Here is a 115,343-nt window from a genome sequence, read left to right on the forward strand (position 1 = left end):
AACTTCACGTCGAGAGCCCTGACCGGAACGTGCGAGAACCTTCTGTAATTTTTCACTCATCAGACAAACCTTTGTCGCCTTCACAGGCGTCGAAACATTCTAAAAACATCACCGTACCGCTCATTTTTCAGATACAAACCGGACGGGATACCCGCCATCCATCAATAATTGATAATGACGTCAATAATTTTTCAAATCAGCCGTGAATTATGCCAAAAAGCTGCGACTGATACCACAGAAAAAGCAGGGAGACTCCGAAGGAATTCGGTCTCTCACACCGCTTTTTGTGCAGTCAGCGTCCGGTTCACTCAAACGGCGTGATATCACCTGCGCCTTGACGGACAATTTCAACACTATCGTTACTGAAATCGATCACAGTCGTTGGCTCTTCTCCGAGGATACCGCCATGGATAATCAAATCGACTGCGTGCTGCAATGCATCCCGGATCTCCTCGGGATCGGACTCCGCCGTTTGATTTCCAGGCAGAATGAGGCTGGTCGACATCATGGGTTCACCCAAGGCATCCAGCAACGCCAGCGCAATTTCATTGTCCGGGACACGAATCCCAATGGTCTTCCGCTTTGGATTCATTAAACGGCGCGGGACTTCTTTCGTCCCTTTAAAGATAAAGGTATAAGCCCCGGGCGTGTTGTTTCTCAGCAGACGGAAAGCATCGTTTTCAACCCGTGCATATAACGACAGTTCAGACAAATCCCGGCATAACAAGGTGAAGTTATGTTTCTCGTCCAATTTCCGTATACGACAAATACGGTCTAAGGCCTGTTTATTGGCGATCTGGCACCCCAGGGCATATCCCGAATCCGTCGGGTAAACTATCACACCGCCATTTCGGACAATTGCAACCGCCTGATTGATCAACCGCGCTTGCGGATTGTCTGGATGAATATAAAAAATTTGGCTCATCGCTCCTCCTGACCTGCACCCAACGTCGGCACAGGCTTACTTCATTCTTTTTCAAGGCCCCAGTCTTGCCAAACGGGCACCGAAGCTTTGGGTAACCACAGATTACGGCCCAACTCTGTCCAGGGCGACGGATAGTGAAAATCGGAGCCTTGCGACGACAGCAAACCGAATTGTTCGGCATAGTCAGCCAGATTCCGGCGCTCCTGCTGCGCTTGCTGAGGCTGAGCGACTTCCATCGCATCCCCACCGGCCGCAACAAAATCCGCCAGCAATCGTTTCAACCATTTAGCAGTCATATTATACCGTCCCGGATGGGCCAGCACGGCCTGACCACCCGCCTGGTGAATCACCGCCACCGCTTCTGCAATGCTGCACCAGTTCGGCGGCACATACCCCGGATTCCCCCGGGTCAGGTACTTCTTAAACACGGCCTGCATCGTTTTGGCATGCCCGTTTTCCACCAGCCATTTCGCAAAATGAGCCCGGGTCAGGGTTGCTTCGCCTGCCAATGCTTTAGCACCTTCGTAGGCACCGATAATCTGATTTTTCGCCAGCCGTTCGCCCATCAGCACCGCACGATTCTGACGCCGTTCAGCCTGTTCCGAAATCAGCGATTGCAGTGCCGGATGTGCCGGATTGATGTTGAGCCCGACAATGTGAATATCAAAATTATTCCAAACTGTCGATATTTCAATCCCCTTAACCAAGGTTAAGGCCAAATTCTGCGCATCAATTGCCTGCTGTGCAATTGCCAGACCTGCGACGGTGTCGTGGTCAGTGATTGCCAGCACATCCACTCGGAATTCTGCAGCCCGACTGACCAGGTCTGCCGGGGATAAACGGCCATCAGAGGCCGTTGTATGACTATGTAAATCAAACAACATAAAAAGAAAGTCTTGACATAATATTCTTGAACTAGTTTACTAGTACACAGTTACTCACTGAACACTTAATTACTCAGGTTCTGACTATGGTACAGCAAAAACATCATCAGCTTTGCGCTTTCTTCTCTTGGTGGTGGCACAACCTTTAGCGGGTCGTGAAAGTTGCTGTGCACGCTGCACACAATCATGAACCCGCCTGAAGCGGGTTTTTTTGTACCTGACAACGAAACAACATACGTATTTTCAATTTTGGCTAGTAAGGACAACACCATGATTATCGTACTGAAACCAAGCGCCACCGAAGCACAGGCAAAAGACATCCTGACCCGCATTGAACAAGCCGGCCTGAAACCATTATATATGCCGGGCGTGGAACGCATCGTGCTGGGGGCGCTGGGTGACGAGCGTGTGTTGCAAAAACTGAATCTTGAAGCCAACCCATGCGTCGAGAATATTAAGCCCATTCTGACCAAATATAAGATGGTCAGCCGCGAAGTTCAGGCCCACGATACCGTGGTGCGCTTCGGTAACGCTGCCGTGGGTGGCAACAAATTTGCCGTGATTGCCGGTCCCTGCTCTGTGGAGTCTGAACAGCAGTTACTCTCTGTTGCTGAAGTGGTGAAAAAACACGGTGCTGTCGCACTGCGCGGTGGCGCGTACAAGCCCCGGACCAGCCCTTACGATTTCCAGGGCATGGGTGTTGAAGGCCTGAAGTTGCTGAAACAAGCCAGCCAAATGCTGGACATGCCGACCGTATCTGAAGTCATGGAAGTCGGTCAGATGGCGGCCATGTGTGAGTACATTGACTGCCTGCAGATTGGTGCCCGAAACATGCAAAACTATGCTTTGCTTAAAGCTGTGGGTGAAAGTAAAAAGCCCGTTCTGCTCAAGCGTGGCCTGTCTGCGACGATTGAAGAACTGCTTTTAGCGGCAGAGTACATTTATGACGCCGGCAACCCGAACATCATCCTGTGCGAGCGTGGTATCCGCACCTTCGAAACGGCAACCCGCAATACGCTGGATCTCAACGCCGTTGCCTACCTGAAACAAAAAACACATCTGCCGGTCGTTGTTGACCCTAGCCATGGTACGGGTGTTCGTGAACTGGTGATCCCGCTCTCCCGCGCTGCGGCGGCAGTCGGTGCGGACGGCATCATCGTTGAATCGCACCTCAACCCGGGGGAAGCCCTGTCTGACGGCCATCAGGCCCTGACCGGCCCCATGTTCGAACAACTGATGCAGGAACTGAAACCTTTTGTAGAAGCTGCAGGTAAATCACTATGAAAACAACGCCATTCGCTGTCGGTGAGTTGGATGTCCTGAGTTTGGATGTCCCTTATGTTGCTGACCCAACGGAACTTTACTACGCCATCTGTGGTGAGCGTCCTCATAATCTCCTGCTGGAGTCGGCTGAAATCGACTCCAAAGAAGATTTGAAAAGCCTGATGCTAATCGATGCCGCTGTTCGTATCGTCTGCCGGGGTCGCGAAGTTCGTCTGGAAGCACTGACAGAAAATGGCGTGAATGTTCTTGAGGCGGTCAAAGCCAATATCGCTGAGAACATCGGGATCACAACAAATGACAACACGGTGATCCTGACTTTCGAAACCCATGGCAGAGCCATCGACGAAGACAGCCGTTTACGTCAGTCGTCACCTTTTGATGCGCTTCGCCTCATTCAGCAAATTTTTCATCAGCCTTCTCAGGCCCGGGAAGCGTTGTTCCTGGGCGGGCTGTTTGCCTATGACCTGGTGGCCAGTTTCGAACCCCTACCGACAGTTGAAGAAGGTAATCGCTGTCCGGATTACCTGTTCTATGTGGCAGAAACACTGCTGATCGTTGATCACCAGCGCCGGAAAGGCACTTTGCAGGCCACTTTATTTGGTGGTGAGCACTTCACCACCAGTTACTTTGAACTGAGCCGCCGGTTGCAACATATCAAAGAACAATGCCTGGAGCCGGTCGCTCTGCCTGCGGCGCAACAGCTGGAACGCTGTGAGCCGGAAGTCAGCATCAGTGATGAAGACTTCTGCCAAACCGTTGAGCAACTGAAAGAATTTGTGGTACGCGGCGATGTTTTTCAGGTGGTGCCATCGCGTCAGTTTCGCCTGCCGTGCCCTTCACCACTGAATGCTTACAAAGCGCTGAAAATCGGGAACCCAAGTCCGTATATGTTCTATCTGCAGGATGCCGATTTCACCCTGTTTGGTGCTTCTCCCGAAAGCGCACTCAAATACTGCACCCAAAGCAATCAGGTGGAAATTTATCCAATTGCCGGGACCCGGCCACGTGGCAAACGGGCAGATGGCAGCATTGATCTGGACCTGGATGGCCGGATTGAACTGGAACTGCGCTGCGACAAGAAAGAAAACGCCGAACACATGATGCTGGTGGATCTGGCCCGAAATGATGTGGCCCGCATCAGCCAGCCCGGCACGCGTTATGTCGCGGACCTGCTGCAAGTTGACCGCTACAGCCATGTCATGCACCTGGTGTCCCGTGTCGTCGGCCAGCTCCGTGACGATCTGGATGCCCTGCACGCCTATCAGGCCTGTATGAACATGGGCACCCTGACCGGTGCACCGAAAATCCGAGCCATGCAACTGATTCGTGATGTCGAACAACAACGTCGTGGCAGCTATGGCGGCGCCGTGGGTTATCTGACAGGCCATGGCGATATGGATACCTGCATCGTCATCCGCTCGGCTTATGTCGAAGATGGAATTGCAAGCGTTCAGGCAGGCGCCGGTGTGGTTTATGACTCCGTCCCTCAGGCCGAAGCCGATGAAACGCGAGGCAAAGCACAAGCCGTCATCACCGCCATTCGCCAAGCCCACAGCGCGCAATAAGGAGCCGAACATGAACCCGACCATCGACATTGTTTTACTGGATAACTTCGACTCTTTTACTTACAACCTGGTTGATCAGTTCCGCGCCATGGGTCACCCGGTCACGATTTTCCGAAACAGCCTGAGTGCCGAACAAATCGAAGCCGCACTCAACGAAAAAACCAATCCTGTTCTCGTGCTCTCACCCGGTCCGGGCGCACCGTCTGAAGCGGGCTGCATGCCTGAACTGATCAAACGCGTGTCAGGAAAAGTGCCCATGATTGGCATCTGTCTGGGTCATCAGGCCATCGTGGAGGCCTATGGCGGCACCGTGGCAGGCGCTGGCGACATTGTTCATGGCAAAGCGGCACAAATGCAACACACCGGCCATGCCGTCTTTGGCTCATTGCCAAGCCCGATGACCATCGCCCGCTATCACTCACTGGTAGCAACACAGGTGCCAAGCGCACTCTCGGTGATCGCCGATGTTGAAGGCCTGGTCATGGCGGTGACTCATGAAGAAGACAATGTGTGCGGATTTCAGTTTCACCCGGAATCCATTCTGACCGCACAAGGCGCACAATTGCTGGCAAATACCCTGCTCTGGGTCACGGGCCAATCCAAAGTTCAGACCAAATTATCAAGTTGTTAAGAGGGACGCCCAGATGAGTCATTCTATTTATCAGATTACCGAAAAGCTCTATGACCAGCAGACGCTGACACAGGCCGAAAGCCAGACCCTGTTTGATGCCATTATCAAAGGTGATGTAGAGCCTGCACTTCTGGCCGCGATTCTGACCGCACTGAAAATTAAAGGGGAAACGCCCGAGGAGCTTGCAGGGGCTGCCACGGCCATGCTGGCGAACGCCGCACCATTCCCACGCCCGGATTATGATTTTGGAGATATCGTCGGCACAGGCGGCGATGGTGCAAATACGATCAATATCTCCACCACCGCAGCTTTTGTTGCTGCGGCCTGCGGGGTGAAAATCGCCAAACATGGTAACCGCGGGGTTTCCAGCAAATCAGGATCCTCCGACCTGCTGGATAAATTTGGCATCAATTTAGCGATGAGCGCGGCAGAAGCCCGAGCTGCGCTGGATGAACAAGGCGTGTGCTTCCTGTTTGCACCGCAATATCACAGCGGTGTCCGCCATGCCATGCCTGCCCGTCAGGCCATGAAAACGCGCACGATTTTTAACTTACTGGGCCCGCTGATTAACCCGGCCCGCCCAACTATTGAGCTGATGGGTGTTTATGATGCTGCACTGGTCCGTCCGATTGCAGAAACCATGATTGCGCTGGGCATGAAGCGGGCCGCGGTCGTTCACGGCAGCGGGTTGGATGAAGTCGCCATTCACGGTCCGACACAGGTCGCAGAAATCATCAACGGCGATATTCGCGAGTATACGCTGACCCCGGAAGATTTCGGCTTGCAATCCCATGCATTAGATGCGATTAAAGGAGGGGAACCCGAAGAGAATCGTGCCATTATCACCAATATTCTGACCGGCAAAGGCACGACAGCACAACAAAGCGCTGTTGCCGTCAACGTTGCGTTGCTGCTTCGCCTGTTTGGTCAGGAAGACCTGAAAGCGAATGCGCAGCAAGCCATGGAAGTGATGCAATCCGGCAAAGCTTACCAACTGGTCACGCAACTGGCCGCACGAGGTTAAGCATGGAAACTGTACTCGCTAAAATCGTCGCAGATAAAAAAATTTGGGTGGAAGCGCGCAAAGCCCGCCAGCCCCTGGACTCATTCATCGCAGACCTGACCCCGAGCGACCGGGACTTTTATCAGGCACTGAATCAGGATGGCGCCGCCTTCATTCTGGAATGTAAAAAGGCATCGCCGTCAAAAGGCCTGATCCGTCAGGACTTCAATCTGGATCAGATTGCTCAGGTATACCGTCAGTATGCCCATGCGATTTCGGTCCTGACGGACGAAAAGTATTTTCAGGGCAGTTTTGATTTCCTGCCCCAGGTTCGTCAGCAAGTGACACAGCCGGTGTTGTGTAAAGACTTCATGATTGATCCCTATCAGGTCTATCTGGCCCGCCACTATCAGGCCGATGCAATTCTGCTGATGCTCTCGGTGCTCAATGATGATGAATACCGCGAACTGGCTGCGCTGGCAGAAACCCTGAAACTGGGTGTCCTGACCGAAGTCAGTAATGAAGCAGAACTGGAACGTGCGATTACACTGAAAGCCAAAGTGGTTGGCATCAATAACCGGAACCTGCGGGATCTGAGCATTGATCTGGATCGCACCAAACAGCTGGCTCCCCGTCTGGCGGAAGATACCATCGTCATTTCTGAATCCGGCATTTATACCCACCAGCAGGTCTGGGATTTGTCTCAGTATGCCCATGGCTTTCTGATCGGCAGTTCCCTGATGAGTGAAGAGAATCTGGAACTGGCGGTGCGCAAAGTCCTGCTGGGGGAACACAAAGTCTGCGGCCTCACGCATCCGGATGATGCCTGTGCCGCGTATCAAAGCGGGGCTGTATTTGGTGGCCTGATTTTTGTGGAAGGCTCTCCGCGCGCGGTGGATACTGAGCTCGCCCGACTGGTCATGAGCGGTGCGCCACTCAAATATGTGGGCGTTTTCCGGAACGCCGATCCCGAGGCAGTCGCCAAGCAGGCCAATGCATTAAAACTGGCTGCGGTTCAGTTGCATGGCGATGAAACACCAGCGTATATCACCACCCTGAAAACACAGTTACATGAAGGTTGTGAAGTCTGGAAAGCCCATGGCATCACCGACTCATTGCCGGATCTGTCTGTCTGGCCCGTTGACCGCCACCTGCTGGATACTCAGGTGGGGAATCAAAGTGGCGGAACCGGCCAGACTTTCGACTGGTCTGTGCTGGCGCAATGTCCGCAAAAAGAGCAAATCATGCTGGCGGGCGGCCTCGGACCAGAGAACGCACAACAAGCGGCCCAGCAAGGTTGCCGCGGACTGGATTTTAATTCCGGTGTTGAAAGTAAGCCCGGCAAGAAAGACAGACAAAAATTACTGACGGTGTTTCAGAAGCTGAAGCCTTAACCACCTTTCAGCGACAGGGCATCACCCACACCGTTCACAAAAATAGGACTGCAAACACATGAGCAAACTTGACCCGTATTTTGGCGAATTTGGTGGCCAGTTTGTGCCCCAGATTCTGGTTCCGGCACTGGATCAGCTGGAAGACGCTTTTATTGATGCACAAAAAGACCCGGCGTTTGAACAGGAGTTTTTAACCCTGTTGAAAGAATATGCGGGTCGTCCAACGGCGCTGACCCTGTGTCAGAACCTGACCAAAGGCACGAAAACCAAACTTTACCTCAAGCGTGAAGACTTGCTGCACGGCGGCGCCCATAAAACCAACCAGGTGCTGGGTCAGGCGTTGCTGGCCAAGCGCATGGGTAAAGATGAGATTATTGCTGAAACCGGTGCGGGTCAGCATGGCGTCGCAACTGCACTGGCCTGTGCGCTGCTCGGTTTGAAGTGCCGCATTTATATGGGCGCGAAAGACGTTGAGCGTCAAAGCCCGAATGTCTTCCGTATGAAATTGATGGGTGCTGAGGTGATCCCGGTTTACTCCGGCTCCGCAACCCTGAAAGATGCCTGTAACGAAGCGATGCGCGACTGGTCTGCCACTTATGATAAAGCGCATTATCTGCTTGGCACTGCTGCTGGCCCACATCCGTTTCCGACCATCGTCCGCGAGTTTCAGCGCATTATCGGCGAAGAAACCAAAGTCCAGATTCGGGAGAAAGAAGGTCGCCTGCCAGATGCTGTCATTGCCTGTGTGGGCGGTGGTTCCAATGCCATTGGCATGTTTGCCGACTTTATCAAAGAAACATCAGTCAAGCTCATTGGCGTCGAGCCTGCCGGGAAAGGGCTGGATACGCCCATGCACGGTGCACCACTCAAACACGGCAAGCTGGGGATTTTCTTTGGGATGAAAGCGCCCCTGATGCAAGATGAGCATGGACAGGTCGAAGAATCTTACTCAATTTCTGCCGGTCTGGATTTCCCGTCCGTGGGTCCGCAGCACGCGCACCTGAACGCAACAGGCCGTGCTGAATACGGTTCTGTCACCGACGATGAAGCACTGGATGCTTTTCAGGCACTGGCCCGTCACGAAGGGATTATTCCGGCTCTGGAATCAGCACACGCACTGGCTTATGCACTCAAGCTGATCCAGGAAAATCCGGACAAAGAACAACTGCTGGTGGTCAATCTTTCTGGCCGCGGCGATAAAGATATCTTCACCGTCCATAAGATTCTGGAAGAAAAGGGAGCGCTGTAATGGATCGTTATCAAGCTTTATTCAGCCGTTTGGCAACGCAACAGGAAGGCGCTTTTGTCCCCTTTGTCACGCTGGGCGATCCGACGCCGGCACTGTCCCTTCAAATCATCGACACGCTTGTGGAAGCGGGTGCGGATGCACTTGAACTGGGCATTCCGTTTTCAGACCCGCTGGCCGATGGCCCGACCATTCAGGGAGCGACGATCCGGGCACTGGACGCTGGCACCACGCCAGACACCTGTTTTGAGATGCTGAAACAGGTACGCGCCAAATATCCGGCCTTACCCATTGGCCTGCTGATGTATGCCAATCTGGTGTTTGCCGGTGGCATTGACAACTTTTATCGTCGCTGTCAGGAAGCCGGGGTGGATTCCGTTCTGGTTGCCGACGTCCCGGTGAATGAATCTGCCGAGTTCAGAGCTGCAGCCGAAAAGTATGGCATTCACCCGATTTTCATCGCACCACCGAATGCCGATGATGCCACGCTGAAAACAGTGTCCGATCTGGGTGGCGGCTACACTTACCTGTTGTCCCGTGCTGGAGTGACCGGCGCAGAAACCAAAGCCGGGATGCCAGTGGAACATTTGCTGAAAGCACTTCGCGACCATCAGGCTCCGCCTGCATTGCTGGGCTTTGGCATATCTGAACCCGCGCAGGTTTCTGCTGCCATTGCGGCAGGCGCGGCAGGTGCCATCTCCGGCTCCGCCGTGGTGAAAATTATTGAGCAGCATCAGGACAATCCAACGCAAATGCTCCACACACTCAGTCAGTTTATTCAAAGCATGAAACTGGCCACAAAACGCTGAGTACACACGCTCCTCTTCCCTCTGGTTAACAGCCGTTAATCAGAGGGACTTCAACATCCTCTCGATAACATTTCCGTTACACCCTTGAAGCCTACATAAAAACCGAGATGCATATTGAGATTTGCCGTCACTGGTCAAACACCATCAATTTACCAACAGAAGTAGAAAGTATCAGTCTGAACCATTGATTATCGCATTATTCTGCTGTAAAAACTCCTTTCGCAAAACTTTGACTCAAAGTCAGCAACATTTGCGAAACATAAAGCTTTCGCGATTTAACAATTTTCAAAGTAAGGTATTCAAGGTGCTTAAACAACAAGGACTACTTGGTAACATCGGGGTACAGGTTGTCATCGCCATGTGCTTGGGGGCACTGGCTGGTGCATTGATGGAAGAGTCTGCGAGCATGTTCGCGCCACTGGGTAGCATTTTCATCCATCTGATCAAAATGCTGGTCATCCCACTGGTGGCCGTTGCCATTATTTCCGGTGCAGCCAGCCTGGGGAACAGCCAATCTGCCGGTAAAATCGGCCTGCTCACACTGGGGTTCTTCGGCCTCACATCTGCCGTTGCTGTGGCACTGGCCCTATTCATGGGCGAAATGCTTCAGCCTGGAATTGGCGTTGACCTGACCAATGTTCAGGGAATGTTTGCCAATACCTATGCCGACAAAGGTGACCTGCCTTCATTCTGGGCAACTATTCTTGGGATGATCCCAACCAACATTTTCCAGTCTCTGAATGAAGCCAACATTCTGCAAATTCTGGTCTTCTGCATGTTTTTCGGCCTGGCAGTTTCCAAGCTGGAGCAGGATCGCCGCGCTCCCCTGCTGAACGGTGTGAATGCGATTGTTGATGCCATGGTGTGGATGATCAACGTTGTGATGAAGATTGCACCGATTGGTGTCTTCGGTCTGATGGCTGACGCTGTCGGTGCCTTTGGCTTTGATGCACTGATGGTCGTATTCAAACTGTTTGTCGTCTATATTGCTGCCATTCTGGTTTACGGCTTCGTCTTCTACCCGCTGATGATTCAATGCTTCAGCAAGACTTCACCGCTGAAGTTCCTGTCAGCGATGAAGAAACCTCAGGCAGTTGCACTGTCAACAGCGTCTTCAATGGCCACCCTGCCGGTGACCATGGAAACCTGTGAAGAAGAACTGAAAGTGAAAAACAGCACCGCTGCTTTCGTGCTGCCGCTGGGTGCCACCATCAACATGAGTGGTAACGCGATTTACTACGGTCTGGTTGCGGTTTTCTTTGCTCAGCTGTTCAACGTTGAGCTGGATATGGCTGCCTACGTCGCCATTATCGTGACCTCTACGCTGGGTGCCGTAGGTCAGGCTGGTGTGCCGGGGCCGTCTTTCCTGGTTGTTGCAGTGCTTCTGGCTGCTGGTATTCCAATTGAAGGCCTGCCACTGCTGTTCGCACTGGACCGGATTTTCGACATGATTCGTACCGCGCTGAACATCACGGGCGATGCAGCCTGTGCTGTCATTGTTGACAGCCTGGTCAAAGATGAGAAGGCAGAAGATCTGCCAATGGCCACTCAAAAAGAAGCCTGATCTTATCCGCTGATGCATCAACAGAAGGCTGCCATTTCGGCAGCCTTTTTTCAATCCGGGCCTCATCACCCCAACTTTCGTTCAAACTTACATCGGTTCTGGGTCAGACCAGGTGCTTTCCCCTTGCAAGGTGAACCATAATTGATGAACATATAAATACCTGTTCCAATCAACCTGTAAAATCATGAATTCAGAAAATAATGTTCCTCGTGGCCAGTTATTACTGCGCACTCTGGCAATGCCTGCTGATACAAATGCCAATGGCGATATTTTCGGTGGCTGGATTATGTCGCAACTGGATTTAGCCGGTGCGATTCTGGCGAAAGAAATTTCCCGGGGCAAAGTCGTGACCGTGTCTGTCGACAACATCGTTTTTAAAGCCCCTGTCAGTGTGGGCGACGTGGTCTGCTGTTATGGCGAATGTAACCGGATCGGCAATACATCCATGTCGGTTGCCATGGAAGTCTGGGTGAAACCGGTCGGCAATGACGGTATTGGCGAACGCTACAAAGTCAGTGAAGCGACTTTTAATTACGTTGCCATTGATGCCGATGGTAAGCCGCGTCCAATCAAGCAAAACTGACTGAATGCCCGAACAGAGACCCTTGGCCCTAGTTCGGGCTTTTTCTTTCCGTTATGATAACCGCTGCATTTTCACCACAAGTACAGGGAGACAGAACGAATGTGGTACGTGATTTTTTCTCAAGATGTTGAAAACAGCCTCGAACGCCGCCTGAGTGTCCGCGAAAACCATCTGGCTCGCCTGAAAGCGCTCCAGGATGAAGGCAGACTGCTGGTTGCCGGACCCATGCCAGCCATCGACAGTGAGAATCCAGGCGAAGCGGGCTTTACCGGCTCGACCGTGATCGCAGAATTCGATTCACTGGAAGCAGCGAAGACCTGGGCAGATGCTGACCCTTACATCGAAGCGGGCGTTTATGACAACGTCATCGTGAAACCATTCAAAAAAGTACTGCCAGCTTGAACATGCGCATTCGAACAACCTTAAAAACGGGTCTCCTCGCGACGGTCGCAACTTTGTTGCTCGCCGGTTGTGCGAAATCCCCCGATGAGCTCAATCATGAACTGGCTGAACGCCGGGCAGCGGTGATCAACTCCAAAGCCCCCTACCCGAAAGTGGATCAGTACCAGATCATGAGAGCCAAAGCCCGCCAGAGCATCGTCGAAATTACGATTCTCTATGGGGGGGGTGGCAAGACCTCTCCGACCAAAGCGGCACAGGCTGCCGCGGAAAGCTTCTGTACCGATCCGGAACTGACTCCGATGGTCAGTGAAGGATTAAGCTATCTGATTGAAATTCTGGACATGCGGGGCAGACCTGTGGTCCAGCAGCCGATCAATGCCCAGTTCTGCCAGCAGATCGCACCTCAGGGCGCATCCTAACGATGATAGGCACCAGGGCCGGAAACATGTTCCGGCCCTGATGTTTTAGCCTCAAGCGACAGCGTCAGCACGGCTGAACACCATCACTTTTAATGCACTCTCCGAATCCAAATCAGCAAATTCAGGCGGATTATCGAGCCGAGTCTTCAAGACCAGTGCCGGCGCTTCCTCGGCCATCCCATCCACCAGGAACTGCGGCGACACCGCAGGCGAATTCACACAAGCCAGCACCTGCCCCTGCGCTGTCAGCATGTCCGGTAAACGACGCAGAATTTTGGCGTAATCTTTCGTCAGTGCAAAGCTGCCTTTCTGAAATGACGGTGGGTCAATCACAATCAGATCATAAGGCCCTGCTTTTTTCAGTTTGCCCCAGGATTTGAACAGATCATGCCCGAAAAAGCTCACCCGGCTAAGATCATGCTGATTCAGACGGTGATTGTCTCGCCCCCGGCTTAAAGCCGCTTTGGCCATATCCAGATTCACCACATGCGTAGCACCACCCGCAATAGCCGCGACAGAAAAGCCACAGGTATAAGCAAACAGATTCAGGACTTTTTTCCCGCGGGCCTGTTCCATTACCCAGCGGCGACCGTAACGCATATCCAGAAACAGACCGTTATTTTGCTTCTGACCCAGATCCAGTAAAAAGGTCAATCCGTTTTCAGTTACCTGCTGCATGGTTTCCATGGCGCCCCAGATGACGACCATGGGTGATCCTTCTCTGTCTCGGTGTTGCAGCAACAATGAGGTTGCCCCGGATTGTTGCCAGCATTCTGAGGCTGCCAGAACAGCCAATTGTGTTTGCAACGCATCCAGAAATTCAGGTGTGGGTTCTTTGAATAAAGACACCAACACCTGACCGCCCAGCCAGTCAACCGTCAGTTGTTCCAGTCCTGCCCAGCAACGCCCTCGGCCATGAAACAGGCGGCGAACTTCTGTCGGAGGTGACGCCAGTTGCGTTTGTAAATGCTGAAAAAATTGGGGTAAAGCAGAAACGTCCATCGAACACCGTCTGTTAAGCATGAAAAAAGAAAGAGAAAATAGGGTTAGTTCGCCCGTAAACCCGCTGGCAAAACAGGCCAGTCCAGTGTCCAGGGTGCCGACCAGTCTTTCAGCGCCGCGACCACAGTGTCACCCAGCCACAGCTGGCCGTGTGAAGGCGGACAAAGGAACTGATAATCTGTTCCCTGATAACGAAAACGCAACGCATAGGCATGGAGATAACCGCGATCAGCGGGTTCCTGACCATAAATATCATCCCCAGTGATACCGGAGCCGACACTTTTCAGGGCGACCCGAATCTGGTGTGTTTTACCCGTGTAAGGTTTACAGAGGAACAAGCGGCGGCCTTCGCCAGCAGCGGTCGAAATAAACTGAGTGATCGCCGGGTTGTTCCGGCTGTTTTCCAGTTTCCAGCTCCGTCTGCGTGAACGGCTCATATCGCCAATCACCGTCCCTTGTTTCTTCCTGGGTTTTTTACTGCCGATGGCCAGGTAGTATTTCTCGACTTCACGGCGGGCAAAACAGCCGGACAGCTCAGAAGCTGCCTGTGCATGTCTGCCCAGCAGTAAAATTCCGGAGGTCATTTTGTCCAGCCGGTGAATCAGATACAGTTGCTGATCACCCGTTGCCGCCGCAACTTCTGCCAGTAGCGGCTGGTCTTGATCATCTTTGTGGACACTGACGCCAGCATCTTTGCTGATCACAAGAAAGTCTGGGGTTTGATGAAGCAGTGAAAACATTGGCGCACAAAATCGTCAGAGAAAAGCGGCAGTATACCGACTCTCCCGGCGGACGCCAGTCCTCTCCACTGTCCGTTATACCCATCAAAGTCAGTCAATGATCAGAAATAGCGCAGGAAAAATGGTTGAGAACAAGGCAGATTTTTTAGATAAGTAGCCATTCTACAATCAAAAAAACGAACGCAGTGATCGAACATTTGAACAAGCTAGGATGACCCGTGATTGACTGCGATTGGTATTATTGCACGAAAAACACCAGCAGCATCAGAATCGGGCAGATAATCCGGACATACCAAGGCCAGATCCGCCAAAACAAACTGGACTGCACATCAGGATAACCTGCACTGATTTCAGCCAGCACTTTGTCTCTGTGCCAGATCCAGCCGACCAGAATCGCGAACAAAAGGCCAATGATGGGCTGCGCGTAGGCGGTTGTCATTGTGACCACGAACCCGAACAGGGATTCAAAGTTCACCACGATCACTGTCGCAATCACACCGATGATGCAACCAATCCACCATACGGCTTTGTGCCGGCTCTGCCCCAGTTCTTCGATCGTACACGATACAGGCACTTCAAGCATGGAAATTGAGGATGTCAGCGCGGCAATCACCATCAACACAAAAAACAGGGTGCTGACGAGAATACCAACACCACCCATACTCTCGAACATCGCGGGCAGCACACTGAACACCAGCGTATCCGATGCCAGCAATGCGCCGGATGCATCGTAAATCGCAACCCCATTGTTCTGCGCGACGAACATCGCAGGCAGGATAAGCAAACCGGCAATAAAGGCCACACCCGTATCCAGCAAGGCGACCTGCGCTGCTGTTTTGGGCAGATTCGCTGACTTACTCAGATAAGATCCATAGACCATCATGGTACACACGCCGAGTGACAGTGAAAAAAAGGCCTGCCCCATGGCACTGACAATCAATTTTGGTGAGAAATGACTGGGATCGGGGATCAGGAACAATTGTAATCCGTCCATCGCCCCCGCTTGGGTCAGGATATAAATCACCATCACCACGAACAGGATCAGCAATAACGGCATCAATCGGGTCGACCACTTTTCAATCCCATTGGTCACGCCACTTCGAACTACCATCACCGTCAGCCACATAAACGCAAGCATCAGCACCAGATTCCGGGCCACCCCAAAAGTTTCCAGCCACTGAGCAACCTGCGTCAGCCCCACCAGTTCACAGAGCGGGGCAATCAGATAGCCCAGCAACCAGCCGGCGACAATGGCATAAAAGCTCAGAATCAGCGAGACCGCCAGCATCCCGGCCAGTCCGACCAGGCCCATCAGCGCTCGTTGTGCTGGCCAAATCTTTCGCAGTGAGGTCATGGGATCGGCCTGACCATAACGACCGATCATGAGCTCTGCAACCAGCAGTGGATACGCCAGTGCGAAAACCATCAGCAAATAAACAATGAGGAACAAGGCGCCGCCATTGCTGGCAGCCTGAGTCGGAAATCCCCAGATATTGCCCAGACCAACGGCAGAACCGGCTGCCGCCAGAATGAAGCCGATCCGTGAACTGAATTGTGCTCGGTTAGCCATCACAAGACCTCTTCAACAGCATCATTCCTAAAGATTAGCGATTCTGCAGCTTCCCGCCCCTTCAGGACTGATACAAATTGAAAAATTAAAAATCAGTCAAGTTTCTGCTTAAATCTATGTTTTCAAGGGATTCCGGTGCAGAATAGAAGCCGTGTATGCAATTGAGAGACAAACCGCTTCTATGGATCATATTTACCAAGTCTTAGCCTGGCTCAGTCTGTTCGCTTACTGGATAGCGATTGCAGCCGTCACTATGCGGGTCGTTTTCAAACGACGCGTTGTCGGCGTGTCTCTGGCCTGGCTGATGATTATCTATATCATCCCCATCGGCGGCATTATTGCTTACTTGCTCTTTGGCGAACTCAACCTGGGTAAAAAGCGAGCGCTCAGAGCGGTGGAAATGTTTGAACCCTTCGCGAGCTGGTTCAAGCAACTGTATCACTGCCCGGGCCACCAACCCCAGCTGATGAGCCTGCATGCCAAACCCATTCACGATTTATGTGAAAACCGGCTTGGGATTCCAGCACTGGTTGGGAACAGCCTGACGTTGCAGGATACCCCGCAAACCATTCTGCGCTCCCTCATTGATGATATTCATCAGGCACATCGCTCAATCCACATGGAATTCTATATCTGGCATCCGGGCGGACTGGCCGATGAAGTCGCCACCGCATTGATTCTGGCAGCTAAGCGAGGCGTAAAGGTCAGAATCTTGCTCGACTCTGCGGGCAGTATGCGTTTCTTCCGCTCTCATTGGCCCCGATTGATGCGCCACGCTGGCATTGAAATCACTGAGGCGCTGGCAGTCACCCCTTTCCGGATGTTTCTGCGTCGGCTGGATCTACGACAACACCGGAAAATCGTGGTCATTGATACCCATGTTGCATACACCGGTTCGATGAACCTGGTTGATCCTGCTTTCTTCAAAACCGACGCAGGTGTCGGACAATGGATCGATGTGATGGTCCGGGTTACCGGACCAACTGTGTCTGTCCTGAATTGTATTCAGGCCTGGGACTGGGAAGTGGAAACCGGGCAACGTTTTTTACCCCCGGTGCCTGAGTGCGGCGTGACCCCGCTGACCGAACAGAACGATATGATTCAGGTCATTCCATCCGGCCCCGGGATGCCAGACGAAATCATTCATCAGGTGCTGCTGATCAGCATCTATCAGGCTCGCCAGAGCGTCGTCATCACCACCCCTTATTTTGTACCGAGTGAACATCTGCTGCATGCCCTGATTAGTGCTGCAGAGCGAGGCATTGATGTCCACATTATTATCCCGGCCAAGAATGATTCCCTGATGGTCGAATGGGCCAGCCGGTCTTTCTTTGCTGAACTCTTAAGTGCCGGAGTTTCTATCCATCGTTTCAATGGTGGCTTGCTGCACACCAAGTCTGTCGTGGTCGATGGGACACACAGCCTGATAGGCACAGTCAATCTGGACATGCGCAGCCTCTGGCTGAATTTTGAAGTGACCTTGTCTGTGGACAGCCCTGAATTCACACAGCAGCTGGCCTGGCTACAGCAGGAATACATCAAGCAATCCACCCGGATTGATCATCAGTCCTGGAAAAAACGTTCGCTCGGCCATAAATTTCTTGAGCAATGTTTTTATATGTTCAGCCCACTACTCTAGCCAATACCGGGAGCCCGGCGATTCTGGCTGGGCTCTGTTAACCAGTCCAACGTGCCGTAAGAGCCGGTTCTCGGATCCCGATGCTCCCCGCTAAACCTCTGAAGCCACATGGTTTGTATATCAGTGAAACCTGAGATACGCTCACTAAAATGTCCAGAAACACGGCTTTCAGGAACAGAATGCCATATATCAGCCTAAACTTAAGTACCAAACCCAGATATGAAACAGGATTAATTCATTAAAAATTTGAAGCGAAGGTGTTCTTTAAGGTGACAGAAAAGTTTCATCATCGGGTCAAAAAAACATAAAATCCCACAAAATCATCATATAACGTATCTATTATCGCCTATGAAATTCTTGTCGAAACATTCCCCGCCTCACAGTCATTCTATAAAAGTATTGCTTTGCATTTTTATATGTCTATCTTTGTATTTAAGCACCAAAGTTACGATGAGCTGAGGTACATGTGATTCTCATGAAGTATAAATTCACACAATATCTCCTCAGCATTGGCCTGCTGCTCTGCGGACTGTATGGCACACCAGCGACTGCATTCAATCCGCCGCCGCTGATAATATCCGGTTTGTCTGAGGCGGGAGATCCGGTCGAGGTCACTCTGAGCCGTGATGAACTTGCCGCTTTTCCTCAAGAATCCGTATCAACGCCGATGCCTTGGGTAAACGGCATTCCAGAATTTCGCGGTGTGAATTTATATTCATTGCTGACACACTATCGTATTCAGCCTGGCAAGATTTACCTCTCCGCCTTAAATCGCTTCTCTGCTGAACTGGACTGGCAAGATATCAAGCAATACCAGCCTATTCTGGCGATACAACGTAACGGCGAGTGGATGCAGGTACGTGACTATGGCCCTTACTGGCTGATTTTTGCGATTAACCGTCATCCGGAACTGATCAATCAAGGTTTCCTGGAAAAGATGGTCTGGCAGTTACACGAAATCAACGTGGTCCCTTAATATGATCATTTTCAAGCCATTGAAAGTATTTAATCTGGCCGGGATGCCATGGATGAAGAAGCTGCTGTTTCTGGCAGCACCGCTGTTGATCGTGTTCACTTTTGTGTCCGTCAGTGCTCTGGAATCGAATGCGGAATCCGTCAGTAAAAATCAGAACCTGGCCAGTTGGTTCATGATGCAACTGGGGGATGAATACAGCCAGTTAATTTTCCAGCTCCATGAATACGAGGTGGGACGTGCAACCAAAGATGATGCCCTACTGCAATACGAAATTTTGCTGAGTCGCTTTAATTCTATTGAGGTTAGCAGTCAGATCAATCGCTTGCACGATACGCTAGGCTCATTACAAACCTTTCAGCATCATTTTCAACTTGTGAAAGACTACGAACATGCTTTACTGCAACTCAGCACCCCCGGGGAATCCATTGTACTGCTGAACCAGATTAAAGCTGACTATGATGAGTTAATGGGCTATGCGCTAAAGACATTCCTATTTTCAAACAATGCGTTACAGTCAAAATATAATCACATTATTTCACAGCGCTGGCTCATTCATTCCTTACTCTTCTCCACAGTATTGATTGGCCTCATTATGATTTATCTGCTCAAGAAGGAATCAGAGGCTCACCACAAGCTCGCCATGTACGATTCACTCACCGGGATTCATAATCGTCTGTGGCTGAACCGTAAGCTGAAAACGATGGAAAAGAGTCAGCATGTATTTGCTTTTTATCTGATTGATCTGAACGGATTCAAAGAAATCAATGATACCCTCGGCCACGGCGCGGGCGATCAGCTGCTGAAGACGGTTGCGCGACGGCTGGACAATTTAACCCATGAAGGCATGGATGTCGCACGGATGGGGGGCGATGAATTCGCGGTGATTCAAGCCTTTCCGCATGCAGTGAATCATGAGTATGTGGCACACTTCCTGCTCAATACCCTGGATCACGTCATGCGTATCCCAATCCAGCTCAAAGATCGGGAAGTCACGGTGTCTGCCAGCATCGGACTCAGCATTTATGTGCCAGGCAGTAAGAGCCTGTCGGAACTGCTGCAGGAAGCTGATTTCTCGATGTATGAAATGAAGCAGCAATTCAAAATTCAGGCTCCGGCTCCTGCTGCCAGCATGTACCCGCCACCTCCGTCACAGAGTATGCCCGGCTATTTCAAACGCCAGTAATCCGGCATCAGCAGACAGCTCAATTGGCAGACCAGATATCGTTATCCATCACTTTGCCCGTTTCCAACAGTGTTTTCAGATTACTGATGATGGCTGGCCAGCCTTCAGAAACATCCTGATAGCTCAAAGAGCCGGATTGTAAATCGCTGTGAATCACAGTCAGTCGGGTATCCTGCCCCAGACTTTCCAGTGCAATGCTGACCTGGGATGAATGAGTCCCGCCATGATGCGCATCCGGTTCCTGCCAGCTCAGCACCAAGTGATGCGGCGGATGAATCTGCAATACCTTCCCGGAGACGTCCTCAACTTCGGAACCATCAGCACGGATGTGTGCCCACCGGTTTCCTACTTTCCAATCGGATTCGTTGATATGTCCCCAGTATTGCTGAGTCATTTTCGGATCGAACAGCGCATTCCAGACATCCGTATCAGATGCAGCGATATAGCTGACATACTTAAAGTGTTCCAGGCTCATGTTCACTCCTTGTCGCAAGGCAGCGAGTCTGACAAATTGAAAAGGCCCATCCGATTCACATCACCGGTTCAGGTGCTTGTTATCGCGTCTCTATTCAGATTAGCACTCTGTCATCAGGGTCTGTTCACTTTCATCTGAGATCACAGGCACTGAACATGGACGTCCGAGAACACAACAGGGTCAGATGCAGGATTTTTTCATTTGCAGTAAAGTCCAGGGCTGCCCCTGAAAAACACGGGATGCCTGATCGGCCTGATAAATTTCAAACCCCAGTGCCCGGTAACAGCTGATCGCTCTGAAGTTATGCTCAAAAACAGCCAGCGATATTTCTTCCGCAGCGAGCTTCGTTTTTGCAACGTCGATGGCCAGTTCAATCATGATTTTTCCGTATCCATGGCCACGTTCAGACTCGCTGGCAATCAATACACGACACAAACGGCATTGATTTTGCTGTTTGTCACACAGCTCAACATAGCCTTTCACTTGTCCGGCAACGGTAAATAGGAACGGATGAATTTCAGGACGGGAAACATGGTTCGAAATTTGTTCGGTGGTGAGGGGGAACTGATACAACGGCCCACCCCAGAGTAAATTGAATTCCTCATCCATAACCCAATCAATGAGCAATGCATGATCTTTTTCTGTAAACGGTTCGAGCTGATAACGGGATTTTAGCCGTTCGTTGAACATGTTTTTCCTTATCACTAACTGACGTGTGAATTTTTCCTTCATTCCGGTGAAGAACAACTGGTGAGGCAGGGTGACACCACACTGTGCCACTTTGCGCAGATGAACCCAATTGCACAACACACATTAGGGTCGCTGTTATTGCGTTCGAGGTCAATACTCTCAATAAAATTGATTGCGCTAAGTCTCACTTTTCAAAAGAAAAATAATTGATTTTTGCTGATTATTTTCTCTTTGGTGAATCACCAGGGCCACTACCTTTCATGCTGATTTCCTGGTGATGTAAAAAAACGGCCCCAGATCGCTGGGGCCGTTATTTCAGTCGTGAATCACAGAACCGTGGGCATCGCGACATCACTCAATCCGCGATTTCAAAAATAGAATCGATAATCAAAGGCAAATTGCCACGAACAGACACAACCCCAAACACGGAGCGAGCGTGCTTCCCTTTTTCACCGAATACTTCAGCCAATTCTCCTGTACGAAAAATCACTGACTTGAGCCGGTTAAGCTTCCACAGTATTCAGGTCAAGCTCCATAAAAATACTCAAAGGGTGCTCCTGATACAGACCATACGGCGGACGCACCCGGTATCCCAGTGTCTGATACAAGCCCAGTGCTTCGGGTTGACTGACACCGGCTTCAAGCCGGACGACCTGAACGCCGTTATGCTTCAGATACTGATGCAGCGCTTCCATAATCTGCCGTGATATTCCCAGTCCACGGTAGTTATCCAGCACAAACATTCGCTTAATCTCCCCGTACTCACCGTCATCATGCATCATTTTAACGGCGCCAATACCTGCCAGCGCGCCGCGAACAAAAGCACCAACCAGGTGAACATTCTCATTCATCAGAGATTCTTCACTTTCGAGATGATTGGTCTCAGGTGGATATAAAGCATACATATAGTCGTCTGATGCACTCAAAATGACGCGTACATCATCACGATTGGGCTTAATTTTTTGAATATACATAGTGTTAACTAACGAATTTTGTCACTGCTACACAGTCAAAAAATAGTGATATTCGGTGATTTGATTGAATTTCCGTCCACATGACATATCCGGAAAAACGCCTGAGCTCCCGAGCGATATTCAGCAATTCGGAAGCAAGCGCTCATCATAACAATCTTGTGACAAGAAAGTGAGTACCGCGTTTGAATGACTGCATTTTTGTGCACTTACGCACATATTACTTTTCAAACATTCATAGATTGAAGGGCATTTCAGTGACCATCAGGAGAAAAAACAGATGCACCCCTGATTCAGGGCACATCTGTGGTGATCTTGCAGTCTTCTGAAATGGTCAGGCCGGTGGTTTCACCTTGCGTTTCAATTGTCACCTGAACCGGAAACTGGCGGCGATCCATCCGCATCTGGGCTTTGCTGCCGCCTTGCATGGTATTGCGCATTCGGTTTCCGGCGGCAGAGAGCATCTCTAAATCAACGCTGGCAGATTCAAGCGCAACCACGGCCAGCGCGACGGTTTGATCGTCAACCAGGCAGTCTATAGTCACCGGTTCTTGTAACAGAGATTCAGGATAAGCCCAGACAGCACTGGTCGCCATCATGAAAGCGGCTGCCATCGCCGCTTTCATACTACGTATACGCGCCATCACAGCTGCGTCGTGATAAAGGTGTTCCCCGAAGAATTCACGATCGTATCGGTCGCAACATCATTGTTGGTCTGAGTAATGATCACGGTGTTATGATTCGCCGAGCCACCCACACCACTGATATTCACAGTCGCCGTCGATGCATTCCCCCACTGAGTCACACCAACGGTATTGTGATCCGCTTCACCTGCCAACGCAACCTGAGCCAGATTACCATCGCCCTGCTGCCAGACATTCACAATATTGTTATCCGGATTATCAAATGGCGCACCCGAAATATCAATCATCGCCATATTGGCACTGCCGATTTGCGTCGTACTCAGAATATTTTCATCACCTGCAGTAATATAAATATCCGATGTGTTCATAGAACCATTCTGTGTTACTGATGCTGAATTATAATCTGCATTATCCACCATCAAAATCATTGAACCATTGGTTGAACCAGTCTGGCTGACATAAACAACATTGTTATCTGAATTCAAATCCGCACTCACCCAGGAAGTCTGGGTTGTGCCAACTTGCGCAATCGTCACCGTATTCTCACTGGAACCATGATCCATAAAGATCTCTGACATGTGCGTTTCACCACTCTGATTCACCGTGGTTGTATTGTTATCAGAATGATTATCGTGGTAAACGCTCGAATAGTGGCCAGAGCCACCAGAAAACTGATAGACAGACACCGTATTTCCGTCACTACCATTCACCGCTGTATTGAAAGATGTATTGGTTGCAACTGCACTGCCTGACGCAATAAGCACAGAAGCTGCAAGCATGATCTTGTTCATGGGATTACCCTATCTCTGTCAAGTGATATGAATTTCACTTCTGCTCATATAATGACTTCGGTTATTTTCATTCATGTTTACCATCAGAACGTAAACATCTGAACACGATGAGAGAAGTATTCCTTTTCGCCACTACCTGCATTTTTGTATTCCATTGTATTTCAATCGGAAAAGATAAAGCGACGAACCTCGCCGCTTTATCATTATCCGTTCATCACATCAGAGCTGAATCGTGGTGAAATTATTACCCGATGAATTCACGATGGTATCAATCGCAACATCCAGATCGGTCTGCGTAATACTCACTGAGTTATTATCGGCCTGACCACCCGCCCCGACAATTGTCACCACTGCTAATGAAGCATCACCCAGCTGATTTACACCCACCATGTTGTTATCCGCTTCGCCAATCAGCGAAACAGTAGAGACATTGCCATCCCCTTCTTGCAGCACATTTACAACGTTGTTATCTGGGTTATCAAACGGTGCACCAGTAGCAACCACTGTTGAAAAGTTACCTGTGCCGATCTGCGTCGTGTTGAGGATATTATCATCCCCCGCAAAGACCACAGTACTGGCTGTATTCACACTCCCCAACTGGGTGTGTGAGGCAAAGTTGCCATCGGCATTAAAGTCCATCCGAATGTACGAATCATTACCAGCACCTGTCTGCGTGACCACCATACTGTTATCATCAGAACCGTCGTCCACAATCACTTCGGATACGTTGGAATCGCCCCACTGCGTGACCAGACTCCAGTTATCATCAGAACCATCTTCATAGCTCACTTCAGAGGTATGCGTTAGACCCACCTGAGAAACACTGGTGGTGTTGTCGTCTGAATTACCGGCATGATAAACCGATGAAAAATGGCCCGCACCGGGTGAAAACTGATAGACATTCACGGTGTTTCCATCACTGCCGCCTACCGCAGTATTCAGTGATGTATTCGTTGCATAAGCAGAACCAGAAGCGAGCAATACTGATATTACTAAAGCTAACTTTTTCATGATAACACCTTATAAAACTTTTACGTTTCAATAGAAGATTTAATTTAAAAACACTTAGGACAGCGATAAATAATTAAAACTGAACTGTGGTGAAGTTATTGCCTGATGAGTTCACAATAGTATCAATCGCTGTATCCAGATCCGTCTGCGTAATACTCACTGAGTTATTATCCGCCTGACCAAAGAACCCTGTAATGGACACGAGTGCGAATGAAGCATCACCCAGTTGGTTTACAGAAACAGTATTGTTATCTGCTTCGCCATTCAGCAAGACGGTTGAAATATTGCCATCCCCATTTTGCAAAACATTCACGATGTTATTATCCGGATTATCAAATGGCGCCCCTGCCGCGAAAATATTCGAGAAGTTACCCGCACCATTCTGCGTGGTGGTCATGATATTTTCATCCCCAGCGAAGACAACGGATACCGCTGTATTCCCAACTCCTGTCTGAGTGTGCGCAGCAAAGTTATCGTCGGCATTAAAATTCATTTCAATATAAGAGCTGTTTGCAAATCCAGTTTGCGTTGCAATCGCGCCATTTCCGTCAGAACCAAAATCAACAACCACATCAGAAGTATTTGAATCCCCCCATTGTGTGACAACAGACCAGTTATCACTTGAGCCATGGTCATAACTGACTTCTGAATCGTGAGTCAAGCCCACCTGAGAGACGGTCGTTGTATTATCATCGGAGTTATTGTCATGAAAGACCGATGAGAAATGACCCGCACCAGGAGAGAACTGATAAACATTCACGGTGTTTCCGTCACTGCCGCCCACAGCAGTATTCAAAGAAGTATTCGTTGCATAAACACTACCAGAGGCTAACAGCACTGAGATTGCTAAAGCTAACTTTTTCATGGTACTTTCCTTAATTGTGTTAATAAACTGAAATATTTCTGCTCATGCCATTTAAAATCATGATGGATTCATGACCGCTTTGATTGATGTCGAACCCAGAAAAAAGGACATAAGGCTTATTGACAACAACTGCTAAATTATCGTCGCCATGTTGGGTAATACTGTCACTATGGCCAATACCACTCTGGCTTAAAATTGCAGTATTTCCATTTCCGTATTGTTCTATGCTGCCATCATTTCCAATTCCATTTTGATAAATCGCAGCGTAATTTTCATTCCCATCCTGTTCAATATATGAACGATTGTAATGTCCCTCTTGATGAGAGTATGCAAAATTATCATGACCACTTATTTTTATTTTACTTTGATTCCCTCCAAGACCTCCTCCAGACTTTTGAACAATAATCGCCGTACTATCAGTTGCACCATATGCTTCAATAGAAGCAATATTGTCATCTGACCCCCAAACCTCATTCAATTCATTATTTGCTAATTCACCTGCAGTCGATACCTGCGCGCAAATAAAAGATAAAGCAAATAATCCAGAATTTATTCTTTTCAAATGTTTCATTTTCTTATCCAGAAGAAAACAGGTGTCGTAAAAATATTATGGCACTCGGATAAAATTGCACCATAAACTTAATAGTGAATTTATCAATTATAATAATTGAAAATTACGACTCCCCACCCAGATACATTTATAACAAAATCAGTTATTTACAATATAAAATCTCAGTCAGAGAGCGAATAAACCATTGTGTTACCTACTTAACCGGCTGTTCTCCAATGTGATTTACAATACAATTTAGTACCACAACAATATCCTCATCACTTTCAAATAAATAACATCTATCAATAAACATTTACCACCGCCATCGTCAGTGGCTTTGGGATGACAACAAAAAAGGCCAACACAAAGTGAAGGCCCTTGATATCAATGATTTAAATTTATGGCGATAATTTAAATAATCGGCTGCTCTGTAAACATATACTTCTGAATCACAGGGTTATTGATCTCTGCACGGTTCGCCAGTTTCCAGAGATTGGTATTGATCCCATCCACAATCAGTTGGATCACTGCAGCATCTATCGCAGACATCACCGCAATATTGACCGGCTCATTGGTTGTGATGCCCAATTCCGCTTCCAGCAGATCTTTGTAATCAATAAACTTGAAGACCCCTGTCTGAAACTCTTGTGAAAGAATCGTCTTACTGGTTGTGACGCTCACCAGAACCCGCCCGGTCCGCACATCAATAGCCCTGAGATTCACCGTCACCTGATCGGTCCGGTATTGTGAAGAAATACCAATCCCCAGATAACGTGCACCGGAACCACCTGTCTGAATGTTGGTATCGTAGGCCACGATCCCCCCTTCAATGACAATATTCGATGACATCAGTGAAGGAAGATGCGAACCATGATTCACCGGTATTTCCTGCTTTTGCTGTGCCGCACGAATGATCTTTCGCTCTGTGAGCAAATTTTGCAGCCCTTCCCGCTCCAGCGGAATAAACCATTTGGAGTTCAGCAAAGAAGTGGTCAGCAGCGCCGCCCCTCCCTGAGGAACCGCTGTGGAAAAGTTACTGTTCGGCTGCGGCTTATACTGCCCGGTCTGATCTCTGAAATCATAAACAGAGACAAATATCTGCCCCTGAGGCATCGGCAAAGACACTAAATCCTCAAAAATTGCCCCACGGGGCATTAAGGTTGGTTCCCTGTCTGCATCAGGCATTCGCATTGAATTCGAACATGCATTGACGAACAACACAGAGCACAAAAGGATCAACTTTTTCATGACGAACTCCCTGTTAATCAGGCATCAAACCATTGACCTGAATGGTTGATGACTCTCCCGTTTGTTTATCCGTAATTTGAATCAGTAAGGTGCCGTTATCATCCAGAATATTCAGGACGAAATCATCGGTTGTGAGTTGCCCTGTATTGCCATTCCCCACATCAGCCAATAACTGGCTGATTAATCTGGACTCTAAGTTTGCCGTTAATCGTTCTAAATCTGACTGTTGCTCAAACGGATCACTCGCTGATGGATCTTTGTGATCATTAATGGCATTTGCAACACCCAGCAAGAAATTACCGTTTAAAGGGTTCCCGCCAAAATTTGGGTTTACAGGTGTATAAATCAGTTCGGTCGCCTGTGCATTCCAGCTCATGCAGCCAAACAATAGCAGCATACAAAACTTCCTTTTCATGAGTTTGCTCCTTAAATTTCGTCATAGTCAACATCGAAGGTATCTTTTAAATACCGCTCTATTCGCCATCTGAGAACATAGTTTTTGACTGCATTGACGGCCTGGTCCGTTTTTTCCTCAGCATTTTGTCGCCCCGGAGAAAGTGCGGTTCTGTAAATCATATTCTGCCGGTGATAAATGCTGATAATACTTCCGGATAAAGCGGTCGGCCTTTCTTTTACCACTAAGTTCTCTTTTAATTCATCCAATTGATCTTCAAGCTTCTGTGCAAACAGTGAATAAAAGCTTTCTCCCAGTCGTGTCATCGTTCGGTCGATCACTGCACCGCTGATTTCACGCAGACTGTCCAGGTTTTCGAGTCGACCTTTCGTTTCAAGCGGTTCATCACTTTCAAGCTTCGGACCATTCTCAAGTTTCTTCCCATTTTCCAGAGGTTGCTCTTTCCCGGAGTTTTGTGCCTGGGAAAAGACAAATAACGGGCACATGCACAGCATGCACAAGAGCGTCAGGTTCAATTTTTTCATGAGCTTAAACTATTCAAGGTATGGTTTTTCGCCCACATAAAAGCCTGCAGGCGGTTTTTAACCTTAATTTTCTTAAAAACATTATGAAGATGGGTTTTGACCGTATTTTCACTGACAAACAGAGACTCAGCAATTTGCGAGTTTGAAGCACCAGAGACCAGCAACTGCATGATTTCCTTTTCTCTTGCGGTTAATTCAACCGTCATCTTTGGGAAACTTGTCTGCGTACTCCGGTATTCTGAAATCAATGCCTGACACAATTTTCGACTGAACCATAATTCACCATTTTGTATTTTTGTTAACCCTTCAGATAATATCTCAAGAGAATCACTGGTATAAAACACGCCCACTAAATTTGGCCATATTTTCAGCGCTTCGACCTGAACATCATTGGGAACATTAATTAAGACTTCCGAAGGGATAACTTCCATTTCGGCAATTGTATTTAAATAATGTTCATTCGACTTTTTCGTTGCACTGGCAGAATCCAGCAAGAAGAGTGTTTCTTCAATCTCACCTGATGATAACGCCTTCATCTCATCAATCGAGATCGAATTGACCGTCATTTTTACATGTCGAATCAAATACTCTTTTAATATCGAGGCTTGAATACTCTCGTCAGAAACGAGTGCCAGTCGGCTGTATGGTTTAATAGACATCCCTGCTAACCCTCAGTTTATTTTGCTACGACTTTTGTATTGCTAACTTTAGTTCACGTCAAAAAAATAACAAACAGGGATATCAACACACACCGACCGGGTTAATTACCTATTTTTCATGATCTTAAAACTGCCTCATTCTTTAAACCTTTGGCCTTTTTCTGGTCCTTTCTCAATTTCGCGACACTTTCAGGCTTTCTTTTTATGATTTAAACCAAAAGTGATTTGAATCATCAACTAAAGGGCTCGTTTTAGTTTTATGGATTGAAATGAATCAGTTAACAATGGAATTAAAAAGATAGGTGAATGAATGCATATTTTTAGGCGATGTCAAATTTTTCTGGTCGGAAAAATTAGGCATGACTGAAGTCAATTCGACGTTTGGCGATGGACAGGTTCACAGTAAGGAAAGGGTAAGTTGGCAACCGACTCACGTTGCATTCTCTGCACTGTGATGCGTGGGCAGCGAACTGTTCAGGAACCGGATCAAAAAATCCCGCCGGGCTGGTACAGTCCGGCGGGATAAGATTCGAGGGTATCAACCGCAATCACGACTCCAAATTCATGACAATCCGGCCCGTGATTTCACCTTTCATCATGTCATCGAAGATCTCGTTAATCTCTTCCAGCGCCTTCACTTCTGTGATTGCCCGGACTTTACCTTCTGCTGCAAACTGCAAACATTCCTGCAGATCTTTACGTGTCCCGACAATCGAGCCAATCACTTTAATACCGTTCAGGACCGTATCGAAAATCGGGATTGGCATTTCATCCGGTGGTAAACCCACCAGCACACAGCTTCCGCCACGGCGGACTGAACGATAGGCTTCCTCGAACGCGGGTTTCGAAACGGCAGTACAGACGACCCCATGGACCCCGCCCACCAATCGCTGAATCGCCTCGGAAGGTTTCTCTTTCATAAAATCGATGCAGTGTGTTGCACCCAGTTCTTTTGCCAGTGCCATTTTCTCGGCACCCGTATCGACTGCAATCACGTTCATCCCCATGGCTTTGGCATACTGAACCGCCAGATGCCCCAAGCCACCAACACCGATAATCGCAACCCATTGCCCGGGTTTCACATCGGTCACTTTCAGCGCTTTGTAGGTTGTCACCCCGGCACAGAACAAAGGCGCAGCATCAACAGAAGACAGTCCATCCGGGACCTTGACCACATACTCGCCATGGGCCAGACAATATTCGGCATATCCTCCATCCACAGAATAGCCCGCATTGTGCTGATCCAGGCACAGAGTCTCCTGACCCGACAAACAATAGTCGCAATGACCACAGGCTGAATACAGCCAGGGCACGCCAACACGATCGCCAATCTTCAGGTGATGGATTTCGCTGCCAACCTGAACGATTTCGCCCACCCCTTCATGGCCAGGCACCAATGGCATTTTGGGTTTAACCGGCCAATCGCCATGGCAGGCATGTAAGTCGGTATGGCATACGCCACAGGCGTGGATTTTCACCAGAACATCGCGAGGTTTCACGGCAGGAACAGGGATATCTTTGATTTCAAGTTTCCCTTTGAATTCATTCACAACAGCGGCTTTCATGTGTCCGGCTCCTTATGAGTAAGTGAACCGTGATTGTTGCGCAGAAAATCGGAGAAGGCATGGATCTGGATCAATATTCACCCAAACTCATATTTTTTCTGTCTGAGTTGGCTTCCCGATCCGGATTGGTTCGCGAGCGGTTTTGAATGCACAGGTACCATCACCTGTGCATTCAACTGAATCAACGCAGGGTAACTTTCGTCGAGATGCCAGAAGAAACATTCATCTTCAGAGCGCCGATCGCAACCCGGGTAGAGGAACGCATTTCAAACAACGTCTCTTGCTCCGGAATGTAATGACGCGTGATATCGTAAACCATCGTCCCACCACCATGAATTTCAGCATGGGTGTTCGAGTGGATATTGATGGTCGTACCCGGCTTCACCTTCAGATCAAAATAGGCTTTCTGATCTTTAATTTCGTTGAGTGTATAGAGGACATTCACATCCTCAATACGCTGACCGTCAGCCAGCTCGTCAATCGGCATTTTGACCGAGAGTGTTTCCCCAACCTCGAATGTTTTCTGATCCAGGTCCGCATACATCACGAACTGTGGCAGCAACTCGAGCACATCTTCGTCAGCCACGTCCACTTGAGCATCGCCAAGTGTTTTTTCGAAATGAACCTCACCGGTTGCAGACTGCTTAGCCAGTATGCGAACACCCTCGAGTTCAACGGCTTCCGGCGACTCAATGGATGAAGGCTCTTCAGTAGAAGAATTTCGGAACTTCTGAATATCCAGCTCCAGAGGAACCGAGCCATCCGCTTCTGCTGCCGCGGTTGACAGATTCACAACCCTTTCCGATTTCACCTCTAAGTCATCCGGAATCATCTCCAGTAAAAACGCCAGTTCCGGCGGTCTTTGCCCCTGATAATCCGAATCCATTTTGAAAGTCACATTTTCTTGGATCGTGAATGCTTGATTCGGCTGATAGCCGAGATCAATAGTCACTGATTCTTTTGGAACATCCGAACAGGCAGCCAACTGAATGCTGCACAGCAAAATTATTTTTTTAAACGCCATCATGACCACTCATTAGGAAAACATCTCATCAAGTATGCAAATACTTGGATACGCTATAGATGCGTCCACTTCCCAGAAGAAGATAAATCAGATTGAGAGTCGGCTAATTTACCGCCACTTTGACCACTGATAGCGGAATAACCCACCGGAACTTCATCGCATTGTTGACTCAAAAACCTGCTACAGCCCTCTGATAAGTTGTAATTTTACAACAAATGACATGACACACTTCACACTTGGCAACTTGAGTTGCCATTTTTTGATCTAACTTTTGGGTCAAATTTTCTTGTCTTACCAGTCAGGTTTTGGTTAAATGCTCCACATTCGGCATCGTTCTTAGTCATTGAGAAGTTAAATGTTGTCACAGAACCAAATTTCACACCTGAAGTTATTTTTCTTCACTGTACTGATTAGTCTGTCTTTCCCGATTGGCAGCCATATTACGGCAACCATGGATCCACTCATCGTGACCTGGGTGCGCTATTTGCTGGCCAGTGTACTCTTTGTCGGCCTGCTGATTCTGAAGGGACAATTTCGTATCCCCTCAGCAAAGGATTTAGGGCGCTACACGCTGATCAGCCTGCCTGCGCTGAGCTATTTTGTGGCCATGTTCATCGCGTTGCGTGAAACCAGCCCGTTGGATGCCAGTGCGTTGTACACCACGGTCCCTTTGATGAGCGCCGTGCTGGCGGCTATTGTATTTAAGCGCCGGACCTCCCTTGCCGTGACACTGTCGCTTGTCGGGGGCATGCTGGGTGCTGCATTGATCATTTTCCGGGGGGATTTATCTGCGGCCGGTTCCATTGCCATGACAACCTCCAACAAAATCTATTTGCTGGGCTGTCTGGGCATGGCGCTGAACCCGATCATTGTGAAGAAGTGCTACAAAGGTGAGTCCTTTGTTCATCTGACCTGCTGGACTTTGATTTGTGCAACAGGCCTGCTGACCCTTGCCACCGCCCCGCAGCTGATCCAAACCCAATGGACGCAAATTCCGGGAGATATCTGGCTGGGCATTGGCTATCTGGCTGTGTTTGCGACCGCAATCAGCTTCTTCCTGTTTCAGCAAGGCAGCGTGGCGCTGGCACCGGAACAGGTCTCGGCTTATACCTACCTGATCCCCGTGCTGGTGATGCTGGTCAATCGTTTTACCGGCGACATGGTGCCCTGGGAAAGTGTCAGCTATGGCGTCGTCACGGTGCTGCTGTCGATGACGGTGATGATCCGCCGCGGCGCGCCAGCTCAGGTGCAACCCGCAGCCCAGCCTGCGCAGGCCATCTCAAAATAAACACATTCAAGCCGGGCCTCTTGTGAAGTGACCCCATAAAGTTGGACATTTCTGTTAAACGGCTTGTAAGGCCTGCTTCCGATATTCTATCGGTGTCAGGCCTTTTAGTTTCACCTTGATGCGTTTGGTATTGTAATACTCAATATATTCTTGGATTTTCTCTATGAGATCATTTGCGTCTTCAAAGTGCTGGTTATGGTACATCTCGGTTTTGAGCAGGGCAAAGAAGTTCTCAGCGATGGCGTTGTCTAAGCAGTTACCTTTTCTCGACATACTTTGCGTTAACCCTCTGGCAGCCACTGTCTGCTGGTATGTCCGGTGACGATACTGCCAACCTTGATCGCTATGTATGATTGGCTTTGCGTTTCGAGCTAGCTTCGAGATCGCTTCCGTCAACATGTCAGTAACGAGCGACAAGCGTGCATTCTTATCAACCTTATAAGCAACGACTTCTTGAGTAAACAAGTCAACCACGGGTGATAGGTAAACTCTCTGCTCTTTGACTTTGAACTCCGTAACGTCAGTTACCCATTTCTCATCTGGCTTGGTCGCCGTAAAATCTCTTTCAAGTACATTAGGAGCAACTTTTCCAGACTCGCCTCGGTAAGCGCGGTATTTCTTCGGCCTGACTATCGATTTCAGTTCAAGTTGAGCCATAAGCCGCTGTACGGTCTTGTGGTTCAGTATGATGCCTTGCTTTCTCAGCTCTAAGTGAATGCGGCGATAGCCATATCGTCCCTTATGTTCATGATAAATTGACGTTATCAGCTCCCGTTCATTCGCATAGCTATCAGGTCGCTTACTGGCTTGCATCTGGTAATAGAATGCACTTCTCGCAAGCTGGAGAGCTTGGAGTAGGTCTTTTAAGGAGTGCGTGTTTCTTAGAGTTAGAGCTATTGCCGTTTTTTCTTTGTTTGACGGCGCTTTTCCTGCTCTAACTCCTCCAACTTTTTTAGGACAGCATTCTCTGCTCTCAAGTAGGCTAACTCATCTTTTAGCTCCTCAAGCGTCATTTCATCATCTGATTTGGTCGTACGTTGAGGTTGCTGCTTCATGGGTGGCCTTCCTATTGCGTGAGGCTTAAGCCCTTTGATACCTTGCTCTTTATATCTTTTGAGCCAAACAGATAGTATCCCAGGGGTAGAGAGATTTAAGACTGCACTAGTGTGCGTCAGAGACCAGCCATTCGTCCACATTAAATTTAATGCTTGGAGCTTAGCTTCAGCCGTTGATGTATGAGCTGTTGGTAAAAATGAATCAGTACCGTGAATAGCAAAGACTTGAGTCCAGTACCTTATTTGCCTAGAAGAGATGGAATGTTGCTTGGATAAAAGACCGGATGGCACGCCACTCAAGCACTGCTTAGCAATGACGCACTTCAATTCGCGGCAATATTTGGACATAAAAGACCCCCAATAATTGGTGTCCAACTATTGGGGGTCAGTTCATTGCCCGGCTTTTAACTATTTTCCCACTTTTTTTGTTCTTCTCGCCTGCATCGACAATACTGGAAAAGACTTGGCAACGATTCAGGCAACTGCATGACCTCCAGACCCGATTTTCTCTGCGATCAACTCAGACTCATCGACGGCACCGTACCTTCCACCCAGCATCCGCTGAACAAACATACCAAAATGACCTGGAGCCCTTTCCAGTTTTTCCGGGGGTCTGCTCAGATCTTCTACGCCGATTTGGCAGCCGGTGTTCTGAAGCTACCCGCTCTGCTGCTCGCCAAACCGGGACAGACATTCATCATGGGCGACTGTCATCTGTCTAACTTTGGCTTCATGACCGAAGAAGGCTCGCAAAGCGATCAGGTGATTTTCGCCCCCAATGATTTTGATGATGCCTGTGTTGGCTACGCGGTCTGGGATCTGGCCCGTTTCCTGACCAGCCTGTCACTCGCTGGCGATTTCGCACGCGGTTTGCTGGAAGGAAAATATCTGACCGATGAAACAGAGATTGATGACGATCTGAATGCCATCAATGACGACGACGTGCGCGAAGCCAGTCAGCAGTTTCTGAAGGTCTACCTGAAAACACTGGCACAAGTGATTGACCATGAAGAAACACGATTCAATGTCCTGCAATCTTTTGATGATCATCATGTGCTGCATAAATACAGCCGGAAAGCGGCCAAGCGCTGCGCCGGAGGAAAAGACTTTTACAGTAAAAGTCAGCTGGCAAAATCGACGCTGGTTGAAGACGGCATGTTACGCTTTGCGGAGAAGCCCGGTAAATATGTGCGGCTGCCGTCTGAAGAATATGCCCTTCTGAAAACGACCTTCCGGCCTTATCTGGATGATGAGGTGCTGGATATCGTCGTTCGCATTCATGCGGGCACGGGCTCTCATGAAGCCATGCGTTATTACTTTCTGGTCGGTCCCGGTGATTGCAGAAGTATTGAAGATTTACCCTTGTGCCACATTGTTGAAGTGAAGCAACAGCGTCAGGCAGCACCCATTTTCTCATTTCCGAATCTCAGCCCGGTGAACACACTGAATCCGGCACACCTGACCGCCGACTGTCAGCGGTTTATGCAGCGCCGCCCGGATTTGCTTCTTGATGAAGTCGTCTGGAACAATCAGCACTGGCTGGTTCGTTCCCGTCATCATGCGCGCTTATCGGTCAAACCCGAAGCGATCATCCTGAACGATACCAGTCCGGAACAGCATTTTTGCGAATATGCACAAGCCTGTGGTGAAGCGCTCGCACTGGCCCATGCTCGCGGGGACAGACGTTCAACCCGCTTTGAGCAATTCATGATTCAGCTCTTGCCGGAACAGACGGATGCAATCATCGAAGCCTGTCTGACCTATGCCCGGCAAGTCATCGAAGACTACGGGACTCACTGCAAGCTGATGGCAGAGTGATCTTGTCGGCATCCCCTCGACAAGGAGCATCATGAAAAACCTTATCGGGGAACCGCGTCATTCCGTGGTAGCACGGCGGGATTTTTTCTGTCGGCGGCAGCGTTCTGAGCAATAGATGACCTGATGCCAGCAATCGGCCCATTTTCTTCGCCAGGTAAAAGGTCGTAAACAAACCGGGCAGATTTTCTCAGGCAATGGGCGCTGGGTCATCTCGGAGTATCCTGAAACCGGTGTCTGGCTTTAAATCCAGACCAACTGATCGCTGTCTTTTTCTCGGAGAAACGCATATTCCTGAAACAGCCCGAGCACTTCCCCGCCCCGGCGGTATTTCAAAATCATCCCCCGATCTCCCATCGACATCGCACCATCAATATAAATCCGATTACCGCACACTTTCGGTTTTAAGCCTGTGACAATGTTATGGCCCATCACCACCGCATCAATATGCGCGATAGCCATCTCGGGTTCATGCAGAAATGCTTCGCGATCCCAGATCGCATCCGTCAACGCTTCGTCACTCAGCTGTCCATCGTCGCAGCAATGCGTAAAATGCTGCCAGTCGAACGGTGAAGGGACCGCCGCATGGACCAGACCAATCTGATGACCATTAATTTGCAGGGTATAACAAACAGGCAGTGCCTGCGCAAACCGTAAAGATGCCTGTAATGCCTCAGGATCGCAGTGCTCATGCCAACGGCCACCGTTCATCAGCCATAAGGCCAGATGATCCGGATTCCGGACTGCACGGCATGCCATATGCTCATGATTCCCCTGAATGGCATAGACTGCAGGATTGTTCTGGACGAACGCCAGTATTGCCATGGAGTCTGGACCCCGGTCAATCAGATCCCCCAGAATAAACAGCCGATCCCTGATCTGTCCGTTGTGTGGATACCTGAATCCGACTTTCTCCAGAACATCCAGCATCAGTTGATACTGACCGTGTGGATCCGACAGAAAATAAATGTCGTACTGGATATCAAGTTGCAGATATTCATGCATGATTGTGTCCACAGAATTTCCGTGTGCTTTATTTAAGTTTAGCAAGTGGAAATTCTGACTCACAAAGATCCAATCATTCGCAGCCACCGGCAGGCGATGAACGCTATTTTTCGCGTCTCTGCGGCTGTGTTTGGTGCCAGAAGCCAGCCAGTGTATCTGCCGGGGGCTGAATTCCCAGCTCCGCCAGAATCCGCCCGACAGCACCCCGGTGATATCCGCCGTGCATCAGGATATGGAACAGCATTTCTTGCGGCGTCATACACCCAGCCTGACCATCCGTAAACTGAAACTGAATCGGTTGATTCAAAGTTGCTGCGTCAGCAGAAGTCACATAATCCAGATACCAGTGATCTAATGCTGCAACTTGTGTCTGGAGCGTCTCGAGTGCTGGCGTCTCTTCGGTATTGGTTGCGGTGTAATGATGTGTATGACCGCTCAGATGCGCCTTAAAAATATCGTCCGTGACATAGATATGATTGAGCAACCGAATCGCGATATGTCGTTCCCGCGGATGACGCTCGGCGTCAATCTGGCTCACGGCCGAATAGATTTCCCGATTCGCCCAGATTTTATAGTCGAACAAAGCCTTGAACATGATGCGCCTTCACTCAGCTTTTTCTGAGTCTAAATACTGCTTGGCTTTGCGACCGACAAACCGACGTCCTGCATTATTGCCATTGATCCACTCATCCGGGCAAAATAAATCAAACAGACCGATTTTCACTAAGGTCGGCACCGCCATCTCCAGCTCTGCCTCAACCGCATCACGATGTCCGGCATTAAAACGTTCAATATTGTGCAGCATCGCTGCAACCGTTCCGGTTTGAACCTGGGTCCCATCCTTCAGCTTGACCGCAGGTAAACGCTCCCCTTCAGCCACGACTTTCTGGTTAACCGCACCCAATTGCTGCGTATTTTCGGTGATCGAGTCTGACATTACATTCTCCCATCCATTCAAACAGCCAGTATTTTACAGGCAATGCACTCAGTTTCACAAAAGAAATCATGCGGACTGAAAACATGACCTTGCTGACCATGTAAACATGGACCAGAGCAGATTGATACCGATACCCTCAAATAAGGTTGATTAAGTGTGGTCTGCCGATTCTGCAGCCACCGTCTTGTAGATCAAAGCGCCGATGATTGCGCCGATGATGGGGGCTATCCAGAACAGCCAGAGTTGCGCCAGCGCCCAGTCACCGGCATAGATCGCAACGCCAGTACTCCGGGCCGGATTCACCGAAGTATTGGTGACAGGAATGGAGATCAAGTGAATGAGTGTCAGACACAAGCCAATCGCAATCGGGGCAAAGCCTGCGGGAGCGCGGGAGTCTGTAGCCCCCATAATGACAATCAGAAACATCATGGTCATCACCACTTCACACACCAGTGCCGCAAGCAATGAATAACCGCCAGGTGAGTGCTCGCCATAGCCATTGGAGGCGAATCCGGCAGAGAGATCAAAGCCCGCCTGACCGGAAGCAATGACATACAAAACGCCCCCGGCAACCAAACCACCAAGCACCTGGGCAATGATATAGGGTAAGAGTTGATTGGCGGGAAAACGGCCCCCAGCCCACAATCCGAACGACACGGCAGGATTTAAGTGACAGCCCGAAATATGCCCGATCGCAAACGCCATGGTCAGCACAGTGAGACCAAATGCAAGGGCGACGCCCATAAAGCCAATCCCCAGCTCAGGAAATGCCGCCGCAAGCACGGCGCTGCCGCATCCCCCCAGCACAAGCCAGAAAGTCCCGATAAACTCGGCGAGATATTGATTCATCTTTTTCTCCTCCCAACCAACAGACGGCATTCTTGTATCAACAGGACTGTATCAACAGGACAGACACCGTTTTTTGATGAGTATAAGGAGCCGGACAATGCAAAAGATGAAAATTACAGGAAAAACCGTTTTTAAAACAAAAATCTGAAAACAGAGATCCATCCGTTCAGACAAAAATGGCCTGCTCAGGCAGACCATTTCGACTCATGTATCCTTGTATTACCACATCCGGGTCAGCACATCTTCATGGCTTTTTCTGATTCGGTGCCAGAAAACCATCACGATATGGCCCAGCGTGAAAGCCAGCAGCAACCAGGCCAGTTCCCCGTGAATCAGATTTCCCAGACCGACCATCCACTCGATTTTTTCACCATCGAAGCCATCCATCAGCGGGATGCCAAAAGGAGAGAACGCGCGGCCTGAACCATATTGACGAATTAACGCCAGTACAGGAATGACAAACATCAGCCCATACAAGGCCCGGTGGCCCAGCACTGCTGCCCGGTTGACTGATGCCGGGCGACGGGACCGATTCATCAGCGCCCAAAGCCCCCGGAGCAGCACAAACAGCAGCAGCAAAAAGCCCATCGGCTTATGGAGTCCCCATAAAAGCTTGTCCAGCCAGGCGTCCTCAAAGAAGAAACGCGTCAGAGCCGTCAAAAATTGAGCCGACAATAAAATCGCCATTCCCCAGTGAAAAAAGCGGCTGACCTTGCCGTAGTGCTGCTGGTTATCAAAAACTGACATGGCATTATCCTTATTTTGCTTCCAGTGAATTCAACCATAGACACTCAGCAATGAAGATCTATCCCGAAGCAGCAACAGATTTACATTCCCTGACACGATTGCGGGAACAACCGCAGCACAATGAAAAAAACCACAACATATGTTGTGGTTTCTCAGGCCGTTTACAGGGTATCCGCTTCGTCCAGCTGCGGGTGATTTTCCCGGAAATATTGCCATGCTTCGACTCTGCGACCATCCGACAACACACAATAAGTGACGCGTTGACCGTCTTCGGTCACCATGTCGAGCTTGCCACCCTTTTCTACGCAGTAAGTCGCCGCCGGGTTCGCCAGTCCGATGGGTTTTTCTGCCACCCGTTCGGCACAGCCAGATAAAATCGCTGCCGCTGCGACTGCGGCCAGTAAATGCATTCTGTTCATGCGCATCTCCAAAAATTTCCCCCAAGGGTTTGACAATCATCAGTTCAGTCAAAATATCGCACGATATTCCCACCCGACAACTGACTCAGTGCTTGAATAGTGGCGCGCGTCACAGAGAAGATTCAGCAGGCTGTATCCTTTCATAGACGTCGTCAAAACATCCGTTCAGACCATCATCAGAATCAATAACATCAGACAAAAAGACGATAAAACCAACCCAATCCAGCCCAGGATAATGGTGGTGGTTTCTGAATACTTCGTATGCCAGCCCGGAAATAAAATCGCCCCATAAGAAGCGAGCGGCACGAGGTAAAGCAGGACGCCAGCCCGGTGAATCTGTTTGATGATCTCTGGATGAAATACATGATGAACACCGGCATAAATGACCATCACAATGGAAGCCAGCATGACATCAGCATAAATCACATCGTCTTCCTGAAAAATCAAATAGAACGTAAAAAGCCCTACGGCACAAAGTGCTAATATCATCCTTCCCTCAGCAAACAGCTCACTCTGGAAATTACTGGTTTTTACGCAAAGCTTTCAGTGCTTCACTTTCTATCGCGCGGGCTTTCCCGGACATCCCGAACATGACGGCAACGGCACCAAACATAATGACCACGTTGACAGGCGATTCTCCAACAAACAACATGAACATCGCGTTCAGCATCCCGGTCAGTGCCAGCACAATCATCCAGTTTGATAATGACTTCACATGGCGAATCGCATCTGCTTCCGATTCGGCTTCCACCGAATCCGCTACCAGCATCAATCCGGCATCCTGACACGCCTGATACTGAGCTTTCAGATCATCCGGACTCACGTTTTCTCGGGCGCTGTACATCATCCCTTTTTTCATCACAAAATATGTTTTCACGCCAACACCTGCACTTTCATCACCTCAACAACACCTATCTCTTGGTCCTGGTCCGGATTTGGACTTCACCTCAGTCACCAAGGCGACGGAAGAGCGGCCCGGATTTAGCGTGCTAAACCTCGCAAAAATCATGCTGTAAATTTGCTGAATGCATAGCGAGTGTATATACATTGTCTATGCGTGTTTCATGGTGAACCCGGATGGCCAATCGCAATAAAGTCAAAGCAGGTAAGAAAAACAGCCAGTTAGTCATCAGAATCAATGGTGAAGAACGGGATGCTTTTGTTGCTTTGTGCGAAGAACTGGACACCAGCGCGGCACGTGAAGTCCGCCGCTTTATCCGTCAGTTTGTGAAAGAAAATTCACAGGCATCCTGACAGTGGTTCACTCACGCATGTGATCTCAGGATCAGGTTGATACGTAAGGCAAAACAGCAGTTCCTTTCCTGTCAGCCATTCACTCATTGAACCCAAAGGAGAAATGAAATGGCAAAAGTCACCAAGAAAGCGAAGAAACTGAAAAAAGAAATCAAAGTGCGTAAAGCCAAAGTTGCGAAGCACTCCGACAAGCTGAAAAAGCTGAAGAAGAAACTGAAAAAAGCCTGATTTTTCAGTGAGAACAAATCCGATGACCCCGTCATCGGATTTTTTGTTTTCCGTGCGAAAGCGAATTAAGCGGTTAACCCTGCCGCATTCATCAGCGTTCGGAACAACCAGGAAACACACCCCAATGCGACCACGCTGCTGCCCCAAATCAACGCCAGCCAACCGTATTGTTTCAGTGTCTGAGTTTTCATCCGTTGCGCTCCGTTAATGATAATGTTCTTCCGGGTCCACTTTGCCGCTGAATACAGCGTAGCTCCAGAAGGTGTACAGCAAGATAAAAGGAATGATAAACAGGGCACCCACCAGCATGAACCCCTGGCTTTGAGGCGGCGCCGCTGCCTGCCAGATGGTCACATCCGGCGGAATGATATTCGGCCACAAGCTGATCCCCAGCCCGCTGAATCCCAGAAAGATCAGCCCGAGCGACACGACAAAAGGCTGAATTTCTCTGCGTTTTTTCACCGAGATAATCAAGAGTGCTGCCAGCAACACAGTCAACAAAGGCACCGGGGCGAAATAAATCAAATTCGGCAGGCTGAACCAGCGTTCCGCGATATCCGGATTCGCCAGAGGCGTCCACACGCTCACCACGACAATCACCGCCAGTAATTGAAGCAAAATTTTGGGCGCCAGAAGATACATGGTGGCCTGAAGCTCGCCTTCAGTTTTCATGGTTAGCCAGGTGCATCCCAGCAACGCATACGCAATCACCAGCCCAAGGCCGCAAAACAACGGAAACGGGGCCAGCCAGTCAAAAGCGCCCCCGGCAAACTGTCGGCCTTCGACCGGAAAACCTTCGATGACAGCCCCCACCACGACACCCTGACAGAACGTCGCCACCAGTGAACCCACCATAAAGGCTTTATCCCAGAATCCCAGATGGGAAGGCAGCGCTTTAAACCGGAACTCGAACGCCACACCTCTGAATATCAGTGCAATCAGCATCACGGTTAAAGGAATCGTCAGCGCATCAGTGATCACTGCGTAAGCCAGCGGAAACGCACCAAATAAACTCGCGCCTCCCAAAACCAGCCAGGTTTCATTCCCATCCCAGACTGGCGCAACTGAATTGACCATCACATCTTTCTGTTCCGCGTTTTTCACCAGAGGCATCAGAATCCCAATGCCCAGATCAAAGCCATCCATGGTGATATACATCAGCGTGGCAAATACAATGATGCCAAACCAGATGACCGATAAATCTACACCCATCGCTGTCTCCTTCCTTCGTTCTTATTCAAATATTGATGCTTCAGATCCGACCGGAAACGGTTGGCAGATCATGAGGAACGGCTTCATCACCGGGCTGCGGCCCTTTCTGGATTTGATGCACCATGTAGTAGTAACCAAATCCGAAGACCAGACTGTAAACCACGAAGAACGTCAGCAAACTGAGACTCATATGCAGATCGCCATGGGCAGACACGGCTGCATCTGTTCTCAGTAATCCGTGAACCACCCAAGGCTGACGCCCCACTTCCGTGGTGATCCAGCCTGCCAGAATGGCAATCAACCCTGTGGGCCCCATCCACAGAGAAAACTTCAAAAATCCGGTGTGCTGATAAAGTTTCTTTTTCTTACGAAGCCACAAGCTCATCAGCCCCTGTACGATCATCAGCAACCCCAGCGCCACCATGATGCGGAATGACCAGAATACGACGGGCGCATAAGGACGTTCATCTGCCGGAAAATCCTTCAGGGCCGGAATGGGTTCAGTCAGGCTGTGTTTCAGAATCAGGCTGGCCATGGCCGGAATTTCAACCGCATAATCCGTGCGTTCTGTTTCCATATTCGGCCAGCCGAACAGAATCAGCGGCGTCGGTTCTCCGGTGCTGTTATCCCAGTGCCCTTCCATAGCTGCGATTTTAGCTGGCTGATATTCCAGCGTGTTCAGTCCGTGCAAATCCCCCAGGAATGCCTGAATGGGTGCGACAAACACCAGCATCCACATCGACATCGAAAACATCGTCCGAATTGGCCGGCTTTGATTGCCACGCAGCAGGTGCCATGCGGCAGATGCCCCTACAAAAGTGCACAACTCAGGAAAGCTGCAACCCCCATATGCATGAGCCGATACGGGAAAGAAGGGTTAAAAATCACCGCAAACCAATCCACAGGCACCACTTGTCCGTCGATGATTTCATGACCCTGCGGGGTATGCATCCAGCTATTTGAGGCCAGAATCCAGAACGTTGAAATAATGGTACCCAGTGCAACCATACAGGTCGCAAAAAAGTGCAGATTATCTCCGACCCGTTTCCAGCCAAAGAGCATCACGCCCAGAAACCCAGCTTCAAGAAAAAAGGCTGTGAGCACCTCATAGGTCAGCAAGGGGCCGGTGATACTGCCGGCAAATTCAGAGAAACCACTCCAGTTCGTGCCAAACTGGTACGCCATGACTAACCCGGAAACCACGCCCATGCCAAAGTTCACGGCAAAGATTTTCGACCAGAAGTGGTATAGCGTTTTGTAATCTTGCTGACGGGTTTTCAGCCACAGTCCTTCCAGAACAGCCAGATAGCTTGCCAGCCCAATGGTGATGGCCGGAAAAATAATGTGAAACGAAACGGTAAATGCGAACTGTATCCGCGCGAGCATGAAAGCATCGAGTCCAAACATAAGCTTCCTATTGAGTCATTGAAAAGCACGCTTATATTGAAAGAACCCAATCGAAAAAACAGATACAGAACCAAACTCAAAACCTATAACAGTTTTATTAAAAAATTGTTATATTTCCACTTCCTTTCATTCCTCTATTCCGGGACTTACTTTGGCGAAGTATGAACAACTGGCGTCGCAGATCCGCCATCAGATTGAATCAGGCATCTGGCGTGCCGGTGAAAAAATGCCGTCGCTGCGAAAGCAGGCGGAACACGCAGGCATGAGCCTGATGACGGTGATGCATGCCTATCAGCAACTCGAGTCTCAAGGCTGGCTGGTCGCACATCCCCGTTCGGGTTACACCGTCGCCGAGAGCATCCAAATGCCTTCCCAGCCTCAGAATGCCGCTGTCGAAACGGCCGAGGCGGTCGACATCAACAGTTTCATCTTTGATGTCCTGCAAGCCAGCCGAAAACCCTATATGGTCAATTTCGCTTTTGCCTATCCGGATCCGAACCTGTATCCCCGGCATCAGGTCAATAAATCGCTGATGCATGCCGCCCGCAGCATGTCGGTTTCGAATGCGCTGGATAATTTACCGCCGGGGAACGACACCTTGCGGACCATGATTGCCCAGCGCTACGCCGCCAAAGGGATCAGCATTTCACCAGATGAAATTGTGATCACCGCTGGCGCGCTGGAGGCGCTGAACCTGAGCCTGCAAGCCGTCACACGCCCCGGTGATTGGGTGGTGGTGGAATCCCCCACTTTTTATGGCGCGCTTCAATCGCTGGAGCGCCTTGGCCTGAAAGCCTTATCCGTCAGAACCGATGCCAGAACCGGCATTGATCTGGATTCGCTGGAACGGGCCTTTCAGTCTCATCCGGTGAAGGCGTGCTGGCTGATGACCAATCATCAGAACCCGCTGGGATTCACGCTGACGGAGGAGAAAAAGCGGCAGCTCATGATCCTGCTGAATAAGTATCAGGTCGCGCTGATTGAAGATGATGTCTACAGCGAGCTCTACGGAGGCACAGAGCAGCCTCTCCCTGCCAAAGCGTTTGATGTCCATGGCAATGTGATGCTGTGTTCCTCCTTTTCCAAATCTCTGGTTGCCGGGTTCCGGATCGGCTGGGTGGCGGCAGGCAAGCGCGCACTGGACATTCAGAAACTTCAACTCATGAGTACCCTGACCACCAGCGTACCGATTCAGCTGGCGCTGGTTGATTATCTCAGTACCCGAAACTATGAACACCACCTGAGACAACTCCGGCGAACGCTGGACAGACGGAAGAAAGCCATGTGCAAATTACTGGCACAGACTCTCCCGACAGAGGTCGAGATCATTGCCGGGGACGGGAGTTATTTCGTGTGGCTTCGCTTGCCTGAAACCTCTGATACCATGGCGATTTACGCACAGGCACTGGCAGCGCAGATCACCCTCGCACCAGGCAAAATGTTTTCACCCGGCACGCAGTTTAACCACTGTCTGCGGCTGAACACGTCCTTCGAGCTGGATGAACGGCATACTCAGGCGATCCTTCAATTGTCCCGAATCATCCGGCTTCACTGCTGCCGTGATTGAAACGCCAATGCCAGCTGACTGACCGGCAAAGAAGCACTCAACTGCATTGATTTCATCAGAATTTCTGATGATTCCCTCTTCTTCATTACCCACCATACGGCCTCGGATGAATATGGATTCACACGATAGAAAAAACCGATGACAGCCATTGATAAAAACGTCTTTATTCGATTGCGCTTCGGACTATATTCAATGATGTAACTCGAAAGGTAGCGCTTCAAAACCCGATACAAATACCTGAGTATCCAAGGAGTATGTATGAGCAACGGTAAAAGTGCAGCATCGGGCGGTTGTCCGTTCATGCACGGCAGCAACACCAACTTACGCGGAGAAGGGACCAGAAATGAAGACTGGTGGCCCAATCAACTCAACCTGAAAATCCTGCATCAGAACGACAAAAAGTCAAACCCACTGGGCGAAGACTTCAACTACGCAGAAGCATTCAAAACGCTCGATCTCAAAGCCGTTAAACAAGACATTGAACACATTCTGACAGACTCTCAGGACTGGTGGCCAGCCGACTATGGTCATTATGGTCCACTCATGATTCGGATGGCCTGGCATGCAGCCGGCACCTATCGTACCGGTGACGGCCGTGGCGGTGCCTCAACCGGGAACCAGCGTTTCGCACCACTGAACAGCTGGCCGGATAACGGCAACCTCGATAAAGCACGCCGCCTGCTTTGGCCTGTCAAACAAAAATACGGCAATAAATTATCCTGGGCCGATCTCTTTGTTCTGACCGGTAACGTCGCCCTTGAGTCCATGGGCTTTAAAACCTTTGGTTTTGGCGGGGGCCGGGCGGATATCTGGGAACCGGAAGAAGATATTTACTGGGGTGCCGAAGACGAATGGCTGGGCAACAAACGTTACAGTGGCGATCGCGATTTAGAAAATCCACTGGCTGCGGTTCAGATGGGTCTGATCTATGTCAATCCGGAAGGCCCGGATGGGAACCCGGATCCGCTCGGTTCCGGCCGGGATGTTCGCGAGACCTTTGCCCGGATGGCCATGAACGATTACGAAACCGTCGCACTGACAGCCGGAGGCCACACCTTCGGGAAATGCCATGGTGCCGGTGATGCCGCGCTGGTTGGCCCGGATCCGGAAGCCGCACCGATTGAGCAGATGGGCCTGGGCTGGAAAAATGCCCACGGCAACGGGAAAGGCCGGGATGCCATTACCAGTGGCCTGGAAGGCGCCTGGACCCCCACACCAACCCAATGGGATCACACCTACTTTGAGATGCTGCTGGGCAACGAGTGGGAACTGACAAAAAGCCCGGCAGGTGCCAATCAGTGGAAAGTCAAAACCGTCACAGATAAAAATCAGGCACCGGATCCGGAAGATGCATCCAAACGTGTCAACATCATGATGACCACAGCGGATATGTCGATGCGGGAAGATCCGGCGTATCGCAAAATCTCTGAGCATTTCCGGGATAACCCGGATGAATTTGCCGATGCTTTTGCCCGTGCCTGGTTCAAGCTGACGCACCGCGATATGGGTCCGAAAGTTCGCTATCTGGGTCCGGAAGTGCCCGCTGAAGATCTGATCTGGCAGGATCCTGTCCCTGAAGTCGATCATGACCTGATCAACGACAGCGACGTGACCGCGCTGAAGCAGACCATTCTGGCCTCGGGCCTGAGTGTTCAGGAATTGGTGTATACCGCCTGGTCCTCTGCTGCGACCTTCCGGGGTTCAGATTGCCGGGGCGGTGCCAATGGTGCGCGGATTCGTCTGGCTCCTCAGAATCAGTGGGAAGTCAATCAGCCGGATCAGCTGAAAAAAGTACTGAGTACCTTTGAAGGGATTCAGAAAGATTTCAACGCGGCGCAATCGGGCAATAAAGCCGTGTCACTGGCGGACCTGATTGTACTCGGTGGTGCAGCAGCGATTGAAAAAGCTGCACAGGATGCAGGCGTTTCAACGTCCGTGCCCTTTGTCCCAGGCCGGACCGACGCAACCGATGATCAAACCGACGCGGAGTCTTTCGATGTGCTGGAACCGGTTGCCGATGGCTTCCGAAACTATCTGAAAACAAAATATTCCGTACCCGCCGAAGAAATGCTGCTCGACCGGGCGCAATTGCTGACCCTGACCGCACCAGAGATGACGGTGCTGATAGGCGGGATGCGGGCGCTGGGCGCCAACCATGGTGGCTCAAAACACGGTATTTTCACCGACAAACCGGGCGTGCTGACCAATGATTTCTTCGTGAATCTGTTGGATATGAACACCGAATGGAAAGCGACCAGCAGCGATGCGGATGCGTTTGAAGGCCATGACCGTCAAACGGGTCAGGTCAAATGGACCGCCACCCGGGTTGATCTGGTTTTCGGCGCAAACTCTCAGCTGCGTGCGATTGCAGAAGTCTATGGCGGCAATGACGCCAAAGAGAAGTTTGTGACCGACTTCGTCAACGCCTGGACCAAAGTGATGCATGCCGACCGCTTTGATCTGAAATAACACTCCCTCACACAGGCACCCACATTGGGTGCCTGCTTCAAGCGCCAAATCTGACGCATTGCTTCCGCCTACCCGGCAAAAATCACGCCTCTCCGCTCATTTCCACCGTTAAGCCACCGCGTTTTCTGTAAAACTGTGAATCGTGTCATATACTTCAGGTGATGATTCCAGATGAATCCGGTGACTGGCAATAAAGTTAATCGTATGCCGCCCGGTTTGGGAACGTACAGAAGCATGCAGCGCAGAGGGTAAACATGATCATCAGCTATGCCAAATTTTCAAAACGACATCCTTATGTTCACTGGGGGATTATCATCTCGCTCAGCCTGCTGTTTTTGATCTCTGCGATCATGCTGATTGAGTTTGAAGTGATTGAATTTGCCGTTGCAATTGTGGTGATTGGGCTCCTGCTGCCTTTCTTTGCCAAAGCTTCAAAATACAAACAGCAATACCTGTCGGATTAATTTTCAGCTCGTTATTCATGAAAATGTCTGGGCTGTATCCCTGATACAGCCCAGAACGTTATGGCCTACCACTAGCTGAGGTCATAACCTTGTAAATTATAGAGTTTCTTGAACTTTTCCTGTTCACCTTCTTGAGCTGGGTACAGCAATTGAATCGCGATTGGTAACTCAGTATCTGGATTGATAAGGTAGTTCCCATCCTTAGGTGTTTTTAATTCAACCACACCTTCTGAACCATCAAGCACAACTTCCGGCCATGTGACACTCGCAATGATTGTCCCTGGAGGCAAATCGGAAAACGAAACTTTCCAATGCGTAATTGGATCAGATGATGCTTTCAGCAATATTTCATAACTATAAATGTAACCTTGCGATTCCCAATCCTGCCAGGATGATTTGAATTCTGCTCGACTTAATATTGGTTGCAGACCAGAAGCTGAGCGTTTAAGCGTAATGTCGAACCCCGGCCCCTTTATACCTTCATGATTATAATAGTGTAACTGTCCGACAATAAATTTTTCTTCACCCGGTGGTATGTCATTTACCAGTAGTGAAATTGTTCTTTTACTTGTCCAACCAGCACTCTGTTCAGCCGTACTTGTAATAGAAGCTGTTTTTCCATCTGCAGAGATAAATAATTCAGACCCTGAACCAGGGTACGACATATGTGTAACACGCGCATTACCTGTTAATGCAGCCTCAATTTTTGCCCCTGGTATTTCTGGCTCATTATTCGAATCAACGACAAAGTTCACGGTAACCGCAGAGCCTTCTGTGACATCAGGTACAAAGTCTTGCTTAATATCATGGATAATCGCTGCCATCGGTACTCTCCATATTAAAATTTTCCATTATTTTCATACTGCCATCTGAGATTAGCTCAAACACATTCAATGACATAAGTATCAATGCATAACGTTGCATTCATTCCAGATATCTCAAAAAGCTAAAGAATCACAACCGAACCTACAGACATCTGCCATTATTGACCGTATATCTGCATTGAATTCACGAATCATATGATTGACTGTCGCCACCAACCTGCACCTTACCCCAAAACACATGGTAGCCTCAGAGGGTGTACATCAGAATCACTGGCTGGTTGTGAGTGAAGCCGCTCTGAAGGGATTCGGTTGTCTGTCCCCGCTTTTTCCAACTGGATGGCGACAAATTTGGACGTTGGCGTGTAGGTGCGATCGCCGTAACTTACCAGTGGGACCAGCGGATTAAAGGGACGCCGTTGCCATTTCCCTATACCCTGTTACTGCACCGGACCATCTATATTTTCTGTCTTCTACTGCCGTTCGCGATGGCCGAGCCGCTGGGGTGGCTGACGCCCTTATTCACGACCATTGTCAGCTATACCCTTTTCGGCCTGGATGCCATTGGCGAAGAGCTGGAAGACCCCTTTGCTGCGATGAAAACGACTTGCCCACCGATGCGCTGTTTCGCACCATTGAGCGCGACCGACTGAATGCACTGGGCCACACGAGTTACCCCAACCGTTGCAGCCAGTGGCTTATGTACTGAATTAAGCGGTGTTCATCAATGCTATCTATCAAATCATCAATGGTGTTTATTGGACTGGACGGTGAAAACAATATATTTTTGAGACCGATAGATGAACAGGCTGTGAATGACATGAACCCAATCTCCGCTCCTTTTTCAGTACTATTGCTCGCTGGTGGTCAGGGCTCCCGGATGGGGGGCAAGACAAAGGATTGGTCCTTCTTCATGGCAAACCTTTCATCGCCCACCTCGCTGAGATTGTCCGGCCTTTGACCGATGACCTGCTGATTTCCTGTAACCGAAATCAGCCAATGTATGCCCCTTACTGTAACCAGACGCTCTGCGATGACACACAAGACTTCCCCGGTCCGCTGGCGGGGATCCTCAAAGGCCTGCAAACAGCCCGGCACCCATGGCTGATGGTTTTTCCCTGTGATGCCCCCTGCATTGACCTGGCACTGGTTCAGCACATAGCGACTTTAATCAATGATGCAAAACCGCGTCCGGCGATGATCAGACAAGGCACCCAGTGGCAGCCCATGTTCAGTCTGATTCCGACGGCTTTACTGCCCGCATTTGAGGCTGCATGGCAATCGGGTGAACGCAGTCTGATGACGATTCTGAAACAGCATGATGTGATTGCCATCGAATGTGATGAGAACGATCCACGGCTTCAGAACGTCAACACCCCACAACAATTACATATTTTGCACCATAATTAGAGTCTGTGGCCCCTGCCCCAGACACCCTGAAGCAACCGTTATTTCGCTGCATTTTCAGGGCGACGGGGTATTCGCATTTCCCAAATCAAAACAAACCCTCAGGGTAAACCATGGATATCAAACAACTGAAGTACCGGATCGCACTGGATCAGACCAAGCATTTTGGTCAGGCGGCAGCGCTCTGCCACATGACGCAGCCAACCCTCTCCATGCGGATTCGCAGAGGAAGGCGAGCGCATTCTGGCCTGGGCCCGAACCCTGCTCGCTGCGCATGACGGCTTACAGGCGGAAGCCGCAAGCTGCCGGGGACAACTGGTGGGCAGTCTGCGCCTTGCCATGGTCCCTCTCGCCAGCCTCAACCCCATGCAATTGCTGGAGCCCCTCTCTCAATGGACAACGGACAGGCAGTTGCGTAGCCTGTCTGTATTCTTTCAAACCCCCAGGTGCAGGCATCAACATGAGTGACTCTGACAACAAAGCCGATGACATGACCGATGTGAACGCAGCCCCGCCTTCACCCGATGCGTTCAGTTATGTTGAGCTCCTTGAGGATGATTCTGCAGCGACAACACACAGTGCCGTGTTAGCCAGCGAAACCGCACTGTCGATCAGTTATAACGGCATCAGTCAGGCCGTCATGATGGTGACGCCGGGCAATATTGAAGATTTCGTCAAAGGCTTCAGTCTGAGCAATGACATTGTCCGTTCCGTGAGTGAAATTTACGAAATCACACTGACAGCCGGGTGTGATTCGCATCATGCTGAAGTGGAGATATCCAACCGCGCTTTCTGGTCGCTGAAAGATCACCGCCGGCAACTGGCGGGCACCAGCGGTTGCGGGATCTGTGGTGTGGAAGCCATTGAACAGGCACTGCCACCCTTAACACCACTTACGCCTGTCCCACCACCTCAGGCCAGCCTGCTGCACAATTTACGTGCGCGCATCAGCGCAGCGCAGGAAGTCGCCCGCAGCAGTGGCGCATTGCACGCCGCGCTCTACGTGGATGCCGCAGGGGGCATTCAACTCTGCCGGGAAGACATCGGCCGTCATAATGCGCTCGACAAACTCATCGGCGCCATGGCGACTGCCCGCATCAACCCGGAATCCGGCTTCGCCGTGATCACTAGCCGGTGCAGCCTGGAGCTCATTCAGAAGGCCGTCCGCGCCAAAATCGGCACGCTGGTCAGCCTCTCCGCCCCCACCGCCATGACCGTCCGCTGGGCGCGGCACAACAATCTGAACCTGATTCACCTACCGCACCGAAGTGCGCCGAGGTTGTATAGCGGGAAGTTATAAGGACAGGCACCTTAAACCCCTTTCGGAGTCTCTATGGGACAGACAGTTAATCATTGAGCTTTGCCTGAGCCTTCAATTCTATAGGTGACTGTCCTGTTTGATGGTTGATGGTAATTCTATGGGTGACTGTCCCGCTTTACTTGCGCTTTACTTGAGTGAGGACAGGCATCTTAAGTACCTCAAGCAAAAAACACCTCTATCATTTTCATCAATTTCAGACCGAATTCTCGTCTTCATCATTTGCATCTTTCCCAGAGTGCCAAACTGAAATACTGTTTATGCATCCAGTCCTATTCGATGAAAAACTATGACCACAGCACGCAGCCAACTGATCAGTGTCGAAGCAACGCCCTATTACCATTGTGTTTCTCGGTGTGTCCGTCGCTCTTTTCTTTGCGGGTACGATGAGTTGACTCAGACGAGCTATGAACACCGTCGCGGCTGGGTCGAAAAGCGATTGAAGCGGATTGCCAGCGTCTTTTGCATTGATGTTTGTGCTTACGCAATCATGAGTAATCACTATCATTTAGTGCTGCATATCAACACCAAGCGAGTCCATCAACTTTCTGAATACGAGGTCATTCAGCGCTGGCTCACGTTGCACCAGGCGCCGGTACTGATTCAGCGGTACTTACAGGGGGAAATCTCATCGAAGTCTGAGCAAAAGGCATGCCTCGCAATCATCCGAACCTGGCGGGAAAGACTCTGCTCCATTAGTTGGTTCATGCGGCTTCTCAATCAATTCATTGCCAGTGAAGCCAATCGAGAAGACGATTGTACGGGTCACTTTTGGGAAGGTCGTTTCAAAAGTCAGGCGTTGCTGGATGATAAAGCGTTGGCCGCCGCCATGGCCTATGTCGACTTGAACCCGGTTCGGGCCGGGGTTGCTGAGACACCGGAAACATCCGACTTTACATCGGTAAAAACACGGATTGAATCACTTCGACAAACGAAAGCCTCTGCACCTTCTCTGTTTCCTTTCGCTGGAAATCCGAGAAAAGACATGCCGGACGGACTCCCGTTCCGCTTGTTGGATTATCTGAAACTCCTCGACTGGACCGGGCGGCAAATCAAAGCGGGCAAACATGGCCAAATTGAATCAAGGCAACAACCCATTCTGGCACGACTCGGCTTGAATCATCAGACATGGTTGAAAATCTGTACACAAATCGAGAAAGGTGCACTCATTGGCTCCCTTGTTGCCATTCAATCGGCCATGCCAGTATTAAATCGAAAGCGGAGAACAGGATTACGTATTCCGTAAGCCAGAAGTCTCAACAAGCCTCCCCCTCTAAACGAGTATCCCGCTCGCCTGTATATCGGGTCAAACTAAGTAGACTGATTGTTCATCTAAACATCAATGCAATTGCCATATCCAGTAAAACTCAAATAGTGTTTCATTGAGCCTCATGACGGCTAGAATCTGCTTTTACTTAATATGACTGTCCCAGCACGCATTGCTCTAGTGCGACTGTCCAACTAAGACGTTAACCTGACTGTCCCAATTGAATCTTAAGATGACTGTCCGATTATGGGAGACGAAAAACAGCAATCTGCCTCTTGAAACCAAAGACAGATGCCATACCAAAGATGATTAGCCTTCAACATCGTAGGTTTTTCGCCAGACTCTCACTTGCTTCACTTCAGAAGCATCACCAGAGAAAGTGAAAGTATATTTTCTCGCAGCTTCATTCGGCACGATAAATTCAATCTGTTGCCAGCTTGCCAGCGTGTGAGAAAAACCTTCTTTATCAATGGTCAGCAAAACGCCTTCCCCACTCAGGCCCGTAATTTTTACCGGCTTTTGGTGACAATTCTTAAAACTGAGTTCAACAACCGAGCCATCCGAACTTTCTGTCGAACTTCTGCCTGCTTTGACCTCGGCTTGTGCGTTTGTTGCTGAGAGTCCGAGCAGGATCATGAATACTATTTTTTCATTGTGCTCTATCCCTTGAAGGCCAACTGACATACATCATTTTTCACTCAACCGGTACCAGAGCGCCGCCGAAGCAACGATGACAAATACCAGTCCTGAATATCCATGACAGAATGCGACAGATTTACATCGATGATGAAACTAAAATCGACTCATAAATCGGTCCTTTTGTCCAAGAATTCCTCTTGGGAATATCTGTATCAAATACAGAGAAACACACATGAAAATGTAGAAACCGCCGAGAAAAATCATATATGAACATTGTATTTTTATAATAAACAAATTTAATTTTTACTAAAAATGTTGACTGGTTTTTATAAAAATAACCATCAAGCCTTGTCATAACATTGTCAAATATAAAATTAAATGTATAATCAGCGCGCTTTTTATCGCTTTTATTGATTGGATATATCATGCAAGTATTGAAAACTCTGATTGTTGCGGGTGCAACACTGACTGCTGTGGGTTGTTCTACCATTCTGACCGATGAAAACCAGCGTATTAACGTTGTTTCTTCCTCTGATCAGAAATTCACTGTAGAAGTTGATGGCATCGAGCAAACTGCACCGGGCATCATCACTGTGAAAAAAGAAAACAAAAACAAAACACTGAAAGTGACTTCTGCGAAGTGTGAACAACAAATCGCACTAAACAAAGAAGTAGAGCCAACTTTCTTCGTCAACATTCTGTCAGGCGGTGCTTTCGGTTCAACCACCGACTTCGCTTCTGAAAAAATGTGGCGTTACCAGGATACCCTGCAAATCAACTGTAACTAAGCATTCGTATTCATGCAGTTTGATAAACAATTGATGTTAAGAAGCCTCTTGGGGGCTTCTTTTTTTTGGTTCGCCAGCATTCAGCCGACACTGGCCGGTTCAGCGGTGTCCGCCGGTATAATCAGTAGTGACGCGGCTGCCATTGCCCAGTTTTCCGCATTGCTCCATGTGAGTGATCATTCACTCAACATTCAAGACGACGATTTTTATTTCTCGTCGGATCCAACAAACATTCAGGCTGAGATTGAAGCCAATTTAGCGCAAGTGACCAACCCGGAGCATACTCAGGATTACATCTGCCGTTTTCCGGCCAGAGCCCAATGGCTGTCTGAACACAGTACACAAGTTTCGCCACCTGACTTTTCCCGCTGCCCGGATCTGCAGGCATTTTTAGACGCTGTTTCCGCAAAAAATATCAGCCTGACCTATGCTTCTGAAAATCTGATGAGCCCGAGCAGCTTCATGGGCCACACGTTTCTCAAACTCAGCGACAATGAAAACAATCCCGGCCATGCTGTTTCTTTTTTTACCGAAGTTGATGGATTCAACTTACCCAAAATCATGTTTGATTCTCTGGTCGTCGGCAAAGAAGGCTACTTTATTGTCTCGCCCTACCGGGAAAGCCTGAGTTTTTATAAAAACATCGAAGGCAGAAACGTTTTTGAATATCAGCTGGCAATGTCAGACAAAAACAAACAGCTGATCCAATTACACTTGTGGGAATTAAAAGATACTCGAATTGATTATTTTTTCCACAATCAAAATTGCGCCTCCATTACGCTCAATATACTGGCGATTGCCAATCCGGATTTGATGGAACACCGCCGCGACTGGCTGAGTCCGCTGGATATGATCCAACTCGCCCAGCGGCACCACATGATTCAGCAAACCAGCATTACTCCTTCAACGGGCTGGAAATTACGGGCCTATGGTGCATCTCAGCAAGATGAAACCAAACAGTCGCTGCTTGCGCAGCTCATCGCCGGTCATCTGAAAACCCGCTTCAACGACCCCCAGATTTCCGCTGGCGAGCAATTCCTGACCTGGGAATTCGCGCAGGCCATGAACCAGTATTTGCTGGAAAATGAAGACATCTCCCAGGAGATCTATGCCGAAAACACCGCAAAGCTGACAGCCTATGACACAGAATTTGCATCGTACGCTGTTGATTTGAGTGAATTTAAAAATCCCATCAACCGGAACAAAGATGCTCAATGGCACCTCGGCACCCGATGGTCTAATACGGGCGAACCGCATCTCACCGCAACCTGGCTGCCAGCTTCACATACACTGACGGATGATAACCGCAATGCATTCAGCGAATCCTCACTGGAACTGATGAAAATTTCGGTCAGTGCTGATCAAAACAGTTTCAATCTCGACAACTTCACCCTATACGGCATCCAGAGCTACCTACCTTATGATCCGCTGTTTGGCGGGCTGTCCGGCAAGTTTTCGATTCAGTGGGATCGCGGCACGGATTTTTCTGAGCGGGAGAACAAACGATTCTTTTTCTCTGGTGGCTTGGGGCTGAGTTATCCCATCAATCACGCCATGTTGACTTACGCCACGGTCGATACTGAACTGTCATTCAATACAGACATCGCCTGGGGCGCAATTGGCGTCGATATGGGGCTTATCAGCTACTTCCGTCATGACGTGAAAATGAACCTGTCGGCGAGCACAGTCTGGAACCAGTACGCCAGCAGCAATTTCAGACATCAGGCTGCCGTCACTCTGTCCTATCTGGGGTTTACAGACAGTGCCGTCGATCTGCGGGCGCAATACAATGAAATGGATGGACTTCGTGAAGGCCAGATCCGGGCGATTTATCGACATTATTACTGATCAGTTTTGATGTTTTTATCGACATAATGAGCTCCTGTCAGCCGCCAATAGAAGATAAATTCTGTGTGATCCCTGTGTTTCCCTCATGCAGAAAATGCGTTTGTTTTTCTGCCTCAGGCTGGCAGCAATCCTTGCCTGCGATTCGGGTCACTGCTCCGGAGACATGATGCTTTCTGAACAGCCCACTCCCCTCACCGGTTTCCATCAGCTCAATGAAGCGCAACTGGATCGGACGATGACGGCCACTCAAAGACACCTTTGAAATACGCCCGGTCTGTCATATAACTAACACTCTGTGACTCAATTGACTGGCAGCCATACCGGCCAGAGGAAATGACATGACGGAATATCTTATCTATGCCTTTATTTACCTGATTGCAGCCGTCATAGCTGTACCGCTGGCACAGCGGTTCGGGCTGGGCTCCGTGCTGGGCTATCTCATTGCTGGCGTGGTGATCGGGCCGGTCATTGGCTTAGTGGGTGAAGAAACCACGTCGATTCAGCATTTTGCCGAGTTTGGTGTGGTGATCATGCTGTTTCTGGTGGGCCTGGAACTTGAACCCAAATCACTCTGGGCCATGCGTCATCGCCTTATCGGTCTGGGTGGATTACAGATTGGGCTGACCGCCCTCGCCTTTACCGGTGTGGGGCTTCTTTTTGAACTCCCGTGGACACTGGCGTTGGCAATCGGACTGATTCTGGCGATGTCTTCCACCGCCATTGTGCTCCAGACTTTCAACGAGAAAGGGCTGGAAAAGACGGAAGGCGGCAAAAACGCTTTCTCTGTGTTGCTGTTTCAGGACATCGCCGTGATCCCCATGCTGGCGTTACTGCCCTTGCTGGCATTACCTGAGTTAATTGCACAGGCGCAATCAGCAACCGCGGCGGCAGCAGAACATCATGAAGAGCTCAGTCTGGTGGCCGGGCTACCCGGCTGGGCTTATGGCCTGGTGATCACCGCCTCCATTGCCTTTGTGGTGGTTGGCGGGCACTATCTCAGCCGCCCTTTATTTCGCTTTGTCGCTGCTTCAGGTCTGCGGGAAATTTTCACCGCCACCGCACTGATGCTGGTGCTGGGTGTCTCCATTCTGATGAGTTTGGTCGGTCTGTCTCCGGCGCTGGGGACTTTTCTTGCCGGGGTGGTACTGGCGAACAGTGAATTTCGCCATGAATTAGAATCCAACATCGATCCCTTTAAAGGGCTGCTGCTGGGTTTGTTCTTTATTACCGTTGGTGCTGGGATCAATTTCAACATCCTGTTCAGCGAGTTCTTCACCGTGATTGCTCTGACACTGGGCATCATGCTCATCAAAGCACTGGTGCTCTTCGTGCTCGCTTTTATTTTCAGGATTCGAAACAGCAACCGTTGGTTATTTGCCCTAAGTCTGGCGCAGGCCGGTGAGTTCGGGTTCGTCCTGATCAGCTTTACCGTGCAGAACCATGTCCTGCCCCCTGAGCTTGCCCAGACCCTCTCACTGGTGGTTGCCTTGTCGATGATGTTCACGCCGGGGCTGTTTATCTTCTACGACAAAGTCATTCTGCCCCGCTTCGAGCATTCTTCAAATGAGCGCGAAGCCGATCCAATTGATGAGCAAGGCACGGTGATCATCGCCGGGATCGGCCGTTTCGGTCAGATCGTCAACCGTTTGCTGATTGCCAATGGCGTCAAAACCGTGGTGCTGGACCATCAATCGACCATCATTGATACCATGCGAAAAATTAATACCAAGGCTTATTTCGGCGATGCAACCCGCCCCGATCTGCTCCATACCGCAGGGATTGAGCATGCCGCCATGGTCGTGGTTGCCATGGACACCCCGGAAAGCAGCATCATGCTGGTCAAACACATCAAACAAAACTATCCGCGAGTGAAAGTACTTGCCCGCGCCTATGACCGGGGCCACAGTTACCGGCTTCGTCAGGCAGGTGCTGATGTGATTGAATCTGAAACCTACCATTCAGCACTGGAAATTGGTGCCGCAGCCCTGCGGGAGTTGGGTCACCCAGCCCGCCTGGCCCAGCAGCAGAAAACCGCCTACAAACGGGTTGATGACGAACTGTCATCCAGTCTGTATGAAGCCTGGCTGGGAGAATCCAGAGAAGGCGAGCGATTTGACAATAACTACCTCAAACTCTTTATGCAGTTTGAAGACCGTATCCATGAAGAAATGGCGTTTGAGCGTTCGAATCATGTCTCGGAACAAGGTCAGGAACAGAACGAGCAATCATCAAAATAATCAGTAAAACCAAGCGTTTTTCTGACCGTTTACCCGATTCAAATTAACAGGCATAGTCTGACACTCTGGCATCAATTATCTGAAAGAAGGGTCCATGACACTACCGCCACGCTCAATCTTAGATTTAGCGCCTGTTGTTGAAGGCGCCGATTTCTCGACCACTTATGCGCGTTCTCTCTCGTTAGCGCAACATGCGGAACAATGGGGTTACAAGCGATTCTGGCTGGCGGAACACCACAATATGCCGGATATTGCCAGTGCTGCGACATCGGTGTTGATCAGCCATATCGGGGCACAAACGTCCTCGATTCGTCTGGGTTCTGGCGGGATCATGCTGCCCAACCATGCGCCGCTGGTGATTGCCGAGCAATTCGGCACGCTGGAAGCGCTCTATCCGGGGCGGATTGATCTGGGACTGGGCCGTGCGCCGGGCACCGACTACCCGACCATGCATGCGCTGCGACGGGATCCGGAACGCATGGATCCGAATTTTGATGAGCTGTTGGAAGAACTGGCATTCTTCATGGGGCCGGTTTCCCCGCATCAGCCCGTCAAAGCCTATCCGGGCAACAATTCGGCGGTTCCTATCTGGCTGCTCGGCTCGAGCACCTACAGCGCCCGGCTGGCCGGGATCAAAGGATTGCCGTTCGCTTTCGCATCCCACTTCGCGCCGGATGCCATGATGCGCGCCATTCAAATCTACCGTGAACATTTCCAGCCTTCTGAGCAGTTGGCAAAACCCTATGTGATGATCGGTGTCAACATCATTGTGGCTGAAACAAATGAAGAAGCGCAGTATCTGGGCACCACCGAAAAACAGAAATTCCTCAATATGATCCGGGGTGTTCAGGGCAAAATTCCACCGCCGGTCTGGAGTATGGAATCGGTTTGGCTGCCCCATGAAAAACGTCAGATTGAATCCCAGTTACGGGAGTCGATCCATGGGGATCCTGAAACCGTTCGCAAGCGTCTGGTGGCATTGGTCGAACGCACCCAGGCCGATGAGATTATGGCCAATGCCCTGATCTTTGATCAGGAGAAAAAGCTGCGATCTTATGAGTTACTGGCAGAGCTGTAATCATGACCGGGAGTCGTGGCACTCCCGGATTTTTTATACCGCCTGCGTCGCTTTTCTGAATCCCGGCAATCTTGGCAACAGCAGCCCCAGAATCACAATCGCGATACCGGCAAGCTGAAGCAGGGTGACCGATTGCCCCATCAGGAAGGCCGTCAGCACTGCAAAAACCGGAACGAAATTAAAGAAAAGAGCGGCTGTTTGCGACCCCAGTTCCCGGACACCATTCAACCACAGCAGATAACCGGCCACCGTGCCAAAGACGCCAATGTAAACCACTTCCGTCATCCCGACAGTAGAACTGCTGAACAGCGCTGCAAACGGGCGGACTTCCGGCGTGGCCAGACACATCAGCCCAATCACAGTCGCACCACTGAGCATGCCGACAAAGGTGTATGGGATAACAGGCATCCAGCGGCTGATGCCCTGACTGCAGTAAGTGTAAAAACTCCAGGCAAACATGCCGCAGAAGATCATTTTATCGCCCTGATTGAATTGCATCTTGAGCAGCGCCTCCAGATGACCGTTGGTGATCACCACCAGCACGCCAGATAAACTGACCACAAGACTGAGACATTGCAGCCGGGTCGGCAAAGTGCGCATCGCGACACAGGCAATGAGTGCAGTCGTCAGCGGGCTGAGCGCCATGATCAGCGAACCATTGGTTGCCGCCGTGTGTTCCAGTCCGGTAAAGAGCCCGAGATTCAGGCCGCCGACCCCCACTGCGCTGACCGCGACAACCCAGATCCATTGCCTGACGGTTAACACAAACCGCTCCGCCCCATGATCAGCATGTAGAGCGCCAGACAGGCCGCCGCGATGGTAAAACGCCAGAAGACCAGTGTGAGTGCATGTACTTCATTCAGGGCATGTTTGCCAATCGGAAAGCAACTGCCCCAAAAGAAGGTACATAAAATGAGCAGGGCCACAGCTTTCAGTGGTGAAGGTGATTGCATCAGAACTCCAGATGACTTGTCAGAAGATAACCGCTAGTCTATTGGTTTCAATATCTGGATAAATAAGCAATTTCAGAACGGTAGATGCCAAAAATGAAATCTAACTATTCCCTCGACGATCTGCGCTGCTTTTGTACCGTTGCCCGAATGGGCAGCTTTAAAGCCGCGGCAGAACAGTTAGGCATGCCACTGTCCACGCTCAGCCGACGCATCCGCCAGCTGGAAACGGATCTTCAATTGCGGCTACTGAACCGCGACGCCCACCGTGTGTCACTCACCCATACCGGTCAGCAGTATTTTGAGCGCTCCGGAGCGCTGTTTGATGAATTAAGTGACATTGGGGAAGACTTGCACCGGGATAAGCATGAACCCCAAGGGAAAATCCGGATCAGTGCACCAATCAATGCAGGCTCCCAGTTTTTGCGGACCATCTTTTTTGACTTCCTGCAGCAATATCCGGATATCCAGCTCGACCTGCAATTTTCAAATTCACTGATCGATATTGAAGCACAGGCAATGGATGTTGTGTTTCGGGTTGGCAGCCCTGTGGTGGAAAACTGGATTGCACGCCCATTGAAAGACATCCATTTTATTGTCTGCGGACACCCGGATTATCCGGTTCAGGCCATCACGCATCCAGAGATGCTGAGCGAACATCCGTCGATTGTCTGCCACCCGATGTCAATCTGGCAATTGGTCCATCCGAAAAGCGGTCTGGAATATGACCACCAGCCCGCCAAAGGGTTACGGCTGGAAGTCGATGAAATCCGGATGCTGACCCATGCCATTCAGTCAGGCCTGGGGATTGGTTACATCCCGGATTATTTTGCCGTGCCCATGATTAAGCAGGGTGAGCTCAGCCGTGTCCTGGCCGACTGGCAAAGTCAACCCAGAACGCTGTTCATGCTCTATCGCGATCGGGATCATCTGCCGATGCGGGTACGCTTATTTGTTGAGTTCGTGATGGCACGGTTTGAGTCTATGACATAATCCGTTACCTGCTCACGCACCACCTTATCTGCTTACGCAATCAATACACTTAAGCAACAACTCGTCTGTCGCCTCTACAAAAGCTTGAATCATCTTAGGTCCACCATGTCCTTCGTCCTCCACGATTACAAAAGTAGCAGAGCTCCAAGCATTATTGAGTTTCCACGCTGTTTCAATAGGGGAGCTAACATCTAATCTCCCATGGATCAGAACTCCTGGGATTGAATTTAACCTCTCCATGTTATTGACAAGTTGTGAATTATCCATAAACGCACCATGTTTCCAAAAGTGAATCACTTGTGTGGCGAACACTGCTCGATATGTATCATCATCGAATGACGGGTTAGGTGTAGACAACGGGTCGAGTGATACATGAGCGATTTCCCATTGGCACCAAGCATCATAGGCTCGTTGACGAACACCAACATCATGACTTAAGACACTGTCATAATAAGCATCAATTAGTCTTTGTCCTAATTTAGGACATACAGCTTCGTTAAATTTTTTCCATTCCTCTGGGAAAATAGCTCTGATATCTTCGGTAATCCACCTAACTTCGCTAGGTGTTGCCAAATTTATCGCTGCTAAAACTAGACCACTAACACGGGATGGATATGCTTGGGCATATGCAAGAGCGAGGGTCGTTCCCCAAGACATGCCACTAACCAACCAAGAGGAAATATTCAAGTGAACCCTTAGTTTCTCAATGTCTAGAATATATTCATTGGTAACAAATTTATGAAGAAAATCCAAGGAGTCAGTGATCAACGGTCGACTACGGCCACATCCTCGCTGTTCAAAAGATATGATCAGATATTTTTGAGGATTGTAACGGCGACGATAACCTTTTTTAATGCCACCTCCAGGACCTCCGTGCAAATAGAGCGCTGGTATTCCATTTGGGTTCCCTGAAGCTTCCCAATATATAAAAATACCGTCATCAACTTCAAGAAGACCTGATTTAAAAGGTTCGATCGCTGGATAAAGAAATTCCATATAGTCACCTACTATTCATTTAAACAATTAATTCACTATGGTTCGAACAGAACCAAACTCTTGAAAAGAATTAGCCACCAATGGGAAGCCTTAGTTTCACTAGAAAGTGAGTCGAGTATTTTATAGTACATACATGGTGCTTTCTACTTGGTTTGTTGCCGATGGACTAATCCACAGTGAATTTTATCTCATCAATACTCTTTGGCTGTTTTGCACAATGTGAATAGGTCGGTTTCAGGGTGCTTACCAAGACCAATAGATGCCTTTTTACCTGCTACCGGACTGGTATAACGCAGCAGGAAGCGCTTCCCGCCAGACTTACCAACTAAACAGCGAACGCCTGTAGGTAAACCAGAGTCTTTCATAGCGGATAAATTGACTTCGTAATCAGCGGATTTTGCAGTTCTAGGGTTGGGTTTAAGGTTGTTGAGGAAAGTGGTGGTAAGTCGGGTTTTACTTTGCATAATCAAATACCTATCAGTTAGACAAGTATTTGATTAATATAATTTTCACTTCTAATTTATTCCAGAAAATCCAATAACTTATCAACTCGACGGAGATTATTAACCGTATCTAAAATATCGACACAACCTTCTTTGTTCATACTTATGTAGTCTGTTTGATCTACTAGAACCGTCATATACTTTCCAAGTCCAAACTTAGAGGGCTTAGCAAGCTTGATCCCGTTCTGTTCAGCTTTATTCTTAATCTCTTTATACCACCGAGAGCGCTCTGTTTTGCGTAGCTCCTTATCAGGTACTTTAATTTTGATACAAAGCTGCTGCTCTTCAAGTTGAACATAAACTTCAGAATTATCAACGTCACGCCCAAAACACCAAAAACCCATAAAGCCACCAGAGGGATTAGCTACATACTTCCATCCGCCAGCCCCCAATTCCCAGGGCAAGATCGCGAACGTTTTTTGAACAAAATAGATCAGTTTGACGATCAAGGCTGGCTGTGATCATATACTCCCCTTTTTACGGGAGTTCCTGATGCATATCGATGCTTTTTCTCAATTCTTTTCAGTGATTCAAGACCCACGGCAGTCAGCAAAAATATCGTACCCACTGTTCGACATTTTGTTTCTGACCGTATGCGCCACCATTGCTGGTATGGAGGGCTGGGAAGATATCGAAGACTTTGGCGAAGCTCACCTCAATTGGCTACAGGACAAAGGACTTTTTCGCCAGGGCATCCCTGTCCATGACACGATTGCCAGGGTTGTTTCTTCCATTGAGCCTGACCAGTTTCAAGACTGCTTTTTAAAATGGATGCAGGCAGCCAACGTCCATTCGAATGGCGAGCTTATTGCTATTGACGGCAAGGTGTTACGCAGCTCCTATAACCGAGAAGATCGGCAATCAACGCTCCACATGGTCAGTGCTTTTGCGACAGCCAACGGCGTTGTCATGGGACAAGTTAAAACCCAAGATAAGTCCAATGAAATCACCGCCATCCCTGAGCTGCTCAAGCTGTTAGATATCAAAGGTTGTCTTGTCTCTATCGATGCGATGGGCTGTCAAACCGATATCGCCAAGCAGATAGTTGAGCAAGGTGGCGATTACCTATTAGCAGTCAAAGGCAACCAAAAAAGCCTGGCTAAAGCAGTACAAAAAGCGTTGGCGCCATTGCTCGAAAAAAGCCCAGCGTGTGACATCGAGCGCGGACATGGGCGTATTGAAGCGCGCGAATACCACGTCATGCCAGCGCAGGAGTTGAAGACAGATTTCCCTGATTGGAAAGGGCTTCAAAGCGTCGGTGTTGCTATTGGCTATCGTATTGACTCAGCAGGGAAAGAATCGCTGGAGTACCGCTACTACATTAGCTCTGCGGTGCTCACCCCGAAGGTTTTGCCGATGCAGTCCGAGGTCACTGGGAAATCGAAAATCGGTTGCACTGGGTGCTTGATGTCACGATGAAGGAAGATGCTTGCCAAATCTATCGTGGCAATGCCGCCGAACTCCTGGCTGGTGTGCGTCACATGGCGCTTAACATGCTTCGATTAGAAACAAGCAAAAAGGCGAGTATCAGGCGCAAGCAAAAAATAGCTGCCATGAATATAGCCTATTTGGAGCAAGTAATATTGGCGGGAATCCAAGGTTTGGATAAAAACTGAGCATACGTGCTCTCGCCCTGCCCCAATTCCTTCTGCAAGTGCATATAAAAACCAGCCCATGCTTGTCCTGACCAAGTTTCGGGAGGCGTAGTCAGATAACTATTAACCTTTTTTTCTATTTCCTGTAGATGTCTTCTAAAATCGAGAAAAATTGAGTCATTAATTTTGTCACCCTTATTCAATACATCTAAAAAGTCCTTTCTAGAAAATACCTTGTAACCATTTGATTCGATCGAGCGATAACAAGACTGATCAAAGGTTTTAAAGTATATCGGGAGGATGTTATCTACTTCGTAAGTCCTTCCCTTAATTGCATTGAAATAGCGAGAAAGTTGATCAGAATGTTCACGTGTTTTGGTCTTATCCTCGATGAGAACTACAAATTCATCGTTAACAATGCACAGCACATCTATATGTGAATCTTGTTTTGTAATTTCGACTTTGTTAACAGTTGGCAAGGATTTACCATGCTTACTAAACAATGATTTCAAAAAACTTAAAGCACATTGATGAAGTGCCTCATCGACCTGGCAGTACTGAGGATCTGCCCAAGATAGGAACCAGCATAAAAATGCATCTTGAGACAGCTCACTGGTAGCATATCGAAATAGATTAGGTTTATTCATAGATTGCTCACAACTGAAATATCAAAATAAATCATCGTAACCTAAAATACTCAATATTTTAGTGAGTTAAGTCTTGTAAGTACGACAGTCGAACTGTCAATTCCGAAAAAAAATGTGTAATGTAATTGTCTTATATACCCCAGCGCCCTTCCAACACACACCGCAAAACCGCCTATCTCAAACTGACTTTCGACGACCAATCAAAACGATCAGTTGTTCCATAAAGGCAAAGCCAAAACCTCATAGCACCGTAAAGTCACCATGGTTTTTCCTGTCCGAAGCCCTTGGTAATACTAGCTTGCGAGTTAGCAGTCACCGGAGTTTGTTGGATTTACTGGGATTCCCTTGCGCACAGAATCGTCATGCGATGAACCATATATGGACCATGGGAGAAATTTTAAGACGGATAAAATGAGTCTATTTTGGGAAGAAAAGAGGCGATAGCAGGAAAGGAAAACGGAGGTAAAAACCTGAAAAGCCGAATATTTTCAAGCATCTAAAACGACGAAAGGCCGCTATAAAAGCGACCTTTCTATGTATGGTACCGATGGGAGTACTTGAACCGCCACGCCCGAAACCAACGGATTTTGAAACCGATGTGATCGACATTACCGCCCAGATTGGCAATCATGACTGTGGGATGCGTTGTGTGCTACCGCCGGCCCGGACGGCATGATTTCCGGCCGCTCCTGAACTCTGTCCGGACAAATTGTCCAGTACAACCGGATTGAGCAATTTCTGCCAGGCCTCGCCATTGAACTGCGAGGCCTCCCGAGAGGCCTGAAACAGCCCCTCGGGTGACACAGAGCGGTCAAGCACAGGAGAGAGACTGACCGCACAGCACAGCAATATGCCAACGCATGTATCCTGCCAGATCTCACTCATGATGCCTCTTGAACGTTTTCCAGTGCGGGTGGCTCTGTCGCCGCCGGTGCTTTCTGCTGCCCCCGCTTCGCCAACAGGTAGTAAAACAGCGGGGTCAGCAAAAGTCCGAATACGGTGACACCAATCATGCCGGAGAACACGGCAACCCCCATTGCCTGGCGCATTTCGGCACCCGCGCCGGTCGAATACACCAAGGGTGCGACACCCATGATGAAGGCAATCGAGGTCATCAGAATCGGTCGTAACCGCAACCGGCTGGCTTCCAGAATCGCGTCTTTCACCGAGTACCCCTGATCCTGCAACTCTTTGGCAAACTCGACGATCAGGATGGCATTCTTGGTCGCCAGCCCAACCAGCACGATAAAGCCAATCTGGGTCAGGATATTGTTGTCGCCGCCGTAGAGCACCACCCCACTGAGTGCGGAAAGCAGCGTCAGCGGAATAATCAGAATGATCGCCATCGGCAAGCGGACACTTTCATACTGAGCGGCCAGGACCATGAACACCAGCAGGATCACCAGCGGATACACATAGAGGTTGCTGTCTCCGGTGATCATCTGCTGATAGGTCAGTTCGGTCCACTCGTAATCCATTCCCCGCGGCAGGGTGTCCGCCAGAATTTTCTCGATGGCGGCCTGGGCCTCACCCGAGCTGTAACCCGGTGCCGGACCACCATTGATTTCCGCGGTCATAAAGCCGTTGTAATGCATCACGCGATCTGGCCCGGCGGTATCTTTCACATGGATGAAAGAATCAATCGGCACCATATCTCCCTGATCATTCCGGACTTTGATTTGCCCGACCTGCGCTGCATCCTGACGATACGCCTGATCGGCCTGCATATTGACCTGATAGGTCCGGCCAAACAGATTCAAATCATTGACATAGGTTGAACTCAGATAGCCCTGCAGCGTCTGGAAAAGCATATCCAGATTCACGCCCTGTTGCATGGCTTTGGTTCTGTCAACTTCAATATCCAGTTGCGGCACGTTGACCTGATACCCGGAAAACACCCCGGCCAGCTCCGGCGTCGCCGCTGCCTTTTGCATCACCGTCATCGTCGCCTGATGTAAGGCCTCAAAACCCAGTCCGTTCCGGTCTTCAATCTGCAACCGGAAGCCGCCAATCGTGCCCAAGCCCATCACAGGTGGTGGCGGGAAGACCGCGACAAAGGCTTCTTCAATTCCGGCATATTGCTGATTGAGCCGGGCAGCGATCGCATAGGCACTGTCTGCCGGATCCTGACGCTGATCGAAATCATCCAGCATCACAAACACAATGCCGCTGTTGGAGGCATTGGTGAATCCGTTAATACTCAGTCCGGGGAAGCCCAGTGTATTGGTGACGCCATCCTGCGCCAGTGCCAGCGCCGACATTTTTTCTAGCACGGCATCGGTACGATCCAGCGAAGCCGCATTCGGCAATTGGGCAAAAGCAATCAGGTATTGCTTGTCCTGCGCCGGAATATAGCCCGTCGGTGTGGTGGCAAACTGATAGCCCGTCAACCCCAGTAAGGCAACATAAGCCACAGCAGCGATCGCACCGGCACGAATGACTTTACGCACCACCACACCATAGCCATTCGACAAGGCACCGAAGACGCGGTTAAACGGGTTAAACAGCCAGCGGCCAAACAGACGGTCCATGCCACGGGTCAGCCAGTCTTTCGGCGCATCATGTCCTTTGAGCAATAGCGCGGATAATGCCGGACTCAGCGTCAGTGAGTTAATCGCGGAAATAAACGTTGAAATCGTAATCGTCAACGCAAACTGCTTGTAAAACTGACCGGTCAGTCCCGTCATGAATGCCGTCGGAATAAATACCGCAGCCAGTACCAGCGTGGTCGCGACAATCGGCCCGGTCACTTCGCGCATGGCTTTCACCGTCGCATCAACCGGGGACAATCCTTCACTGATATTCCGCTCGACGTTTTCCACCACCACGATGGCATCATCCACCACGATGCCGATTGCCAGCACCAGCCCGAAAAGTGACAGGGCATTGAGGGAGAATCCCATCAGCAGCATAAAGGCGAAGGTACCAATCAGTGAGACAGGCACCGCCACCAGCGGAATAATCGATGCCCGCCAGGTTTGCAGGAACAGCACCACCACGGCAACCACCAGCAGCACGGCTTCCAGCAGGGTTTGAATCACGGCTTCAATCGAGCCCCGCACAAAGACAGTCGGGTCGTAGGCGATTTCATAAGACACACCTTCCGGGAAGTCTTCCGCCAGACGCGCCATGGTCTCGCGAACATCATTGGAGATCTGAATCGCATTCGAGCCCGCGGCCTGGAAAATACCAATGGCTGCGGCATCCTGATTATCCAGCGTCGAACGCAGCGCGTAGGAATCCGCGCCCAGCTCAATCCGGGCGACATCTTTCAGGCGGCTGATTTCACCCTGCTCACCCACTCGGATGATGATGTTTTCAAACTCCTCAACAGTCGAGAGCCGCCCTTTCACATTGATCAGTAACTGATAATCCGAGTGGGTAGCCGGTTGGGTGCCCAGACTACCCGCAACGGCCTGCTGGTTCTGCTGACGAATCGCTTCGGCAATATCCGCCGGGGTCAGTTGCAACGCTGCGACCTGACCCGGATCCAACCAGACCCGCATACTGAAGTTGCCCGCACCAAAGGACCGGACAGAGCCGACACCACTGACTTTCGCCAGTTCATCCTTCACTTTGAGGTTGGCAAAATTGGATAAATACAGCATGTCGTAGCGATCATCCGGCGAGAACAGATGCACCACCATGGTCAGATTGGGGGATGACTTTTCCGTCACCACGCCCAGCCGCTGTACCTGCTGCGGCAAGCGCGGCAGTGCCCGGTCAACCCGGCTTTGCACCTGAGACACCGCCAGATCCACATCCGTACCGATGGCAAAAGTAATGGTCAGCGTCATCATGCCGTCGGCAGTGGACTGCGACGACATATACAGCATGTTCTCCACGCCATTGATTTCCTGCTCCAGCGGCGAAGCCACGGTCTGAGCAATCACGTCTGGGTTCGCGCCGGGATATTTTGCCGTCACGACCACGGTCGGCGGCACCACTTCCGGATATTCAGTGATCGGCAGTTGCCAGACCGCAATACTGCCGACAATCACAAACAGCAGCGACAGCACCGAAGCAAAGACAGGTCTGCGAATAAAATATTGTGAAAACATAGAAGAATCCTGTTTACTGGGCGTCGGTCGATTGGCGGGCGGTCAGTACGTGGTTTTCTTCCACCTGACCGGCTTCCGTGCCCCATTGCTGAAGACGGTGAATATCCGCCAGCTGTTCGGTCGTCGCCATCTCAACGATCTTTGGTGACACCTGCATACTGGGCCGGACTTTCTGCAAGCCGCTGACCACGATTCTGTCTGCTGCTGTTAAACCGGACTGCACCACGCGTAATCCGGCGACTTTCTCTCCCAGTGTCACTGGCTGGTAAGTCACCACATTGGCTTCATCCAGTTTCAGGACATACTTCCGGTTAAGATCCGTACCGACTGCTTTTTCATCAATCAGAATGGCGTCATAAGGCTTGCTGCCCACCAGACGTAAACGGGCAAAAAGGCCGGGCATCAGCATCTGCGCTTCATTCTCAAACGTCGCTCTCATCCGGATCGAACCCGTCTGCTGGCTGACGGTGTTATTCACAAAATCGATATGGCCCTGATATGAAAATCCGGCATCACCAGACAAGGCCATCATCACCGGACTGGAATCACTGTGCTCAGACACACGCAACAGGTGATTGCGAACATAATTCAGGTAGGTTTGTTCATCGACATCAAACCAGGCATACATCTGTTCGGTCGAGACGATGGTCGTCAGTTCACTCTGACCACTGGTGACATAATTCCCCTGCGTCACCTGAGCATGGGACACCCGACCGTCGATTGGCGATACCACTTCGGTAAATGACAACTGCAAACGGGCATGCTTCAGCGATGCTTTGAGCGCATCCAGCTCTGCTTTGGCCTGCTGGAGTGCGGCCTGACGGTTGTCATAGATATCGGCAGAGATGGCTTTGGTCGCATTCAACCGTTTCGCCCGGACGAACTCGCTTTCAGCCAGCTTTAGTTGACTTTGCATACTGACCTGCTGCGCTTCCAGCCGCTCAACTTCAGCACGGAACAGGCGATCATCAATTCTGAACAGTACCTCGCCCTGCTGAACCAAATCGCCTTCCCGGTAAGCCACTTCCGTCACATATCCCGACACGCGTGGCTTGAGTGCCACAGTGACCGGCGCTTGCAAACGGCCCGTATATTCGTCCCACTCGGTGATTCGTTCGCTGATCACAGCGGCGACACTGATTTGCGGAAGCTGAGGCGATGCCGGAGATTCATTGCCAAACGCTGCCCCGGAGGCGGACAGCAAAATCACAGAAATGCCGCCCCGAAGGCGGTCTCCAAATCGGTTCAAAGTCATCATCAGGCAATCCTCTCTGACGTTGCTGGGCTGAATGTAATCAATGTAATGTCGTGACCGAACCACGGCACCGGGTTCAGATTTCACCTTGTCAGTTTATGTCTCATTCAGCTTATTGATATTGTCGAAACCTCGGGGATGATTGCCTATTTCTACAAAAGAAGAAATTCTCCCATTGAATCAAGGCGCTTTCACGCTCAGATTCACACACCCAAAATGATGACTAATCTGCCCTCCCGACAAGCACCTTGCCTGTTCCTACACAATCCTTGCCTATTCCTCCGAAGGGTATCTTTCCATAAAACCCTGGCCGAAAGCTTGCCTTATACTCTATAGTCGCATGAGGGATGAACTAAGTGAGTAACGGCATGACAGCGATCCAAGAAGAATTAATCCATCTGGTGAATCGGCACATTGATGGGCCGGGACTGACTGACACAGTCCTGCCGGAATTGAAACTGATGCACAGCACAGAAAACAGCGCCTGTTCCCCAACGATTTACAGCCCGATGTTGTGCTTACTGGTGCAGGGTGAAAAACGTATTACGGCAGGTGCGCGTGAATTGATGCTGACTGCCGGGGATTTCTTGCTGGTGCCTGTGATGATGCCTGTGGTCGGCGAAATCCTTCGTGCTTCAGAGGAGCAACCTTACATTGGCATCAGCATTTCGCTGGATCTCAAAGAACTGACCGATTTGCTGATTGCCATGAAAGAGCCGCCTGAGGCCATCACCAAATGTCCCTACTGCATCAGAACTGTGGCTTCTGATGAGGACATGCTGGTGGTGTTCAAACGTTTTCTGAGTCTGCTTGACCATCCGGAAGACATTGCGATTATGCTGCCACTGCTCAAACGGGAACTCATGTATCGGCTGCTCAAAAGCCCGGCAGGCGTACAGCTTCGCCAGTTCCTGCTTCGGGACACGCAGGCCAACCGCATCAGCAAAGTTGTTGAAATGATTCAGCAGCGATACCGGGAACCCATCCGGGTTCAGGAGCTGGCCGATATGGTGCACATGAGCCAGTCTTCCCTGTTCAACGCCTTCAAAGCCGTGACGTCCATGACGCCGCTGCAGTTTCAGAAACAGCTTCGCCTCAATGAAGCCCGCCGGATCATGCTGCAAGACGGCCTTGACGCTTCCGCCGCCAGTTATCGGGTCGGCTATGAAAGCCCGTCCCACTTCAACCGGGAATACAGCCGGCTATTTGGCATCCCGCCCATGACAGACATCAGCCGCCTGCGAGGCCACAAGCCGCTGATGGAAGACCGGATTTAATCCAAGCGCCTGACCGGAGCAATTCAGACAAACTGATTGTTCCGGTCTCTCACCGCCTTATCTTCCACTCTCCAACCTCTGAGTCACAACCTGCGCTATCCGGACTTATGATTCGGGCAGAATCAGTTTTCAATCAACACGTTTCCTTTGAAAGTCACACACTCACCACGCCCCATAAACAAAGGGGACATCGCCTATAAAACCCTTACAAATCAGAATAATGCCCAATAAATCCTCAATATATACAGTCATATAGACTAAACTTTTCTTGTATATACAGATCACAATCTAAACATATCGATCTACATCACCATATGAAACAAATGTATTATGAGTGCGTTTGATTATGATTTTAATTCTTATTTGAGGTAAACGGTGTCTGATCAGTTGTTTAAAATCGAGATATCGCCTAGCACGCTATCAATTATTACGACATACCAGTGCACAGCTGCTTGTGCTGATTGCTGTTTCGAATGCAGTCCTTCCATCACAAAATCATTAAGTTACGCTGAGATGAGTCAGTTTATTGATGATGCGATTCAGGAGCATCCTTCTATTCGTCTCGTCGTTTTTACTGGCGGCGAATGCTTCATGCTGAAGGACAAGCTCTTTTCATTAATTACCAAGTGCACTCAACTTGGGCTCGCAACACGCTGTGTGACCAACGGCTACTGGGCGAAACGACCAGAGAAAGCCATGGAGTATGCACAAAAACTGAAACAGGCCGGTGTGAATGAAATCAACCTGAGTACTGGCCTTGATCACCAGCAGTGGGTTTCAGAAAACACCATTGTGAATGCGGTCACAGCGCTCGTAAGTCAATCTATTTTCACCTTGGTGACACTGGAAACCGATACTCAAACATCGGATTGCTTTGAGTCTTTTCACACCAACCCGAAAATTAAACAATTGCAGGGAAACAATTTATTTGAACTCAGAGTGAACTCATGGATGAGTTTTCATGAAACAAGCGAAGAACGCGCGCTTGTCACTCAGGTCAATGGACTCGAAAAAGGTTGCGATAATTTATTTGATGTCATGGTTGCAACGCCAGATAAAGAAATCACAGCCTGCTGCGGATTAACTGTCTCTCATATTCACGAAATGAAGTTATCACACATTCAGGACATTGGCAGTTACAAACGAGAACAGGAATATGATTTTTTAAAACTCTGGATCAAAATTGATGGCCCTTACAACATTCTGAAAAAACTAATAGGAGATCGTCATGAACGCTTAGATAAAATCACACATCCATGTCAGGCTTGCGCAATTATCCATAATGAACCAGACATGAGAGCACGACTCATCGAAATATACCCTGACAATATTGTTCGCGTATTAAACACTTATCACCTGATCAAAGCGACCCAAGAATACTTATGAAAAAAACAAATAAGTTTACAACCTATGGTGTTATAGGAACTTTGGCGATCCCGTCTATTCCAGCCTCTGCTTTAAATTCAGAACCTGATTCCGAAAGAATTTTCGGCAAGCCTAGGAGTATCTTATCCGAGACTGAAAATGGTCATCTTACTCCCAGACTCAAAATTGAGCTGAGAAAGTCTCATCTCCCTCAAGCAGTCTGGGCTGACATTGAGAAGCTTGATCAAATCTGGAGCCAGATTAAAAGTTTGTCAGACTATCAGAATTACGCAAAAAGCTTTAATTTTCATTCGATGAAGGATGAGGAGTTGTCCCAGACTTATGAACACCAGCTCCTGACAGCTTTGGCAGATCCTTATCTGGAACAATTAGTTGCCATCGAAAACTTTGAACAACTCTATCTGGAACTCATCGATCGTGGCCTTCTGAATCCAGAGGCAGAAGCCAAATTAGCTCAAAATATCTCTCGGGCATTGGAAGGGAATCAAAGCTTACGGAAAGAGATTCAATCAACAATATCGAAACAACTGACGAAAGATATCACACAATCGGATTACGCTTATTTACTGAATACGGTCAAAAGTCAGTCCAATGAACAGGTTGTTGCCGCGGTGCCTGTCCTGGTTGTTGCTGCTGCAGCGGTTGCTGGTGCTGTCGTGGTTATTGCCGCGGCAGGTGCATATGTTGTCACAAAAGCAGCTTTTTCCGTGAGTGGCGGTGACGGAGGTGTCGTCAATGCAACAGCTCGAGGAGGGCATGGTGGTGGCGGCAGTAACTGTACGTCATGCCACCAGGCTTCAAGAGCCTCTCATATCTCAAGTCAGACAGTCAAAGAAAACCATTTGGTTTTGTCTGATGTCTCTTCTTATTTTAATTCACCGGTATTAGCACACCAATCATTTATAAAAATGAAGCAATCTGAATCAAAAGCAGCAATTGATGCTGCCCTCAACCTTGGTTTAATCACCATCCCAGATGGTGAATATGATCAAGTCATGGCAGCCATGAATCGGATTATACAAAGGCAATATGAGGTATTACAATGACCTACCCCGTTGATGCCCATATATCCACAATAGTCATTCTCAGCATTATTTTTATTGGGGGAGCAATTTTAAGTCTGACACCCGGATTAAACTGGATCACAATCTCTGTGGCCATCTTGATTCTGGCATTTTATGCTATTTCAATGCTACAACTTCTGACGTCTAAAGTGGAGATTCAAGATCATCATCTTTTCGTCGGCGGTAAAATCTGGAAATACCAAACAATGCTCAACAATATTGAGTCCATTGAAAGCCAGGAAAATTCTAAGTCAGACATTTCCATTCGTTATAGAACCAATGGCATCAGTTTGTTTGGATACAATGCGGGAAGCTTCAGAAGTAAAAACGGCGAAAAGGTTTTCATGATGACCAATAAAAAACCTTATGCCGTTGTCTCCCTGAAAGAAGGAAAATATAAATACATCATTATTTCTGCTGACGCCGAAAATTTAAAACGCTTAAAATCATTATCGTTTTAAAGCACAACTCTATTGATGACAAAGATAGTGGCAGATAAAACTGCCATTTTAAAACGATCGAAGTTGTGATTCAGGCCGTTCCTTGCGTACAGGACGCCTTAAATACTTACAAGTTGTCCAGGAAGAAAGATAGCAAGAAAAATGGCAGCCGAGGCTGCCATTCCCTTTGTATTCATTTGCTGCATTACGGCCGCTGCTTGAGTGCTGCGTCAATATCTGCCGCACTGTGGCGCTCTTCAATCGCTTCCCAGGCTTCACCGGAAGTTTTATTCACGATGCGGCCCCGCTGGACGGCCGGACGCTCATAAATCATTTTTGCCCAGCGTTGCAGGTGCTGATAACTGCCGGCATCCAGAAACTCAGCGGCATTATAAGCCAGCCCCAGAACCAGATTGCCGTACCACGGCCAAATGGCGATATCTGCAATACTGAATGTTTCACCCGCAATATAGGTATTTTCTGCCAGTTGTTTGTCGAGCAAATCGAGCTGGCGTTTCGCTTCCATCGTAAAGCGATTAATAGGATATTCGAATTTTTCCGGGGCATAGGCATAGAAGTGACCAAAACCACCGCCCAGATATGGCGCTGAACCTTGCAGCCAGAACAGCCAGTTCAGCACTTGCGTGCGAGCTGCATGATCCTGAGGCAGTAGCTGACCGAACTTCTCCGCCAGATACAGCAGAATCGAACCCGACTCAAAGACATTCACCGGAGTACTGCCCGAGCGATCCACCAGCGCCGGAATCTTAGAGTTTGGATTCACCGCCACAAAACCAGATGAAAACTGATCGCCGTCACCAATTCTGATCAAATGGGCATCGTATTCAGCACCCGATTCTCCCAGCGCCAGCAACTCTTCCAGCATGATGGTGATTTTCTGGCCATTGGGTGTCCCCATGGAATAGAGCTGCAATGGATGCTGCCCGACTGGCAATTCCCGCTCAAAACGAGCACCGGCTTCCGGGCGGTTGATACTGGCCCACTCGCCGCCGTTTTCTGCATCCATCGTCCAGACTTTCGGGGGTACGTATGCGTTCGACATCTCTTTCACCTTTTGTGATATTCATCCTGATCAACAGGGCACCACTCTGACCGAATTCTCCGGTCAGAGCCACCCCGGCATTAGACCGTTTGGTGATAAAAAATTTTCATTCAGTCCAGGCTGTTGTATGCGCTGAGCGGATGACATGAACTGCTCGCCATTCACACCCCATGGGCAGGCGCATCGTTTTCGCCCACTTGGATTCAGAAGCATTGCACTGTGAACATACCCGAGCCTGCTCTGAACGGGCAGCCTCGGGCTCACCCACTTCAGAGATGATGCATTGTCACCTTCAGGATGCATCATTTCCGGGGAACCCCTGAAACTTCTCTTTGATGACCACCTCCAAAAATAAAAAACCATGAAAGACTGTTATTTTTCCCAACCGGGAACGCCCGACTTATCAGGCCTATGAACCAGAGACTGTCATTTATAACGATTTCAACCAGAGATAAAATAAAACCTAAAAAATAGAATACGCATGAAATAATATTGACTCAAAACCCAACAAAAAGCGTTCATTTTTATTATTACGAGTAATATAAAAATAAACTTAATTAAACGTTCAATTAAAAAAGGAAACGCTCAAATATCACTGTCAACCCGAAAAATACCACATCTTTCATTCATTACACCCTATTTCATTATTTGTGATTTAAATCACAGCAGAGGACATTTCGGATACGAATTTCTTTAATAAAAACAATACTATTGTCAGTGTATAAAAGGATAACCACTTCATTTCTCAGTCTTCAATGTCGATAAACCCTCTTATTTTGATGTAAACCCATCAAACTGAGTGAGGTAATTTTCGACAACGAAAGACCGAATTCAGCATCCCATCAAGGAGGGACGTGATGTCATTTCACCGTCATGTTAAACATCTTGCTGCAATATCATGCATCGCTGCTTCTGTCGGATTTTCCGCACTGGCCAATGCCGATACCTGGCGATACGCTCACGAAGAATATGAAGGCGATGTTCAGGACGTTTATGCACACAAATTCAAAGATTATATCGAAGAGCATTCAGACCATACGCTGAAAATTTACCGCTTTGGTGAACTGGGTGAGTCAGACGATATTATGGAACAGACACAGGCGGGGATTCTTCAGTTTGTCAATCAGTCTCCCGGCTTTACCGGTTCACTCATTCCTGAGGCTCAAATTTTCTTCATCCCTTACCTGATGCCGACGGACATGAAATCTGTCATCAACTTCTTTAAGACCAGCAAAGCAGTGAATGAAAACTTCCCGGCGCTTTATGAAAAGCAGGGGCTGGAATTGCTGAAGATGTACCCGGAAGGCGAAATGGTGATGACGGTTGACGAGCCCATTACCTCCCCGGAAGAACTGAAAGGGAAAAAGATCCGGGTCATGACCAACCCGTTGCTGTCTTCCACCTACGAAGCCTTTGGTGCAACCCCGACCCCGCTCCCCTGGGGTGAGGTTTACGGCGCACTGCAAACCAATATGATTCAGGGACAGGAAAACCCGATCTTCTGGATCGAGTCCGGTGGCTTGTACGAGGTTTCACCAAACCTGATTTTCACCCGCCATGGCTGGTTCACCACCGCTTCAATGGCCAATAAGAAATTCTTCGACAAACTGTCGAAAGACGATCAGGCCATGGTGCGTCAGGCGTCTGAGTATGCCTTCCAGGAAACCATGAAACACATTACCGGGTTAGCGGAGAAATCTCTGGAAAAAATTGAAGCTGCAAGTGACGACGTCACCGTCACCCGACTGACTCAGGCGCAAATTGACAAGTTCAAAGCCCGGGCCCCTCAGGTAGAAAAAACCTTCATTGAAATGACCGGAAAGGATGGTCAGGAACTACTGGATCAGTTCAAAGCTGATCTGAAATCTGCACAGCAATAATTCGTTGTACCGGGCACCGTTGATTCAGACGGTGCCCGTTGACTGAGGAAAACACGATGTCCGATTCCGAATCTTTGGATTATCACTCGGAATTACCCGGTGTACTCGGCAAAGTCGATACACTCATCTGTAAAGCTGAAGCGATCATGCTTGCGACCGGTGTGCTCCTGATGGCCCTCAACACCTGTGTCAATGTCGTCGCCCGTTTCGGGTTTGGCGAAGGGCTGTTCTTCTCCGGTGAAATCAACCGGATTCTGATCATTCTGATTACCTTTGCCGGTATTGGCTATGCGGCCCGTCATGGCCGGCATATCCGCATGTCCGCTGTGTATGACATGCTGCCCTTCCAAGGCCGGAAAATTGTCATGATCCTGGTGTGCATCTTCACTGCCGCCATCATGTTTCTGCTCACCTACTTTGCTTACCTGTACATCGTTTCAGTCTATGAACGCGGGCGCATTCTCCCCGCATTAGGCTTTGAAATCTGGTGGATTTACATTTGGGTCCCGCTGGGCTTTGCCGTCACCGGTTTGCAATACCTGCTGACCGCTTACAAGAACCTCACCAGCAAAGATATTTATTTATCGACAGGCGTGCTGGACGGCTACGCCGACACAGAAAGTGAAGTATAAAAGGTATTCTCCATGGCAATGACCCTGATGCTGATCATGATTGTGCTGCTCTTGATTGGCTTCCCGATGATGATCCCTCTGATAACCGCCGCTCTGACCGGTTTCTACATGATGTTTGGCGGCATGGGACAAATGGATACCTTCATCCAGCAAGTACTGGGTGGGATTCGCCCGGCTTCTTTGATTGCAGTTCCGATGTTTATTCTCGCCGCAGATATCATGACCCGTGGCCATTCGGCCAACCGCCTCATCCACATGGTCATGACCTTTATCGGCCACATCCGCGGTGGTCTGGCAATCAGTACCGCAACGTCCTGCACCTTGTTTGGTGCCGTGTCTGGTTCCACTCAGGCCACTGTGGTCGCAGTCGGTTCTGCACTGCGCCCGAAGCTACTCCGGGCCGGATACAGTGATTCCTTCTCACTGGCCCTGATCATCAATGCCAGTGACATTGCCTTTCTGATCCCACCCAGTATCGGGATGATCATTTACGGCGTGATCTCTGAAACCTCAATCGCAGAGCTTTTCATCGCAGGCGTCGGTCCGGGTCTGATGATTCTGACCTTCTTCTCGCTGTATTGTCTGGCATACGCAACCATCAACAAGGTACCCACAGAACCGAAAGCCAGCTGGTCTGAACGCCTTCTGGCCGCTAGAGAAGCCCTCTGGCCGCTGATGTTCCCGGTGATCATCGTGGGTGGAATTTACGGAGGCATATTCAGCCCGACCGAAGCGGCGGCGGTGTGTGTGCTCTATGCCATCATTCTGGAATTTATCGTCTTCCGTTCGCTGGGCAGTAAAGATATTTACACCATCGCCAAATCAACCGGCCTGATCACTGCCGTGGTCTTTATTCTGGTCGGTGTCGGGAATGGTTTCTCGTGGATCATCTCTTTCGCGCAAATCCCGCAAACCATTCTGGAAGCAGTCGGCATTGATGAAATGGGGCCGCTTGGGGTACTCGCTTCAATTTCGGTTGCGTTCTTTATCGCTTGCATGTTTGTCGATCCCATTGTCGTGATTCTGGTGTTAACCCCCATTTTTGCCCCGGCAATTGAAGCAACAAACCTGGATCCGGTCCATGTGGGGATTATCATTACGCTGCAGGTCGCAATTGGTTCGGCAACACCGCCCTTTGGCTGCGATATCTTTACCGCTATCGCGATCTTCAAGAAACCCTACTGGGAAGTCATTCGGGGCACCGGGCCCTTCATTGCCATCTTGCTGTTATCGGCAGCATTACTGGTGGTGTTCCCTGAAATTGCCCTGTTTCTGAGAGATATTGCGTTCGCCGATTGATTCATATGTTCTCCCAGGCAGGTACACCCGGCCTGAGAGAACATCGTTTTAAGGCTGAATCTCAAAGTTTGAAATCACCGGAAGATACATCGCATTAGCAATATATTTGTGGGTTGCCGTTGTCGGGTGTGTCACGCCCCAGAAAACATACTGATCTGAACCATACAACGCGCACTCATCCGTAAAGCTGTGGCTGTATAGGTAATCTGCTGCCGAGTTGCGGTTGATGTCCAGACAGGCATCTTTGGCATTGGCAAAACCATGGGACTGCGGATTGGAGGTGATCTGATCAAACAGCTTGTGCGCATCAAACAGGACAACATTGACACCTTGATCCTGATACCGCTTCGCTTCCGCCTGAATAAACGCATTAAACGCCAGAATCTTTGCCTGAACCTTGTCGATCTCAGCCTGAGACGAATACTTGAACTGTGGCGCACGGGTGGCATCCGGCAAAGTCATCAGCAAAATATGATTGGCGCCAGATGCAGTTAAACGCTTCATGGCCTCGCTGAAATCCGCCGACGCATCCGCAACACTGCGGTCATAGTTCATGAAGTCATTCAAACCAAATTCCAGCGTGAATAAGGTATTCGCCGGATTGTAGTTTTTCGCCAGCTGCATGTACTCAAGATACGATGTCACCTGCTCGGTCACCCCCGTCAGGGCAACATACTGGTTCGAACCGGCCGCACCGCCAACTGCCCAGTTGTATAAGGGCAGGTTCAGGCTTTCCGACAAATACTCGGTCCAGACGAAGCCGTTCGAAAAGTGGCCCAGGAACCAGGAATTCCGGTTTGGAAACACCCACTGCGACGCATTAAACAAATTCCCGGTGTCTGACAGACTGTCGCCAAACGCCACCACTTTATTCAGACCACTCACCGCTCCCTGATCGTTGCTCCACACGGTGTGGTTATACGACCAACGGTTATCGGCAGCATAAAACAGCATATCTGCCGTCTCATGTGTCACACCCAGCGTATCCGCACAGCGCTGCTGGATTTCAGTCTGAGGTGTACTGGTATAAAACATATTTTTAAATGACCAGCCGGACCACCAGTAGCCATTCAGTTTGTAGTACTCCCCATGTTGATCCAGCGCCCACTCCCAGGTGGTTGCCGGATCATCATGCGACTGAGCCGGACGATACCAGCACCGGACATAAGTGTAGGTATTGGCACTTTGCACTTCCTGAATCAGCGCGGCAGACAAAGGGGCACGGGGGGCTGGAATTTCAGCAGGTTGCGCGAATGCGGTAACAGGCATCAGCGCCGACAGAAGCAATATTTTTTTCATAAATAGTCATCAGTTATTGGAAACGTTATGACCTATAGTTGACAGAAATATTAGCTGTCAAAGTTGCACTGAAACCAGAAGCAATAAAATGGGACCAGGTTCAAATCGCGGTGGCTTTATCAGCAATTTTTGGCGATGAACTGAAACCGGGCAAAAACGTGGTTGATCAACGTTTTCTGATAAAAACAACCGAATAACCACACAAATAATCAGGTATTTGAGGGCCATTCAAATATTCTGTACCACACATCCTCACAGTGAGTTAAAAAGGTAAAACCCACAACTTTAGATGATAATATCACTGAGTTAACCTTAAACAGGAAAATAACACTTATTACTCTGAACAGCTGCCTCGATCCCTCACGGGAAGTTCTCCCCTTGTGGAAGCAGGCAGACACACCACAGTGAATGCTCACTCCCCGCACCTCCAAGTTTGAGCCAGTAGGATGACGAAAAAACAACGTCAATGCCCCCTCACACGCACAACACCCGAATCAACAACGCACAATTTGAGCAGATGCTTGCGCATTTTCTGTCTCACAAGATTACGTGAGATGCCGACCACACTGGAGCAATTTCAACGAGCATTAAAAACGATTGAAAACCATGGCTCGAGCCTGAAGGGAAAATAATTCTGACGATGCATGATCCCGGTTCCGCGTCATGCGTGTCATAAAAGAAAATTTGCAGGGTCTGTATATGGATTTCCACTGGATCCGCTCAATGTCATCGATGAGGACCTATCATCATTTAAACTTCATTCTCAATCGTCCAGCGGATTCAGTGTCTGACACGATGACGAAGCACATGCAAAGGGGTATAAAATGGCAACGAAAAAAAGCAAATTGACCTTTACGAGCCACGGGCTTGAGTTGGCAGCGCTGTTGGAAGCACCCGACCATATCACGAGAGGCTATGCTATTTTTGCGCACTGTTTTACCTGTGGCAAAGACATTGTTGCAGCCGCCAGAATTACCCGTTCGCTGACGGACGCTGGATTTGCGGTACTCCGTTTTGACTTCACCGGCCTGGGAGGCAGTGAGGGTGATTTTGCAAATACCAATTACTCGTCGAATGTTGAAGACTTGGTCGCGGCGGCCAGATATCTGGAAGAAAATTATTTAGCACCTTCGTTGCTGATCGGCCATAGTCTGGGTGGCCGGGCGGTCATCTCTGCCGCACAACGCATTCAAAGCGTTCAGGCGGTTGCAACAATCGGCGCGCCGGCAGATGCGGCTCATGTCGCCAAACAGTTCTCTGCATCGCTCGATGAAATTCAAAGCCAAGGCGTCGCTCAGGTGAATCTGGCGGGCCGTAAGTTTTCTATTCAGAAGCAATTTCTGGATGATATTCATCAGGCCGCGCAGGATATCGAATCGCTGCGTGTCCCATTACTGATTTTTCACTCCCCTTTAGACAAAACGGTGTCTATTGCGCAGGCTGAAAAAATCTACAAGCAAGCCAAACATCCCAAAAGCTTCATCAGTTTAGACCACGCTGACCATTTACTGACCAATAAAGCGGATGCAGCCTTTGTGGCTCAAAGCATTGCGATTTGGTCGACGCGATATATCAAGACCATCGCCGACACGCCGATGATCGACAATACAGCGTCTGGTCTGCAGAAAGGTGATGTTCGGGTGACAGAAAAAAACCATCAGTTCACTCGCCGGATAGAAACCGATCACCATCAATGGCTTGCTGATGAACCTTTGACGGTCAATGGTGATAATTTAGGCCCTGACCCGTATGAACATTTACTCGCCGCCTTAGGGGCATGTACATCCATGACGCTTCGGATGTATGCCAAACGGAAGAACCTGAACTTAGAGGATGTTCAAATTCTTTTATCCCATAACCGGGAACATGGTGAAGATTGCCTTGAGTGCGATGAAACACACCCCAAAATTGATGTCATTTCTCGTGAACTGATTCTGAAGGGGGATCTGACACCCGATGAAAGACAGCGTTTGACGGAAATCGCGGATTTGTGCCCGGTTCACAAAACCCTGGAAAACAAAGTGGTTGTGAGAACAAGATTGAAGCCGGAAGCATAACCTTCTTTTCGACCATCACTCCCTCGGTCAATAACCGGGAGAGTGATGTTCTTTTCATCGACAGACGTCCCAATCAAAATTATCCAACATTCTCTGACATTGTGTTTCAGAAAAAATATAAATCATAACGAATGACCGGATGGGTCATTCAGCATCATGCTTATATTTGTGTTAAGGAACCAATATCACTTTCAGTGAATTTTCCCCTCTTGTCACCAATTCAAATCCTTCTTTAAATTTCTCTAAAGGAAATGTATGCGTGACAACCCCCTCTGTAGGCAGACTTCCATCAGCGATTCCCTTGATCACTAACGGGTAACAATAGGGTCCCAGATGCGCACCTAATACATCCAGTTCCTTACGGTCGCTAATAATACTCCAATCAACCGTAACAGGATCTTTAAAGACACTAAACTCTACAAACCGACCTAGATTACGTATTGCAGCAAGGCCCTGTTCAACCGAAGATGGATGCCCAGTCGCTTCAATATATACATCACAGCCATAGCCTTCGGTCATGGATTTAATTTCAGCGACAACATCAACTTCCAATGGATTGAGAACAATATCCGCACCAAAGTGTTTCGCGATTTCCAGTCTGTCATTCTTGGTGTCTAAAACAAGCAGAGTTTCAGCACCCGATTTTTTAGCCGCCCCAATCATACCCAAGCCAAGCGTGCCTGCACCTGCGATGACGACAAAATCACCAAGCCGAATACTGGCGCGCTCAACAGCATGCATAGAACAAGCGTAGGGTTCAATCAGAACGGCTTTCTCAATCGGTAAATCTTCAGGGATCTTGAAGTTAATCGATTCTTTCGGAAACTTCATATATTCAGCCATGCCACCATTCACATTATTTTGGAACCCATAAACATCATGTTTTTGGCACATCCAATATTGTCCCGTTTTACAAAACCTGCATTCCCAACAAGGAACAATCTGTTCTGAAATGACTCGATCACCCACTTCAAAATCTTTGACTAAGTCACCAATTGCGACAATTCTTCCAACGAATTCATGCCCTGGAATCATGGGTGCTTTAATATAAGCAGGTTGAGTCTCATCCCCCCAAAAGCTCGGGGCTCCATGATATGATTTTAAATCTCCAGCACAAATTCCGCATGCCTCAACTTTAATGAGAATTTCTTCCTGGTTGATTTCAGGGACATCAACATCCTCGAGCCGATAATCATAAGGCGCGTAGGCAACGACTGCCTTCATCGTTTTGGGGATGTCACCAGCATGATCTTGTGATTTTGAAAAATGTTCATTTTGACACATTACGTACCCTTCCTTTAAATATTAAAGTGTTTGATATCAATTGATATCGCACATTGAAAATTACTCAGATAAAACGAAAGGCTTGATATATTGATGAGCATTTTCCGCCGTGATCAGTACACAATCAAACAATTGCTTCTCTGTGTCTGCACCGGTTTTTCCTGTACGGATAAAGCTATTTGCTTGACGCACTGCTGCTTCTGAAAAAACCGCAACGGGTTGCAATACGGTATATGCAAGTTCACCGGCTCTTACAGCATCAACAGCATCTGGTGAACCATCAAAACCACCAACGACAACATCTTTTAATTTGCCAGCTTGTTTCAGTGCAGCAATCGCGCCTAACGCCATCTCATCATTACCACTAATAACACCAACGATATCAGGATGAGATTGAAGCATGGATTGCATCTTATTGTGGCCTTGCGTTCTATCCCAATTCGCCACATCTTTAGCGACCTTTTCTAAATCAGGATATTGAGTGATGATCGTTTCAAAACCATTCGAACGCGTTGCTGCATTGTTATCGGAGGGTGCACCAAACAGCTCAGCATATTTACCTTCTTCGCCAACGGTTTGGACCCATTCCAACGCACCTAAAGCTGCACCCTGTGCATTATTCGAAACTAACTGAGATTTTGCCAAGCCAGCTTGGTTAATTTCTGCGTTAATAATAAAAACAGGAATTCCTTTATCAACAGCTTTACGCACTGCTCCAACAGATCCATCTGCATTTGCCGGATCAAGAATAATCGCAACGGATTTATTAATAATTGCGGTATCAATCAATTTACTTTCTGTGTTTGTATCACCTTTGTGAGCGCTTAGATTGGCTTCATAACCTAGTTTGATTGCTGTTTCTTTTGCAACTTCACCTTCAGTGAACCAATACGGATTTGACGGGTCGTTGACTATAATAGAAATCAAACCACCGGCTACTGAAGTGGCACTAAAAAACATTGAAATTAGGACCAAAGATGAAGCAATCATCATTTTAATTTTACTAATCATACACAAACATCCTTTTAAAATTCATACATTTATTAATATTTCAGTATGGTAACCATTCAATTAAATGACTTACACAAATCAATATATATCATGTTTAAATAATTTCCCTCCTAACGTTTACGACCATGTTGAATGTTATTTAGCAATACAGCCAAAACTATTACTGCGCCAGTAAATACCGTTTGCCAATAAGAAGAGACTCCAATCATGACAAGTCCATCCGATAAAAATCCAATAACAAATGCACCAAGAAGTGTTCCACTCACATTACCTCGCCCACCAGTTAAGGCGGCACCGCCGATAACCACTGCAGCAATTGCAGTTAATTCATAAGTTGTACCTGCGGTAGGACCTGCTGAAGTTAGTTGTGATGATAAAACCAACCCAGCAATGGCAGCACAAACACCCGAGATGACATATGCCCATATTTTGACGCTTCTCACAGGAACACCAGATAATTCTGCTGCACGCTCGTTGCCGCCTGAAGCGTACAACCAACGGCCAAAGCTAGATCGATTCAAAATAAAAGTAGCAATCATGACCACAACGCCTAAGACGATGACACCTATCGGGATACCGAATAAACGATTAAATCCAATCCAATCAAATCCGGTATTTCCAAGTGATACTTCACCTGCCAGCTTGTTATAAGTTAGGCCATTTGTCATTAATAAAGCAATTCCCCGAGCAACATAAAGCGTACCTAAAGTTGCAACGAATGCAGGCACTTTAAGATAAGCAATCAAGATAGCATTGATTAATCCGATAAATGCACCAACACCACATGTCAGCAGTACTACCACCCATATAGGAGGATAGATAGTTACACCCTCGCTTTCTATAGAAACGCCTTGGATTAGGAAACCAGCAAAAACACCACTGAGTCCCAGAACTGACCCAACCGATAAATCAATTCCACCGTTTAATACAACAATAAGCATACCAATGGCTAATAAACCAAATATGGCTACATGTGACGACATAATCATCATATTTTCAACGGTTAGATAATATGGTGACATTACCGAAAAGGATATTATGATTACAATTAATGCGAAGAATGCCCTGCCCGATAGTAATATCTGAAGCAAATCATACCTCTTAAGATTAGACGAACTTGGTTTCATTCTTAACTCCTATTCATACCAATTCTCTTAATCAATAAAGTTGCTAACATGACTTTTCTCCTGATGCTGCCATGATTTCTTCTTTCTTAGCGCCAGCACCAAAAATTGCAGATACCTCACCTTTACGCATCACAATGATTCTATGTGCAATGCCTAAACACTCTTCAACTTCTGAGGTGGAATAAATAACTGACAATCCTTCTTTCACTTTACTATTCAGTAATTTAAAAACTTCTGCTTTTGCACCGATATCAATACCTCGACTGGGTTCATCAAGAAGAATAACTTTTGGATTAGTTGCAAGCATTTTACCAATAACAACTTTTTGTTGATTTCCACCAGAAAGAGACCCTATAGAACTTTTCTCACTATCAGTTTTTACCGTGACATTTTTAATCGCATAATCAATCAATTCATTTTCTTTACCTTTTGAAAGGACCCTAATTGAGAAAATTCACTTACACTTGCAAGTGAAAGATTAGTTCCAACATCCATTGTTTGGACTAATCCATCTCGTTGTCTATCTTCTGGAACTAATACAAGCCCAGCAGTAATACGATCAATAATATTATCGCCCGATATATTTCTGTTCTGGAATACAATACTACCATCTGATTTTTTTAATCTACCTGCGATACATTCTAATAATTCTGTCCTTCCTGATCCCATAAGACCATATAAGCAAATCACTTCATTTTCGTGGAGAGTAAGTGAAATATTATCAACAACTTTTGATAAACCATTCCCTGATTCTGAATGGACTGTTAGATTTGAGACTTGCAGGAGAGGCTTATCTGAAAGCGTTTCATAAGATGCTTTTTCAATAAAATAGTTATCTCCAACCATGTTCCTTACAATCCATGGCAAATCAATTTTATTACGAGGTGCATAATTTGTTACTCTACCATCACGTAATACAACTGCAAAATCTGTAATTTCAAGCGCTTCTTCTAAGTGATGAGAAATATATACAATAGAGACGCCTTTATGAATCAAATCTCTAATAACTTTAAATAACACTTCAACTTCTGCAGCGCTCAATGCAGATGTTGGCTCATCCATGATTAAAATTCTAGAATTAACAAATAATGCACGTGCAATTTCAACAAGTTGCTGCTTTCCAAGACTTAAGTTTTCTACCAGCTCTAGTGGATTAATATCTTCTTCTAGTGCTTCAAAAAGTGTTCTTGTTATCCTTTCCTCTTCAGCGTAATCAATACCAAAATTGCCTTTAATTTCTCTACCGATAAATATATTATCCCTTACTGAAATATTCGGTGACAAACTGAGCTCTTGGTGAATGATATAAACACCATTTTCTTGTGCTTGGCTTGATGACTCAAATATGACTTGCCTTCCATCTAAAACAATGTCACCAGTTGTTGGTTTTATGATCCCTGATAATATTTTCATCAAAGTCGACTTACCCGCACCATTTTCACCGAACAATGTCGTGACACGACCTCGATATATCGGGAAATTAACTTCCTTCAACGCTTGATGATTACCATAAAACTTGGATATATTTTTTGCTTCCATCACAACATCATTTTTTTCACCTAACAGTTCCATGTTCTGAGCATCATTCATTGTGACACCTCTAATTTAACCGGTGTAATGAGCCAGCTTTTTATATTGATTAAATTAAACACGCCTGAAACAGAGATTGTCTTCCCAAGTAAATTATCTCTATCTAGCTGGTCTAAAATAATGTTTTTAACCTGTTCATTGAGTCCCGAGCCGACATTTTGATATTCAATTTGATTTTTGAACTGATTGAATGAAACCCTTCCTGTTGCGTCTCTGACTGCTGTACCGTTAATCGCAGGACCTATCTGAACCCGTACTTTTATCACCTCTGGCACACCGTCAATGGCGACAGTGACAATGCTGTTTTTCCTATTCACGACTTTACCCGTCAGCGAAACTGGTAAAACCGCACCAATACCTACCTTTACACCATAATTTTCTACCGCTTGCGATTTATTCGCTATGATTTCCTTGGCTAGTGTTTCAGCATCAATCGCTTTCGACTCAATAAACTGCTTAATTTGAGGAAACAAATTTCTTGCATAATCCTCAACGGAAAAGCCCGTTTCAGTCTTTGATTTTATAGGAACAATTTTGGTGTCCCATACAGCGACGCCCAAGATACAAACAGCGATAACAATCCCCATCCACTTCAGGCTCAAGAGGCTATTTTTTTCCTTATTTGATCGAAACAATACGCTCATATCACACCTCAGTTACAGGCAACAAACCGTCTTTTTTTATTTATCTTTATGTTACATATGTAAGACAAGAGAACAAATGACAATAAAGACACGGAAAAGATGTGATCTTGAAACATTAATTTAACTTAATTTGCTTTATACCTATAAATTTAACCCATATGAATTCTTTTCAATTTCAATTACTTATAATCAAACCCTTTCTTTTTGGTCAATTTTAAAACGTTATAAAAAAACATTTGCTCTCCCAATGAACATAAGAAAAACCACATCGTTCATTGAGACCTTGTGATTCAGACAACTCTTTATTCATATAAAATTAGACACTTAACTTGATCTACGCAGCACTGATTACTCAACCTCACTTCATATCAAAGCCTGTTGTGAAATCATAAACTGGGCACACTACAGAAAAATCTTGATTAAACATCGGTTAATGAGAATTGAGGTGATGTCGGATGGTTAGTACTGTATTGAGTCTAAGCATTCCGATTTGATCGACGCGAGATATCAAGACCATCGCCGACACGCCGATGATCGACAATACAGCGTCTGGCCTGCAGAAAGGTGATGTTCGGGTGACAGAAAAATCAGTTCACTCGCCGCCTTAGGGGCATGTACATCCATGACGCTTCGGATGTATGCCAAACGGAAAAACCTGAACTTAGAGGATGTTCAAATTCTTTTATCCCATAACCGGGAACATGGTGAAGATTGCCTTGAGTGCGATGAAACACACCCCAAAATTGATGTCATTTCTCGTGAACTGATTCTGAAGGGGGATCTGACACCCGATGAAAGACAGCGTTTGACGGAAATTGCGGATTTGTGCCCGGTTCATAAAACCCTGGAAAACAAAGTGGTTGTGAGAACAAGATTGAAGCCGGAAGCATAACCTTCTTTTCGACCATCACTCCCTCGGTCAATAACCGGGTGAGTGATGGTCTTTTCATCGACAGACGTCTCAATCAAAATTATCCAACATTCTCTGACATTGTGTTTCAGAAAAAATTTAAATCATAACGAATGACCGGATGGGTCATTCAACATCATGCTTATATTTGTGTTAAGGAACCAATATCACTTTTCAGTGAATTTTCCCCTCTTGTCACCAATTCAAATCCTTCTTTAAACTTCTCTACTTTTCACGCCGGACAATATCACTGTATAACACAACCTTCTCATCCGATTGGGTGGGAAAAAATTCGATGCCAAGTTCATCATGAATGGCTTTGCTTGTTTTATCGTTCAACTCATCGAGCGCGACGCCGATGTTCACATCAATGTTGCAGGAAGCATAAATACGACGGATTTCTTTGATCGTGGCCGTTAATTCAACTTCACCTGTCGGTGTCGGGAATATCTCTACAGTAAAATTCTCCATGATAGGATGACGCTGAGTAAACTGAGCCGATTTCGGTATAAATTTCAGATAGAAGTACGACGAACCGGATGACGGAGTGCACCAAATCAGTGTCAGCGTATCATCCGCAGTCATGTCATATTGAACTTCACGCCACTTCCAAAAGTTTCGGGTTCGGTAGACCCATTGCGCCTCGTTGACACACCAGAGAACCTCCCTTTTTCGCAACACAGACCACAGCCCCAGCACCCCAAATGCAGCCTGTAAGGGATTAGGCGACGTAAATGGCAGAAAGATAGCGAACACAATCGTCCAAAACCAGCCAAATGGCTTATGCCAAACCTTTAAGTTGCAGATGACACGATCATCTGTTTTTTTTGTCATTTTCATTTCGTCTGTGATCCATCAACATCATTGGTGCTATTCAGCCGATTTTATTTCATCTCTCATTTGACTGGACGTCAGCCTGTATCGCTTCACTTCATAATACTCTGGGCGCTTATCTGCAGCAGCCAACCCATCTTCAAAAGAGGCGCGTGTTGGATCAAAGCCAAGCGCAGTAAAGATAGCCGTATATCTTTCCTCATCCAGATCTGCCAAGCCGAAGGCGATTTTGACATCCAGATGACTGGCACGATAAACCTCAATGATTTGCTTCATCATCTCCGTTAATTCTGGCGCTTTGGCATCTTGGTCGAATTTTTTTAATCGATATTGAGTTTCAGGTTGATATTTAGACTGACCATTCGGTTCAAACCGACTGGATTTCGGTTCGAACTCGAGTTCAAACCTGCCATAACGCGTCATGATCGTGCCATCTATTTCTTCCTCAACCGGCTTTTCGTAATACAGAATTACAGCATCACGGTCTGACATCTGATGACTGGTCTGACGCCAAAATAAATAATTGCGCACTCGAAAAGACCACTGACGCTCCCTTTTCCGCCAGACCATTTCTTTTTTGCGTAAGACGGACCAAAGGCTCAGTAAAGCGGTCACGTACTGAACCGGAAAATAAGGAAACAGCACAATCAATACAACAGACGCCAGAAAAAATACCCAACCCACAGGTTTGTGCCAGATCTTAAAGTTACAAATGACGATATCGTCTCTCTTCTTTTTTAGCTTAGCCATGCCAACCCCACGATTTAATAACAAGTTTCACTTTAGATGCACTGCCGTTTTTCCAGCATGCTACTCTGACGCTGAGTGTGAAGAATAATGATTAAAAACAGCCCACACACAGAAACTGATTTCATAAAGCCCAATGAAGATAAAGGCGACCGAATGAGAATGTGGATTAAAATCACATGAAGATTCCTCACCGGGAATCTAAACTTCTAAAAAACAGAACAGCACCTGATACCCCATTCTTTTACAATCATTTCCTGATATTTCAATGAAAAAATGAGTATTTATTGAATATGATGCGGCCTGTTGGCAATGCTTCATGATTGCAATTTCGCCCGAAACCGACATACTGCGCGCTGTTAATCGCTGTAGAAAATGTGTTGGAGTCGTCGTCTGATGAGACTTTTAGGTCAATTTTGTTTTAGCTTTGTTGTATTGTTTCTGGCCGGTTGTATCGCATCTGGTGTGAATTTTTCGATTCGCTACGATGCGGTGAATGGATTGAAAAACAATGCGTCATTAATGCATGACAACCAAGTCATTGGTAAGGTCAATGAAATCATCTACACCGAACAGGGTCATTTTGAAGTACGTGTGACGGTCGATGAAGCCTTCCAAACACTGGCAACGGATTCAGCTCTGTTTGTCATCACAGACAATGCCAAGGCCAAAGATGCACAGATCATTCAACTCATTCCGAATGACAAGCCGGGAACACGCATTCAGGACGGGCAAGTGATTCAGGGCAGTACCAAATTAGCGGGGATTGCCAAAAAGATGCAAAATCAGCTTGGCAAGAGCCTGCAGTCGTTCGCTGCAAGTATGGACCGTTCCTTCTCGAACTGGGTCGACAATACTGCAGAGCCAACAGCGGACCAACTGGACAATGAATTAGATCAGCTGATAGAAGAAGCAAAGTCATTCGGTCATGATGCCAACGATCGGATACAAGCCGATGTTATTGAAACGCTGAAACAACATATTGAACGACTGAAACAGCAAATGAATGAACGGAATCAGGACGACGCCATTGACCCGCTTGAAAAGAAGGTAGAAGCACTGGAGCACCTGATGCAGGCGTAATTCACGCCCAAAAAATACGTTTCCATCACCAAGACAACATCGGATCGGCACGCAGTACATCGTGTCGTCGATCCGATGATTCACCACCAAGCTTCTTCAGATTTCATAGAACCAGGTGTCGTGCTGAAGATCCAACAGCTCTGCTGTACCGCTTTCGAGTTGATAGAGATAGAACTGTTTCAACGGCGGAGAATAAATGTGCAGGGTCACCAAAGGCTCATCCCCGCCTTGCAGGTTAGAGATCTGATGAATATCGCTGTCGCGACTCACAGTCACCTCGCCGCTCGGATAATGAGTCGACTGGGTCGCGTAAATGTGGCCATTCGCCGCTGGCTCAAACAGGGTTTCTGTCGCCTGCCCTTGCAGAACTTTCACACCGCAAGCACTGCCGATGTGATCATGTATTTTACTCCGCTGTCCGTTCAGCCAGCTCAGGATCAACACTTCACAATGTTCATTTCCAAACAAGCGACGCCTTGAATATGTTTCCTGATCAAATTGCACCAACTGCCTGACTTCGTCGCTGCTGAATTCGACTTTTTCCAGCATGAATCGAATCGTCGCCAAAGACAGGGGTTTGTCGGCTAATTCAACATGAGTCAGTAATTCCTGATAGGTAAAGCGGCAATCCGCATCCAGGAACGTAGTCAGAGTGGGGGGCATTTGATGTTGTGTCGTTGAAGGCTGCATTGTGGTCTCCTAGCCTGCTGTTTTATGCATTATTGTTATTTCTTATTCCTGATTAACATAGCCAGTAAAACACCTTCTTTCCCGCCCCGTGTATCGCAGTGTTGAATTCGGTGAACACAGTCACGCGCCAACAAGTAATTAACAACTCTGATATTTGCATATTGCCATAGGGGGAAACCATGAAGAAATCGCCATGGTTTTCCCCCGATAAATATCAGCTGTAAGAAGTAGAATTTTCTCGTAGCCTGAAGGAAATGCCGGGGCAGACACATTCAATAAACCATTCACATGTCTGTCCTGGTTACTCTTCAATAAACAAACGCAATGAAGGTATTGATGATGAGCTATTTCGATTTTTTTGGGGAAAACTTATGAAGAACTGCTCAAAGCAAAAATTCCAAGACACATAGCTTTTTAATGTAAGGGGCCGTCCGATTAGTGCGATCCCCCTTTGAATGACTCGTTTACCGCTTTCAGTCACTACTTCTTAGTCCGCGGCTTCCGAGATGAGTCCAGCCACCTCTTCAGGCATTGAGGCCAGAGATGCATGACTCGCAGCTAAGGTAATCACTTTGCGTGGCTTCATGCGCTGAGACATCATCTTCTGGTTCTCTGGACTGATCATTCGATCGTCGCTGGAAATCTGGTACCAACAAGGTTTTTTGCTCCACGCAGGACGAGTAACCGTATCTCCAAAAGTCGAACCCAAAGGCGCTTTTTGCGTTACGGCCATCACCAGCCCCTCTTCTGGAGTAAGGTCTTGGCAAAAACTTTCGTGAAACTTCTCTGGCGTAAGCCAAAGGTAACCATCACTGTCGGGGACAACATTGGCAATTGCGGCTGGAGGGTTATTTTGGGTAATATCGCCCGCACTTTCACCAGCATCTGGTGCGAAGGCGGCGATATACACCAATCCAACGACGTTGGGCATATCACCTGCTTCAGTGATTACAGCACCGCCGTATGAATGCCCGACCAGAATAACTGGACCAGATTGCTGTGCCACCATCTTACGTGTTCTCTCGGCATCGTCAGCGAGTGACGTTAACGGCAACTCGATCGCATGTAGCTTTGCATAGCCCATACGTGAAAGAGACACTATGACTTTGCTCCAATGAGCTGCACCACCCCAGAATCCATGCACCAGAATAATTGTTGGTTTCTCACTCATCATTCAACCCCCGCCACTCTATAATTCCAGCTAGTTGCAGGGTCAAAAAATTTGTTCTTGAGACGCCTCACGTCCTAGCTCAGACAATACCAAAGCAGCCATATGCACTTTCAATCACTAAAATCAAAGCATAGTAAAAATACCCCATATTGCGAACCTCAATTGACAAGGAAGTAAGTAACTTCGACAAGTAGCTTTCCCAATACACTAATGTATTGATATAAATACCAAAAATGATGATTTAAAACACAGATGCCAAACGGATAAATTCCAAAGCAGAGACTAACGTCAAGACACGAGTTGACTCAAGCCTGTAAGCCGTTGATTTTGATGGTGCCCCGGGCCGGACTTGAACCGACACAACGCGAACGTCGAGGGATTTGAAATCCGGTAGAAAGTTGTTTTTAATCATATAGTCAGGAGAAGAATCAGAATATAAACCATATTTCATGGCATTATAATTCAATGCGTTACACTTAATACCAGCAAAATATTGTGAAGATATACACATGGATTAAGGAATGATACCAAAGTATTTCTTGAGTACCGTTGCCAATTTATGGCGAAAAGTACACTAACTTTCGTAATAGGGGGCTTGATATGCGAGAGAGATTTGAAACAATGGCAATGAGCGTATTTATTATTTCTAAGTGTATCCGTCCATGGAACGCCAAAGAACAAGTTGCAACGTTAACTTGTCTATCTTAACTAGTTCTTTTGTTAAAACTCATTATTGGTCAATGAACTTCTGATTTATTGATGCTGCTTGAAGAATTTCTCGGCATTTGCAAAAAGAGAATCACAATGTTTCTTTTGTTTATTATAATCAGCAGTACCTTCTTTCATGGAATCCAGTAATTCTTTTGCACTATGGTATTCTTTAACCATCATCTCAAACTTGGCTTCATAACCGCTTTTCCTTGCTTTTTTTTGAGGGGTTTCTCGTCTTTTTTTCATTTTCTTCCTTTATGTAGCTCTCAGAATTTAAAAGGGGGCAATACTAGCTCATATGATATGAATGAAAATAACAAGCTCATTTAGAAGTAATATGACGAAAAAATCGAAATATAAATTATAAGATACTTGAACTAAACATCTCATTAATAGTTCACATTTGAGTAATAAGGGACACTATACACCGTTCACTCTAAATAGATAGGAATTTTCTATTTATTTTTCACCTTTCCATACAATAAGGTGAATATAGTTAGCCTTTTCGATAAAAGTAAGCCTGCAGATTTAAGCTACTCTAAATCATCAATTGCTAACGATTAAAAGTCTGACCCGACCAGAAAAAACAAGAGAAACCCTGTAAAACCAACCACTTAGATTAAAAACAACTTAAAATCAAACAGAAAACATAAAATAGTACTGTTCATTTCCCAGACAACCTGTATAGTGGGTTCAGCTCTAGCAAAAGAGCTATTCCTAAAAATGAAGTGCAAGCCTGTTCCCAGTTTCCTTTCGATACCTTCGTCTAGCTCCTGCGATAGCTTCTTCTCATTGTTTATCAGTAGCATTTGCTCGAAGTCTAATTACTTTTATTTATCAGAGGTATCTATGTCCAACAAAACAACGGGTTCAGTAAAGTGGTTTAACGAAGCAAAAGGTTTTGGCTTCATCTCTCAAGACAATGGTGGTTCAGATGTATTTGTACATTTCAAATCTATCGTATCTGAAGGATTCAAAACACTTGTTGAAGGCCAAAAAGTGAGCTTTATTCTTGAAGACGGTCAAAAAGGTCCTCAAGCTACAAATGTAACTGCTCTGTAAGTGGCTTAGGTGTCATCAATTATATGACACCTATTTTCTCTAACTGAAGTCGTTTTATTACACTTAACAATCAAGGTATTTTATTGTCTAGAAGAACAAGCCGCCAGCGATATTGGTATAAAAAGCTTTGTGATTTAAATTCACAATGGGCTAAAGATAAACGAAAAACATGTTAACCATCATTTTTCCTTCATCGAATCTGATGAATACCAGCAGTACCTTTGTGAAGAAACACATGACTCTTCATACCAATAAATTTATCCTCAGTGCTCACATGAAAAACCAGAAATAATTGGATATATGAAAGGATAAAGTGCTAAATTGAAACATAAGAATGAATACAACCTAAAACATTGAAGCAGGATCATATGAAAAAGAGCAAAAAGAAGGCCCCAAAAAAAGACAAAGAAAAATCACTTCTAACCGAGCATAAGAACACAAATACGACCAGAAGAAAAATTGAGGATATTCTTGACCAACGTAATTTTGACAAATTATTTGAACTCTAACCCCCCATCACATCCTTCAATTGAACGTCAATTGAGTATTCAGCAAAAATTTAAAATTTCGTTGCATGTTTCTTATTGTGTTCAATACGAACACGTTTTTATCTCGCTACGTGTAAATTACCTCTTCAAATTTCAACGTTGTTAGCCAACGCTCTCTCACACACAGGGTAAGGGCATGAATGCTCACTTTTCACTCCCCCCTTTAAAACCAGCCAGTAGTACCTTCTCCAAATAACCACGACTCATTGCCGCGGTTTTCTGTTTACGCCGAATACTGGCTTTTCTAGTCGTTTCAGCACACAGCATATTGATAGCGATGTGGCGCATACAAACTATAATCTCAACGGCGTTACCGCGGAATATCTGGCAAGCGTCTTCATTCATCGATGCATCTAAAATTGTGGCCAATTTTTGTTGACCACGTCACATTGCATCAGTTGTTTTTTAAAGAGATAATCGTCATCGGCTTCACGGTTGATTATTGTTATTTGTTTGACGACGATTATCAGCTTATACGTGAAGCCTTTTTTCTATCTAAAATATGGCGTTAACGCGAAAGATCTTGTTTATGAGAACCATTAGCAAAGAAGGGTGGCCTAATTTTATCCAAGACAACTTTTTATCGACTTTATTTGTAGTTGCAGCAGTTCAAGACTACGATTTGTTCTCAATCAACATAGTACCCGCTCCCGTATTGGAAATTGGGATGTGGTAGTTGCTGTGCAGTACGTTAAGTTTGCCTCGAAGTGCACCACGCATTCCCAGCCACATAATTAGCTCAGGACCCTGAGCGCCTGCTTCTTCCACCAAATCGCGAATAGTCAGCGATGTTAATGCCTCGGGCTCGCTGATAATCTTATCCATGCAGTACAAGTCAAACTTTTTGTTGATAAAGCCAGCACGCTCACCATCCAACTGATGAGACAAACCACCAGTGCCAAGTATGACCACCTTGAGATCTTTATCGTATAACTCAACCGCTTCACCAATCGCCTTACCTAAATCAAAACAACGCTTTGGTGATGGCATTGGGTGCTGCTCAACATTGATACATACCGGAATGACCTTCATATGATCATACTGGTTACCCGGCCACATTAGCTGCATAGGGACAGTCAAACCGTGGTCCACACGCATTTCCTGGCAGATAGTAATGTCGAATTCTTTTTCCACCAATTCGTTACAGATATGCCAAGACAGTTCTTGATCACCGTGAATCGGCGGGATCGGCTTGATACCCCAACCTTCATCAGCATTGTGATACTGCGAAGCAGCCCCGATGGCGAAAGTCGGCTTCTTGTCGATGAAAAACTCCAGTCCGTGGTCGTTATAGAAAATGATAGCCACATCCGGCTTTTCTGCTTCAAGCCACTCATGAATGGGAAGATAAGCATCAAAGAATGTTTTCCAGTACGGCGTTTGCTGTAGCCCCTGATCAATAGCCTTACCAATCAGTGGAATATGAGATGTTGTGATACCGCCAATAACCTTAGCCATGTGTTTATTCTCCTGCCGCAACCAGTTTCTGTTGGAATTCTTCTACCGTGACACCTGTTTGTAGAGCACCAATGTCCTGCATATTCAACCCCAACATACCGACGAATTTAGCGAGATAGTAAATATTACCGCCTTCTTCCAGCAACTTGAGTACATCGCGGTCTCGGATCGCCTCTTTTTGGGTTTCGGTTAAACCAAATTGATCGCAGTAAGCCATCTCGTCTTGCTGGAAAGCATTGCGGGCCAACTCTTCATTTAGTGAATAGCACATTTTATTTAGTTCATAACCTTTCATCGCCATCTTGCCATCGAACATAGTGGTGCCTGAAATCGGGTTGGCGTTATTTAGGTATGACATAGCAAGCTCCCTTATGCTGACCAGTACAGTTTCATCGGATTATCAACCAGCAGCGCTTGCTGGCTTTCGGCTGTCGGTGCGATCAGCGGAATCACATCCACCAGCTTGCCATCATCCGGCACATGGGATTTCATATTCGGATGCGGCCAGTCTGTTCCCCAGAGTACGCGACTAGGGAAGCGTTCAACCAAGTACTTGGCAAACGGCACCACATCGCTGTAATCCGATATTGTATTGGTTAGGCGTTCCGGGCAACTCACTTTAGTCCAAATATTTGGGTTTTCATCCAGCAACGATACAAAGCGCTGGAAGTCGTTGTGAGCAACACCCTTGGCAACATCCGGACGACCCATATGGTCAACAACAACCGTCATATCCAGCTCAACCAAAAATGGTGCAATTTCTTCGAGATCTGCTGCTTCAAAATAAACCACCACATGCCACCCCAAAGAACGGATTTTATTGGCAATATTCTTGAACACAGATTTTGGAGTTGTCTCCACCAAACGCTTCACAAAGTTAAAACGTACACCACGCACACCACGCTTGTGCATGTGTTGCAACTCGGTTTCAGTAATGTTTTCGGATACGACCGCGACACCACGAGCAAGATCACCAGCACTATCTAGTGCATCCAATAGAGCTGCGTTATCGCTACCGTGGCAAGAGGCTTGAACAATTACATTGCGGCTAAAACCTAAGTAATCACGCAGGGCAAACAGCTGCGATTTAGGTGCATCACAAGGCGTGTATTTACGTTCAGCTGAATACGGGAAAATCTCGGCAGGGCCAAACACATGACAGTGGGCATCTACAGCGCCTATCGGTGCCTTAAATTCTGGTTTTGACGGGTTATCGTGAAATGGTAGATAGTCTGCGTCCATCTTTTATTATCCTTTTAAATATCTTCCGTTAATGCCCAAACACGACACCGTCGTACAACTTACGTGTGGTTCGTAAAATAGCTGAGTTTTCGACATTGTTGTTTTGATCTGTCGTCAGCAGTACGGTTAAGTTACCGACAGGGTGTTCAATAGCCAGTGTCTTCAACTCGCCCTCAGGGATGTCAGCTAAGCCATGAGCTGGTGACTCCTGCAACAGACAAGCAGTGGCAACACTGACCGCGCCCAACACACCGATAGAAGCATGACAACGGTGGGGAATAAAAGTGCGTGTTGATATGGCACCACCTTGCTGCGGTGCGCTCACCATGGTCATTTTCGGTACCGTGCGCTCAGCCACATCACCCAGGTTCATCAGGAACCCTGCCTGCAAGCGGATACTCTCCAGCTTTTTGCGCAGCTCGGCATTTTCCTCAAGCTCGGTTCTCGACTCGATACCAGTGATCCCCATGTCTTGAGCCCGAAGCACAACCACAGGCATGCCGTTATCTATCAAGGTAACAGGGACGCCGTCGATATTGTCGAACTCTCGTCCTGTTGGTAACAGTGCACCACAACTTGAGCCCGCCGTATCTTTGAAGGTCACTGCTACTGGGCTTGCCGTACCAACAACTCCATCAATCGTAGCCTCACCTCGATAAGACACCACGCCATCCGGTGTTTGAATAACACATGAAGCCACCTGGCCGGTGTTCTCCATGTAAATATTGACCATGGTCTCACCGTCATTGGCGACAACCAAACCGCGCTCAATCGCAAACGCACCGACACCAGCCAAAATGTTGCCGCAATTCTGGCCGTCACTAACGATGGCTTCGTCGACAAACACCTGTAAAAACAGATAATCAATATCAATACCCGGACGCGATGACGGCTCTACCACCGCCACTTTCGAGGTCAGTGGATTACCTCCGCCCATACCATCGATCTGGCGCGGGTCAGGCGATCCCATGATGCTCAGCAGGAATGCGTCACGCTCGGCCGTATCCTGCGGCAGATCTTGTTTCAGGAAGTACGCCCCTTTGGATGTCCCCCCTCGCATCCACATACAAGGGGCTGATAGCGGCATATTAGACATATTTCAGTCCTTTTTCAGCCAAACGTCCACGCATGTTGTAGATATCTAGCCCTAGCTCGCCATTCGCCAAGCGTAAACGCTTTTCTTCTTCTCGTGCCATTCGGGCACGTGCTTCAGCCAGTACTTCTTCTGCTTCATCACGGCGAACAACACAAACACCGTCATCATCGGCCACAATCACATCGCCTGGGTTGATCAGCTCATCGGCGCAGACCATTGGTACGTTCACCGAACCAAGGGTTTCTTTAATCGTGCCCTGACTGAAAATATGCTTCGACCATACCGGGAATTTCATATCTCTCAGATCACGGGTGTCACGCACACCGCCTTCGATGACCAAACCAACCACCCCACGTGCCTGGGCAGACGTTGCCAGCAAATCACCAAAGAAACCAAAGTTAGAGGGTGATGTCGGTGCGAATACCAGCATGTCACCTTCGCGTGCCTGCTCAATCGCCACGTGCATCATCCAGTTATCGCCTGCTGCACCAGAAATGGTCAGTGCCGAGCCAGAAACCGCCTTGCCTGAATAAATTGGGCGCATGTAATCAGCCAGCAAACCGCGACGACCTTGGGCTTCATGTACAGTTGCCACCCCACACTCGGCCAGCCCTTGAATGATTTCCGGGTTCGCACGCTCGATATTTTGTACAACAACGTTCTTGTCCATGGTCACTCCTTGATTACGTGATGTTTAGGCGGCTGAATACGCGGCGAGCATTACCTTCAAAAATCATTGATTTTTCTTCTGCCGATAGCTTAGTGTTCGCGTCGATATATCGTTTGGTATCGTCAAAGTAATAGCCTGTTTCTGGGTCAACACCGCGTACCGCACCAATCATTTCTGAAGCAAACAAGATGTTCTCTTTCGGCAAGATATCCAATAACAGATCGATGCCTTTTTGATGGTAAACACAAGTATCGAAGTAGATGTTCTTCAGTACCAGCTCTTCCAGCGGTGGCAAACCCATGTCTTGAGCGATACCACGGAAACGTCCCCAGTGGTAAGGCACGGCACCACCACCATGAGGGATGATGATTTTCAGCTCAGGGAAGTCTTTGAACACACAAGAAGTCATCAATTGCTGGAAAGCGGTAGTATCAGCACCTAGGTAATACGACGTTGTCGTATGTAGGCATGAGTTACATGAGCCACTGACGTGGATCATCGCAGGCACATCAAGTTCAACCAGCTTCTCATACAGCGGGTAAAACAATCGATCACCTAGCGATGCGTCTTTCCAGAAACCACCGGTTGTATCTGGGTTCAGGTTGCAGCCAATAAAGCCCATTTCTTCTACACAACGCACCAACTCAGGAATTGATTTGGACGGTGTAACGCCTGGTGACTGCGGCAACTGGGCAACCGGTGCGAAGTTGTTTGGGAAAAGATCGCAAACACGACGAATCAGATTATTCTGGTGCTCAGTCCAGAAACGACTCGTATGCTCATTACCGATGTGGTGACCCATCCAGCTGGCACGCGGCGAGAAAATCGTTAAGTCAGTGCCACGTTCTTTTTGCAAGCGCAGCTGGTTGTTCTCGATACTCTCGCGAATTTCATCATCAGATATATTAATCTGGCCTTTCGTACCGATGTGGTTCGGATCTTTTTCTAATGCTGCTTTCTGTGCCTCGCGGTAATTGCCAACTTGAGGAGGCGTGGTGGTGTAATGTCCGTGACAGTCGATAATCATACTCGGCATCCTGCTTGAAGTTATATGTTACTAAAATGCTTCTCATCTGTGACAGAATACAGTATTCACACCTAGCGGAATTTTTACCATTCCATTTTCAGGCAATGATATTGATTTTTGATATAGTGAACAGAAACTGCATCATCTATGAATGAAGAAGAAATACATCTGATAACCACAAAAAGAGCTCCCAACTGCTATGTTTTTTACCTTTTGTTAAAAATCCCTTTGATTACACCTCAAGCGACTCCCGATTCAACAATACCCAAATAGACTATTCAAAAAATGAATAACCTCTCGAATTTATCAATTATCGCTTTCGCAATTGTGTTGATAGATTGAAACTATACACATTACACAGATGCAACAAATCAAACACATTTCACTGGCGTAAAAAATGATTTGTGAATTACTGAATAGCAAAGGAGCTGTATTATGAACGTATGTGTCGTCGGTGCATCGGGCGCATTTGGTACCAAACATCTAGAAGCAATTAGCAACATTGAAGATGCTAACGTGGTTGCACTGGTGTCCCCGCAATTGGACATACTTAAAGTGATCGCAGCACAATATGACACACCTCCTACCATCACCAGCGAACTAGAGCAAGTCCTAACTCGTAAAGACGTAGAAGCAGTGATCCTAGCAACCCCAACCCAAATGCATGCTAGCCAGGCAATTCAGTGCCTTGAAGCCGGCAAACACGTATTAGTTGAAATCCCAATGGCTGATAACATCGACGATGCCCGCCGCCTTGCCGACCTTCAGCAGTCAACCGGGCTGGTTGCAATGGCTGGCCATACTCGTCGCTTTAACCCAAGCCACCAGTGGATCCACAATAAAATCAAAGCAGGCGAACTCAACATCCAGCAGATGGATGTACAAACTTACTTCTACCGTCGCACCAACACCAACGCCAAAGGCGAGCCGCGCACTTGGACCGACCACCTACTATGGCACCATGCTTGCCACACTGTGGATCTGTTCCAATACCAAACAGGCGAAACTGCATCGAAAGTACAAGCGCTACAGGGCCCCATCCACCCTGAACTTGGCATCGCCATGGACATGAGCATTGGTATGAAAGTGCCAACTGGCGCAATTTGTACCCTGTCGCTCTCGTTCAACAACGACGGTCCATTCGGCACCTTCTTCCGCTATATCTGTGATGAGGGCACTTTCATTGCCCGTTACGATGATTTGTTTGACGGTAATGACAACCCTATTGACCTAAGCGGTATCGCGATTTCTAACAACGGTATCGAGCTTATCGATCGTGAATTCTTCGATGCTATCAAAACTGGTCGCGAACCAAACTCAAGCGTAAGGCAATGTCTTCCAGCAATGGAAACACTGAACAAGATTGAGCAACTGTTAGATTAATCGCAATGGCTAAACTGCTGAGGCGTGCGATGAAAAAATGATCGCTTGTTGTTGCCAACATTGATAAGTCCGGCTTGCCGGACTTTCAGAATGACTTGGCCAAAATCAAACGGATCGACCGAAGCTACCTTCTAACGCAGATTGTATCCCGCGCCGACATACCCTTGCTCGAATACTACGTTCGGTGGTGGCAGAGTCATGACTTGAAGCACTCGCACTTTGGATGAATGACCAGCGAACGACTCAAAACAAGCCAGTCATCGCTTTTGATGGCAAGATACTCCGTAGCGCCTATCGTGGCGATAAGAAAGATGCCTTACAGCTCGTCACCGCCTACGATACCGAGCGTGGTTTAGTCCTTAGCCAGAAGCCAGCTGAAAGCAAGAATGGTGAAATCAGCGTTGTGAGGCAACTGATTGATATCATTAATTTAAAAGGGAGTATTATCACGCTCGATAAAATTTCAAATAAACAACACACATTGTCGTCCAGGTTAAAAACACAGCCAAAGCTTCGTGAAGCTGTTGTCTCGCAGTTTCAGGCGGTATTCGATGCGCAAAAAGAATAAGTCGTTCCTGAAATTGTTCAAGAGCAACATGGTCATAAAGAAGAGCGGTATGTCTTTCAGCTGAAGGCCAATCTTCCCGACGGTTCGAAGCATCATTGCCGTGGAGCGTCATCGTATTATCAAGGGTACATGTGTTGATTTTCCGATTTTTGATAGTTATCACAATATCAAAAGTTAACATTCCATTTTCAACTCATGCTATTTGCTTTGGTATAGTCGCATTAATCTGATAGTTAAGGAGGGTTTGATGATTGATATCCCAAACCTAAGGCATTTAAATGCATTCGTTGAAGTCGCTAACACCCAAAGTATCAGTAAAGCGTCAGAACGCATATTTTTATCCCAGCCAGCCATTACCCAAGCGATCTCAAAACTAGAGAAGAGCATAAAAACAAACCTGTTTGAAAGACGCTCCGATGGTATGTATTTGACCGATGCCGGTGAGAGGTACTCTTTCCGAGTCCAGCGCGCCCTTGAGCAAATCAACAATGGGATCAAAGATGCGATCCGTATCGGCAAAGGGGATAAGAAAACCCTCGCCAACAGTCGCGTGATCGCCGTTACAACGACTCAGCTTCGTGCTTTGCTCGCGGTTTCCGAAGCGCAAAACTATACCGAAGCAGGTCGCCGTATTGGCGTTTCTCAATCATCACTGTATCGTGCATCACGAGAGCTAGAAGACGGTCTGAATTTGGTACTATTTGAAAAAACCAGTATTGGTATTTGTATTAGCAAAGCCGGGCAATCGCTAGTGAGGGCAACTAAACTGGCTTTCAGTGAAATAAGGCAAGGGCTGGATGAGATCACCAACACCAGCAATACCAGCGCCGGCAATATAGTGATTGGCAGCATGCCACTGGCACGTACTTGCATTTTGCCCGAAACGATTAATGAATTTACCGAACAATACCCCGACTACACAATCAAAATCATCGATGGTCCATACCAGGATCTGCTCTATCACCTAAGAAATGGCGATATCGATGTCTTGATTGGCGCACTTCGTTTCCCCACCCCTGTGTGTGATATCAAACAAGAGACATTATTTGCCTCGCCAAACAGTATACTGGTTCGAAAAGACCACCCTTTGGCAAGCAAAGGCGAAGTGTCACTGGAAGAGTTGGCCAAGCAAAGTTGGATTGTGCCACGGCAAAATACCCCGGCACGAAAAATGTTCGATGATATCTTCATCGAAAATAACTGCGCTCAGCCGACACAAATTATCGAGGTGAGCTCTCAGGCACTGATTCGTGAATTGCTATTGGGAAGTGACAAACTCGCCCTGCTTTCTAAGCACCAAGCCTATCGGGAAATTCAAGAACATACTCTGACCATTATTCATTTTCCGCTTGCCGACAAAGAGCGGCCTATCGGCATCACCTTAAGAAAAAACTGGCAAGCGACCACGTCGCAAGAGCACTTTATTCACCTGCTAAGGGAAAAGGGATTGGCATTTTCAGGTATTCAATAACCACCAATGCGTTAATCAATAAATGAATAGGTACTGACTTTTTTCAATTTTCGCTTTGTTTTACGTAGTGCTAAATTCTCAAAATACCGTTTACATGGATTTAACATTTTGAGTTTACCCTCCGCAAAGGATAGCGTTATGGCAAAAGTATCTAGGCTTGCCTTCATCGGCTTTGGTGAAGCCGCGAAAGCATTTCTTACCGGCTGGGCCGATGCCGCTCCGCCAGTCATCACAGCTTACGACCAAAAGACTAATCACCTGAGTCTTCGCAAAGATAAATTACATGATTACATCCAGCAGAACGTAGAAGGTTGCTTCAATCTTCACGAGGCTATCGACAGCGCCAAGGTGATTTTCTCGCTAGTCACTGCAGATCAAGCCTACGAGGCAGCATCCGCCGCGGCAAAGCACATCAAGGCTGGCCAGTTTTATTTCGATTGTAACTCGTGCTCTCCGGATACAAAGCGCAAGAATGCAAAGCTCATCAATGCTGCTGGCGGTCTTTATGTCGATGTAGCTGTTATGTCACCGGTTTACCCTAAGCTTCACCGCTCCCCATTGTTGATTTGTGGCTCACATGCCGAGCAAGCAAAACCATTATTTGACTCTCTTGGCATGAACACCCAGCTCATCGAGGGCGAAATTGGTGTGGCTTCATCAATCAAAATGATCCGTAGCGTCATGGTAAAAGGGCTTGAGGCACTCACGGCTGAATGCTTGCTAGCCGCCAGAAAAGCACAGGTTGATTCCCGCATTTTAGCCTCGCTCGATACTAGCTATCCAGAGTTCAATTGGTATGAAAAAGCTGGTTACAACCTAGAGCGCATGATGCTTCATGGTGTGCGCCGTGCAGCAGAGATGCGCGAAGTGGCTTTAACCGTTGAGCAATTGGGGTTGAACAACGGGATGGCCAAAGCCACAACAGACTGGCAGCAACAGATTGGGGATATGGCGCTAAATGCTGAAAGCGAAGACTTCGCAGAACTGGCCGACGCCCTGCTCAACGCGTTGGAAGCACAGCAGACTATCACAGCAGCCCCAATTACTGATAAGAATATTTATTAAGGATGATGTAATGAGCGAAAGTGAGAGCCAGAAAAAACATAGGCGCCGGATTGGTCGATTTTTAACGCCGACCGTTGCATTTGGGTGTATGAATGTCTCCCACGCCTATGGCAATCCTCCATCAGAAAAACAGGCGATTGAGCTATTGAACCAAGCTCTGGATCACGGTTATAGCATGTTGGATTCTGCCGCTTTGTATGGCTTTGGGGCGAATGAGTCTCTAATTGCCAAGGCTGTGGGTCACCGCCGTGACGAATATCTGCTAGCCAGTAAGTGCGGTATGTTCAAAGGACCTGATGGTAAAAAGGCGATTGACGGACGCCCGGAAACGATCCGAAAGACCTGTGAAGATAGTCTTCGTCGCCTTGATACCGACGTGATTGATCTTTATTACCTACACCGCTGGGACAAGTCAATCCCCATCGAAGATAGTATTGGCCAACTTTCACGCTTAGTCGAAGAAGGGAAAATTCTAGAAGTCGGCTTGTCAGAAGTCTCCGCAGCAACACTTGATAAAGCCCACCGTATACACCCAATTGCAGCCGTCCAATCAGAATACTCGCTTTGGACCCGAAACCCTGAAATCGCCTTGCTTGATAAGTGTGAAGAAGTCGGCGCTGCAATGGTGGCGTTCAGCCCGCTTGGCAGAGGCATATTGACCGGTAAATTGCGTGAAATCGATAACTTCGCCGCCAATGATATCCGCCGTGCGATGCCGCGCTTTAGCCAAGAAAATTTCGGTCAGAACCTCGCCCTTATCGACCAGCTCTTCAACGTTGCCAAGTCGGCATCAGCAACCGGTGAACCACTGTCGCTTGCCCAAATGGCCATAGCATGGGTCATTGCCCAAAGAGACAACATCATCGCGTTACCTGGCACCACGAGCTATGACCACATGATAGAAAACATCTCTGGACGAGAAATACAGCTAGATAGCAGCACCCTTCATGCACTCAATCGCATCATTAACCAACATACCGTTACCGGATCAAGATACAACGCAACAACGCAACAAGAAATCGATACAGAAGAGTTTTAATACCACATAAACCACTGGACGTTGACCAATGAATACAATATTAAAAAAAACAAGTACCGCTGTTCTTACCTCTCTATTACTCAGTTCTACCGTTATGGCCGCCGAGGTTACCCTGCGCTTTGGCCACTTTTGGCCAGCGGTATCCGATATTCATAAAGAAATCTACCAAGCATGGGCCGATGAGGTGGAAGCTGATTCTGACGGCCGTATCAAGGTGGAGCTTTATCCAGCTTCTATGCTGGCCAAGCCACCAGCCCAGTATGATGCAGTCAAACATCGTATTCTTGATGTCACCGCAACCGTACAGGGGTATTCGGCAAACCGTTTTCCGCTGACCCAAATAATGGAACTACCCGGCATAGTACAAAATGCGGCACAAGGCTCGTGTGTAATCCAGAAACTCTATGACGAGGGCGCATTCGGCAAAGAGTACAAAGATTCCAAACCACTATTCTTATTTACCCACGGACCTGGCCTCTTGCATGTCAAAGGTAAGAGCATTGAAGAGCCGTCAGATCTTGAAGGGCTTCGTATTCGCCGCCCTACCACCGTGATCGGCAGCCTGCTTGAAGAGTTGGGAGCCCTGCCGATTGGCATGCCAGCACCTGAGTCATACCAATCACTACAGCGCGGCGTGATTGATGGCGTTGCCCTGCCATGGGAGGGCGCAAAAAGCTTCAAGCTGAACGAGCTTGCCGACAACCATACCGAAGTGGGCGGCCTTTACTCACTTGCTTTCATCGTGACAATGAACCAAAGCGTCTACAACAAACTGGACGATGAGTTAAAAGCGGTTATCGACAAAAACTCAGGTGAAAAGTGGTCTGGCATTGCGGCCTCTGTCTTTGATCGCCTAGATAAAGAAGGGCTTGCCGATGCCGAAGCCGATAACCACAACATCTTCCATGTCGATGCTTCCAGCAACCAAAAAACTTGGCAGCCTGTCTTTGAGAAGGTCACCGAAAACTACCTATCCCAGCTGGAATCCAAAGGCATGCCGGCAAAAACTGTCTACAAGCGTGCCCTGGAATTATCGGCGACATGTAGCTAACCGAGCCCGTTTGCCAACCAAAGCCTCAAGTTCATAAGGAAGTTCGATAATGATAGGAATCATCAACCTCATTAATCGCTGTGCCTACGGGGCGCATCTTATCAGCGGTGCCATTCTGGTATCGATGATGTTCATCACCCTAAGCGATGTTATCAGCCGTGCCGTATTCAATTTTACCGACGGCAGTGTAGATTTCACCTTTGTCGGTGGTGTGGAGTTAATCAAGTATGGCCTTCTGTTTGCCATTTTGTTTACTTTGCCGCACTCGGTCACTAAATCGCAAGTTATTGTTGACCTTTTCACCGAGAAGATGAATCAACGACTGAAAATATATCTTGAGGCCTTTTATACCCTCGGTTTTTCCATACTTGGCGCGGGGATGTCAGTACGCTTCTACGAAGCGATTGGCTCAGCCCAAATGACAGGAGAAACAACCCAAGATCTCCTCATCCCTATGCATTACCTCTATGCCATTGTGCTCGCGGCGACGTCACTTTTAACGCTGCGATCTTTCACATTGGCGCTTGAATTAGTGTTCGCGAAACATGAGCCTGCACCTCAAAATGAACCGACACCAAAGAAAGAAACCACAGCAGAGCAAAGTGAGAACCGGCAGTCACAACAAAAAGAGGAGCTTGCATAATGGATGCTTCAATCATAGGTTTAATTTGTATCGGCCTGATGTTGGTGATGATCGCCTTCCGGGCCCCTATCGCCTTATCGATGGCTGTCACCGGATTTGTCGGCTTCGGATCAATTGTCGCCTTTCCTTCCGCAGTTGCAATTTTGGATAGTGGACCGTTCGAAACCCTATCTAACTATAGCTACAGCCCGATCCCGATGTTTATCCTGATGGGCGTCTTTGCCTCGAAGGCACAAATGTCGCAAGAGCTTTTCTTCGGCGCACGCACCCTGTTTGGACGCTGGCGTGGTGGAATGGCATTGGCCGCAGTGACTTCCTGTGGCGTATTCTCAGCCATCTCAGGTTCTTCTCTGGCGACTGCTGCCAGCATGTCCCGTGTTGCTTTGCCGGAGATGGAAAAAAACGGCTATTCGATGTCTCTAGCCACCGGTACTCTCGCCGCTGGCGGTACGCTGGGTATTATTATCCCGCCTTCTATCGCCCTTTTGCTCTATGCGCTTATTACTGAGCAATCGGTAGGCGATATGTTTATCGCGGGTGTGATCCCGGGCTTACTTGGCTTATTCCTGTACTGCGCAACGATCGCCATTACGGTATGGCTATATCCGGATCTTGCCACCCCGGGGAAAGAAACAAGTCTTTTAGAAAAAATTAGAGGGCTAAAAGGCTTAGTGCCATTTACCGGCATCTTTGCCTTCATTATCTGCGGGATCTACTTTGGTCTGTTTACCCCAACCGAAGCGGCCGCTGTTGGTGCGGCAGGTACTTTGTTCATTGCCATCTTCCGCGGCATGACATGGAAGCAATTTCTCGAGTCTGTCGAAGAGACCTTGGCTATTTCATCCATGATCTTCTTTATGATCATCGGTGCCGAAATCTTTGGCTACTTCCTGTCAGTCTCACGTATCTCCTACGCGTTGGTCGACTTTGTTGATAGCTTGCAGCTCTCACCTTATATGGTGCTGTTCGCGGTACTCTTGTTATTTGTGCTATTAGGCTGTGTCATGGACAGCATCGCGATGTTGCTGCTGACCGTTCCCGTAGTTTATCCGTTGATCGAAACCGCTGGGTTCGACCCTATTTGGTTCGGCATCGTAGCTGTTATCACCGTAGAGCTTGGCCTAATCACCCCGCCTGTTGGAATGAACGTTTTCGTCATCAAATCCCTCGCCCCAGGGGTCTCTATCAAAGACATGTTCAAAGGGGTCTTCCCATTTGTACTGTCAGATATCACCCGCCTACTACTCATCATCGGCTTCCCTTCCCTCGCACTGGGTCTGCTCTAACACTTCCCTCCCACAGCCGTTAAGGCTGTGGGATTAGCCACTAAAAATACGACAACCAACAATAAAACCTATCCACAGAGAAAAAGATGCAGTATCTGTCTTCACGTACGCTCGTACGCGCAATTCCTGTAATACTTGGTGCATTGCTCTCATTCATCGCTGTCGCAAAAACCGAAGTCATTCGGCTTGGCACGGGTACGCCGGTCCCTGACACCACCCGCTCGGGACCATCCACTGCTGTCGTCTATAACGATAGGGCCTTTGTATTCGATGCAGGCAGCGGTATGGTGCAGCGTGCCATTGAAGCAGCCCAACACAGAGAATCAAGGCATTGTATCCGAGCACCGTTTGGCTACAACATCACAACGCCTGACCGCTTGGTAGTGAGCAACGGAGATACTGCCTACTTAGAGGCTAAGATGGCCTGTTGCAGCAGGGGGAAGTTTCCTCGCATATCGAAATGGCTTGCCTCACCATCCCTTTTGGCAAAAAGAACGCTCAAAGCCTTTGCCTGTCGGGATTTGCTGCACTTTTATCCCCACCCCAGGAGCGGGCGGGGCTTTCGCGCTTAATTCGTAAAACGCCACACCAGTAGCCATATCCTTTAAAACTGGGTATCAAACGGATTCTGTTGCCGGAACTGCCGCGGGCTCTGCCCTGACTTCTTCTTAAAGAAGCGGGAAAAATAGGCCGGATCGTCATACCCCAAGTTGTAGGCGATCTGGTCAATATTGAGTTGGGTATAGAGCAAACTTCGCTTAGCCTCAACGAATACCCTCTCAGATATAATCTCTTTCGCCCCAACACCTTTCACCGTTTTGCATATACGATTCAAGGTCGAAAGTGACATCTGTAACAGCCCAGCATACTGGGTGACCGTCCATTGTTGGCGAAAATGCTTTTCGACCATTTGTTGAAACAAATAGTAACCATGATTGGGGCGGTTTTCCCCAAGCTGCCCATGATGGGAATGCTCAACTTCCCGGTATACAGCCATCAATATTACCTTGGCCAGCCACTCCACCGTATGCCGCTTGCCGGAATGTCCAGCGTCTGACTCGGCTGCTAATAAATTAAAATACGTTTTAAGCTGCGCCGGATGATCGGAACCTTGCGAAAATGACAATACTCTTGGCGTGTGGATAACAGTATTGAAAAATCCCATAGCTCGAGAGCCCTGCGCCTGATTGAGTAAGGGCTCGGCAATTGTAAGCACGTAGCCTAAGGTTTGGGGTGAAAAAACAAACCCATGGACAACCCCTGAGGGTATCACCACCGCCCCTTCCCCCACAAAGATTAACTCTTTGTTATCTAATAATATTTTTGCCTCACCTTGATATATAACCAACAATTGAAACAACTTACCGTGTCGGTGTGGCTTAATTTTCCATCCCTGCTTTTCACTTCTAGCGGCTATTGACTCGATATGGACAAATTCAGAATCATCTCTGTCATTTTCTTCGCCATACAAAAAGAAGCGAGGTATGGTTGCTTCGCTTGCCATCGCTATACCTATCAATATTGGTGATGACTAAAAAGTACAAGAAATTGGTGAGTAATTGAATGGAGGAAATCACAGTATTTTAACAAAATAAGTACATTATCATTACTCAGGAGCATTGAAATGGAAGTCATCAATACGCAGGTCGCAATTATCGGATCAGGCCCTTCAGGATTGCTGCTTGGTCAATTATTGGCAAAACAAGGTATCAGTAATGTCATCATTGAACGATCGTCTGCCGATCATGTCCTATCACGGATTCGAGCCGGGATTTTGGAGCAAGGTTTTGTCGATTTAATTCGTGAAGCTGGCTGCAACACTCGTATGGATGCGGAAGGGCATACTCATGAAGGCTTTCAAATTAGTGTTAACGGAAAGGGCTCCCGCATTGACTTAAAGGCGCTTACCAATGGCAAGGTCGTAACTTGCTACGGTCAAACCGAGATCACCCGAGACTTGATGGATGCTCGCCAAGCAGCTGGACTGCCTACTTACTACAACGCGCTCGTCTCTGAAATTATCGATGCTAACTCTACGGCACCATCCGTGCACTTTGAACAAGACGGTCAGCGATATGAAGTGAACTGCGATTTCATCGCAGGTTGCGACGGTTTCCATGGTGTTTCACGCCCGACGATTCCTAATCACATTCGAAAAGAATACGAACGAGTCTACCCGTTCGGTTGGCTTGGGCTATTGAGTGATACCCCGCCAGTAGATGACGAGCTCATCTATTGTAAGCATCCCCGAGGTTTTGCCTTGGCCAGTCAACGCTCCGCGACCCGCTCACGCTACTACCTACAGGTTCCTCTCACCGACAAGGTGGAAGAATGGAGCGACGAGCGCTTTTGGGATGAACTGAAAAAACGCCTTCCGGAAGATGCTTCTCAACGACTACAAACTGGCCCAAGTATTGAGAAAAGCATTGCACCATTGCGCTCGTTCGTATGTGAACCAATGCAATATGGCCGTTTATTCTTGGTGGGAGATGCCGCCCATATCGTCCCGCCAACAGGGGCAAAAGGCCTAAACTTAGCCGCTTCTGACGTCGCGACTTTGTACCAAGTGCTCACCCGCGTTTATAAACACAACGACATAGATTGTATTGAGCAGTATTCGGATATTTGCCTTCGCCGAGTATGGCACGGCGAGCGTTTCTCATGGTGGATGACCAACATGCTACATGACTTCGGCGAACTCAATGTCAATAGTACCGATGGTGCTATCTTCAACAAGCTAATGGGATCTGAACTCGATTATTTCCTCAATACGCCTGCAGGCAAAATCACCATCGCCGAGCAATACATTGGCCTGCCATACGAATCGCTTAAAGAATAAGTGATGAGAGCATACTAACTTAGGCGCTCAAGGATTGGCAATTTGTTGAATTATTGCACCGCTGAGCTTGTTTGTTTTCTACTTTTAAGGCAAAACGAGACAGATTTTAAGCTTGTGAACGCGCTGGTCAATTGATGAGCTAAGTATGCTCTCGCCCTGAGGTCTTACCATGTACTTAAGAGATGCAGATCTCAACAACTCTCTAATTTGAGGCTACAGATACAAAAAAGCTCTGAGGACATACCGGGACAGACACTGTAAAAAACCATTCGCAAAGGAATGTGCCGGAGAAGAGAGGCGGATTGATCTTTGGAAAGAGATTCGGAAAACATTAGGAAAAGAAAAACGGCTTACAAGCGTTAGCCTGTAAGCCGTTGATTTTGATGGTGCCCCGGGCCGGACTTGAACCGGCACAACGCGAACGTCGAGGGATTTTAAATCCCTTGTGTCTACCAATTCCACCACCAGGGCACGCAATTCTGGATTGCGATGGGTTAGACACCATCTTCAGACCCGACATATTGTCGTGACTACAAAATTTGGAGCGACTCGACTGGATTCAGGCACGAGGTGCCTCGGGTGTCATCAAATCACTATAAAATTGGAGCGACACACGAGGTTCGAACTCGTGACCTCAACCTTGGCAAGGTTGCGCTCTACCAACTGAGCTAGTGTCGCAAATGGAGGCGCGTCCCGGAGTCGAACCGAGGTCCACGGATTTGCAATCCGCTGCATAGCCACTCTGCCAACGCGCCTTCAACAATCAACCGCTTGGGTTGTTGTTCTGGCTTTCACCATGACCGCTTCGTCGTTTACCTCCGTTGCGGTACGGGATGCATTCTACTCAAAGGTGAGATCGAGTCAACTGCAAAATTCATCAATTTGAACTGAGTGATTGTTTTACGTCCAAAACCGGTCATTCTTCTCGTTTTTTGCGCATAGCAAGGTGCCGTGCAGGCCAGTTTTTATCGGTGGATGAGGGAGTTAGCGCGAAAACCTGGCGACACGACGGGAAAATTTTTATCAATCATGTCGCGATTTTGCAGATGTTTATGCGAAGAATGATGACCAAGACTTGTCATTCCGCGGCAAAAAGCAGAAAATAGCGACCCAGATCACACTTCTCTTTCGTTATGCGTCGTTCCCTTACTTACACTGCTGCCCTGCTGACAACCCTGCTGACGGCCTGTACGCCTGAAAATCGTCAGGGAGCCGATCTGAGCATCCGTTTTCTGACCCTGCTCCCGGTGACTTCAGGTCAACCTCATCTTGATCAGATCGCCTTGCCCAGCCATGAAGGGCTCACCTTCTATTCAGCCCAGAATCCTCAGGTCGAAAAGCAGCCTTTTTCTTATGTCACCGCGATTACGCCGGAAGTCCAGGCGTACCATGATTCAGTGAGTGTGCTGCCTCAGGCCAGCTTTCCGGTTCTGGCCAGTAACATCAATTTTGGCCTGAAGCAAAGCGGCCACGAAGTGTATTCCTACAATGGCTATAAAGGCCGGGCTGATGCCCTGGTGCGGTGGTATGGCGGAACGCGCGTGGCATTTTTGTCGCTGATCAATCCCTACCCCGGGAACGAGCAACTGCACGAACAGGACATGATTTTACTGAGAAACAGTGTGGATCGGCTTCAGGTCAGAGGCATCCGGAATATTGTCTTACTCAGCCAGTATCCGTCTGGGCTGTCGCCAAGGCTGCTGACAGATATCCGGGGGCTTGATGTGGTGATCAGTGCGGGCGCAAGGTCTGAAATCACTGTTACCCAACAAGGCTGTCTGGCGCAGTTTCAGCAGTCAGTAGTCGATCAGCTGGAACTGAGCTTCAACCCGAATGGCAAAGTAACGCGGTGTCATTTTCAAACCTGACCGTCACCGTTGCTTTCGGCGATGGTTTTGTCGTGATCATCAAAAAGCCGCTTCTCGATAAGAAGCGGCCTTGTGTAAAGAAAGTCCCGGCTTTAGTCGCGAACCAGTTCAACCGCTTCGCGGACCAGACGGCCGATCTCCTCCCAGTCCCCCTGATCAATCAGTGCCGGAGACACCATCCAGGTACCGCCGCAGCACAGCACACGATCAACCGCCAGATAGTCACGAATGTTGGCTTTGCTGATGCCGCCCGTTGGCATCAGGCTGACATCCACATAAGGCGCCAGCAGTGACTTCACCATATTGATGCCACCCGACGCTTCAGCCGGGAAGAATTTCAGGAAGGTCAGGCCCAGTTCCAGCGCCTGTTCAATCTGGCTTGGATTATTCACCCCCGGAACCACCGGCATGCCCTTTTCCTGACAGTAACGGACGGTATTCGGGTTCAGACCCGGTGC

General features: G+C 48.2%; 115 protein-coding genes, 3 tRNA genes and 6 pseudogenes (2 of these 124 cut by a window edge). 53 read left to right on the forward strand and 71 right to left on the reverse strand.

Annotation, left to right across the window (positions count from 1 at the left end; translation table 11 throughout):
* The 3 genes from rluB to KDD30_RS09275 form a co-directional block, all read right to left on the reverse strand.
* A protein-coding gene (gene rluB, locus KDD30_RS09265; RefSeq protein ID WP_211645603.1) for a 23S rRNA pseudouridine(2605) synthase RluB crosses the window boundary here: on the reverse strand, positions 1–60 show its beginning. The gene continues 939 nt to the left of window position 1, outside the view; only the first 60 of its 999 coding nucleotides appear in the window; its start codon is at positions 58–60; the stop codon falls past the left edge of the window.
* Between the two features lie 244 nt (positions 61–304).
* The gene (locus tag KDD30_RS09270) at positions 305–925 is read right to left on the reverse strand and encodes an L-threonylcarbamoyladenylate synthase (RefSeq protein ID WP_211645604.1); all 621 of its coding nucleotides are present in this window, start codon (positions 923–925) and stop codon (positions 305–307) included.
* Positions 926–966: 41 nt separating this feature from the next.
* The gene (locus tag KDD30_RS09275) at positions 967–1,809 is read right to left on the reverse strand and encodes a PHP domain-containing protein (protein WP_211645605.1); all 843 of its coding nucleotides are present in this window, start codon (positions 1,807–1,809) and stop codon (positions 967–969) included.
* 270 nt (positions 1,810–2,079) lie between these two features.
* On the opposite strand from KDD30_RS09275, the gene aroF reads away from it, so the two are divergent.
* The 11 genes from aroF to gspS2 all read left to right on the forward strand — a co-directional run bounded on the left by aroF (position 2,080) and on the right by gspS2 (position 12,709).
* Entirely contained in the window at positions 2,080–3,093 is a 1,014-nt protein-coding gene (gene aroF, locus KDD30_RS09280) for a 3-deoxy-7-phosphoheptulonate synthase (protein WP_211645606.1), read from the forward strand.
* Positions 3,090–4,658: an anthranilate synthase component 1 gene (locus tag KDD30_RS09285; RefSeq protein ID WP_211645607.1), complete on the forward strand. Its 1,569-nt coding sequence runs from the start codon at positions 3,090–3,092 to the stop codon at positions 4,656–4,658. Before aroF ends, KDD30_RS09285 begins: the two co-directional genes overlap by 4 nt.
* Before the next feature lie 10 nt (positions 4,659–4,668).
* Entirely contained in the window at positions 4,669–5,289 is a 621-nt protein-coding gene (locus tag KDD30_RS09290) for an aminodeoxychorismate/anthranilate synthase component II (RefSeq protein WP_211645608.1), read from the forward strand.
* A gap of 13 nt (positions 5,290–5,302) precedes the next feature.
* Positions 5,303–6,313 carry an anthranilate phosphoribosyltransferase gene (trpD, locus tag KDD30_RS09295; protein WP_211645609.1) on the forward strand — a complete coding sequence of 337 codons (1,011 nt, stop codon included), beginning with the start codon at positions 5,303–5,305 and terminating at the stop codon, positions 6,311–6,313.
* 2 nt (positions 6,314–6,315) lie between these two features.
* A complete protein-coding gene (gene trpCF, locus KDD30_RS09300) occupies positions 6,316–7,686 on the forward strand; it encodes a bifunctional indole-3-glycerol-phosphate synthase TrpC/phosphoribosylanthranilate isomerase TrpF (protein WP_211645610.1) in 1,371 nt (456 codons plus the stop codon).
* Between the two features lie 58 nt (positions 7,687–7,744).
* Positions 7,745–8,935, forward strand: a complete 1,191-nt coding sequence (gene trpB / locus KDD30_RS09305; RefSeq protein WP_211645611.1) for a tryptophan synthase subunit beta — start codon at positions 7,745–7,747, stop codon at positions 8,933–8,935.
* Entirely contained in the window at positions 8,935–9,741 is an 807-nt protein-coding gene (trpA, locus tag KDD30_RS09310) for a tryptophan synthase subunit alpha (protein WP_211645612.1), read from the forward strand. The genes trpB and trpA overlap by 1 nt, the downstream gene beginning before the upstream one ends.
* Positions 9,742–10,045: 304 nt before the next feature.
* Positions 10,046–11,305, forward strand: a complete 1,260-nt coding sequence (locus tag KDD30_RS09315) for a dicarboxylate/amino acid:cation symporter (RefSeq protein WP_211645613.1) — start codon at positions 10,046–10,048, stop codon at positions 11,303–11,305.
* A 184-nt stretch (positions 11,306–11,489) separates the two neighbouring features.
* A complete protein-coding gene (gene yciA / locus KDD30_RS09320) occupies positions 11,490–11,888 on the forward strand; it encodes an acyl-CoA thioester hydrolase YciA (protein WP_211645614.1) in 399 nt (132 codons plus the stop codon).
* Between the two features lie 99 nt (positions 11,889–11,987).
* Complete coding sequence (locus KDD30_RS09325; RefSeq protein WP_211645615.1) at positions 11,988–12,290, forward strand: YciI family protein; 303 nt, start codon at positions 11,988–11,990, stop codon at positions 12,288–12,290.
* A 2-nt stretch (positions 12,291–12,292) separates the two neighbouring features.
* On the forward strand, positions 12,293–12,709 hold the full coding sequence (gspS2, locus tag KDD30_RS09330) for a type II secretion system pilot lipoprotein GspS-beta (RefSeq protein ID WP_211645616.1): 417 nt from the start codon (positions 12,293–12,295) through the stop codon (positions 12,707–12,709).
* 51 nt (positions 12,710–12,760) lie between these two features.
* Here gspS2 and KDD30_RS09335 read toward each other — a convergent pair whose 3' ends face one another.
* From KDD30_RS09335 to KDD30_RS09345, 3 genes are all read right to left on the reverse strand, one after another.
* Positions 12,761–13,711 (reverse strand): class I SAM-dependent methyltransferase, encoded by a 951-nt coding sequence (locus KDD30_RS09335; protein WP_211645617.1) that lies wholly within the window; start codon positions 13,709–13,711, stop codon positions 12,761–12,763.
* A gap of 44 nt (positions 13,712–13,755) precedes the next feature.
* The gene (locus KDD30_RS09340) at positions 13,756–14,451 is read right to left on the reverse strand and encodes a TIGR01621 family pseudouridine synthase (RefSeq protein ID WP_211645618.1); all 696 of its coding nucleotides are present in this window, start codon (positions 14,449–14,451) and stop codon (positions 13,756–13,758) included.
* A gap of 238 nt (positions 14,452–14,689) precedes the next feature.
* Entirely contained in the window at positions 14,690–16,021 is a 1,332-nt protein-coding gene (locus tag KDD30_RS09345; RefSeq protein WP_211645619.1) for a sodium-dependent transporter, read from the reverse strand.
* A gap of 181 nt (positions 16,022–16,202) precedes the next feature.
* Here KDD30_RS09345 and cls point away from each other — a divergent pair, with 181 nt between their 5' ends.
* The 3 genes from cls (at position 16,203) to KDD30_RS09360 (ending at position 19,819) form a co-directional block, all read left to right on the forward strand.
* On the forward strand, positions 16,203–17,660 hold the full coding sequence (gene cls / locus KDD30_RS09350; RefSeq protein ID WP_211645620.1) for a cardiolipin synthase: 1,458 nt from the start codon (positions 16,203–16,205) through the stop codon (positions 17,658–17,660).
* Positions 17,661–18,135: 475 nt separating this feature from the next.
* Positions 18,136–18,636 carry an oxidoreductase gene (locus tag KDD30_RS09355; RefSeq protein ID WP_211645621.1) on the forward strand — a complete coding sequence of 167 codons (501 nt, stop codon included), beginning with the start codon at positions 18,136–18,138 and terminating at the stop codon, positions 18,634–18,636.
* A 1-nt stretch (position 18,637) separates the two neighbouring features.
* On the forward strand, positions 18,638–19,819 hold the full coding sequence (locus tag KDD30_RS09360; RefSeq protein WP_211645622.1) for a GGDEF domain-containing protein: 1,182 nt from the start codon (positions 18,638–18,640) through the stop codon (positions 19,817–19,819).
* Positions 19,820–19,838: 19 nt separating this feature from the next.
* Here KDD30_RS09360 and KDD30_RS09365 read toward each other — a convergent pair whose 3' ends face one another.
* The 14 genes from KDD30_RS09365 to KDD30_RS09430 form a co-directional block, all read right to left on the reverse strand.
* Entirely contained in the window at positions 19,839–20,294 is a 456-nt protein-coding gene (locus KDD30_RS09365; RefSeq protein ID WP_211645623.1) for an SRPBCC domain-containing protein, read from the reverse strand.
* A 180-nt stretch (positions 20,295–20,474) separates the two neighbouring features.
* A complete protein-coding gene (locus KDD30_RS09370) occupies positions 20,475–20,984 on the reverse strand; it encodes a GNAT family N-acetyltransferase (protein ID WP_211645624.1) in 510 nt (169 codons plus the stop codon).
* A gap of 503 nt (positions 20,985–21,487) precedes the next feature.
* Positions 21,488–21,958: a GNAT family N-acetyltransferase gene (locus tag KDD30_RS09375; protein ID WP_371826038.1), complete on the reverse strand. Its 471-nt coding sequence runs from the start codon at positions 21,956–21,958 to the stop codon at positions 21,488–21,490.
* Between the two features lie 290 nt (positions 21,959–22,248).
* Complete coding sequence (locus tag KDD30_RS09380) at positions 22,249–22,599, reverse strand: hypothetical protein (protein WP_211645626.1); 351 nt, start codon at positions 22,597–22,599, stop codon at positions 22,249–22,251.
* Positions 22,599–23,390, reverse strand: a complete 792-nt coding sequence (locus tag KDD30_RS09385; RefSeq protein WP_211645627.1) for a hypothetical protein — start codon at positions 23,388–23,390, stop codon at positions 22,599–22,601. The genes KDD30_RS09380 and KDD30_RS09385 overlap by 1 nt, the downstream gene beginning before the upstream one ends.
* 219 nt (positions 23,391–23,609) lie before the next feature.
* Positions 23,610–24,401, reverse strand: a complete 792-nt coding sequence (locus KDD30_RS09390) for a hypothetical protein (RefSeq protein WP_211645628.1) — start codon at positions 24,399–24,401, stop codon at positions 23,610–23,612.
* Positions 24,402–24,474: 73 nt separating this feature from the next.
* Entirely contained in the window at positions 24,475–25,266 is a 792-nt protein-coding gene (locus KDD30_RS09395; RefSeq protein WP_211645629.1) for a hypothetical protein, read from the reverse strand.
* Positions 25,267–25,285: 19 nt separating this feature from the next.
* Positions 25,286–25,837 (reverse strand): curlin subunit CsgB, encoded by a 552-nt coding sequence (locus KDD30_RS09400; protein ID WP_211645630.1) that lies wholly within the window; start codon positions 25,835–25,837, stop codon positions 25,286–25,288.
* Between the two features lie 390 nt (positions 25,838–26,227).
* Positions 26,228–27,064 carry a CsgG/HfaB family protein gene (locus tag KDD30_RS09405; protein ID WP_211645631.1) on the reverse strand — a complete coding sequence of 279 codons (837 nt, stop codon included), beginning with the start codon at positions 27,062–27,064 and terminating at the stop codon, positions 26,228–26,230.
* 13 nt (positions 27,065–27,077) lie between these two features.
* Positions 27,078–27,461 carry a curli assembly protein CsgF gene (locus tag KDD30_RS09410; RefSeq protein WP_371826091.1) on the reverse strand — a complete coding sequence of 128 codons (384 nt, stop codon included), beginning with the start codon at positions 27,459–27,461 and terminating at the stop codon, positions 27,078–27,080.
* 29 nt (positions 27,462–27,490) lie between these two features.
* A complete protein-coding gene (locus KDD30_RS09415) occupies positions 27,491–28,003 on the reverse strand; it encodes a curli production assembly/transport protein CsgE (protein WP_249199082.1) in 513 nt (170 codons plus the stop codon).
* The gene (locus KDD30_RS09420; protein ID WP_211645633.1) at positions 28,000–28,662 is read right to left on the reverse strand and encodes a LuxR C-terminal-related transcriptional regulator; all 663 of its coding nucleotides are present in this window, start codon (positions 28,660–28,662) and stop codon (positions 28,000–28,002) included. The genes KDD30_RS09415 and KDD30_RS09420 overlap by 4 nt, the downstream gene beginning before the upstream one ends.
* A 548-nt stretch (positions 28,663–29,210) precedes the next feature.
* On the reverse strand, positions 29,211–30,227 hold the full coding sequence (gene adhP / locus KDD30_RS09425; protein WP_211645634.1) for an alcohol dehydrogenase AdhP: 1,017 nt from the start codon (positions 30,225–30,227) through the stop codon (positions 29,211–29,213).
* Positions 30,228–30,408: 181 nt separating this feature from the next.
* Positions 30,409–31,254: a hypothetical protein gene (locus KDD30_RS09430; RefSeq protein ID WP_211645635.1), complete on the reverse strand. Its 846-nt coding sequence runs from the start codon at positions 31,252–31,254 to the stop codon at positions 30,409–30,411.
* A gap of 352 nt (positions 31,255–31,606) precedes the next feature.
* Here KDD30_RS09430 and KDD30_RS09435 point away from each other — a divergent pair, with 352 nt between their 5' ends.
* Entirely contained in the window at positions 31,607–32,539 is a 933-nt protein-coding gene (locus KDD30_RS09435; protein ID WP_249199099.1) for a DMT family transporter, read from the forward strand.
* A 54-nt stretch (positions 32,540–32,593) separates the two neighbouring features.
* Here the strand turns inward: KDD30_RS09435 and KDD30_RS09440 are convergent, their stop codons facing one another.
* Positions 32,594–33,436 carry an IS3 family transposase gene (locus KDD30_RS09440; RefSeq protein WP_211649390.1) on the reverse strand — a complete coding sequence of 281 codons (843 nt, stop codon included), beginning with the start codon at positions 33,434–33,436 and terminating at the stop codon, positions 32,594–32,596.
* Positions 33,433–33,942, reverse strand: coding sequence for a helix-turn-helix domain-containing protein (locus KDD30_RS09445; RefSeq protein ID WP_211645636.1), 510 nt, complete (start codon positions 33,940–33,942; stop codon positions 33,433–33,435). The genes KDD30_RS09440 and KDD30_RS09445 overlap by 4 nt, the downstream gene beginning before the upstream one ends.
* Before the next feature lie 138 nt (positions 33,943–34,080).
* Here KDD30_RS09445 and KDD30_RS09450 point away from each other — a divergent pair, with 138 nt between their 5' ends.
* The gene (locus tag KDD30_RS09450; protein ID WP_211645637.1) at positions 34,081–35,412 is read left to right on the forward strand and encodes a DUF2252 family protein; all 1,332 of its coding nucleotides are present in this window, start codon (positions 34,081–34,083) and stop codon (positions 35,410–35,412) included.
* A gap of 57 nt (positions 35,413–35,469) precedes the next feature.
* On the opposite strand, the gene KDD30_RS09455 is transcribed toward KDD30_RS09450, so the two are convergent.
* The 9 genes from KDD30_RS09455 to KDD30_RS09495 form a co-directional block, all read right to left on the reverse strand.
* Positions 35,470–35,622: a DUF2256 domain-containing protein gene (locus KDD30_RS09455; RefSeq protein ID WP_211645638.1), complete on the reverse strand. Its 153-nt coding sequence runs from the start codon at positions 35,620–35,622 to the stop codon at positions 35,470–35,472.
* 30 nt (positions 35,623–35,652) lie between these two features.
* Complete coding sequence (locus KDD30_RS09460; protein ID WP_211645639.1) at positions 35,653–36,426, reverse strand: metallophosphoesterase; 774 nt, start codon at positions 36,424–36,426, stop codon at positions 35,653–35,655.
* A gap of 91 nt (positions 36,427–36,517) precedes the next feature.
* Positions 36,518–37,009: a DinB family protein gene (locus KDD30_RS09465; protein ID WP_211645640.1), complete on the reverse strand. Its 492-nt coding sequence runs from the start codon at positions 37,007–37,009 to the stop codon at positions 36,518–36,520.
* Between the two features lie 9 nt (positions 37,010–37,018).
* Entirely contained in the window at positions 37,019–37,351 is a 333-nt protein-coding gene (locus tag KDD30_RS09470; RefSeq protein WP_211645641.1) for a hypothetical protein, read from the reverse strand.
* 150 nt (positions 37,352–37,501) lie between these two features.
* Positions 37,502–38,200: an aquaporin Z gene (gene aqpZ / locus KDD30_RS09475; protein WP_211645642.1), complete on the reverse strand. Its 699-nt coding sequence runs from the start codon at positions 38,198–38,200 to the stop codon at positions 37,502–37,504.
* A gap of 219 nt (positions 38,201–38,419) precedes the next feature.
* Positions 38,420–38,947 carry a cytochrome b gene (locus tag KDD30_RS09480; RefSeq protein WP_211645643.1) on the reverse strand — a complete coding sequence of 176 codons (528 nt, stop codon included), beginning with the start codon at positions 38,945–38,947 and terminating at the stop codon, positions 38,420–38,422.
* A 161-nt stretch (positions 38,948–39,108) separates the two neighbouring features.
* Positions 39,109–39,366: a DUF333 domain-containing protein gene (locus KDD30_RS09485; protein ID WP_211645644.1), complete on the reverse strand. Its 258-nt coding sequence runs from the start codon at positions 39,364–39,366 to the stop codon at positions 39,109–39,111.
* Between the two features lie 165 nt (positions 39,367–39,531).
* Positions 39,532–39,855: a hypothetical protein gene (locus tag KDD30_RS09490; protein WP_211645645.1), complete on the reverse strand. Its 324-nt coding sequence runs from the start codon at positions 39,853–39,855 to the stop codon at positions 39,532–39,534.
* Positions 39,856–39,886: 31 nt separating this feature from the next.
* Positions 39,887–40,243: a hypothetical protein gene (locus tag KDD30_RS09495; RefSeq protein ID WP_211645646.1), complete on the reverse strand. Its 357-nt coding sequence runs from the start codon at positions 40,241–40,243 to the stop codon at positions 39,887–39,889.
* Positions 40,244–40,443: 200 nt separating this feature from the next.
* On the opposite strand from KDD30_RS09495, the gene KDD30_RS09500 reads away from it, so the two are divergent.
* Complete coding sequence (locus KDD30_RS09500) at positions 40,444–40,620, forward strand: hypothetical protein (RefSeq protein WP_211645647.1); 177 nt, start codon at positions 40,444–40,446, stop codon at positions 40,618–40,620.
* Positions 40,621–40,913: 293 nt separating this feature from the next.
* Here KDD30_RS09500 and KDD30_RS09505 read toward each other — a convergent pair whose 3' ends face one another.
* The 3 genes and pseudogenes from KDD30_RS09505 to KDD30_RS09515 form a co-directional block, all read right to left on the reverse strand.
* Entirely contained in the window at positions 40,914–41,039 is a 126-nt protein-coding gene (locus tag KDD30_RS09505) for a DUF2474 domain-containing protein (protein WP_211645648.1), read from the reverse strand.
* Between the two features lie 13 nt (positions 41,040–41,052).
* Positions 41,053–42,060: a cytochrome d ubiquinol oxidase subunit II gene (gene cydB / locus KDD30_RS09510; RefSeq protein WP_211645649.1), complete on the reverse strand. Its 1,008-nt coding sequence runs from the start codon at positions 42,058–42,060 to the stop codon at positions 41,053–41,055.
* A 40-nt stretch (positions 42,061–42,100) separates the two neighbouring features.
* Positions 42,101–43,467, reverse strand: a pseudogene (locus KDD30_RS09515) (cytochrome ubiquinol oxidase subunit I).
* 151 nt (positions 43,468–43,618) lie between these two features.
* Between KDD30_RS09515 and KDD30_RS09520 the strand changes: the two are divergent.
* The 3 genes from KDD30_RS09520 (at position 43,619) to KDD30_RS09530 (ending at position 47,967) form a co-directional block, all read left to right on the forward strand.
* Positions 43,619–45,034: a PLP-dependent aminotransferase family protein gene (locus KDD30_RS09520; protein ID WP_211645650.1), complete on the forward strand. Its 1,416-nt coding sequence runs from the start codon at positions 43,619–43,621 to the stop codon at positions 45,032–45,034.
* A gap of 258 nt (positions 45,035–45,292) precedes the next feature.
* Entirely contained in the window at positions 45,293–47,503 is a 2,211-nt protein-coding gene (katG, locus tag KDD30_RS09525) for a catalase/peroxidase HPI (RefSeq protein ID WP_211645651.1), read from the forward strand.
* Between the two features lie 254 nt (positions 47,504–47,757).
* On the forward strand, positions 47,758–47,967 hold the full coding sequence (locus KDD30_RS09530; RefSeq protein WP_211645652.1) for a hypothetical protein: 210 nt from the start codon (positions 47,758–47,760) through the stop codon (positions 47,965–47,967).
* Between the two features lie 71 nt (positions 47,968–48,038).
* Here the strand turns inward: KDD30_RS09530 and KDD30_RS09535 are convergent, their stop codons facing one another.
* Positions 48,039–48,791: a hypothetical protein gene (locus tag KDD30_RS09535; RefSeq protein WP_211645653.1), complete on the reverse strand. Its 753-nt coding sequence runs from the start codon at positions 48,789–48,791 to the stop codon at positions 48,039–48,041.
* Positions 48,792–49,207: 416 nt separating this feature from the next.
* On the opposite strand from KDD30_RS09535, the gene KDD30_RS24510 reads away from it, so the two are divergent.
* The 5 genes and pseudogenes from KDD30_RS24510 to KDD30_RS09560 all read left to right on the forward strand — a co-directional run bounded on the left by KDD30_RS24510 (position 49,208) and on the right by KDD30_RS09560 (position 52,759).
* On the forward strand, positions 49,208–49,441 hold the full coding sequence (locus KDD30_RS24510; RefSeq protein ID WP_249199101.1) for a bestrophin family protein: 234 nt from the start codon (positions 49,208–49,210) through the stop codon (positions 49,439–49,441).
* Positions 49,442–49,640: 199 nt separating this feature from the next.
* The gene (mobA, locus tag KDD30_RS09545; protein ID WP_256449237.1) at positions 49,641–50,198 is read left to right on the forward strand and encodes a molybdenum cofactor guanylyltransferase MobA; all 558 of its coding nucleotides are present in this window, start codon (positions 49,641–49,643) and stop codon (positions 50,196–50,198) included.
* 110 nt (positions 50,199–50,308) lie between these two features.
* Positions 50,309–50,624, forward strand: a pseudogene (locus KDD30_RS09550) (LysR family transcriptional regulator); the annotation flags it as partial.
* Between the two features lie 31 nt (positions 50,625–50,655).
* Positions 50,656–51,495: a formate dehydrogenase accessory sulfurtransferase FdhD gene (gene fdhD / locus KDD30_RS09555; protein ID WP_211645655.1), complete on the forward strand. Its 840-nt coding sequence runs from the start codon at positions 50,656–50,658 to the stop codon at positions 51,493–51,495.
* Between the two features lie 307 nt (positions 51,496–51,802).
* The gene (locus KDD30_RS09560; RefSeq protein ID WP_211645656.1) at positions 51,803–52,759 is read left to right on the forward strand and encodes a transposase; all 957 of its coding nucleotides are present in this window, start codon (positions 51,803–51,805) and stop codon (positions 52,757–52,759) included.
* A gap of 330 nt (positions 52,760–53,089) precedes the next feature.
* Here KDD30_RS09560 and KDD30_RS09565 read toward each other — a convergent pair whose 3' ends face one another.
* Positions 53,090–53,464 (reverse strand): hypothetical protein, encoded by a 375-nt coding sequence (locus tag KDD30_RS09565; RefSeq protein WP_211645657.1) that lies wholly within the window; start codon positions 53,462–53,464, stop codon positions 53,090–53,092.
* Positions 53,465–53,844: 380 nt separating this feature from the next.
* Between KDD30_RS09565 and KDD30_RS09570 the strand changes: the two genes are divergently transcribed.
* Positions 53,845–54,207, forward strand: coding sequence for an adenosine deaminase (locus KDD30_RS09570; RefSeq protein ID WP_211645658.1), 363 nt, complete (start codon positions 53,845–53,847; stop codon positions 54,205–54,207).
* A gap of 12 nt (positions 54,208–54,219) precedes the next feature.
* Positions 54,220–56,055, forward strand: coding sequence for a DUF4105 domain-containing protein (locus tag KDD30_RS09575; RefSeq protein ID WP_211645659.1), 1,836 nt, complete (start codon positions 54,220–54,222; stop codon positions 56,053–56,055).
* Between the two features lie 142 nt (positions 56,056–56,197).
* Here KDD30_RS09575 and moaA read toward each other — a convergent pair.
* Positions 56,198–56,296, reverse strand: a pseudogene (gene moaA / locus KDD30_RS24850) (GTP 3',8-cyclase MoaA); the annotation flags it as partial.
* 97 nt (positions 56,297–56,393) lie between these two features.
* Between moaA and KDD30_RS09585 the strand changes: the two are divergent.
* Positions 56,394–58,292 carry a monovalent cation:proton antiporter-2 (CPA2) family protein gene (locus KDD30_RS09585; RefSeq protein WP_211645660.1) on the forward strand — a complete coding sequence of 633 codons (1,899 nt, stop codon included), beginning with the start codon at positions 56,394–56,396 and terminating at the stop codon, positions 58,290–58,292.
* A 94-nt stretch (positions 58,293–58,386) separates the two neighbouring features.
* Positions 58,387–59,370 carry an LLM class flavin-dependent oxidoreductase gene (locus KDD30_RS09590; protein ID WP_211645661.1) on the forward strand — a complete coding sequence of 328 codons (984 nt, stop codon included), beginning with the start codon at positions 58,387–58,389 and terminating at the stop codon, positions 59,368–59,370.
* 33 nt (positions 59,371–59,403) lie between these two features.
* Here KDD30_RS09590 and KDD30_RS09595 read toward each other — a convergent pair whose 3' ends face one another.
* Complete coding sequence (locus tag KDD30_RS09595; RefSeq protein ID WP_249199106.1) at positions 59,404–60,135, reverse strand: DMT family transporter; 732 nt, start codon at positions 60,133–60,135, stop codon at positions 59,404–59,406.
* The gene (locus tag KDD30_RS24515) at positions 60,129–60,323 is read right to left on the reverse strand and encodes an EamA family transporter (protein WP_249199116.1); all 195 of its coding nucleotides are present in this window, start codon (positions 60,321–60,323) and stop codon (positions 60,129–60,131) included. Before KDD30_RS24515 ends, KDD30_RS09595 begins: the two co-directional genes overlap by 7 nt.
* Positions 60,324–60,416: 93 nt before the next feature.
* Here KDD30_RS24515 and KDD30_RS09600 point away from each other — a divergent pair, with 93 nt between their 5' ends.
* Positions 60,417–61,313 (forward strand): LysR family transcriptional regulator, encoded by an 897-nt coding sequence (locus tag KDD30_RS09600; protein WP_211645662.1) that lies wholly within the window; start codon positions 60,417–60,419, stop codon positions 61,311–61,313.
* A 24-nt stretch (positions 61,314–61,337) separates the two neighbouring features.
* Here the strand turns inward: KDD30_RS09600 and pip are convergent, their stop codons facing one another.
* The 3 genes from pip to KDD30_RS09615 all read right to left on the reverse strand — a co-directional run bounded on the left by pip (position 61,338) and on the right by KDD30_RS09615 (position 63,261).
* Positions 61,338–62,309: a prolyl aminopeptidase gene (pip, locus tag KDD30_RS09605; protein ID WP_211645663.1), complete on the reverse strand. Its 972-nt coding sequence runs from the start codon at positions 62,307–62,309 to the stop codon at positions 61,338–61,340.
* Positions 62,310–62,500: 191 nt separating this feature from the next.
* Positions 62,501–62,773 (reverse strand): Arm DNA-binding domain-containing protein, encoded by a 273-nt coding sequence (locus KDD30_RS09610; RefSeq protein WP_249199118.1) that lies wholly within the window; start codon positions 62,771–62,773, stop codon positions 62,501–62,503.
* A 56-nt stretch (positions 62,774–62,829) separates the two neighbouring features.
* Positions 62,830–63,261, reverse strand: coding sequence for a hypothetical protein (locus KDD30_RS09615; protein ID WP_211645664.1), 432 nt, complete (start codon positions 63,259–63,261; stop codon positions 62,830–62,832).
* A gap of 43 nt (positions 63,262–63,304) precedes the next feature.
* On the opposite strand from KDD30_RS09615, the pseudogene KDD30_RS09620 reads away from it, so the two are divergent.
* Positions 63,305–64,428, forward strand: a pseudogene (locus KDD30_RS09620) (ISAs1 family transposase).
* On the opposite strand, the gene KDD30_RS09625 reads toward KDD30_RS09620, so the two are convergent.
* From KDD30_RS09625 to KDD30_RS09640, 4 genes are all read right to left on the reverse strand, one after another.
* Positions 64,377–65,054, reverse strand: a complete 678-nt coding sequence (locus tag KDD30_RS09625; protein WP_211645665.1) for a PD-(D/E)XK nuclease family protein — start codon at positions 65,052–65,054, stop codon at positions 64,377–64,379. The pseudogene KDD30_RS09620 and the gene KDD30_RS09625 overlap by 52 nt on opposite strands.
* A gap of 627 nt (positions 65,055–65,681) precedes the next feature.
* Positions 65,682–65,939 (reverse strand): hypothetical protein, encoded by a 258-nt coding sequence (locus tag KDD30_RS09630; protein WP_211645666.1) that lies wholly within the window; start codon positions 65,937–65,939, stop codon positions 65,682–65,684.
* Positions 65,936–69,115, reverse strand: coding sequence for an efflux RND transporter permease subunit (locus KDD30_RS09635; RefSeq protein WP_211645667.1), 3,180 nt, complete (start codon positions 69,113–69,115; stop codon positions 65,936–65,938). Before KDD30_RS09635 ends, KDD30_RS09630 begins: the two co-directional genes overlap by 4 nt.
* A gap of 13 nt (positions 69,116–69,128) precedes the next feature.
* The gene (locus KDD30_RS09640) at positions 69,129–70,373 is read right to left on the reverse strand and encodes an efflux RND transporter periplasmic adaptor subunit (RefSeq protein WP_211645668.1); all 1,245 of its coding nucleotides are present in this window, start codon (positions 70,371–70,373) and stop codon (positions 69,129–69,131) included.
* Positions 70,374–70,738: 365 nt separating this feature from the next.
* On the opposite strand from KDD30_RS09640, the gene KDD30_RS09645 reads away from it, so the two are divergent.
* From KDD30_RS09645 to KDD30_RS09660, 4 genes are all read left to right on the forward strand, one after another.
* Positions 70,739–71,647: an AraC family transcriptional regulator gene (locus KDD30_RS09645; protein ID WP_211645669.1), complete on the forward strand. Its 909-nt coding sequence runs from the start codon at positions 70,739–70,741 to the stop codon at positions 71,645–71,647.
* 375 nt (positions 71,648–72,022) lie between these two features.
* The gene (locus KDD30_RS09650) at positions 72,023–73,033 is read left to right on the forward strand and encodes a radical SAM protein (RefSeq protein ID WP_211645670.1); all 1,011 of its coding nucleotides are present in this window, start codon (positions 72,023–72,025) and stop codon (positions 73,031–73,033) included.
* Entirely contained in the window at positions 73,030–74,079 is a 1,050-nt protein-coding gene (locus KDD30_RS09655) for a hypothetical protein (RefSeq protein ID WP_211645671.1), read from the forward strand. The genes KDD30_RS09650 and KDD30_RS09655 overlap by 4 nt, the downstream gene beginning before the upstream one ends.
* A complete protein-coding gene (locus KDD30_RS09660) occupies positions 74,076–74,558 on the forward strand; it encodes a PH domain-containing protein (RefSeq protein WP_211645672.1) in 483 nt (160 codons plus the stop codon). The genes KDD30_RS09655 and KDD30_RS09660 overlap by 4 nt, the downstream gene beginning before the upstream one ends.
* A 184-nt stretch (positions 74,559–74,742) precedes the next feature.
* Here KDD30_RS09660 and yghU read toward each other — a convergent pair whose 3' ends face one another.
* Positions 74,743–75,600 carry a glutathione-dependent disulfide-bond oxidoreductase gene (gene yghU / locus KDD30_RS09665; protein WP_211645673.1) on the reverse strand — a complete coding sequence of 286 codons (858 nt, stop codon included), beginning with the start codon at positions 75,598–75,600 and terminating at the stop codon, positions 74,743–74,745.
* Between the two features lie 857 nt (positions 75,601–76,457).
* Here yghU and dctP point away from each other — a divergent pair.
* The 3 genes from dctP to KDD30_RS09680 are packed head-to-tail and all read left to right on the forward strand — an operon-like array spanning position 76,458 to position 79,411.
* Positions 76,458–77,480 (forward strand): TRAP transporter substrate-binding protein DctP, encoded by a 1,023-nt coding sequence (gene dctP, locus KDD30_RS09670; protein ID WP_211645674.1) that lies wholly within the window; start codon positions 76,458–76,460, stop codon positions 77,478–77,480.
* Between the two features lie 56 nt (positions 77,481–77,536).
* Positions 77,537–78,112 carry a TRAP transporter small permease gene (locus KDD30_RS09675; protein ID WP_211645675.1) on the forward strand — a complete coding sequence of 192 codons (576 nt, stop codon included), beginning with the start codon at positions 77,537–77,539 and terminating at the stop codon, positions 78,110–78,112.
* A 12-nt stretch (positions 78,113–78,124) separates the two neighbouring features.
* Positions 78,125–79,411 (forward strand): TRAP transporter large permease, encoded by a 1,287-nt coding sequence (locus tag KDD30_RS09680; protein WP_211645676.1) that lies wholly within the window; start codon positions 78,125–78,127, stop codon positions 79,409–79,411.
* A 48-nt stretch (positions 79,412–79,459) separates the two neighbouring features.
* On the opposite strand, the gene KDD30_RS09685 is transcribed toward KDD30_RS09680, so the two are convergent.
* The gene (locus KDD30_RS09685; protein WP_211645677.1) at positions 79,460–80,710 is read right to left on the reverse strand and encodes an SGNH/GDSL hydrolase family protein; all 1,251 of its coding nucleotides are present in this window, start codon (positions 80,708–80,710) and stop codon (positions 79,460–79,462) included.
* Positions 80,711–80,748: 38 nt separating this feature from the next.
* On the opposite strand from KDD30_RS09685, the gene KDD30_RS09690 reads away from it, so the two are divergent.
* Both KDD30_RS09690 and KDD30_RS09695 read left to right on the forward strand, forming a co-directional pair.
* Positions 80,749–80,907 carry a hypothetical protein gene (locus KDD30_RS09690; protein ID WP_211645678.1) on the forward strand — a complete coding sequence of 53 codons (159 nt, stop codon included), beginning with the start codon at positions 80,749–80,751 and terminating at the stop codon, positions 80,905–80,907.
* A 627-nt stretch (positions 80,908–81,534) separates the two neighbouring features.
* On the forward strand, positions 81,535–82,767 hold the full coding sequence (locus KDD30_RS09695; RefSeq protein ID WP_211645679.1) for a bifunctional alpha/beta hydrolase/OsmC family protein: 1,233 nt from the start codon (positions 81,535–81,537) through the stop codon (positions 82,765–82,767).
* A 171-nt stretch (positions 82,768–82,938) separates the two neighbouring features.
* Here KDD30_RS09695 and KDD30_RS09700 read toward each other — a convergent pair whose 3' ends face one another.
* From KDD30_RS09700 to KDD30_RS09725, 6 genes are all read right to left on the reverse strand, one after another.
* Positions 82,939–84,051, reverse strand: coding sequence for an alcohol dehydrogenase catalytic domain-containing protein (locus KDD30_RS09700; RefSeq protein ID WP_211645680.1), 1,113 nt, complete (start codon positions 84,049–84,051; stop codon positions 82,939–82,941).
* A 60-nt stretch (positions 84,052–84,111) separates the two neighbouring features.
* Positions 84,112–85,062 carry a D-ribose ABC transporter substrate-binding protein gene (locus KDD30_RS09705; protein WP_211645681.1) on the reverse strand — a complete coding sequence of 317 codons (951 nt, stop codon included), beginning with the start codon at positions 85,060–85,062 and terminating at the stop codon, positions 84,112–84,114.
* A gap of 110 nt (positions 85,063–85,172) precedes the next feature.
* On the reverse strand, positions 85,173–86,189 hold the full coding sequence (locus KDD30_RS09710; protein WP_211645682.1) for an ABC transporter permease: 1,017 nt from the start codon (positions 86,187–86,189) through the stop codon (positions 85,173–85,175).
* Between the two features lie 43 nt (positions 86,190–86,232).
* On the reverse strand, positions 86,233–86,601 hold the full coding sequence (locus KDD30_RS24755) for an ATP-binding cassette domain-containing protein (protein WP_211645683.1): 369 nt from the start codon (positions 86,599–86,601) through the stop codon (positions 86,233–86,235).
* The gene (locus KDD30_RS09720) at positions 86,598–87,779 is read right to left on the reverse strand and encodes a sugar ABC transporter ATP-binding protein (protein ID WP_211645684.1); all 1,182 of its coding nucleotides are present in this window, start codon (positions 87,777–87,779) and stop codon (positions 86,598–86,600) included. Before KDD30_RS09720 ends, KDD30_RS24755 begins: the two co-directional genes overlap by 4 nt.
* A complete protein-coding gene (locus tag KDD30_RS09725; RefSeq protein ID WP_211645685.1) occupies positions 87,776–88,423 on the reverse strand; it encodes a DUF2291 family protein in 648 nt (215 codons plus the stop codon). The genes KDD30_RS09720 and KDD30_RS09725 overlap by 4 nt, the downstream gene beginning before the upstream one ends.
* Positions 88,424–89,009: 586 nt before the next feature.
* Between KDD30_RS09725 and KDD30_RS09730 the strand changes: the two genes are divergently transcribed.
* Positions 89,010–89,315: an OsmC family protein gene (locus KDD30_RS09730; RefSeq protein WP_256449238.1), complete on the forward strand. Its 306-nt coding sequence runs from the start codon at positions 89,010–89,012 to the stop codon at positions 89,313–89,315.
* A 243-nt stretch (positions 89,316–89,558) separates the two neighbouring features.
* On the opposite strand, the gene KDD30_RS09735 is transcribed toward KDD30_RS09730, so the two are convergent.
* Together KDD30_RS09735 and KDD30_RS09740 are read right to left on the reverse strand one after the other, a co-directional pair.
* Entirely contained in the window at positions 89,559–90,173 is a 615-nt protein-coding gene (locus KDD30_RS09735; RefSeq protein WP_211645687.1) for a hypothetical protein, read from the reverse strand.
* A 30-nt stretch (positions 90,174–90,203) separates the two neighbouring features.
* On the reverse strand, positions 90,204–90,917 hold the full coding sequence (locus KDD30_RS09740) for a hypothetical protein (protein ID WP_211645688.1): 714 nt from the start codon (positions 90,915–90,917) through the stop codon (positions 90,204–90,206).
* 393 nt (positions 90,918–91,310) lie between these two features.
* Between KDD30_RS09740 and KDD30_RS09745 the strand changes: the two genes are divergently transcribed.
* The gene (locus KDD30_RS09745) at positions 91,311–91,997 is read left to right on the forward strand and encodes a hypothetical protein (protein ID WP_211645689.1); all 687 of its coding nucleotides are present in this window, start codon (positions 91,311–91,313) and stop codon (positions 91,995–91,997) included.
* A 96-nt stretch (positions 91,998–92,093) separates the two neighbouring features.
* Here the strand turns inward: KDD30_RS09745 and KDD30_RS09750 are convergent, their stop codons facing one another.
* From KDD30_RS09750 to KDD30_RS09760, 3 genes are all read right to left on the reverse strand, one after another.
* The gene (locus tag KDD30_RS09750; RefSeq protein WP_211645690.1) at positions 92,094–92,687 is read right to left on the reverse strand and encodes a cysteine dioxygenase family protein; all 594 of its coding nucleotides are present in this window, start codon (positions 92,685–92,687) and stop codon (positions 92,094–92,096) included.
* A 487-nt stretch (positions 92,688–93,174) separates the two neighbouring features.
* On the reverse strand, positions 93,175–93,861 hold the full coding sequence (locus KDD30_RS09755) for an alpha/beta hydrolase (protein ID WP_211645691.1): 687 nt from the start codon (positions 93,859–93,861) through the stop codon (positions 93,175–93,177).
* Between the two features lie 750 nt (positions 93,862–94,611).
* The gene (locus tag KDD30_RS09760; protein ID WP_211645692.1) at positions 94,612–94,815 is read right to left on the reverse strand and encodes a hypothetical protein; all 204 of its coding nucleotides are present in this window, start codon (positions 94,813–94,815) and stop codon (positions 94,612–94,614) included.
* Between the two features lie 603 nt (positions 94,816–95,418).
* Here KDD30_RS09760 and KDD30_RS09765 point away from each other — a divergent pair.
* A complete protein-coding gene (locus KDD30_RS09765) occupies positions 95,419–95,631 on the forward strand; it encodes a cold-shock protein (protein WP_211645693.1) in 213 nt (70 codons plus the stop codon).
* A 692-nt stretch (positions 95,632–96,323) separates the two neighbouring features.
* Here KDD30_RS09765 and KDD30_RS24520 read toward each other — a convergent pair.
* From KDD30_RS24520 to KDD30_RS09795, 7 genes and pseudogenes are all read right to left on the reverse strand, one after another.
* A pseudogene (locus KDD30_RS24520) lies at positions 96,324–96,557 on the reverse strand (ISAs1 family transposase); the annotation flags it as partial.
* A gap of 237 nt (positions 96,558–96,794) precedes the next feature.
* On the reverse strand, positions 96,795–97,637 hold the full coding sequence (locus tag KDD30_RS09770; protein ID WP_211645694.1) for a class III extradiol dioxygenase family protein: 843 nt from the start codon (positions 97,635–97,637) through the stop codon (positions 96,795–96,797).
* Between the two features lie 4 nt (positions 97,638–97,641).
* Complete coding sequence (locus KDD30_RS09775; RefSeq protein WP_211645695.1) at positions 97,642–97,995, reverse strand: protocatechuate 4,5-dioxygenase subunit alpha; 354 nt, start codon at positions 97,993–97,995, stop codon at positions 97,642–97,644.
* An 11-nt stretch (positions 97,996–98,006) separates the two neighbouring features.
* A complete protein-coding gene (locus KDD30_RS09780; RefSeq protein WP_211645696.1) occupies positions 98,007–98,879 on the reverse strand; it encodes an amidohydrolase family protein in 873 nt (290 codons plus the stop codon).
* A 28-nt stretch (positions 98,880–98,907) separates the two neighbouring features.
* Positions 98,908–99,945, reverse strand: a complete 1,038-nt coding sequence (locus KDD30_RS09785; RefSeq protein ID WP_371826039.1) for a 4-oxalomesaconate tautomerase — start codon at positions 99,943–99,945, stop codon at positions 98,908–98,910.
* A gap of 22 nt (positions 99,946–99,967) precedes the next feature.
* A complete protein-coding gene (locus KDD30_RS09790) occupies positions 99,968–100,645 on the reverse strand; it encodes a 4-carboxy-4-hydroxy-2-oxoadipate aldolase/oxaloacetate decarboxylase (RefSeq protein WP_211645698.1) in 678 nt (225 codons plus the stop codon).
* Positions 100,646–100,658: 13 nt separating this feature from the next.
* On the reverse strand, positions 100,659–101,672 hold the full coding sequence (locus KDD30_RS09795) for an amidohydrolase family protein (RefSeq protein ID WP_211645699.1): 1,014 nt from the start codon (positions 101,670–101,672) through the stop codon (positions 100,659–100,661).
* Positions 101,673–102,107: 435 nt separating this feature from the next.
* Here KDD30_RS09795 and KDD30_RS09800 point away from each other — a divergent pair, with 435 nt between their 5' ends.
* From KDD30_RS09800 to KDD30_RS09835, 8 genes and pseudogenes are all read left to right on the forward strand, one after another.
* Positions 102,108–103,055: a Gfo/Idh/MocA family oxidoreductase gene (locus KDD30_RS09800; protein ID WP_211645700.1), complete on the forward strand. Its 948-nt coding sequence runs from the start codon at positions 102,108–102,110 to the stop codon at positions 103,053–103,055.
* Between the two features lie 145 nt (positions 103,056–103,200).
* Positions 103,201–103,750, forward strand: a pseudogene (locus tag KDD30_RS24525) (ISAs1 family transposase); the annotation flags it as partial.
* 120 nt (positions 103,751–103,870) lie between these two features.
* Entirely contained in the window at positions 103,871–105,094 is a 1,224-nt protein-coding gene (locus KDD30_RS09810) for a LysR family transcriptional regulator (protein ID WP_211645702.1), read from the forward strand.
* A 138-nt stretch (positions 105,095–105,232) separates the two neighbouring features.
* Positions 105,233–106,159 carry an NAD(P)-dependent oxidoreductase gene (locus KDD30_RS09815; protein ID WP_211645703.1) on the forward strand — a complete coding sequence of 309 codons (927 nt, stop codon included), beginning with the start codon at positions 105,233–105,235 and terminating at the stop codon, positions 106,157–106,159.
* Between the two features lie 10 nt (positions 106,160–106,169).
* Entirely contained in the window at positions 106,170–107,198 is a 1,029-nt protein-coding gene (locus KDD30_RS09820) for an aldo/keto reductase (protein ID WP_249199119.1), read from the forward strand.
* Positions 107,199–107,226: 28 nt separating this feature from the next.
* Positions 107,227–108,249 (forward strand): TRAP transporter substrate-binding protein, encoded by a 1,023-nt coding sequence (locus KDD30_RS09825; protein WP_211645704.1) that lies wholly within the window; start codon positions 107,227–107,229, stop codon positions 108,247–108,249.
* 49 nt (positions 108,250–108,298) lie between these two features.
* Positions 108,299–108,892, forward strand: coding sequence for a TRAP transporter small permease (locus tag KDD30_RS09830; RefSeq protein WP_211645705.1), 594 nt, complete (start codon positions 108,299–108,301; stop codon positions 108,890–108,892).
* The gene (locus KDD30_RS09835) at positions 108,892–110,178 is read left to right on the forward strand and encodes a TRAP transporter large permease (protein WP_211645706.1); all 1,287 of its coding nucleotides are present in this window, start codon (positions 108,892–108,894) and stop codon (positions 110,176–110,178) included. Before KDD30_RS09830 ends, KDD30_RS09835 begins: the two co-directional genes overlap by 1 nt.
* 604 nt (positions 110,179–110,782) lie before the next feature.
* Here the strand turns inward: KDD30_RS09835 and KDD30_RS09840 are convergent.
* Positions 110,783–111,682: a helix-turn-helix domain-containing protein gene (locus tag KDD30_RS09840; protein WP_211645707.1), complete on the reverse strand. Its 900-nt coding sequence runs from the start codon at positions 111,680–111,682 to the stop codon at positions 110,783–110,785.
* A gap of 120 nt (positions 111,683–111,802) precedes the next feature.
* On the opposite strand from KDD30_RS09840, the gene pobA reads away from it, so the two are divergent.
* A complete protein-coding gene (pobA, locus tag KDD30_RS09845) occupies positions 111,803–113,017 on the forward strand; it encodes a 4-hydroxybenzoate 3-monooxygenase (protein WP_211645708.1) in 1,215 nt (404 codons plus the stop codon).
* A 384-nt stretch (positions 113,018–113,401) separates the two neighbouring features.
* Here the strand turns inward: pobA and KDD30_RS09850 are convergent.
* The 3 genes from KDD30_RS09850 to KDD30_RS09860 form a co-directional block, all read right to left on the reverse strand.
* Positions 113,402–113,488: transfer RNA gene (locus tag KDD30_RS09850), tRNA-Leu, on the reverse strand.
* A gap of 131 nt (positions 113,489–113,619) precedes the next feature.
* Positions 113,620–113,695: transfer RNA gene (locus tag KDD30_RS09855), tRNA-Gly, on the reverse strand.
* 3 nt (positions 113,696–113,698) lie between these two features.
* A tRNA-Cys gene (locus KDD30_RS09860) sits at positions 113,699–113,772 on the reverse strand.
* A gap of 378 nt (positions 113,773–114,150) precedes the next feature.
* On the opposite strand from KDD30_RS09860, the gene KDD30_RS09865 reads away from it, so the two are divergent.
* Positions 114,151–114,885, forward strand: a complete 735-nt coding sequence (locus KDD30_RS09865; RefSeq protein ID WP_211645709.1) for a hypothetical protein — start codon at positions 114,151–114,153, stop codon at positions 114,883–114,885.
* Between the two features lie 92 nt (positions 114,886–114,977).
* On the opposite strand, the gene KDD30_RS09870 is transcribed toward KDD30_RS09865, so the two are convergent.
* Positions 114,978–115,343: the 3' portion of a bifunctional 4-hydroxy-2-oxoglutarate aldolase/2-dehydro-3-deoxy-phosphogluconate aldolase gene (locus KDD30_RS09870; RefSeq protein ID WP_211645710.1), read on the reverse strand. The gene runs 267 nt beyond the window's last position; the window shows 366 of its 633 coding nt (coding positions 268–633); the start codon falls outside the window, past its right edge; it ends in the stop codon at positions 114,978–114,980.

The organism is Photobacterium sp. GJ3 (assembly GCF_018199995.1).
In the GTDB taxonomy this organism is placed as follows: domain Bacteria; phylum Pseudomonadota; class Gammaproteobacteria; order Enterobacterales; family Vibrionaceae; genus Photobacterium.

What these genes read in the sequence shown, in the direction of transcription:
- KDD30_RS09270 (WP_211645604.1), bottom strand. Translation starts at nt 925, where the DNA reads ATGAGCCAAATTTTTTATATTCATCCAGACAATCCGCAAGCGCGGTTG.
- KDD30_RS09275 (WP_211645605.1), bottom strand. Translation starts at nt 1,809, where the DNA reads ATGTTGTTTGATTTACATAGTCATACAACGGCCTCTGATGGCCGTTTA.
- aroF (WP_211645606.1), top strand. Translation starts at nt 2,080, where the DNA reads ATGATTATCGTACTGAAACCAAGCGCCACCGAAGCACAGGCAAAAGAC.
- KDD30_RS09285 (WP_211645607.1), top strand. Translation starts at nt 3,090, where the DNA reads ATGAAAACAACGCCATTCGCTGTCGGTGAGTTGGATGTCCTGAGTTTG.
- KDD30_RS09290 (WP_211645608.1), top strand. Translation starts at nt 4,669, where the DNA reads ATGAACCCGACCATCGACATTGTTTTACTGGATAACTTCGACTCTTTT.
- trpD (WP_211645609.1), top strand. Translation starts at nt 5,303, where the DNA reads ATGAGTCATTCTATTTATCAGATTACCGAAAAGCTCTATGACCAGCAG.
- trpCF (WP_211645610.1), top strand. Translation starts at nt 6,316, where the DNA reads ATGGAAACTGTACTCGCTAAAATCGTCGCAGATAAAAAAATTTGGGTG.
- trpB (WP_211645611.1), top strand. Translation starts at nt 7,745, where the DNA reads ATGAGCAAACTTGACCCGTATTTTGGCGAATTTGGTGGCCAGTTTGTG.
- trpA (WP_211645612.1), top strand. Translation starts at nt 8,935, where the DNA reads ATGGATCGTTATCAAGCTTTATTCAGCCGTTTGGCAACGCAACAGGAA.
- yciA (WP_211645614.1), top strand. Translation starts at nt 11,490, where the DNA reads ATGAATTCAGAAAATAATGTTCCTCGTGGCCAGTTATTACTGCGCACT.
- KDD30_RS09325 (WP_211645615.1), top strand. Translation starts at nt 11,988, where the DNA reads ATGTGGTACGTGATTTTTTCTCAAGATGTTGAAAACAGCCTCGAACGC.
- gspS2 (WP_211645616.1), top strand. Translation starts at nt 12,293, where the DNA reads ATGCGCATTCGAACAACCTTAAAAACGGGTCTCCTCGCGACGGTCGCA.
- KDD30_RS09335 (WP_211645617.1), bottom strand. Translation starts at nt 13,711, where the DNA reads ATGGACGTTTCTGCTTTACCCCAATTTTTTCAGCATTTACAAACGCAA.
- KDD30_RS09340 (WP_211645618.1), bottom strand. Translation starts at nt 14,451, where the DNA reads ATGTTTTCACTGCTTCATCAAACCCCAGACTTTCTTGTGATCAGCAAA.
- KDD30_RS09345 (WP_211645619.1), bottom strand. Translation starts at nt 16,021, where the DNA reads ATGGCTAACCGAGCACAATTCAGTTCACGGATCGGCTTCATTCTGGCG.
- cls (WP_211645620.1), top strand. Translation starts at nt 16,203, where the DNA reads ATGGATCATATTTACCAAGTCTTAGCCTGGCTCAGTCTGTTCGCTTAC.
- KDD30_RS09355 (WP_211645621.1), top strand. Translation starts at nt 18,136, where the DNA reads ATGAAGTATAAATTCACACAATATCTCCTCAGCATTGGCCTGCTGCTC.
- KDD30_RS09360 (WP_211645622.1), top strand. Translation starts at nt 18,638, where the DNA reads ATGATCATTTTCAAGCCATTGAAAGTATTTAATCTGGCCGGGATGCCA.
- KDD30_RS09365 (WP_211645623.1), bottom strand. Translation starts at nt 20,294, where the DNA reads ATGAGCCTGGAACACTTTAAGTATGTCAGCTATATCGCTGCATCTGAT.
- KDD30_RS09370 (WP_211645624.1), bottom strand. Translation starts at nt 20,984, where the DNA reads ATGTTCAACGAACGGCTAAAATCCCGTTATCAGCTCGAACCGTTTACA.
- KDD30_RS09375 (WP_371826038.1), bottom strand. Translation starts at nt 21,958, where the DNA reads ATGTATATTCAAAAAATTAAGCCCAATCGTGATGATGTACGCGTCATT.
- KDD30_RS09380 (WP_211645626.1), bottom strand. Translation starts at nt 22,599, where the DNA reads ATGGCGCGTATACGTAGTATGAAAGCGGCGATGGCAGCCGCTTTCATG.
- KDD30_RS09385 (WP_211645627.1), bottom strand. Translation starts at nt 23,390, where the DNA reads ATGAACAAGATCATGCTTGCAGCTTCTGTGCTTATTGCGTCAGGCAGT.
- KDD30_RS09390 (WP_211645628.1), bottom strand. Translation starts at nt 24,401, where the DNA reads ATGAAAAAGTTAGCTTTAGTAATATCAGTATTGCTCGCTTCTGGTTCT.
- KDD30_RS09395 (WP_211645629.1), bottom strand. Translation starts at nt 25,266, where the DNA reads ATGAAAAAGTTAGCTTTAGCAATCTCAGTGCTGTTAGCCTCTGGTAGT.
- KDD30_RS09400 (WP_211645630.1), bottom strand. Translation starts at nt 25,837, where the DNA reads ATGAAACATTTGAAAAGAATAAATTCTGGATTATTTGCTTTATCTTTT.
- KDD30_RS09405 (WP_211645631.1), bottom strand. Translation starts at nt 27,064, where the DNA reads ATGAAAAAGTTGATCCTTTTGTGCTCTGTGTTGTTCGTCAATGCATGT.
- KDD30_RS09410 (WP_371826091.1), bottom strand. Translation starts at nt 27,461, where the DNA reads ATGCTGCTATTGTTTGGCTGCATGAGCTGGAATGCACAGGCGACCGAA.
- KDD30_RS09415 (WP_249199082.1), bottom strand. Translation starts at nt 28,003, where the DNA reads ATGAAAAAATTGAACCTGACGCTCTTGTGCATGCTGTGCATGTGCCCG.
- KDD30_RS09420 (WP_211645633.1), bottom strand. Translation starts at nt 28,662, where the DNA reads ATGTCTATTAAACCATACAGCCGACTGGCACTCGTTTCTGACGAGAGT.
- adhP (WP_211645634.1), bottom strand. Translation starts at nt 30,227, where the DNA reads ATGAAAGCCGCTGTTGTGAATGAATTCAAAGGGAAACTTGAAATCAAA.
- KDD30_RS09430 (WP_211645635.1), bottom strand. Translation starts at nt 31,254, where the DNA reads ATGATGGCGTTTAAAAAAATAATTTTGCTGTGCAGCATTCAGTTGGCT.
- KDD30_RS09435 (WP_249199099.1), top strand. Translation starts at nt 31,607, where the DNA reads ATGTTGTCACAGAACCAAATTTCACACCTGAAGTTATTTTTCTTCACT.
- KDD30_RS09445 (WP_211645636.1), bottom strand. Translation starts at nt 33,942, where the DNA reads ATGTCCAAATATTGCCGCGAATTGAAGTGCGTCATTGCTAAGCAGTGC.
- KDD30_RS09450 (WP_211645637.1), top strand. Translation starts at nt 34,081, where the DNA reads ATGACCTCCAGACCCGATTTTCTCTGCGATCAACTCAGACTCATCGAC.
- KDD30_RS09455 (WP_211645638.1), bottom strand. Translation starts at nt 35,622, where the DNA reads ATGACCCAGCGCCCATTGCCTGAGAAAATCTGCCCGGTTTGTTTACGA.
- KDD30_RS09465 (WP_211645640.1), bottom strand. Translation starts at nt 37,009, where the DNA reads ATGTTCAAGGCTTTGTTCGACTATAAAATCTGGGCGAATCGGGAAATC.
- KDD30_RS09470 (WP_211645641.1), bottom strand. Translation starts at nt 37,351, where the DNA reads ATGTCAGACTCGATCACCGAAAATACGCAGCAATTGGGTGCGGTTAAC.
- aqpZ (WP_211645642.1), bottom strand. Translation starts at nt 38,200, where the DNA reads ATGAATCAATATCTCGCCGAGTTTATCGGGACTTTCTGGCTTGTGCTG.
- KDD30_RS09480 (WP_211645643.1), bottom strand. Translation starts at nt 38,947, where the DNA reads ATGTCAGTTTTTGATAACCAGCAGCACTACGGCAAGGTCAGCCGCTTT.
- KDD30_RS09485 (WP_211645644.1), bottom strand. Translation starts at nt 39,366, where the DNA reads ATGAACAGAATGCATTTACTGGCCGCAGTCGCAGCGGCAGCGATTTTA.
- KDD30_RS09490 (WP_211645645.1), bottom strand. Translation starts at nt 39,855, where the DNA reads ATGATATTAGCACTTTGTGCCGTAGGGCTTTTTACGTTCTATTTGATT.
- KDD30_RS09500 (WP_211645647.1), top strand. Translation starts at nt 40,444, where the DNA reads ATGGCCAATCGCAATAAAGTCAAAGCAGGTAAGAAAAACAGCCAGTTA.
- KDD30_RS09505 (WP_211645648.1), bottom strand. Translation starts at nt 41,039, where the DNA reads ATGAAAACTCAGACACTGAAACAATACGGTTGGCTGGCGTTGATTTGG.
- cydB (WP_211645649.1), bottom strand. Translation starts at nt 42,060, where the DNA reads ATGGGTGTAGATTTATCGGTCATCTGGTTTGGCATCATTGTATTTGCC.
- katG (WP_211645651.1), top strand. Translation starts at nt 45,293, where the DNA reads ATGAGCAACGGTAAAAGTGCAGCATCGGGCGGTTGTCCGTTCATGCAC.
- KDD30_RS09530 (WP_211645652.1), top strand. Translation starts at nt 47,758, where the DNA reads ATGATCATCAGCTATGCCAAATTTTCAAAACGACATCCTTATGTTCAC.
- KDD30_RS09535 (WP_211645653.1), bottom strand. Translation starts at nt 48,791, where the DNA reads ATGGCAGCGATTATCCATGATATTAAGCAAGACTTTGTACCTGATGTC.
- fdhD (WP_211645655.1), top strand. Translation starts at nt 50,656, where the DNA reads ATGAGTGACTCTGACAACAAAGCCGATGACATGACCGATGTGAACGCA.
- KDD30_RS09560 (WP_211645656.1), top strand. Translation starts at nt 51,803, where the DNA reads ATGACCACAGCACGCAGCCAACTGATCAGTGTCGAAGCAACGCCCTAT.
- KDD30_RS09565 (WP_211645657.1), bottom strand. Translation starts at nt 53,464, where the DNA reads ATGTCAGTTGGCCTTCAAGGGATAGAGCACAATGAAAAAATAGTATTC.
- KDD30_RS09570 (WP_211645658.1), top strand. Translation starts at nt 53,845, where the DNA reads ATGCAAGTATTGAAAACTCTGATTGTTGCGGGTGCAACACTGACTGCT.
- KDD30_RS09575 (WP_211645659.1), top strand. Translation starts at nt 54,220, where the DNA reads ATGCAGTTTGATAAACAATTGATGTTAAGAAGCCTCTTGGGGGCTTCT.
- KDD30_RS09585 (WP_211645660.1), top strand. Translation starts at nt 56,394, where the DNA reads ATGACGGAATATCTTATCTATGCCTTTATTTACCTGATTGCAGCCGTC.
- KDD30_RS09590 (WP_211645661.1), top strand. Translation starts at nt 58,387, where the DNA reads ATGACACTACCGCCACGCTCAATCTTAGATTTAGCGCCTGTTGTTGAA.
- KDD30_RS24515 (WP_249199116.1), bottom strand. Translation starts at nt 60,323, where the DNA reads ATGCAATCACCTTCACCACTGAAAGCTGTGGCCCTGCTCATTTTATGT.
- KDD30_RS09600 (WP_211645662.1), top strand. Translation starts at nt 60,417, where the DNA reads ATGAAATCTAACTATTCCCTCGACGATCTGCGCTGCTTTTGTACCGTT.
- pip (WP_211645663.1), bottom strand. Translation starts at nt 62,309, where the DNA reads ATGGAATTTCTTTATCCAGCGATCGAACCTTTTAAATCAGGTCTTCTT.
- KDD30_RS09610 (WP_249199118.1), bottom strand. Translation starts at nt 62,773, where the DNA reads ATGCAAAGTAAAACCCGACTTACCACCACTTTCCTCAACAACCTTAAA.
- KDD30_RS09625 (WP_211645665.1), bottom strand. Translation starts at nt 65,054, where the DNA reads ATGAATAAACCTAATCTATTTCGATATGCTACCAGTGAGCTGTCTCAA.
- KDD30_RS09630 (WP_211645666.1), bottom strand. Translation starts at nt 65,939, where the DNA reads ATGAGTGAGATCTGGCAGGATACATGCGTTGGCATATTGCTGTGCTGT.
- KDD30_RS09635 (WP_211645667.1), bottom strand. Translation starts at nt 69,115, where the DNA reads ATGTTTTCACAATATTTTATTCGCAGACCTGTCTTTGCTTCGGTGCTG.
- KDD30_RS09640 (WP_211645668.1), bottom strand. Translation starts at nt 70,373, where the DNA reads ATGATGACTTTGAACCGATTTGGAGACCGCCTTCGGGGCGGCATTTCT.
- KDD30_RS09645 (WP_211645669.1), top strand. Translation starts at nt 70,739, where the DNA reads ATGACAGCGATCCAAGAAGAATTAATCCATCTGGTGAATCGGCACATT.
- KDD30_RS09655 (WP_211645671.1), top strand. Translation starts at nt 73,030, where the DNA reads ATGAAAAAAACAAATAAGTTTACAACCTATGGTGTTATAGGAACTTTG.
- KDD30_RS09660 (WP_211645672.1), top strand. Translation starts at nt 74,076, where the DNA reads ATGACCTACCCCGTTGATGCCCATATATCCACAATAGTCATTCTCAGC.
- yghU (WP_211645673.1), bottom strand. Translation starts at nt 75,600, where the DNA reads ATGTCGAACGCATACGTACCCCCGAAAGTCTGGACGATGGATGCAGAA.
- dctP (WP_211645674.1), top strand. Translation starts at nt 76,458, where the DNA reads ATGTCATTTCACCGTCATGTTAAACATCTTGCTGCAATATCATGCATC.
- KDD30_RS09675 (WP_211645675.1), top strand. Translation starts at nt 77,537, where the DNA reads ATGTCCGATTCCGAATCTTTGGATTATCACTCGGAATTACCCGGTGTA.
- KDD30_RS09680 (WP_211645676.1), top strand. Translation starts at nt 78,125, where the DNA reads ATGGCAATGACCCTGATGCTGATCATGATTGTGCTGCTCTTGATTGGC.
- KDD30_RS09685 (WP_211645677.1), bottom strand. Translation starts at nt 80,710, where the DNA reads ATGAAAAAAATATTGCTTCTGTCGGCGCTGATGCCTGTTACCGCATTC.
- KDD30_RS09695 (WP_211645679.1), top strand. Translation starts at nt 81,535, where the DNA reads ATGGCAACGAAAAAAAGCAAATTGACCTTTACGAGCCACGGGCTTGAG.
- KDD30_RS09700 (WP_211645680.1), bottom strand. Translation starts at nt 84,051, where the DNA reads ATGTGTCAAAATGAACATTTTTCAAAATCACAAGATCATGCTGGTGAC.
- KDD30_RS09705 (WP_211645681.1), bottom strand. Translation starts at nt 85,062, where the DNA reads ATGATTAGTAAAATTAAAATGATGATTGCTTCATCTTTGGTCCTAATT.
- KDD30_RS09710 (WP_211645682.1), bottom strand. Translation starts at nt 86,189, where the DNA reads ATGAAACCAAGTTCGTCTAATCTTAAGAGGTATGATTTGCTTCAGATA.
- KDD30_RS09720 (WP_211645684.1), bottom strand. Translation starts at nt 87,779, where the DNA reads ATGAATGATGCTCAGAACATGGAACTGTTAGGTGAAAAAAATGATGTT.
- KDD30_RS09725 (WP_211645685.1), bottom strand. Translation starts at nt 88,423, where the DNA reads ATGAGCGTATTGTTTCGATCAAATAAGGAAAAAAATAGCCTCTTGAGC.
- KDD30_RS09735 (WP_211645687.1), bottom strand. Translation starts at nt 90,173, where the DNA reads ATGAAAATGACAAAAAAAACAGATGATCGTGTCATCTGCAACTTAAAG.
- KDD30_RS09740 (WP_211645688.1), bottom strand. Translation starts at nt 90,917, where the DNA reads ATGGCTAAGCTAAAAAAGAAGAGAGACGATATCGTCATTTGTAACTTT.
- KDD30_RS09745 (WP_211645689.1), top strand. Translation starts at nt 91,311, where the DNA reads ATGAGACTTTTAGGTCAATTTTGTTTTAGCTTTGTTGTATTGTTTCTG.
- KDD30_RS09750 (WP_211645690.1), bottom strand. Translation starts at nt 92,687, where the DNA reads ATGCAGCCTTCAACGACACAACATCAAATGCCCCCCACTCTGACTACG.
- KDD30_RS09755 (WP_211645691.1), bottom strand. Translation starts at nt 93,861, where the DNA reads ATGATGAGTGAGAAACCAACAATTATTCTGGTGCATGGATTCTGGGGT.
- KDD30_RS09760 (WP_211645692.1), bottom strand. Translation starts at nt 94,815, where the DNA reads ATGAAAAAAAGACGAGAAACCCCTCAAAAAAAAGCAAGGAAAAGCGGT.
- KDD30_RS09765 (WP_211645693.1), top strand. Translation starts at nt 95,419, where the DNA reads ATGTCCAACAAAACAACGGGTTCAGTAAAGTGGTTTAACGAAGCAAAA.
- KDD30_RS09770 (WP_211645694.1), bottom strand. Translation starts at nt 97,637, where the DNA reads ATGGCTAAGGTTATTGGCGGTATCACAACATCTCATATTCCACTGATT.
- KDD30_RS09775 (WP_211645695.1), bottom strand. Translation starts at nt 97,995, where the DNA reads ATGTCATACCTAAATAACGCCAACCCGATTTCAGGCACCACTATGTTC.
- KDD30_RS09780 (WP_211645696.1), bottom strand. Translation starts at nt 98,879, where the DNA reads ATGGACGCAGACTATCTACCATTTCACGATAACCCGTCAAAACCAGAA.
- KDD30_RS09785 (WP_371826039.1), bottom strand. Translation starts at nt 99,945, where the DNA reads ATGTGGATGCGAGGGGGGACATCCAAAGGGGCGTACTTCCTGAAACAA.
- KDD30_RS09790 (WP_211645698.1), bottom strand. Translation starts at nt 100,645, where the DNA reads ATGGACAAGAACGTTGTTGTACAAAATATCGAGCGTGCGAACCCGGAA.
- KDD30_RS09795 (WP_211645699.1), bottom strand. Translation starts at nt 101,672, where the DNA reads ATGATTATCGACTGTCACGGACATTACACCACCACGCCTCCTCAAGTT.
- KDD30_RS09800 (WP_211645700.1), top strand. Translation starts at nt 102,108, where the DNA reads ATGAACGTATGTGTCGTCGGTGCATCGGGCGCATTTGGTACCAAACAT.
- KDD30_RS09810 (WP_211645702.1), top strand. Translation starts at nt 103,871, where the DNA reads ATGATTGATATCCCAAACCTAAGGCATTTAAATGCATTCGTTGAAGTC.
- KDD30_RS09815 (WP_211645703.1), top strand. Translation starts at nt 105,233, where the DNA reads ATGGCAAAAGTATCTAGGCTTGCCTTCATCGGCTTTGGTGAAGCCGCG.
- KDD30_RS09820 (WP_249199119.1), top strand. Translation starts at nt 106,170, where the DNA reads ATGAGCGAAAGTGAGAGCCAGAAAAAACATAGGCGCCGGATTGGTCGA.
- KDD30_RS09825 (WP_211645704.1), top strand. Translation starts at nt 107,227, where the DNA reads ATGAATACAATATTAAAAAAAACAAGTACCGCTGTTCTTACCTCTCTA.
- KDD30_RS09830 (WP_211645705.1), top strand. Translation starts at nt 108,299, where the DNA reads ATGATAGGAATCATCAACCTCATTAATCGCTGTGCCTACGGGGCGCAT.
- KDD30_RS09835 (WP_211645706.1), top strand. Translation starts at nt 108,892, where the DNA reads ATGGATGCTTCAATCATAGGTTTAATTTGTATCGGCCTGATGTTGGTG.
- KDD30_RS09840 (WP_211645707.1), bottom strand. Translation starts at nt 111,682, where the DNA reads ATGGCAAGCGAAGCAACCATACCTCGCTTCTTTTTGTATGGCGAAGAA.
- pobA (WP_211645708.1), top strand. Translation starts at nt 111,803, where the DNA reads ATGGAAGTCATCAATACGCAGGTCGCAATTATCGGATCAGGCCCTTCA.
- KDD30_RS09865 (WP_211645709.1), top strand. Translation starts at nt 114,151, where the DNA reads ATGCGTCGTTCCCTTACTTACACTGCTGCCCTGCTGACAACCCTGCTG.